The sequence below is a fragment of the Endobacterium panacihumi genome (assembly GCF_050847465.1).
GTDB lineage: Bacteria > Pseudomonadota > Alphaproteobacteria > Rhizobiales > Rhizobiaceae > Neorhizobium > Neorhizobium panacihumi.
Genome location: NZ_JBOZRA010000009.1, coordinates 1 through 115,343, shown reverse-complemented (window position 1 = coordinate 115,343; position 115,343 = coordinate 1). Strand labels below are relative to the sequence as shown.

98 protein-coding genes, 1 tRNA gene and 1 pseudogene (1 of these 100 running past the window's edge) are annotated in these 115,343 nt (G+C 59.0%); 45 read left to right on the top strand and 55 right to left on the bottom strand.

The window, feature by feature from the left end; translation table 11 throughout:
* The 4 genes from ACRQ1B_RS26650 to ACRQ1B_RS26635 all read right to left on the bottom strand — a co-directional run.
* On the bottom strand, positions 1 to 532 hold the 5' portion of the coding sequence (locus ACRQ1B_RS26650) for a phosphatase PAP2 family protein (RefSeq protein ID WP_432297151.1). Its footprint begins 101 nt before the window's first position; 532 of the gene's 633 nt are visible here — the first part of the coding sequence; its start codon is at positions 530 to 532; the stop codon falls past the left edge of the window.
* A gap of 266 nt (positions 533 to 798) precedes the next feature.
* On the bottom strand, positions 799 to 1,908 hold the full coding sequence (leuB, locus tag ACRQ1B_RS26645; RefSeq protein WP_432297150.1) for a 3-isopropylmalate dehydrogenase: 1,110 nt from the start codon (positions 1,906 to 1,908) through the stop codon (positions 799 to 801).
* Between the two features lie 158 nt (positions 1,909 to 2,066).
* A complete protein-coding gene (gene leuD / locus ACRQ1B_RS26640) occupies positions 2,067 to 2,672 on the bottom strand; it encodes a 3-isopropylmalate dehydratase small subunit (protein ID WP_153353485.1) in 606 nt (201 codons plus the stop codon).
* Between the two features lie 115 nt (positions 2,673 to 2,787).
* Positions 2,788 to 3,018 carry a hypothetical protein gene (locus ACRQ1B_RS26635; RefSeq protein ID WP_432297148.1) on the bottom strand — a complete coding sequence of 77 codons (231 nt, stop codon included), beginning with the start codon at positions 3,016 to 3,018 and terminating at the stop codon, positions 2,788 to 2,790.
* A gap of 132 nt (positions 3,019 to 3,150) precedes the next feature.
* On the opposite strand from ACRQ1B_RS26635, the gene ACRQ1B_RS26630 reads away from it, so the two are divergent.
* Positions 3,151 to 4,047 carry an HpcH/HpaI aldolase/citrate lyase family protein gene (locus tag ACRQ1B_RS26630; RefSeq protein ID WP_432297146.1) on the top strand — a complete coding sequence of 299 codons (897 nt, stop codon included), beginning with the start codon at positions 3,151 to 3,153 and terminating at the stop codon, positions 4,045 to 4,047.
* Positions 4,044 to 4,250, top strand: a complete 207-nt coding sequence (locus tag ACRQ1B_RS26625; RefSeq protein ID WP_112730619.1) for a DUF1737 domain-containing protein — start codon at positions 4,044 to 4,046, stop codon at positions 4,248 to 4,250. The genes ACRQ1B_RS26630 and ACRQ1B_RS26625 overlap by 4 nt, the downstream gene beginning before the upstream one ends.
* A 3-nt stretch (positions 4,251 to 4,253) precedes the next feature.
* Here the strand turns inward: ACRQ1B_RS26625 and ACRQ1B_RS26620 are convergent, their stop codons facing one another.
* Positions 4,254 to 4,697 (bottom strand): metallopeptidase family protein, encoded by a 444-nt coding sequence (locus tag ACRQ1B_RS26620; protein WP_432297145.1) that lies wholly within the window; start codon positions 4,695 to 4,697, stop codon positions 4,254 to 4,256.
* A gap of 170 nt (positions 4,698 to 4,867) precedes the next feature.
* Here ACRQ1B_RS26620 and ACRQ1B_RS26615 point away from each other — a divergent pair, with 170 nt between their 5' ends.
* From ACRQ1B_RS26615 to bfr, 5 genes are all read left to right on the top strand, one after another.
* Positions 4,868 to 5,815, top strand: a complete 948-nt coding sequence (locus ACRQ1B_RS26615; RefSeq protein ID WP_432297143.1) for an ImuA family protein — start codon at positions 4,868 to 4,870, stop codon at positions 5,813 to 5,815.
* Positions 5,766 to 7,274 (top strand): Y-family DNA polymerase, encoded by a 1,509-nt coding sequence (locus ACRQ1B_RS26610; RefSeq protein WP_432297273.1) that lies wholly within the window; start codon positions 5,766 to 5,768, stop codon positions 7,272 to 7,274. Before ACRQ1B_RS26615 ends, ACRQ1B_RS26610 begins: the two co-directional genes overlap by 50 nt.
* Positions 7,271 to 10,693, top strand: a complete 3,423-nt coding sequence (locus ACRQ1B_RS26605) for an error-prone DNA polymerase (RefSeq protein ID WP_432297141.1) — start codon at positions 7,271 to 7,273, stop codon at positions 10,691 to 10,693. The genes ACRQ1B_RS26610 and ACRQ1B_RS26605 overlap by 4 nt, the downstream gene beginning before the upstream one ends.
* A 151-nt stretch (positions 10,694 to 10,844) precedes the next feature.
* Positions 10,845 to 11,156 (top strand): (2Fe-2S)-binding protein, encoded by a 312-nt coding sequence (locus ACRQ1B_RS26600; RefSeq protein ID WP_432297139.1) that lies wholly within the window; start codon positions 10,845 to 10,847, stop codon positions 11,154 to 11,156.
* Positions 11,122 to 11,607, top strand: a complete 486-nt coding sequence (gene bfr / locus ACRQ1B_RS26595; protein ID WP_112730631.1) for a bacterioferritin — start codon at positions 11,122 to 11,124, stop codon at positions 11,605 to 11,607. The genes ACRQ1B_RS26600 and bfr overlap by 35 nt, the downstream gene beginning before the upstream one ends.
* A gap of 74 nt (positions 11,608 to 11,681) precedes the next feature.
* On the opposite strand, the gene ACRQ1B_RS26590 is transcribed toward bfr, so the two are convergent.
* From ACRQ1B_RS26590 to obgE, 10 genes are all read right to left on the bottom strand, one after another.
* On the bottom strand, positions 11,682 to 12,215 hold the full coding sequence (locus ACRQ1B_RS26590) for an RNA pyrophosphohydrolase (RefSeq protein ID WP_432297138.1): 534 nt from the start codon (positions 12,213 to 12,215) through the stop codon (positions 11,682 to 11,684).
* 11 nt (positions 12,216 to 12,226) lie between these two features.
* Positions 12,227 to 13,417 (bottom strand): divergent polysaccharide deacetylase family protein, encoded by a 1,191-nt coding sequence (locus ACRQ1B_RS26585; protein ID WP_432297137.1) that lies wholly within the window; start codon positions 13,415 to 13,417, stop codon positions 12,227 to 12,229.
* A 79-nt stretch (positions 13,418 to 13,496) separates the two neighbouring features.
* Positions 13,497 to 14,825: a S41 family peptidase gene (locus ACRQ1B_RS26580; RefSeq protein WP_432297136.1), complete on the bottom strand. Its 1,329-nt coding sequence runs from the start codon at positions 14,823 to 14,825 to the stop codon at positions 13,497 to 13,499.
* Positions 14,815 to 16,245: a murein hydrolase activator EnvC family protein gene (locus ACRQ1B_RS26575; protein ID WP_432297135.1), complete on the bottom strand. Its 1,431-nt coding sequence runs from the start codon at positions 16,243 to 16,245 to the stop codon at positions 14,815 to 14,817. The genes ACRQ1B_RS26580 and ACRQ1B_RS26575 overlap by 11 nt, the downstream gene beginning before the upstream one ends.
* A 101-nt stretch (positions 16,246 to 16,346) precedes the next feature.
* A complete protein-coding gene (gene rlmH / locus ACRQ1B_RS26570) occupies positions 16,347 to 16,829 on the bottom strand; it encodes a 23S rRNA (pseudouridine(1915)-N(3))-methyltransferase RlmH (protein WP_432297133.1) in 483 nt (160 codons plus the stop codon).
* Positions 16,830 to 16,931: 102 nt separating this feature from the next.
* Complete coding sequence (rsfS, locus tag ACRQ1B_RS26565) at positions 16,932 to 17,378, bottom strand: ribosome silencing factor (RefSeq protein WP_432297131.1); 447 nt, start codon at positions 17,376 to 17,378, stop codon at positions 16,932 to 16,934.
* 106 nt (positions 17,379 to 17,484) lie between these two features.
* Positions 17,485 to 18,078, bottom strand: a complete 594-nt coding sequence (locus ACRQ1B_RS26560) for a nicotinate-nucleotide adenylyltransferase (protein WP_432297272.1) — start codon at positions 18,076 to 18,078, stop codon at positions 17,485 to 17,487.
* Positions 18,079 to 18,120: 42 nt separating this feature from the next.
* Entirely contained in the window at positions 18,121 to 19,404 is a 1,284-nt protein-coding gene (locus ACRQ1B_RS26555) for a glutamate-5-semialdehyde dehydrogenase (RefSeq protein WP_432297130.1), read from the bottom strand.
* Positions 19,394 to 20,569, bottom strand: a complete 1,176-nt coding sequence (proB, locus tag ACRQ1B_RS26550; protein WP_432297129.1) for a glutamate 5-kinase — start codon at positions 20,567 to 20,569, stop codon at positions 19,394 to 19,396. The genes ACRQ1B_RS26555 and proB overlap by 11 nt, the downstream gene beginning before the upstream one ends.
* Positions 20,566 to 21,630: a GTPase ObgE gene (gene obgE / locus ACRQ1B_RS26545; protein ID WP_306837672.1), complete on the bottom strand. Its 1,065-nt coding sequence runs from the start codon at positions 21,628 to 21,630 to the stop codon at positions 20,566 to 20,568. The genes proB and obgE overlap by 4 nt, the downstream gene beginning before the upstream one ends.
* A gap of 75 nt (positions 21,631 to 21,705) precedes the next feature.
* On the opposite strand from obgE, the gene ACRQ1B_RS26540 reads away from it, so the two are divergent.
* Positions 21,706 to 22,566, top strand: a complete 861-nt coding sequence (locus ACRQ1B_RS26540) for an endonuclease/exonuclease/phosphatase family protein (RefSeq protein ID WP_432297127.1) — start codon at positions 21,706 to 21,708, stop codon at positions 22,564 to 22,566.
* Between the two features lie 47 nt (positions 22,567 to 22,613).
* Here ACRQ1B_RS26540 and ACRQ1B_RS26535 read toward each other — a convergent pair whose 3' ends face one another.
* From ACRQ1B_RS26535 to rplU, 4 genes are all read right to left on the bottom strand, one after another.
* Entirely contained in the window at positions 22,614 to 23,198 is a 585-nt protein-coding gene (locus ACRQ1B_RS26535; protein ID WP_432297126.1) for a GNAT family N-acetyltransferase, read from the bottom strand.
* Positions 23,195 to 23,827, bottom strand: coding sequence for a GNAT family N-acetyltransferase (locus ACRQ1B_RS26530; RefSeq protein ID WP_432297125.1), 633 nt, complete (start codon positions 23,825 to 23,827; stop codon positions 23,195 to 23,197). The genes ACRQ1B_RS26535 and ACRQ1B_RS26530 overlap by 4 nt, the downstream gene beginning before the upstream one ends.
* 127 nt (positions 23,828 to 23,954) lie before the next feature.
* A complete protein-coding gene (gene rpmA, locus ACRQ1B_RS26525) occupies positions 23,955 to 24,224 on the bottom strand; it encodes a 50S ribosomal protein L27 (RefSeq protein ID WP_132278681.1) in 270 nt (89 codons plus the stop codon).
* Between the two features lie 31 nt (positions 24,225 to 24,255).
* Complete coding sequence (gene rplU / locus ACRQ1B_RS26520; RefSeq protein WP_112730658.1) at positions 24,256 to 24,567, bottom strand: 50S ribosomal protein L21; 312 nt, start codon at positions 24,565 to 24,567, stop codon at positions 24,256 to 24,258.
* A gap of 309 nt (positions 24,568 to 24,876) precedes the next feature.
* Here rplU and ACRQ1B_RS26515 point away from each other — a divergent pair.
* Positions 24,877 to 24,966 (top strand) — tRNA-Ser (locus tag ACRQ1B_RS26515).
* A gap of 267 nt (positions 24,967 to 25,233) precedes the next feature.
* Here the strand turns inward: ACRQ1B_RS26515 and ACRQ1B_RS26510 are convergent.
* From ACRQ1B_RS26510 to napE, 6 genes are read right to left on the bottom strand one after another with little or no spacing between them, the layout of a single operon-like run.
* Positions 25,234 to 25,926 carry a cytochrome c3 family protein gene (locus ACRQ1B_RS26510; RefSeq protein WP_432297124.1) on the bottom strand — a complete coding sequence of 231 codons (693 nt, stop codon included), beginning with the start codon at positions 25,924 to 25,926 and terminating at the stop codon, positions 25,234 to 25,236.
* Complete coding sequence (locus tag ACRQ1B_RS26505; RefSeq protein WP_432297123.1) at positions 25,923 to 26,414, bottom strand: nitrate reductase cytochrome c-type subunit; 492 nt, start codon at positions 26,412 to 26,414, stop codon at positions 25,923 to 25,925. Before ACRQ1B_RS26505 ends, ACRQ1B_RS26510 begins: the two co-directional genes overlap by 4 nt.
* The gene (gene napA, locus ACRQ1B_RS26500; protein ID WP_432297122.1) at positions 26,384 to 28,888 is read right to left on the bottom strand and encodes a periplasmic nitrate reductase subunit alpha; all 2,505 of its coding nucleotides are present in this window, start codon (positions 28,886 to 28,888) and stop codon (positions 26,384 to 26,386) included. The genes ACRQ1B_RS26505 and napA overlap by 31 nt, the downstream gene beginning before the upstream one ends.
* Positions 28,863 to 29,144: a chaperone NapD gene (locus ACRQ1B_RS26495; protein WP_432297121.1), complete on the bottom strand. Its 282-nt coding sequence runs from the start codon at positions 29,142 to 29,144 to the stop codon at positions 28,863 to 28,865. The genes napA and ACRQ1B_RS26495 overlap by 26 nt, the downstream gene beginning before the upstream one ends.
* On the bottom strand, positions 29,137 to 29,637 hold the full coding sequence (locus ACRQ1B_RS26490) for a ferredoxin-type protein NapF (RefSeq protein ID WP_432297120.1): 501 nt from the start codon (positions 29,635 to 29,637) through the stop codon (positions 29,137 to 29,139). The genes ACRQ1B_RS26495 and ACRQ1B_RS26490 overlap by 8 nt, the downstream gene beginning before the upstream one ends.
* Before the next feature lie 5 nt (positions 29,638 to 29,642).
* Positions 29,643 to 29,858 carry a periplasmic nitrate reductase, NapE protein gene (gene napE / locus ACRQ1B_RS26485; RefSeq protein ID WP_432297119.1) on the bottom strand — a complete coding sequence of 72 codons (216 nt, stop codon included), beginning with the start codon at positions 29,856 to 29,858 and terminating at the stop codon, positions 29,643 to 29,645.
* A gap of 254 nt (positions 29,859 to 30,112) precedes the next feature.
* Between napE and mog the strand changes: the two genes are divergently transcribed.
* The 8 genes from mog (at position 30,113) to ACRQ1B_RS26445 (ending at position 38,915) form a co-directional block, all read left to right on the top strand.
* On the top strand, positions 30,113 to 30,634 hold the full coding sequence (mog, locus tag ACRQ1B_RS26480; protein ID WP_432297118.1) for a molybdopterin adenylyltransferase: 522 nt from the start codon (positions 30,113 to 30,115) through the stop codon (positions 30,632 to 30,634).
* A gap of 370 nt (positions 30,635 to 31,004) precedes the next feature.
* The gene (locus tag ACRQ1B_RS26475; protein WP_432297117.1) at positions 31,005 to 32,156 is read left to right on the top strand and encodes an extracellular solute-binding protein; all 1,152 of its coding nucleotides are present in this window, start codon (positions 31,005 to 31,007) and stop codon (positions 32,154 to 32,156) included.
* Positions 32,153 to 33,037: an ABC transporter permease gene (locus ACRQ1B_RS26470; RefSeq protein ID WP_432297116.1), complete on the top strand. Its 885-nt coding sequence runs from the start codon at positions 32,153 to 32,155 to the stop codon at positions 33,035 to 33,037. Before ACRQ1B_RS26475 ends, ACRQ1B_RS26470 begins: the two co-directional genes overlap by 4 nt.
* 1 nt (position 33,038) lies before the next feature.
* On the top strand, positions 33,039 to 33,863 hold the full coding sequence (locus ACRQ1B_RS26465) for an ABC transporter permease (protein WP_432297115.1): 825 nt from the start codon (positions 33,039 to 33,041) through the stop codon (positions 33,861 to 33,863).
* 9 nt (positions 33,864 to 33,872) lie between these two features.
* A complete protein-coding gene (locus ACRQ1B_RS26460) occupies positions 33,873 to 34,907 on the top strand; it encodes an ABC transporter ATP-binding protein (protein ID WP_432297114.1) in 1,035 nt (344 codons plus the stop codon).
* Between the two features lie 2 nt (positions 34,908 to 34,909).
* The gene (locus tag ACRQ1B_RS26455) at positions 34,910 to 35,746 is read left to right on the top strand and encodes a glycerophosphodiester phosphodiesterase (protein ID WP_432297113.1); all 837 of its coding nucleotides are present in this window, start codon (positions 34,910 to 34,912) and stop codon (positions 35,744 to 35,746) included.
* Positions 35,743 to 36,552 (top strand): inositol monophosphatase family protein, encoded by an 810-nt coding sequence (locus ACRQ1B_RS26450; protein ID WP_432297112.1) that lies wholly within the window; start codon positions 35,743 to 35,745, stop codon positions 36,550 to 36,552. The genes ACRQ1B_RS26455 and ACRQ1B_RS26450 overlap by 4 nt, the downstream gene beginning before the upstream one ends.
* Before the next feature lie 92 nt (positions 36,553 to 36,644).
* Positions 36,645 to 38,915: a heavy metal translocating P-type ATPase gene (locus ACRQ1B_RS26445; RefSeq protein ID WP_432297111.1), complete on the top strand. Its 2,271-nt coding sequence runs from the start codon at positions 36,645 to 36,647 to the stop codon at positions 38,913 to 38,915.
* Positions 38,916 to 38,984: 69 nt separating this feature from the next.
* Here the strand turns inward: ACRQ1B_RS26445 and ACRQ1B_RS26440 are convergent, their stop codons facing one another.
* From ACRQ1B_RS26440 to ACRQ1B_RS26425, 4 genes are all read right to left on the bottom strand, one after another.
* Positions 38,985 to 39,401: a MerR family transcriptional regulator gene (locus ACRQ1B_RS26440; RefSeq protein ID WP_432297110.1), complete on the bottom strand. Its 417-nt coding sequence runs from the start codon at positions 39,399 to 39,401 to the stop codon at positions 38,985 to 38,987.
* Positions 39,402 to 39,528: 127 nt separating this feature from the next.
* Positions 39,529 to 40,734 carry a 3-oxoadipyl-CoA thiolase gene (pcaF, locus tag ACRQ1B_RS26435; RefSeq protein WP_432297109.1) on the bottom strand — a complete coding sequence of 402 codons (1,206 nt, stop codon included), beginning with the start codon at positions 40,732 to 40,734 and terminating at the stop codon, positions 39,529 to 39,531.
* Between the two features lie 38 nt (positions 40,735 to 40,772).
* On the bottom strand, positions 40,773 to 41,471 hold the full coding sequence (locus ACRQ1B_RS26430; RefSeq protein ID WP_432297108.1) for a CoA transferase subunit B: 699 nt from the start codon (positions 41,469 to 41,471) through the stop codon (positions 40,773 to 40,775).
* The gene (locus ACRQ1B_RS26425; protein WP_432297107.1) at positions 41,468 to 42,190 is read right to left on the bottom strand and encodes a 3-oxoacid CoA-transferase subunit A; all 723 of its coding nucleotides are present in this window, start codon (positions 42,188 to 42,190) and stop codon (positions 41,468 to 41,470) included. The genes ACRQ1B_RS26430 and ACRQ1B_RS26425 overlap by 4 nt, the downstream gene beginning before the upstream one ends.
* A gap of 144 nt (positions 42,191 to 42,334) precedes the next feature.
* On the opposite strand from ACRQ1B_RS26425, the gene ACRQ1B_RS26420 reads away from it, so the two are divergent.
* The 4 genes from ACRQ1B_RS26420 to adhE all read left to right on the top strand — a co-directional run bounded on the left by ACRQ1B_RS26420 (position 42,335) and on the right by adhE (position 47,368).
* Positions 42,335 to 43,090 carry an IclR family transcriptional regulator domain-containing protein gene (locus ACRQ1B_RS26420; protein WP_432297271.1) on the top strand — a complete coding sequence of 252 codons (756 nt, stop codon included), beginning with the start codon at positions 42,335 to 42,337 and terminating at the stop codon, positions 43,088 to 43,090.
* A gap of 69 nt (positions 43,091 to 43,159) precedes the next feature.
* Positions 43,160 to 43,828, top strand: a complete 669-nt coding sequence (locus ACRQ1B_RS26415; protein ID WP_432297106.1) for an RluA family pseudouridine synthase — start codon at positions 43,160 to 43,162, stop codon at positions 43,826 to 43,828.
* Positions 43,829 to 43,836: 8 nt separating this feature from the next.
* A complete protein-coding gene (locus ACRQ1B_RS26410) occupies positions 43,837 to 44,466 on the top strand; it encodes a class I SAM-dependent methyltransferase (RefSeq protein ID WP_432297105.1) in 630 nt (209 codons plus the stop codon).
* Positions 44,467 to 44,713: 247 nt separating this feature from the next.
* Positions 44,714 to 47,368 (top strand): bifunctional acetaldehyde-CoA/alcohol dehydrogenase, encoded by a 2,655-nt coding sequence (gene adhE, locus ACRQ1B_RS26405; RefSeq protein ID WP_432297104.1) that lies wholly within the window; start codon positions 44,714 to 44,716, stop codon positions 47,366 to 47,368.
* A gap of 93 nt (positions 47,369 to 47,461) precedes the next feature.
* Here adhE and ACRQ1B_RS26400 read toward each other — a convergent pair whose 3' ends face one another.
* From ACRQ1B_RS26400 to ACRQ1B_RS26380, 5 genes are all read right to left on the bottom strand, one after another.
* The gene (locus tag ACRQ1B_RS26400) at positions 47,462 to 48,967 is read right to left on the bottom strand and encodes a DASS family sodium-coupled anion symporter (protein WP_432297103.1); all 1,506 of its coding nucleotides are present in this window, start codon (positions 48,965 to 48,967) and stop codon (positions 47,462 to 47,464) included.
* 134 nt (positions 48,968 to 49,101) lie between these two features.
* Positions 49,102 to 49,725, bottom strand: coding sequence for a nucleoside triphosphate hydrolase (locus ACRQ1B_RS26395; RefSeq protein ID WP_432297102.1), 624 nt, complete (start codon positions 49,723 to 49,725; stop codon positions 49,102 to 49,104).
* Positions 49,722 to 50,528 carry an ATP-binding cassette domain-containing protein gene (locus tag ACRQ1B_RS26390; RefSeq protein ID WP_432297101.1) on the bottom strand — a complete coding sequence of 269 codons (807 nt, stop codon included), beginning with the start codon at positions 50,526 to 50,528 and terminating at the stop codon, positions 49,722 to 49,724. The genes ACRQ1B_RS26395 and ACRQ1B_RS26390 overlap by 4 nt, the downstream gene beginning before the upstream one ends.
* Positions 50,504 to 51,583 (bottom strand): ABC transporter permease, encoded by a 1,080-nt coding sequence (locus tag ACRQ1B_RS26385; protein ID WP_432297100.1) that lies wholly within the window; start codon positions 51,581 to 51,583, stop codon positions 50,504 to 50,506. Before ACRQ1B_RS26385 ends, ACRQ1B_RS26390 begins: the two co-directional genes overlap by 25 nt.
* Positions 51,584 to 51,681: 98 nt before the next feature.
* Positions 51,682 to 52,707, bottom strand: a complete 1,026-nt coding sequence (locus ACRQ1B_RS26380) for a sugar ABC transporter substrate-binding protein (RefSeq protein ID WP_432297099.1) — start codon at positions 52,705 to 52,707, stop codon at positions 51,682 to 51,684.
* Between the two features lie 229 nt (positions 52,708 to 52,936).
* On the opposite strand from ACRQ1B_RS26380, the gene ACRQ1B_RS26375 reads away from it, so the two are divergent.
* Complete coding sequence (locus tag ACRQ1B_RS26375; protein WP_432297098.1) at positions 52,937 to 54,169, top strand: ROK family transcriptional regulator; 1,233 nt, start codon at positions 52,937 to 52,939, stop codon at positions 54,167 to 54,169.
* 5 nt (positions 54,170 to 54,174) lie between these two features.
* Here ACRQ1B_RS26375 and ACRQ1B_RS26370 read toward each other — a convergent pair whose 3' ends face one another.
* The gene (locus tag ACRQ1B_RS26370) at positions 54,175 to 54,654 is read right to left on the bottom strand and encodes a hypothetical protein (protein WP_432297097.1); all 480 of its coding nucleotides are present in this window, start codon (positions 54,652 to 54,654) and stop codon (positions 54,175 to 54,177) included.
* 178 nt (positions 54,655 to 54,832) lie between these two features.
* On the opposite strand from ACRQ1B_RS26370, the gene ACRQ1B_RS26365 reads away from it, so the two are divergent.
* The 9 genes from ACRQ1B_RS26365 to ACRQ1B_RS26325 all read left to right on the top strand — a co-directional run bounded on the left by ACRQ1B_RS26365 (position 54,833) and on the right by ACRQ1B_RS26325 (position 70,098).
* Complete coding sequence (locus ACRQ1B_RS26365) at positions 54,833 to 55,342, top strand: TIGR02281 family clan AA aspartic protease (RefSeq protein WP_432297096.1); 510 nt, start codon at positions 54,833 to 54,835, stop codon at positions 55,340 to 55,342.
* 197 nt (positions 55,343 to 55,539) lie between these two features.
* Positions 55,540 to 56,478 (top strand): cellulose biosynthesis protein BcsN, encoded by a 939-nt coding sequence (gene bcsN, locus ACRQ1B_RS26360; protein WP_432297095.1) that lies wholly within the window; start codon positions 55,540 to 55,542, stop codon positions 56,476 to 56,478.
* Between the two features lie 69 nt (positions 56,479 to 56,547).
* Positions 56,548 to 58,743 carry a UDP-forming cellulose synthase catalytic subunit gene (gene bcsA / locus ACRQ1B_RS26355; RefSeq protein WP_432297269.1) on the top strand — a complete coding sequence of 732 codons (2,196 nt, stop codon included), beginning with the start codon at positions 56,548 to 56,550 and terminating at the stop codon, positions 58,741 to 58,743.
* The gene (locus ACRQ1B_RS26350; RefSeq protein WP_432297094.1) at positions 58,743 to 61,235 is read left to right on the top strand and encodes a cellulose biosynthesis cyclic di-GMP-binding regulatory protein BcsB; all 2,493 of its coding nucleotides are present in this window, start codon (positions 58,743 to 58,745) and stop codon (positions 61,233 to 61,235) included. The genes bcsA and ACRQ1B_RS26350 overlap by 1 nt, the downstream gene beginning before the upstream one ends.
* Complete coding sequence (locus ACRQ1B_RS26345) at positions 61,232 to 62,293, top strand: family 8 glycosyl hydrolase (protein WP_432297093.1); 1,062 nt, start codon at positions 61,232 to 61,234, stop codon at positions 62,291 to 62,293. Before ACRQ1B_RS26350 ends, ACRQ1B_RS26345 begins: the two co-directional genes overlap by 4 nt.
* Complete coding sequence (locus ACRQ1B_RS26340) at positions 62,290 to 64,647, top strand: tetratricopeptide repeat protein (protein ID WP_432297092.1); 2,358 nt, start codon at positions 62,290 to 62,292, stop codon at positions 64,645 to 64,647. The genes ACRQ1B_RS26345 and ACRQ1B_RS26340 overlap by 4 nt, the downstream gene beginning before the upstream one ends.
* A gap of 146 nt (positions 64,648 to 64,793) precedes the next feature.
* The gene (gene htpG / locus ACRQ1B_RS26335; RefSeq protein WP_432297091.1) at positions 64,794 to 66,695 is read left to right on the top strand and encodes a molecular chaperone HtpG; all 1,902 of its coding nucleotides are present in this window, start codon (positions 64,794 to 64,796) and stop codon (positions 66,693 to 66,695) included.
* 178 nt (positions 66,696 to 66,873) lie between these two features.
* Complete coding sequence (locus ACRQ1B_RS26330) at positions 66,874 to 69,597, top strand: ABC transporter transmembrane domain-containing protein (protein WP_432297090.1); 2,724 nt, start codon at positions 66,874 to 66,876, stop codon at positions 69,595 to 69,597.
* A gap of 39 nt (positions 69,598 to 69,636) precedes the next feature.
* Positions 69,637 to 70,098, top strand: coding sequence for a cyclic nucleotide-binding domain-containing protein (locus tag ACRQ1B_RS26325; RefSeq protein WP_432297089.1), 462 nt, complete (start codon positions 69,637 to 69,639; stop codon positions 70,096 to 70,098).
* Between the two features lie 3 nt (positions 70,099 to 70,101).
* Here ACRQ1B_RS26325 and ACRQ1B_RS26320 read toward each other — a convergent pair whose 3' ends face one another.
* On the bottom strand, positions 70,102 to 70,584 hold the full coding sequence (locus tag ACRQ1B_RS26320) for a class I SAM-dependent methyltransferase (RefSeq protein WP_432297088.1): 483 nt from the start codon (positions 70,582 to 70,584) through the stop codon (positions 70,102 to 70,104).
* Between the two features lie 10 nt (positions 70,585 to 70,594).
* Positions 70,595 to 71,932: a nucleotide sugar dehydrogenase gene (locus ACRQ1B_RS26315; protein WP_432297087.1), complete on the bottom strand. Its 1,338-nt coding sequence runs from the start codon at positions 71,930 to 71,932 to the stop codon at positions 70,595 to 70,597.
* A gap of 158 nt (positions 71,933 to 72,090) precedes the next feature.
* On the opposite strand from ACRQ1B_RS26315, the gene ACRQ1B_RS26310 reads away from it, so the two are divergent.
* Positions 72,091 to 73,179 (top strand): glycosyltransferase family 4 protein, encoded by a 1,089-nt coding sequence (locus ACRQ1B_RS26310; protein ID WP_432297086.1) that lies wholly within the window; start codon positions 72,091 to 72,093, stop codon positions 73,177 to 73,179.
* Positions 73,176 to 73,925, top strand: a complete 750-nt coding sequence (locus ACRQ1B_RS26305) for a polysaccharide deacetylase family protein (protein ID WP_432297085.1) — start codon at positions 73,176 to 73,178, stop codon at positions 73,923 to 73,925. The genes ACRQ1B_RS26310 and ACRQ1B_RS26305 overlap by 4 nt, the downstream gene beginning before the upstream one ends.
* On the opposite strand, the gene ACRQ1B_RS26300 is transcribed toward ACRQ1B_RS26305, so the two are convergent.
* Positions 73,893 to 74,858: a glycosyltransferase family 32 protein gene (locus ACRQ1B_RS26300; RefSeq protein WP_432297084.1), complete on the bottom strand. Its 966-nt coding sequence runs from the start codon at positions 74,856 to 74,858 to the stop codon at positions 73,893 to 73,895. The genes ACRQ1B_RS26305 and ACRQ1B_RS26300 overlap by 33 nt on opposite strands.
* 208 nt (positions 74,859 to 75,066) lie before the next feature.
* On the opposite strand from ACRQ1B_RS26300, the gene ACRQ1B_RS26295 reads away from it, so the two are divergent.
* From ACRQ1B_RS26295 to ACRQ1B_RS26255, 9 genes are all read left to right on the top strand, one after another.
* Positions 75,067 to 76,983, top strand: a complete 1,917-nt coding sequence (locus ACRQ1B_RS26295; protein ID WP_432297083.1) for an ABC transporter ATP-binding protein — start codon at positions 75,067 to 75,069, stop codon at positions 76,981 to 76,983.
* Positions 76,980 to 78,857 carry an ABC transporter substrate-binding protein gene (locus ACRQ1B_RS26290; protein ID WP_432297082.1) on the top strand — a complete coding sequence of 626 codons (1,878 nt, stop codon included), beginning with the start codon at positions 76,980 to 76,982 and terminating at the stop codon, positions 78,855 to 78,857. Before ACRQ1B_RS26295 ends, ACRQ1B_RS26290 begins: the two co-directional genes overlap by 4 nt.
* Positions 78,857 to 79,855 carry an ABC transporter permease gene (locus ACRQ1B_RS26285; protein WP_432297081.1) on the top strand — a complete coding sequence of 333 codons (999 nt, stop codon included), beginning with the start codon at positions 78,857 to 78,859 and terminating at the stop codon, positions 79,853 to 79,855. The genes ACRQ1B_RS26290 and ACRQ1B_RS26285 overlap by 1 nt, the downstream gene beginning before the upstream one ends.
* 5 nt (positions 79,856 to 79,860) lie before the next feature.
* A complete protein-coding gene (locus ACRQ1B_RS26280) occupies positions 79,861 to 81,021 on the top strand; it encodes an ABC transporter permease (RefSeq protein WP_432297080.1) in 1,161 nt (386 codons plus the stop codon).
* Between the two features lie 39 nt (positions 81,022 to 81,060).
* Positions 81,061 to 82,269 (top strand): glycosyltransferase family protein, encoded by a 1,209-nt coding sequence (locus tag ACRQ1B_RS26275; RefSeq protein WP_432297079.1) that lies wholly within the window; start codon positions 81,061 to 81,063, stop codon positions 82,267 to 82,269.
* Between the two features lie 8 nt (positions 82,270 to 82,277).
* Entirely contained in the window at positions 82,278 to 83,522 is a 1,245-nt protein-coding gene (locus ACRQ1B_RS26270) for a glycosyltransferase (RefSeq protein WP_432297078.1), read from the top strand.
* 1 nt (position 83,523) lies between these two features.
* The gene (locus ACRQ1B_RS26265; protein WP_432297077.1) at positions 83,524 to 84,681 is read left to right on the top strand and encodes a glycosyltransferase family protein; all 1,158 of its coding nucleotides are present in this window, start codon (positions 83,524 to 83,526) and stop codon (positions 84,679 to 84,681) included.
* A gap of 181 nt (positions 84,682 to 84,862) precedes the next feature.
* The gene (locus tag ACRQ1B_RS26260; RefSeq protein WP_432297076.1) at positions 84,863 to 86,233 is read left to right on the top strand and encodes an APC family permease; all 1,371 of its coding nucleotides are present in this window, start codon (positions 84,863 to 84,865) and stop codon (positions 86,231 to 86,233) included.
* A 176-nt stretch (positions 86,234 to 86,409) separates the two neighbouring features.
* Complete coding sequence (locus ACRQ1B_RS26255; protein WP_432297075.1) at positions 86,410 to 87,639, top strand: HWE histidine kinase domain-containing protein; 1,230 nt, start codon at positions 86,410 to 86,412, stop codon at positions 87,637 to 87,639.
* Positions 87,640 to 87,740: 101 nt separating this feature from the next.
* On the opposite strand, the pseudogene ACRQ1B_RS26250 reads toward ACRQ1B_RS26255, so the two are convergent.
* The 3 genes and pseudogenes from ACRQ1B_RS26250 to ACRQ1B_RS26240 form a co-directional block, all read right to left on the bottom strand.
* Positions 87,741 to 88,744 (bottom strand): annotated as a pseudogene (locus tag ACRQ1B_RS26250) (P1 family peptidase).
* Positions 88,745 to 88,749: 5 nt separating this feature from the next.
* A complete protein-coding gene (amaB, locus tag ACRQ1B_RS26245) occupies positions 88,750 to 90,291 on the bottom strand; it encodes an L-piperidine-6-carboxylate dehydrogenase (RefSeq protein WP_432297074.1) in 1,542 nt (513 codons plus the stop codon).
* Between the two features lie 109 nt (positions 90,292 to 90,400).
* Complete coding sequence (locus tag ACRQ1B_RS26240; RefSeq protein ID WP_432297073.1) at positions 90,401 to 91,684, bottom strand: NAD(P)/FAD-dependent oxidoreductase; 1,284 nt, start codon at positions 91,682 to 91,684, stop codon at positions 90,401 to 90,403.
* A 210-nt stretch (positions 91,685 to 91,894) separates the two neighbouring features.
* On the opposite strand from ACRQ1B_RS26240, the gene ACRQ1B_RS26235 reads away from it, so the two are divergent.
* Positions 91,895 to 92,131 (top strand): Lrp/AsnC ligand binding domain-containing protein, encoded by a 237-nt coding sequence (locus tag ACRQ1B_RS26235; protein ID WP_112729962.1) that lies wholly within the window; start codon positions 91,895 to 91,897, stop codon positions 92,129 to 92,131.
* 117 nt (positions 92,132 to 92,248) lie between these two features.
* Here the strand turns inward: ACRQ1B_RS26235 and ACRQ1B_RS26230 are convergent, their stop codons facing one another.
* Positions 92,249 to 92,446, bottom strand: coding sequence for a hypothetical protein (locus ACRQ1B_RS26230; protein WP_432297072.1), 198 nt, complete (start codon positions 92,444 to 92,446; stop codon positions 92,249 to 92,251).
* Positions 92,447 to 92,830: 384 nt separating this feature from the next.
* The gene (locus ACRQ1B_RS26225) at positions 92,831 to 95,497 is read right to left on the bottom strand and encodes an aminotransferase class III-fold pyridoxal phosphate-dependent enzyme (RefSeq protein WP_432297071.1); all 2,667 of its coding nucleotides are present in this window, start codon (positions 95,495 to 95,497) and stop codon (positions 92,831 to 92,833) included.
* A gap of 288 nt (positions 95,498 to 95,785) precedes the next feature.
* Here ACRQ1B_RS26225 and ACRQ1B_RS26220 point away from each other — a divergent pair, with 288 nt between their 5' ends.
* On the top strand, positions 95,786 to 97,606 hold the full coding sequence (locus ACRQ1B_RS26220; protein WP_432297070.1) for an alpha/beta hydrolase family protein: 1,821 nt from the start codon (positions 95,786 to 95,788) through the stop codon (positions 97,604 to 97,606).
* A gap of 27 nt (positions 97,607 to 97,633) precedes the next feature.
* Here the strand turns inward: ACRQ1B_RS26220 and ACRQ1B_RS26215 are convergent, their stop codons facing one another.
* The 7 genes from ACRQ1B_RS26215 to epmA form a co-directional block, all read right to left on the bottom strand.
* Positions 97,634 to 100,081, bottom strand: coding sequence for a glycoside hydrolase family 2 protein (locus ACRQ1B_RS26215; RefSeq protein WP_432297069.1), 2,448 nt, complete (start codon positions 100,079 to 100,081; stop codon positions 97,634 to 97,636).
* A gap of 83 nt (positions 100,082 to 100,164) precedes the next feature.
* Entirely contained in the window at positions 100,165 to 101,139 is a 975-nt protein-coding gene (locus tag ACRQ1B_RS26210) for a DUF1839 family protein (RefSeq protein WP_432297068.1), read from the bottom strand.
* A 1-nt stretch (position 101,140) separates the two neighbouring features.
* Positions 101,141 to 102,052: an amino acid--[acyl-carrier-protein] ligase gene (locus ACRQ1B_RS26205; protein WP_432297067.1), complete on the bottom strand. Its 912-nt coding sequence runs from the start codon at positions 102,050 to 102,052 to the stop codon at positions 101,141 to 101,143.
* A gap of 40 nt (positions 102,053 to 102,092) precedes the next feature.
* A complete protein-coding gene (locus ACRQ1B_RS26200; RefSeq protein WP_432297066.1) occupies positions 102,093 to 103,274 on the bottom strand; it encodes an acyl-CoA dehydrogenase family protein in 1,182 nt (393 codons plus the stop codon).
* Positions 103,274 to 103,525 (bottom strand): acyl carrier protein, encoded by a 252-nt coding sequence (locus tag ACRQ1B_RS26195; RefSeq protein ID WP_432297065.1) that lies wholly within the window; start codon positions 103,523 to 103,525, stop codon positions 103,274 to 103,276. The genes ACRQ1B_RS26200 and ACRQ1B_RS26195 overlap by 1 nt, the downstream gene beginning before the upstream one ends.
* 912 nt (positions 103,526 to 104,437) lie before the next feature.
* The gene (locus ACRQ1B_RS26190) at positions 104,438 to 105,484 is read right to left on the bottom strand and encodes a lysine-2,3-aminomutase-like protein (protein ID WP_432297064.1); all 1,047 of its coding nucleotides are present in this window, start codon (positions 105,482 to 105,484) and stop codon (positions 104,438 to 104,440) included.
* Complete coding sequence (gene epmA, locus ACRQ1B_RS26185) at positions 105,481 to 106,545, bottom strand: EF-P lysine aminoacylase EpmA (protein WP_432297063.1); 1,065 nt, start codon at positions 106,543 to 106,545, stop codon at positions 105,481 to 105,483. Before epmA ends, ACRQ1B_RS26190 begins: the two co-directional genes overlap by 4 nt.
* A gap of 152 nt (positions 106,546 to 106,697) precedes the next feature.
* Between epmA and efp the strand changes: the two genes are divergently transcribed.
* The gene (efp, locus tag ACRQ1B_RS26180) at positions 106,698 to 107,267 is read left to right on the top strand and encodes an elongation factor P (protein ID WP_432297062.1); all 570 of its coding nucleotides are present in this window, start codon (positions 106,698 to 106,700) and stop codon (positions 107,265 to 107,267) included.
* Between the two features lie 98 nt (positions 107,268 to 107,365).
* Here efp and ACRQ1B_RS26175 read toward each other — a convergent pair whose 3' ends face one another.
* From ACRQ1B_RS26175 to ACRQ1B_RS26155, 5 genes are all read right to left on the bottom strand, one after another.
* Positions 107,366 to 108,820, bottom strand: a complete 1,455-nt coding sequence (locus ACRQ1B_RS26175; RefSeq protein ID WP_432297061.1) for an efflux transporter outer membrane subunit — start codon at positions 108,818 to 108,820, stop codon at positions 107,366 to 107,368.
* Between the two features lie 115 nt (positions 108,821 to 108,935).
* A complete protein-coding gene (locus ACRQ1B_RS26170; protein WP_432297060.1) occupies positions 108,936 to 112,040 on the bottom strand; it encodes an efflux RND transporter permease subunit in 3,105 nt (1,034 codons plus the stop codon).
* A 50-nt stretch (positions 112,041 to 112,090) separates the two neighbouring features.
* On the bottom strand, positions 112,091 to 113,275 hold the full coding sequence (locus ACRQ1B_RS26165) for an efflux RND transporter periplasmic adaptor subunit (protein WP_432297059.1): 1,185 nt from the start codon (positions 113,273 to 113,275) through the stop codon (positions 112,091 to 112,093).
* Positions 113,276 to 113,441: 166 nt separating this feature from the next.
* A complete protein-coding gene (locus tag ACRQ1B_RS26160) occupies positions 113,442 to 113,999 on the bottom strand; it encodes a TetR/AcrR family transcriptional regulator (RefSeq protein WP_432297058.1) in 558 nt (185 codons plus the stop codon).
* An 82-nt stretch (positions 114,000 to 114,081) separates the two neighbouring features.
* Positions 114,082 to 115,035 carry a phosphoribosylaminoimidazolesuccinocarboxamide synthase gene (locus tag ACRQ1B_RS26155; RefSeq protein WP_432297057.1) on the bottom strand — a complete coding sequence of 318 codons (954 nt, stop codon included), beginning with the start codon at positions 115,033 to 115,035 and terminating at the stop codon, positions 114,082 to 114,084.
* Positions 115,036 to 115,343: the final 308 nt, after the last annotated feature.

The window sequence follows — 115,343 nt, the reverse complement described above, 5'->3', positions numbered from 1 at the left end:
AGAATGCAATCGCCGTTACGAATGCCGTCCAAGCGCCGAAGGTCAGGCCGGCTACGACATCGCTTGGGTAATGTACTCCGATGATGACGCGAGCCATGCCGAGCCAAAGACCGGCAATCAGGAAGAAGACGCGGTAGCGTGGCAGGAGCATTGCCAATGCGGCCATGAAGGCACCGGCAACAGTGGAATGGCCTGAAGGAAAACTCTCGAAACTGAAATCACCGTGAAAAGGTGAGAACCCGAAGGTTCCCCAATCTTCGTATTGGGTTGGCCTTGCGCGACCGATGGCAATTTTCAGAATGTTGGCAATCAGGCTTGATATGGCCACAGACAGGAAAACATAGGCGGCTATATGTGTGACGTAGATCACCTGGAACCGCTTGCGATGTGGCATCGACCGACGCGAGTAGAGAAACGCGCCCAGAAACAAAAGGCCGGCAACGACAAGAATCCAGCCGGATCGAGCGAAGTCGGTAACTCTTTCACCAATCGGTAAAAGTACGTTCGGCGTATGGGTTGCATAGGCGCCCATGGGCGCATCCAGCGTGAAGAAGGCAATCAGGATAAGATTGACGGCGACAAGAGCATAAGGCCACCATGCCGGAGCAGCGGGACCGCCGCCATGACGTTGCCGGCGTTGGCGTAACTTGGAAAATGTCGACGTCATACTCACCTGTTCTTAGATGGCCACTATGGCTTGAAAGAACAGGGATATGGGAAGCCCGGCAAACGAAAGCCAGCCGGGCAAATGAGGAAGTAGCAGAAAACCCAACACATTTGTGTCAGGCAATGCCGCACTCAGACGGATGCAGACACAAATTCTGCAAGGATCGCGTCACCCATTTCGGTGGTGCCGACCTGATGGCAACCTTCGCTCATGATGTCACCGGTGCGGATACCCTTGTCGAGCACGGTTGCGATCGCCTTTTCCAGACGGTCGGCTTCAGCCACCATGTTGAACGAATAACGCAGGCACATCGCAAAAGAGGCGATCATGGCGATCGGGTTGGCGATGCCTTTGCCAGCGATATCCGGGGCTGAACCATGGACGGGCTCGTATAGCGCCTTGCGCTTGCCGGTATTGGCATCAGGAGCACCGAGCGATGCAGACGGCAGCATGCCGAGCGAGCCTGTCAGCATGGCAGCCACGTCGGACAGCATGTCGCCGAACAGGTTGTCGGTGACGATCACGTCGAACTGTTTTGGCGCACGGACAAGCTGCATGCCGCCAGCATCGGCCAGCATATGCTCGAGCTTGACGTCGGAATAGGAGCGCTTGTGGGTTTCGGTAACGACCTGATTCCACAAGACGCCGGATTTCATGACGTTGCGCTTTTCCATCGAGCATACGGCGTTCTGGCGTGTCCGTGCCAGTTCGAAAGCGACGCCGGCAATGCGCTCGATTTCATAGGTGTCGTAAATCTGGGTGTCGATACCGCGCTTCTGGCCGTTGCCGAGATCGATGATCTCTTTCGGCTCGCCGAAATAGACGCCACCGGTCAGTTCGCGAACAATGAGAATGTCGAGGCCTTCGACAAGTTCCGGCTTGAGCGATGAAGCGGAAGCAAGCGCCGGATAGCAGATGGCCGGACGCAGATTGGCGAACAGTTGCATGTCCTTGCGCAGGCGCAGCAGCCCGGCTTCCGGGCGTACCTCGTAAGGCACGTTATCCCATTTGGGGCCACCGACGGCGCCGAACAGCACGGCGTCTGCCGCCATCGCCTTGGCCATATCCTCTTCCGAAATGGCGACACCGTGGGCGTCATAGGCGCATCCGCCGACAAGGCCTTCGTCGAGAGCAAAGCCGGTGCCCATCGTGTCGTTCATATGTGCGATGATCTTGCGCACTTCGCCCATTGCCTCGGGGCCGATGCCGTCGCCAGGAAGAAGGAAGATGGTATTGGACATAGTGTTTCCTTGCTGTCGCAGGCTCACCCTCCTTGCCTCGCATATCGCGATGCCTGGAACTCCGCCCGAACCTGCCGAGGGCGGAGCCGGATTGATATTTGATCAGGCTGGAATGGAACGTGGAAGGAGCCTGAAGAAGTCCGTGATGTTGTGGCGGGTTACAGCCAGGGGCGCTCGGCCTGCATCTTGTTTTCGAAACTGCCGATGCTGGCGTCGTTCTTCAGGGTCGTGCCGATATCGTCCAGACCCTCGAGCATGATGTGCTTGCGCGCCGGATCGATGTCGAAAGTGATGGAGCCGCCATCCGGGCCCGAAATCGTCTGGGCTTCCAGATCGATCGACAGAATGGCGTTGGAGCCGCGCGAGGCATCATCCATCAGCTTATCGAGATTGTCCTGGGAGACGACGATCGGCAGGATGCCGTTCTTGAAGCAGTTGTTGTAGAAAATGTCGGCGAAGGACGTCGAGATCACGCAGCGAATGCCGAAGTCGAGCAGTGCCCATGGCGCATGTTCACGTGACGAACCGCAGCCAAAATTGTCACCGGCAACGATGATCTTGGCATTCTGATAGGCTGGCTTGTTGAGAACGAAATCGGCGTTCGGGCTGCCGTCCTCGTTATAGCGGGCTTCCGCGAAAAGTCCCTTGCCGAGACCGGTGCGCTTGATCGTCTTCAGATAATCCTTCGGAATGATCATGTCGGTGTCAATATTGACGACCGGAAGCGGAGCGGCAACGCCGGTGAGGGTGGTAAACTTTTCCATGGCAAACCTTCAGGTGGTCTTCTCAAACAGAAGATCATGCCAATAGAGCAAAATCGCCCGGATTTGAAGGTCGATTCACGTTTAACCGGTACGGTACCCGCCGGTACGATCGATCTTAAAGATCGATGATCGTTCCTCGGCCGTCGTTCCAGACGCGCATGTTTTCCTGTTTGGCATTCTTGGCGCGCACCGGGACGGGTTTAAGTCGGGCCGAAAGCAGGCGGATGCCGGTAAAGATGGCTAGCATACCGGCAAAGGCGACCGTTAGAGAAGCGGTGAGGACAGCCACAAATGCAATGACGGCGATGCCGGACAGAGCAAAAAAGAAGGCGCGGATGTTCTGCATGATTGTTAAATCCCTTTCGATACAGGCAATGTGGGCCTTTCCCGTTCCGCTTGCAAGAGGGATAGTGACCTGGACGCGATCAAGGCGCGATCACGATATTGCGCGTGCGTTCAAAGCTTGGCACAAAGCGGCATGCCTGATTTTTCAGAAACTGCTCGACTGCGCCGATCCGTTCTCAGTGTTCCTGCCATCAACCGGCGGGCCCTGGACAAGACCCATATGCTCGATTGTGATGCGGTGATCTTTGATCTGGAAGACTCGGTTGCTCCTGAAAAGAAAGCCGAAGCGCGGAACAATCTTCGCCGCTTTTTTGCTGAAACACCTTTGAACGGCAAGGAAACGATCATCCGCATCAACGCGCTTGCGTCCGATTTTGGTGCGGAAGATATCGAGCTTGTCCGTGATGTCATGCCGAATGCGGTTGCCCTGCCGAAGGTCGATGACATCTCTGTCATAACGGATATCGAAGCGCGGTTGGCGCAATCATCACCACACTTGCGCATCTGGGCGATGATGGAGACCGCACGCGGCATTGCCAATGCGGTCGAGATTGCGCGGGCGGCCCATGACAGCGGAACCAGACTCGATTGTTTCGTGATCGGCCTCAACGACCTGCGTAAGGATACCGGTGTGCCGGCTCGGCCCGGGCGGACCTATCTCATGCCATGGATGATGCAGGTGGTGCTGGCGGCCCGCGCCTATGGCTTGGATGTGATCGACAGCGTTTTTAACGACTTTCGGGAGTCTGCTGCTTATGAGGCAGAATGCGAACAGGGACGGGATATGGGGTTTGATGGCAAGATGCTGATCCATCCGGTCCAGATCGAAGCCGCCAACCATGCCTTTGGTCCTTCACCTGAAGCGGTGAAGGAAGCGCGGGCAATCATTGCCGCCTTTGCTCTGCCGGAAACCAAAGATCTCAATGTCATTACCATGGATGGCCGCATGGTCGAACGCCTGCATCTGGTGCAGGCGGAAAAACTGGTCGCAAAAGCAAACCGCATGGCAGAACGAAGGACACGCGCATGAAACTTTACCGTCTTCTCACCGGGCCGGATGACGCCGCATTTTGTCACAAGGTGACACTGGCGCTGAACAAGGGCTGGGAACTGGCAGGCTCGCCGGCCTACGCGTTCAACGCTAAAACGGGCGAAATGCAGTGCGCGCAGCCTGTGACCAAGACTGTCGAGGGCAAGGATTACCATCCCGACATGAAACTCGGCGAGCAGTAACATTCATCGTTCTGCAGCGGCGGCGGCATCTGCACTTTCTTCAATGCGCTCCATGTCGTCGTCGCTGAGGCCAAAATGATGGCCGATTTCATGGATCAGCACGTGGGTGATGATGTCGCCCAGCGTTTCCTCGTTTTCGGCCCAATAATCCAGGATCGGGCGACGATAGAGCCTGATCCGGTTCGGCAGTTCACCGGTCTCAACGGTAAAGCGCTCGGAAAGGCCGCGGCCCTCGAACAGGCCGAGCAGGTCGAAAGGGGTTTCCAGTGCCATGTCTTCGAAAACGTCGTCATCGGGAAAATCCTCGATCTCGATCGTCAGATTGGCTGTGAGGGCTCTGAATTCTGCGGGCAAGAGACCATAGGCTTCGATCGCGAGCGATTCAAAGGCACTGATGGTAGGCGCATGGCGATCACGCCAATCGTCTGTCTGGTCGATACGGGCCATGGGTACTCCTTATGGCCATGCATATATGCTTTTTGAGAAAATTTTTCGAGTGCGGATTCAATGGTCCGTACCATCCTGAATGGGAATCATTTCACATTGCTGTTGACTCCTCAAGCCAGCTCTGGAATCCATAAGAACATAAAGTGAACATATCCGAATGGAGCGACGTCATGGCTGGGAAAGCTGTGGCGCAGGAGACAGTTTTTGCCCTGCGTGAAACCATTGCCCGCATGGAAGGCAAAGATATCCGGGCATTCGATGGATCGGGTGACAGGGCTAAGCAGATAGCTGCCGTGCAGGACAAGCGCGAGCGGCTTTCCTTTGGCATTGATGTTCTCGACCAGGCGCTGGAGGGCGGTCTGCCATTGGATGGGCTGGCCGAAATCCGCACCAGCGCTATGAAGGATGCCGGTGCTGCCAGCGGTTTTGCCCTGGCGGTTTCGGCATTGCTGCAGAACCAGGGGGAAGGGCCGGGGCAATCGATGACGTGCGGATTGCCAATTCTCTGGATTGCCGACCGCCTCGCAGTTTTGGAGACCGGAATGCCCTATGCGTTAGGGCTTCTGGATTTCGGCATAAAACCGGAAACCTTTTTGCATGCCCGGCCACGCAGGCTGGAAGATGCGCTTTGGCTTGCAGAAGCGGCGGCGGCAAGCGGCGCTTTTGCAATAACGGTCCTGGAAGTCTGCGGCAATCTCAAGCATTTCGGCCTCACCGAAAGTCGACGGTTGAGTCTCCGTGCCAAGGCATCAGGTCGGCCTTTGTTCGTCCTTCGACAAGCTGGAGAGGAGGAGGCGAGCAGCGCCGATTTCCGCTTTCTGGTCGAAACTGCGCCGGCAGCAAACCGGTATCTCGCTGATGGAACCATGCTTGGCGGCAGCATCGGGCATTCCGTCTTTCGTCTCACCCTCGAACGGAGCCGCAACCCGGCTCCATTTTCCTTACTCCTGGAATGGAATTCCGATGACCGCCGCCTCTCAACCGCTCACGCGCCAGCCAAATCTGTCTTTGCAGTCCGGCACCCAACGTATTCTGGCCCTGACTTTCCCAAAACTGTCGATCGATCGGGTGCTGCGGCGAAAGTGGGGGCAAGACTTGCGTTCGACCGGGCGTCCTGAAGCCGGGCCTATCGTTTGTGTCGCGCATGTCGACAACACATTGAGGCTTGTTGCCTGTAATGATGAAGCGGCCCGGTTAGGTCTTCGGCTTGGGCAAGGCTTGGCGGAAGCGCGTGCCATCTGCCCCGGCGTGATCGTTGTCGATGAAGATCAGGCCGCCGACCATCGGCTGCTTGAGGGGATTGCTGATTGGTGCGATCGCTACACACCGCTGGTGGCGCTGGAAGGAAAAAACGGTCTTTTTCTCGACATCACCGGCTGCGCCCATCTCGTGGGCGGTGAGGCGGCTTTGTTGGAAGATATTCTCAAACGCCTGACCCAGATGGGGTTGGAGGTACGTGGTGCGGTCTCTTCCTCTCCCGGCCTATCATGGGCAATCTGCCATTATGGCGGTAATCACATTGTCAGCGATGAAAACGCTGAAGAAATGCTGGCACCGCTGCCGGTGGCAGCGTTAAGGCTCGATCAGAACACGGTTTCGGCTCTCCAAAAGCTGGGGCTGAAGCGGGTTGCTGACCTCATTCGCACACCGCGCGCACCGCTCGCCCGCCGGTTTGGCGCAGCAGTCCTGTTGCGGCTCGATCAGGCAAAGGGTGAGAACGATGAACCGATCTCACCGCGTCGCCCCATTGCCAGCTTGTCGGCAGAACGCCGTCTTGCCGATCCTATCCAGTCGGAAGAGGACATTGTTTTCGTAACACGGCAGATCGCCCAATGCCTTCTGTCCAGGCTTGAAGCGCGTGGTGCCGGCGGGCGGTTGTTTGAACTGGTGTTGTTTCGCATCGATGGGCAGGTCTCGCGGATTTCGGCCGGCGCATCGCGACCCTTGCGGGATGTGGACAGGATTACCGCGCTATTCACGGAGAGGTTCTCTTGCCTGCAGGATCATCTCGATGCCGGGTTTGGTTACGAGATTCTGCGGCTCAATGTGCTGCACCATGAACCTTTCGAAAGCTTGCAGTCCGATCTTGCGGCCACGGATCGCAAACATTTGTCGCTCTCGACTTTTGTGGATCAGGTTTCGGCCCGGCTTGGGCCGGATTGCCTGCAGACCTATCAATTGCGCGAAAGCCATATTCCGGAACGGGCCGAGATTTTCAGGCCGGCCATTGAGGCTTTGCCCCTCGGTAAACAGATGCCGGAAGCACCGATGATCGTTTCCCGCAGTGAAAGGCCAATCCGTCTCTTTCGCGTGCCGGAACCGCTGGAAAGCTTTGCCGCCGAAATTCCCGATGGCCCCCCGACGCGTTTTCGCTGGCGTCGTCTCACACATCAGGTCGCTCGGGCCGAGGGGCCGGAGCGGATTAGCCCCGAATGGTGGCTGGATGACGAAGAGGGGGCGACACGAGATTATTTTCGGCTGGAATCTACAGCCGGCTATCGTTTCTGGATTTTTCGAAAGGGCCTTTATGAGCGTGATCCCCTGCAACACTGGTTCATGCATGGCCTTTTCGCATGACTGCCGAACCGCGCTTTTTCGAAATTGGCGCCCGCACCAATTTTTCTTTCCTTGAAGGCGCTGCGCGCCCTGAAGAAATGATGTTCGTGGCGGGTGCGCTCAAACTGTCTGGTATCGGCATTGCCGACCGCAATTCCGTGGCGGGTGTGGTTCGTGCCCATAATTACCTGCGTGAGATGCACGAAATGCACGCCCGCCAGCAGAAGGAGGGCGTGAAGGACAAGGAAGTGGCAATGCCCTTTCCTTCACGTTTCCAGCCTGGGGCCCGGCTGGTTTTCTCGGATGGTACGCCGGATATTATCGCATATCCCTGCAACCGTAAGGGCTGGGGCAATCTTTGCCGGTTGCTCAGCCGTGGAAATTTGAGAACGACGAAAGGCAGCTGCATCCTGGAGGAGTGGGATATTCTCGAATGGGGAGCGGAGATGATGCTGGCCGTCGTTGCCGATCCGGCCTGCCTGTTCGAAAAAAAGGATATCGAAAAGCTGGAGGTGGTTCTTGGCCTTTTGAAAGAGCGATTTGGTAAAGCCGTCTATTTGGCTTTGCCGCCCGCTTATGATGGCAGGGATACAATGACACAGGCGACATTGGCAGGTGTCGCTGGTCGCATCGGCATTCCGCTCATCGCAACCAATCAGCCGCTGTATCATCTGCCGGATCGAAAACCCCTGTCGGATGTGGTGACGGCAATCCGTGAACATGTGACGGTGGCAGGTGCCGGTTTTCACCTTTCCCCGAACGCTGAGCGTCACCTGAAATACGGGCGAGAGATGGCGCGTGTTCTTCGGAACTATCCCGAGGCGATTGCCAATACGGAGCGATTTTTTAGAGCGCTGAAATTCTCGCTGGATGAGCTTCGGCACAATTATCCGGATGAAAGTGTTGCCGACGAAACTCTTAGCGAAACTTTGGAACGTTTAACCTGGGAGGGAGCGAAGGTACGTTATCCAGATCGTATTCCAGCCAAAGTGGCGCAAGCGATCGTCAACGAGTTGGATCTTATTCGAGGAAAGGAATACGAAGCCTATTTTCTCACGGTTCGCCATATTGTCTGGCATGCACGACATAAGCTGAAAATCCTTTGCCAAGGTCGCGGTTCAGCCGCGAATTCTGCCGTGTGTTATTGCCTTGGTATCACCGAGGTGGATCCCGAGAAAACGACGCTCCTGTTCGAGCGTTTCATTTCAACGGAGCGTCACGAACCGCCGGATATCGATGTCGATTTCGAGCACGAGCGACGTGAAGAGGTCATCCAGTACATCTATGAGCATTACGGTTATCGCCATGCAGGCCTGACGGCAGCGGTCACCAGCTACCGAACACGCATGGCCGGGCGCGAGGTCGCCAAGGCCTTTGGTCTTTCGGACGATGTGCAGGCGGCCTTATCCAGCACGGTCTGGGGCTGGTCACAGGAAGGTGTGACGGAGAGGGACGCCAAGGCGGCGGGCCTGGATCTCACGGACAAGACCACGCTCAAGGTGATGAAATATGCTAAGGAACTGATGGGGTTTCCACGGCACCTGACTCAGCATGTCGGCGGTTTTCTCATTACCCGCGACCGTCTGGATGAGGTCGTGCCGATCATGCCGACGGCAATGCCGGGTCGCTACATGATCGAATGGGACAAAGATGATCTCGATACGCTGAAACTTTTGAAGATCGATGTTCTGGCGCTCGGCATGCTGACTTGTCTGCGCAAGGCCTTTGACCTGATGCGCCAGCATTATGGTCGGGATGAAACGCTTGCCGGCGTGAATGCGGGAAACCGGCCAGAAGTTTACGATATGATCTGTCGCGCCGATACGATCGGGGTTTTCCAGATCGAAAGCCGGGCGCAGATGAGCATGTTGCCACGGCTGAAACCACGAAAGTTTTATGATCTTGTGGTCGAGGTGGCAATCGTCCGTCCGGGCCCGATCCAGGGCAATATGGTGCACCCCTATCTAAAGCGGCGAGAGGATGAGCGTTACGGGCGGCCGATTGAATATCCCAGCCCTGAACTAAAAGAGGTTTTGAAAAGAACCTTGGGAGTCCCGCTGTTTCAGGAGCAGGCAATGCAGATTGCCATTACTGCGGCCGGTTTCACAGCTGCCAAAGCCGATGCGTTGCGCCGATCGATGGCAACCTTCAAACGCTCGGGCCGTGTGAATTCTTTCAGGGAGGACATGATCGATGGCATGCTCAAAAATAACTATCCCCTCGAATTCGCCGAAAGTTGTTTCAAGCAGATCGAAGGTTTTGCCGAATATGGTTTTCCGGAAAGCCATGCAGCTTCCTTCGCCCTGCTTGTTTATGTTTCATCGTGGATCAAGACCTTTTATCCGGATGTTTTTTGTACTGCCCTGCTCAATTCCCAGCCGATGGGATTTTATGCACCGTCTCAGCTCGTTCGGGATGCGCGGGAACATGGCGTCGAGGTATTGCCGGTCGATGTCAATGATTCCGACTGGGACAACAGCCTAGTTGAGGCTCCATTTGATCGTAACCGGGTCGATCGTCGGCATTCCGACATGCGTGATGTTATTCTGACAAAACACGCTGTGCTCTTGGGCTTCCGGCAGGTGAAGGGCCTTTCGGAAAAGGTGGTGCGTGAAAAATTGATCGCCAATCGCACGGAATGCTACCAGTCCGTTCGTGATTTCTGGCTGAGATCGGGTCTGGAAAAAGCCGATGTCGAGCGTCTGGCGGATGCAGATGCTTTTCGCTCGATGAGGTTGTCCCGTCGGGAAGCCCTCTGGGCGGTGCGGGCGCTGGATGTCAAAAGCGCTGCGGAAAAACTGCCTCTGTTCGATCAGGTGGCCCATCTCGACCTGCAGCAGGAGCCGCAAACCCGCTTGCCCGAAATGCTGCCGGGTGAAGAAGTCATAGAGGATTATCGCTCTCTCTCCCTGTCGCTCAAGGCGCATCCGGTCTCCTTTTTGCGGGATCGGCTGCAGGCGATGAATGTTTGTCGCAGCGTTGATCTTCTTAATGTCCGTAGTGGGTGGAAAGTCACCATTGCCGGTCTTGTCCTGGTGCGACAGCGACCGGGTTCGGCCAAGGGCGTGATTTTCATGACGTTGGAAGACGAAACAGGCGTGGCGAATGCAATCGTTTGGCCAAAGACGTTCGAAAAATACCGGCCCATCGTCATGGGCGCGCGCCTGGTCAAAATTTTCGGCCGTTTGCAAAGCCAGAGCGGCGTCATCCACACTGTCGTCGAGCATATCGAGGACCTGACGCCGATGCTGGGTCTGCTGCAGACGGAAGTGCGCCGTTTTGCGGTTCTTGAACGCGCGGATGAAGTTTTGAATGGTCCGCGTCCCGATCCTCGCCAGTCACGCAAGGATCGGAGTTCATATGCCGGTGGCACCGTAGCGAATGTTCAGCCCGGGCTTGATACGGCACGCGTCATGCCAAAAGGCCGGAATTTTCATTGATCACGTAAATTTTTTTGGCCGCGTATGAACCGGTGGGCAGGCGCTTTGCAAAATCTGCATATTAGCGGATCGATTCATTTTCTTGACATTTCCCCCCTCGTTTGGGAAAGAAAGCGGATAAGCTAGGTCATGTTTCTGGATCGACCCGAAAATGCTCGTCTGCAGCTGCAATTACATCACCGACACCGAAATTCGCGACGCGATCGTGGCATTGCTCGATGAGGACTGTTGGCAGCTGATTGTTCCGGTCAAGGTCTATCACTCCATGGCCAAACGCGGTCGCTGTTGCGGCTGTTTTCCCAATGTCGTCGATTTGATCATCCGCACCACCGAAGAGTATCATGCCCGTCGCCACTCGACGGAAGCGGAAGTAGTTGATTATATGTCCCGCCTGAAACAACTCCACGAAGAGAACAGGAGAGCGGACATTGAAAGGCGACAAAAAGGTCATCGAGCGGCTTAACGAGGCTCTTTTCCTCGAACTCGGCGCCGTCAACCAATACTGGGTACATTATCGACTTCTTGAGGACTGGGGCTACACCAAGCTCGCAAAGAAGGAGCGTGCCGAGTCGATCGAGGAAATGAACCACGCGGACAAGCTGGTTGCCCGCATCATTTTCCTAGAAGGCCACCCCAATCTGCAGACGCTTGCGCCTTTGCGCATCGGCCAGAACGTCAAGGAAGTTCTGGAAGCTGATCTTGCCGGCGAATACGATGCCCGCAAAGCCTACAAGGAATCTCGTGATATCTGTCACGCCGCCGGGGACTATGTCTCCATGAAGCTTTTCGAAGAACTGTTGATGGACGAAGAGGGCCACATCGACTTTCTCGAAACGCAGCTTGAACTCCTCGGCAAGATCGGTGAAGCGAAATACGGCCAGCTCAACGCCGACTCCGCCGATACGGCAGAGTAACCGAGAAATTCATCACATAAAAACGTCGGCAGCCACAGCTGCCGGCGTTTCACATTGCTATAAGGTTAGCCTTCTCAGCTTGGTTTGCGGGCAAGATGGCCAAACTCGGCAACCACCTGCCGATAGACGTCGCGCTTGAAGGATACGATCAGGTCCGGCAGGTCCGTCATCGGTTTCCAATCCCACGCATCGAATTCCTGATGCTGGCCGGATGGTGGTTCCTCGATATTGATCTCGCTCTCGTCGCCATCAAAACGAAACGCAAACCACCGTTGAGTCTGGCCGCGATATTTGCCCTTGAGGCCAATGCCTATCAGGTGTGGCGGCAGGTCGTAGTTGATCCAGTCCTTCGCCTCGGCCAACAACGTTACCGAACGCATGCCGGTTTCCTCGAAAAGCTCGCGGCGGGCGGCGACAAGTGCGTCTTCTCCCCTGTCAATACCGCCTTGCGGCATTTGCCATAGCTGCGGTGATCCGTCGGATTCGGAATTGTTTTCGGACATGCGACGTCCAACCCAGACGAGCCCATTACGGTTGAGAACCATAATGCCAACGCATGGACGATAAGGCAGACTGTCTGCGGACACAGGCTTTTTAGTTTTGCTCATCTCTCTTCCATTCACGGATTCGCGGGATCGTTGACAACGGCGGATACCCCAACGATTTCAATTCCGCGATTGCCGACTTCTCCTACCCATTGTTGGATGGCCTCAATGCTCTCGTCGAAAGCCGATGCCGAGCCGATCGCAAAACCTTTGCGCTGGGCTATACGCTCGAGTTCATCCAGTTTTTTCAGAATCTCTAGCTTGTCCAGTTGTGTATCCAGCGTCAGGTCGGCGAAACCGTGCGGCAATTGCAGCGGTTTGGCGATTTTTTCTGTCAAAGACTGCGCCGAAGAACCATCATCCAGAAACAGCAGGCCTCGCCCGGCTATGTCACGCAGAACGGGTTCAAGCGCATCGGCATCAGATAGGAAGCGCCCCCCAAGATAGTTCATGACGCCGGTATAATTGGTGATCTGACCCATCGCGTCATGCAAGTTGGCGATGTTTTCCTTCACCGTTGCCTCAGTTACGAGCGTAGATGGTCCGGGATTGTTGCTCGGATAATCAAAGGGTTCCATTGGCAGTTGTAGCAGAATTTCGTGACCGTTACGGCGTGATTGCTGCATCCATCTCGGAAGGCTGTTTCCTGTCGCGGCGAAGGCAAGCGTGATCTCAGGCGGCAGGACGTTGATCGCATTCTGGGTGCCAGTCTGGCTCAGACCAAGCCCTCCCACAATGATTGCGATGCGCGTGCCACGCGCACCAGACCATGGCCGAGCGTATTGCTCCATAGGACGCAGCCCGTCCGGCCCGACAATCGGCAGGCGGCCCTCCGGTGTTCCCTCGATCAGTTCGTCATTGGGTGTTGCCGCCATGCGGGAATCTTGGCCGATCCGTTGAGCTTCCACCACCAGAGGCCCTTCGCCATCCCGCTGGCGCGGTGAGTAGGTGGTGACGACCTGACCGCTATCGGTCTGCGTTCGCTGAACATTTGCACCGCCCTGAGGGCCAGATCGGGGCAGGTTGGTACCGGCGGGCGATGGTGACGTCGCCACGCGGTCCTCTCCCGTCGCGGTTGCGGCGGGTTTACTGGCTGCGACCTCTGTTTTTTTCAGGGCCGAATCCGGCCGCATGGCATAAAAGGAAAATCCTAGAATACCTGCTCCAACCAGCAGACCTGCAACCATGCCAAGTGACTTGCGCCTGGAACGTCTTGAGCGTGCCTGACGATCCCGCCCGAGCGGTGCGTGAAGATCGGTCCCCAATTGATCGGCCGCCTTGATGCTTCATCCAGATACAGAAAACCGGCCCGATGAAGGGCCGGTTTGACTCAGTTTTTTTGCCTTATGGCTTCACGGCAGCCGCTGCCTTGTCGGGATGAGCCGGGAAGGCTGGGTCCGTTTTGGTGCCGCGCAAAAGGTCAAGCGCATAGTTCAACTGGATATCGTCCTTGGCTTCCGGCGGCACATAAGCCGCCGAGCCAGACCCTTCTTCCGTTTCGCTCTGACCGGTAATGTGGCCACGCAGGCTGGATTCACCCTCAGCCTTTATCTTGCCCTGCAGTTCCGGCGGCAAAGGCTGTTCCACTTTGATATCCGGCTCGATGCCCGTACCCTGGATCGACTTGCCGGATGGTGTGTAATAAAGCGCGGTCGTCAGGCGTAGCGCGCCGGCCTCTCCGAGCGGAATGATCGTCTGAACGGATCCCTTGCCAAAAGAGCGGGTGCCGATAACGGTGGCGCGTTTCAGATCCTGCAGCGCGCCGGCCACGATTTCCGAGGCAGATGCCGAACCGCCGTTCACGAGAACGATCACCGGCTTGCCGTCGGTCAGATCACCCGGGCCAGCGTTGAAGCGGCGGGTTTCCTCGGCATTGCGGCCACGCGTCGAAACAACTTCGCCACGCTCCAGGAATGCGTCGGACACGTTGATGGCCTGATCGAGCAAGCCACCTGGGTTGAGGCGCAGGTCGAGCACATAACCCTTCAGCTTGTCGGCGGGCACCTCCGCCTTGATCTTCTGAATCGCCTTTTCGAGACCCTCATACGTCTTTTCGGTGAAGGAAATCACGCGGACATAACCAACGTCGCCTTCGACACGTGACTTAACGGCCTGTACGGTAATGATATCGCGCACGACAGTGATTTCGAGCGGTTTGTCGGCACCCTGACGGACAATCGTCAGCTTGATCGGTGTGTTGATCGGGCCACGCATCTTCTCGACCGCGTCTTCGAGTTTCAGGCCGCGCACAGGCGTTCCGTCGATCTCGGAAATGAAGTCGCCGGCGAGAACGCCTGCTTTGGAAGCGGGCGTATCATCGATCGGCGTAATGACCTTTACCAACTCGTTTTCCATGGTGACTTCGATGCCGAGACCACCAAACTCACCCTTGGTCTGGGTGCGCATGTCGTCGGCATCTTTGGCATTCATGAAGCTCGAATGCGGATCAAGGGAGGTCAGCATGCCATTGATGGCATTTTCTACCAGCTTCTCTTCATCCGGAGGCGTAACATACTGGGCGCGGACACGCTCGAACACATCGCCGAAAATCGACAGTTCACGATATGTCGAGGAACCGGCTGCCTGAGCCGGTACGCCGGCTGAATAGATCACGCTCATCGCCGTCGCACCCATGAGTGCGCCGACGATGACAAGAGAAGCCCTACGAATCATTGCGTGCCCTTCCAGTGTCCTTTTTGACCCACCACGGTGCCGAATCGACCGGGCTGCCATCTTTCCTGAATTCAATGTAAAGCGTTGGGCGATCCGTTTCCAGCGCCAACGCCGTTGCGCTTGCCACTCTTTTTTCGCCCATCAGGGCTATGGGTTCACCAGCAAAAACGAATTTACCTTGTCGCACGTTTACGCTGCTCATGCCGGTCATAACCACGTGATAACCATCTCCTGTATTGAGAATGACCATCTGGCCGTAACTTCGGAAGGCGCCCGCGAAAACGACTGTTCCATCTGCTGGCGCCGTCACCACCGCCTTAGGCGCCGATGCGACTGTCATGCCCCTGGCTGGATGGCCGGTCCCGTCGGGATCGCCCCAAGAGCGCAGGATATCGCCAGCCACCGGCAATTCCAGCTTTTGCCTCAAATCTGAAAACGGATATGCGGGGGCAATGCGGTTTTTGTCGGGCACCCCGCTTTCGGCCAGTTCGCGGGCCTTTTCGCGCTCTTCGGCGCTCAGCTGTTGTTGGCGCTCTTCCTCTAGGCGTGCTCGCTCGGCAGCATCGCGAATGGAGGTAATGTCGTTCTCCAGCGCTTCGATAAGTCCACTCAAGCTTTCTGCCCTGGCTGCCAAGTCATCCGATCGTTGCTGTTCGGCGGCAAGATTTGCTGTGTTGCTCTGGCTTTGCTTATCGTTCTCGGCAAGCAGCAGCTCCATACGCTTGTCTTCTTCCAGGCTGGCTGCGATCGTTTCCGTCACCCGCGTCTTTTCGGTTGTGGCATCTCTTTGCAGAGTGGTGAGCGATTCCAGGTCGCCGACGAGAGCTGCCGCTTCCTTGCGCATGCCCGGAACGACGGCGCCGAGCAGGATGGCGCTGCGAACGGACCCCAAGGCATCTTCTGGCGTGACAAGAAGCGCCGGCGGCGGGCTTCGTCCCATGCGCTGTAATGCGGCCAGCACTTCTGCCAGCACCGCGCGCCGGTCATGAAGAGATTTTTTGATAGCGTCCTGTCGCACACTCAGTTGCGCGATCTTTTCCTCACTTGTCAGGATCTGCGATTCCAAATCCTTGCGTCGTTTGGCGGAATCGATCAGTGCCTGCCGCAGGCTGGCGGTGCTTTTTTCAAGCGCCGCAATATTTTCTTCGATCAATCGGGCTTTTTCCGATGAAATATCGATCGAACTTGCCAGCGCTTCCAGTTCGTCTCGTGTCTCGTCGCGCTTGCGCTGTAATTCCGCTGACGCATTGTCCGGTGGGGCGGGCATTTCAGATGAGGTAGCCGGCGGCAGAGTGTCTACCTCTTCCTGTGCCTGAGCGGCTGGCAGAGCTAAAGACCAAAACGGATCAGCGGCCATACCAAAGACCACCGCCGTTGCCGGCAGTGCCGCGGTCAGCACAATCCATGTCGATCTCTTCATTCCGTCCCGCGAATCTTAGCCGGATCGCATGATGTTTAGCAGATTCGCCCTTTTCCGCCACTGCCAAGATGGCGCGTTGAATTTAGGCCAAAAACGTGGCTTCAGACGCGGTGATAGGGGTGGCCGGACAAAATAGTGACGGCGCGATAAAGCTGCTCGGCCAGCAGGATGCGCACCAGCTGGTGCGGCCAGGTCATGGCGCCGAAATTGATGACGGCATCGGCCCTGTCACGCGAAGAGGCATCATGGCCATCGGCACCGCCGATCGCCAGCATGCAGTCACGCTTGCCCTGATCGCGAAACCGGCCGATCAGGGCCGCGAATGCTTCGCTGTCCATGGATTTGCCGCGCTCATCGAGAATGATCAACACGCTGCCTTCCGGCATCGCTTTTTCCAGCATGCCGGCTTCTTCGCGCTTGCGCGTTTCCGAGTTGGAGGCGCGGCTTTCCGCCACTTCCACGACACGCGCAAACTCCAGCCCGACAGCCGGGCCGGCTTTGGCCATCCTGTCCACGTACCGGGACGCAAGTTCCTTTTCAGGGCCGGCTTTCAACCGTCCCACGGCAAAGAGACTGATCCGCATCGTTTAAAAACCGCCATGTTCATCCGTTCCCGCACGACTTGTTGCGCAGTCGTGCCGGAAGGGTTTGGGCACCCAGCGGTTCAATCGAAAGCGATGAACCCGTCAGTGCAGTGTGTTTTCCTCGAAATCCGGTGCGGCCCACATCTTTTCGATGTTGTAGAACTCGCGGATTTCAGGGCGGAACACATGGATGATGATGTCACCGGTGTCAATCAGCACCCAGTCGCCGGTTTCCTGGCCTTCGACACGAGCACCGCCGTAGCCTTCGTCCTTGAGATCGGAAACGAGATGGTCGGTGATTGCCGAGACATGGCGGCTCGATCGCCCGGAGACAACCACCATGTGGTCTCCCAGCGCCGATTTTCCGGCAATGTCGATGGTGACGATATCTTCGGCTTTGGAGTCCTCAAGGCTGGCGAGGACCAGTTCGAGAGCACGATGAGCAGCTTCGGCGCCGCGGTCCGTGCTCGTCGGGAGGAGACGCTGGGTCTTTCCCTTGGCGTGTACTGTTGTCAGGGTTTTTCCTTTCGTCCAAGACAAAACAGGCACTCACGAATCCCCGATATAAGGGGACGCGCAAGAATAAGGTGGCATCGAACGATTAATCTTTCAAGAGCGATGCTTTTGGATTGCGACCATGAGGCGATCACGCCGTTCACGTTTTTTGTCGTGCCTTTGCACGCAGCTGGGTTGAGCTGAGGGATGAGCGGCGATCGTGCAGGAAGGTCCATGCCGGTGAGGCGCGCATCGACAGATTTGCCGCGTCTTCCTCATCAATCCGGGCATGATCATAGGCGCGCGCCATGGTCGACGATAAGAGTGACAGGGTGGCGCCGGGGCGGTCGACAATCGCGATCGGAAAGGTCGCGACGATCTGGCGCCAGTTCTGCCAAAGGTGGAACGTCTTGAGGCTATCTGCCCCCATGATCCAGACAAACCGTATGCCGGGATTGCGGGCTGCCACATGCGCCACCGTATCGGCGGTAAATCGGGTCTCCAATGCCTGCTCGAAGGCCGTGACCTTGATACGCGGATCATCGATCATCTTTTCGCTGGCTGCAATACGGTCTGAAAGAGAAGCAAGTTCCAAGCGGCTCTTCAGCGGATTGCCGGGTGTCACCATCCACCAGAGGTTATCGAGCGCAAGCCGGCGCATGGCGATTTCCGCGACCAGCAGATGCCCTTCATGCGGCGGGTTGAAGGAACCGCCGAACAGGCCGACGGTCATGCCGCGTTCCACATGAGGCATGCGCAGATAACGGCGATCGACTGTCTCCCCCTCCACCAGCGATCAGGGCCTTGTCTGGCCGGTGCCGTGCACGCGGTATTTGAAGGATGTCAGCTGTTCGACGCCGACCGGGCCACGGGCATGCATCTTGCCGGTCGAAATGCCGATCTCACCGCCCATGCCGAATTCGCCGCCATCGGCAAACTGGGTCGAGGCGTTATGCAGCAGGATGGCCGAATCGATTTCGTTGAAGAAGCGTGCCACCACGGCCGGATTTTCGGCAATCACCGCTTCCGTATGATGCGAGGAATAGGTGCCGATATGGTCGATGGCACCAGAAATGCCGTCCACCAGCCTGACCGAAATGACCGCATCGAGATATTCGGTGCTCCAGTCCTCTTCGGTGGCCGGAACGAGGCCGGGAATTTGGATGAGTACATCGGCGGAACCGCGGACTTCACAGCCGGCAGCCTGCAGATCATTCACCAGCGTTGCCAGCACTGTGTCGGCAGCGGCCTTGTCCACCAGCAATGTTTCGGCAGCGCCGCACACGCCGGTGCGCCGCATTTTTGCATTCACGACGATGTTTTTGGCCATGTCCAGATCGGCAGAGGCGTCCACATAGATATGGCAAAGGCCTTCGAGATGGGCAAACACCGGCACCCGTGCCTCGTTCTGCACCCGCGCGACCAAGCTTTTGCCGCCACGCGGCACGATCACGTCGATGGCACCATCAAGGCCGGAAAGCATGGCGCCGACGGCAGCGCGATCGGTGGTCGGCACAAGCTGGATCGCATGCTCTGGAAGTCCGGCTGACTTAAGTCCCTCCACTAGGCAGGCATGGATCGCCTGCGATGAAAGTGCGGAATCCGAACCGCCGCGCAGGATAACGGCATTGCCGGCCTTCAGGCACAGAGCGCCGGCGTCGGCTGTCACGTTCGGGCGGCTTTCGTAGATGACGCCGATGACGCCGAGTGGTGTGCGTACACGTTCGATCTGCAGGCCGTTCGGCCGGTCCCAAGCGGCAATCACTTCGCCGACCGGATCCTTGAACTCGGCGATTTCGCGCAGACCCTGTGCCATGCCGTCGATGCTCTTGTCGGTCAGCGTCAGGCGGTCGATGAAGGAGGGCAGCAGGCCCTTGCCCTCGATGTTTTTCAGGTCTGCCGCATTGGTGGCCAGCAATTCGTCCTTCGCGGCCAGAATCGCATCGGCCATGGCATGAAGGGCGGCGTTCTTGGCCTCGGTAGAGGCGGTGGCAAGTGCGCGCGCGGCGCCTTTGGCATTGCGGCCAATCGCGTCCATCATGGCAGCGATATCTGCCGATCCCGAAACCTTATCCAGCATGAACGTCCTCCCGCACTTTCGCATCCTCGGTGGCAAGGAAATGGCCGGTCACGACCAGATCGTCGCGATGCACCATGGCGGCGCGGCCTGCATAGCCAAGAATGCTTTCGATCTCGCCCGACTTGCGACCGGCAATCTGCCGCGCCTCGTCGGCATCATAACTCGCAAGGCCACGGGCAATCTCGCGGCCATCTGCCCCGATGATCGCCACCGTATCGCCGCGGCTGAACTGGCCGCTGATCTTGCGAACACCCGCCGGCAGCAGGCTCTTGCCGCCGTGCAGCGCGTTTTCCGCTCCGGCATCCACATGCAGCTCGCCGCTGGCCTGCAAATGGCCGGCGATCCATGTCTTGCGGGCATTGACCGGCGTCTTTGCCGGAGCGAACCACGACGAGCGCGCACCATCCTCGATGGCGCGCAGCGGATGTTCCGGCTTGCCCGATGCGATGATCATGGCACAGCCAGCCGTTGTCGCGATCTTGCCGGCATCGATCTTGGTGCGCATGCCGCCACGTGACAGTTCGGACGCGGCACCACCGGCCATGGCTTCGATTTCCGGCGTAATTTCGGCAATTTCACTCAGGAACTGCGCCTGCGGATCGACATGTGGCGGCGCCGTATAAAGCCCGTCGATATCGGAGAGCAGTATCAGAAGATCGGCGCCGGCCATGGTGGCGACGCGGGCGGCCAGCCGGTCATTGTCGCCATAGCGGATTTCAGACGTGGCGACCGTGTCGTTTTCGTTGATGATCGGCACGGCGCCCATTTTCATCAGCTGTTTCAGCGTCGCGCGGGCATTGAGATAACGGCGGCGTTCTTCCGTATCACCAAGGGTCAAAAGAATCTGGCCGGCAACGATATTGTCCCGCGACAGGCTTTCCGACCAAGCACGCGCCAGAGCGATCTGGCCGACGGCAGCTGCCGCCTGGCTCTCTTCAAGTTTCAACGCGCCGGCGGGAAGGCCGAGAACCGTGCGGCCCAGCGCGATCGCGCCGGAAGACACGACCATCACTTCAGTGCCGCCCGCCCTCAAGGCCGCAATATCGGCGCAAACCGCATCGAGCCAGCGCGATTTCAATCCCGTGCCGCGATCGACAAGAAGGGCCGAGCCGATCTTGATGACGATGCGTTTATGGCTGCTCAGCGATTTGCGGCCGGCACTCATTCGTCGTCGTCCTCGTCGCTGTCTTCCTTGACCGGGGTGGAACGATCCGGAAGCGCCGTCTCGCCGGTGCCGCTCGCCTCGACGATGACATCACGCAGTGCGCGTAGGACATCGGTCATGCCCTTGCCGGTGATGGCCGAAATCAGGAAGGGCTTCTGGCCGGATGCCTTTTCAAGCTCCTTGGCCTTCTTCTTCAGTTCCGTTTCGTCAAGAATGTCGATCTGCGACAGGGCAACGATGACCGGCTTATCGATCAGGCCGCCGCCATAGGCTTCCAGCTCGGTCTTCACGGTCTTGTAGGATTTTCCGACATTTTCTTCCATCGACGAAACGAGGTGAAGGAGAACGCGGGTGCGCTCGACGTGACCGAGGAAACGGTCGCCGATGCCCACACCTTCATGCGCGCCTTCGATCAGGCCTGGAATATCGGCCAGCACGAATTCGCGGCCGTCAATGGTGGCAACGCCAAGGTTGGGATGCAGTGTCGTGAATGGATAGTTGGCGATTTTTGGCCGCGCGCGCGTGACGGATGCGAGGAAGGTCGACTTACCGGCATTCGGCAGACCGACGAGACCGGCATCGGCAATGAGCTTCAGCCTGAGCCAGACCGTCTTTTCTTCGCCTTCAAGGCCGGGATTTGCCCAATTCGGCGCCTGATTGGTCGCGGTCTTGAAGTGCGAGTTGCCAAAACCGCCATTGCCACCCTTGGCGAGGCGAAAACGCTGGCCTTCCTTGGTCAGGTCGGTGATCAGGGTTTCGTTGTCTTCCTCAAAAATCTGCGTGCCGACCGGGACTTTCAGCGTCACCTCACCACCATTGGCGCCAGTGCGGTTGCGGCCCATGCCGTGAATGCCGGTCTGCGCCTTGAAATGCTGCTGGAAGCGGAAATCGATCAGCGTGTTGAGCCCGTTGACGGCCTCGACCCACACATCGCCGCCGCGGCCGCCATCGCCACCGTCCGGTCCGCCGAATTCGACGAATTTTTCCCGCCGGAACGAGACAGCGCCGGCGCCGCCGTCGCCAGAGCGAATGTATACTTTTGCCTCGTCAAGGAATTTCATCTTTTTGCCGTCACTTGTCTGATAGTCGGTTTGCGGTTTGGATATCGCCCATAAGGGTCAAGGTCAAAGATTATCATGAAGTTCGTCAGCTATAACATCCAGTACGGTTTTGGCCTCGACGGCCGTTTCGACCTCGAACGTATTGCCAAAAGCCTCGCTGGGGCCGATGTCATCGCCCTGCAGGAGGTCACGCGCAACTCGCCGGAAAACGATCACGTTGATATGGTCGCCGCCCTGCAGGACCTGTTCCCTGACTTTTTTGCCGCCTATGGCGCTGGCTGTGATGCGCTTCTGGACTACACGATCGAAAACGGTCGGGCCAAGGAGCGACGTTTCCAGTTCGGCAACATGATCCTGTCGCGGTGGCCGATCCTTGCCATCCGCAACCTGCTTCTGCCGCGCAGCCACAGTGTCGAACATATCAACCTGCAGCGCAGCGCGCTTGAAGTGGTCATCGATGCACCGGGCGACGCCATGCGCGCCTATTCCGTTCATCTCGATCATGTCTCGCCCGACGAGCGCCTGGCGCAGATCGCCTTCCTGAAAGACCGGGTCCTGAACTTTGTGGGCGAAGGCGGTGCGTTGACGGGCCTTGTGGCCAACGGCGTTCCGGTTTTGCCGCTGCCGCAGGATTTTGTGGTGATGGGCGATTTCAACATGGAGCCCGAAACGCCGGAATATATCGGCATGGTGGGACATGACGACCATTTTTACGGACGCGCCCTGCGTGCCAATCAGCCAGTTGACGTATTGGCGCGTTTCGGCCGTCTGACGCCCGATTGCTATAGCTGGATCGAACCGCCGGAAGGGCCGCAAAAGGCGCATCTCGATTACTGCTTTGTCAATCACCAGCTATTTCCCCGTGTTCGGGATGTGTTTGTCGATATGGATGCGAAGGGATCGGATCATTTTCCGGTCTGGCTCGAACTCGATTAAGGTGTTCGGAATTGAGATATCCGGGGCGGTTTCCCGCCCCGGGCACGTCACTTTCTGCTGGTCTCGACAAAATCCTGGGCCGTGATGACCGTATCGATGTGCATGACCATGGCATTGCGGGCCACCGAAAACATGTCGCGGCATCCGGTAATGGCAAAACCGAGTTTTTGCTGCACCCGCAGCGATCCAGGATTGTCGGAAAACATTCCGGAATGCATCACGGCCTCCGGCATGCATTCGAAAAAGGCCTTCAGCGCAGCGCCGGCAGCTTCGGTCATCAGGCCCCTGTTCCATGCTCTGCGGTTCAGCCAGTAACCAAGATGCCACTGCCCGTGCCTGAGTTCTATGCCGACGGCACCGATATGGCTTCCATCGGTATCGCAGATGGCAAAGTTCCAGTCGGGCAGCTTGCTGTTCGCCTGACTTTTCAGCCAGTCCACGGCATCCTGCCGATGGAAAGGTGCCGGCACGCGCGCCAGCATCCGCGACACGGAAAAATCGGCAAGCGATGCCGCAATCGCGCCGGCATCTTCCAGCGCATGAGGACGCAACAGAAGACGTGGCGTCCGGATAACCGGGCAGGGACCCATGTCGGCACGAACGGCCTGCTTTTCGTGAGGCGAGGCGATCATCGCATTTCCCCCCAGCTTCTCAAGGACATCCAGGTCTTGCGGTCGAGCCGGAACCATTCGACCGGCACCATGCCGCCCAGCGCCAGCGAGCCGACCATGCCGGAACCCTGGAACTGAAAACCGCATTTCTGGATGACACGACGCGATGCGATATTGGTAACCCGGCAGCGCGCATCGATCTGGTCGATGTCGCGGGTTCGGAAAGCCATGTCGATCAATGCATGAGCGGCTTCCGTGGCAATGCCCTGATTCCAGTAGGGTTCGCCCAGCCAGTAGCCGATTTCCAGCGTGGCGGGGTCTTCCTGCGGTTCGAGCGCGCAGCAGCCTAGGAATTTGCCGTTATCGGCGTGGGTAATGGCATAAACGCATTTGCCAATCACGCCATCTTTCGTACGTCGCACAAAGTCTGCGGCGTCTTTGGCCGTATAGGGGTGCGGCATGCGGGCGACCATGGTCGCAATATTCGCATTGTTGGCGAGATGGGCAAGTGCGTCGATGTCTTCTTCGTGGGGCGCGCGCAGAACGAGCCTTTGCGACAATAAGACGGGGCAACTGCTCCTTAAGCCATCGGGCCTTGGCCGCTCTTCGGGCAGCCGTGATTGGCTGCTCCTCAACAATTCGCCTTGCATGTTCAGTCTCCTTCGTTAGGACAAGAAAAAGGGGAGTTGGGTGGCGCCCCATCTCCCCTTTTCTTTGACTGAACCTTTTAACGTTCAACCGGGTCGATGAGACGCCGGTTGCTAACGCTTGCCGGCTTTATTCTGCGGCTTCGGCTTTCGGCATCACGGACACGTATACGCGGCCGTTAGCCTTCGTACGGTAGTTCACGTTGCCGGCGGTGAGCGCAAAAATGGTGTGGTCCTTGCCGAGGCCAACATTGGCGCCCGGATGCCACTGCGTACCGCGCTGGCGCACGATAATGTTGCCTGCGATGACGACTTCGCCACCGAACTTCTTCACGCCGAGGCGCTTGGAATTTGAATCGCGACCGTTACGCGACGAACCGCCAGCTTTTTTATGTGCCATGGGAGTTCTCCTTTAAACCTACGAAACCCGATTAAGCGACGATGTCGGTGATACGAACGACCGTGTGATGCTGGCGATGACCGCGAATACGCTTGGAATTCTGGCGGCGACGCTTCTTGAAGGAAAGAACCTTCTTGCCACGGTTATGTTCAACGACTTCAGCCTTGACGATGGCGCCGGCTACGAAAGGCGCACCGAACTTGGCATCGGCGCCAACGCCGACGACCAGGATTTCGTTGAATTCTACGACTGCACCAGCTTCGGCTTCCAGCTTTTCGATGGTGAGCACGTCGTTGGCGGCCACGCGGTACTGCTTACCGCCGGTCTTGATGACTGCGAACATTCTTTATCCTTTCATGTTCGTTCCGGCTCTTCCCCGAAAGGCGGCCGTCTTTTTGTCAGTCGGGATGGCAGACCTTAAAGTTGCCCAAGGGTCTGCCGGTGAAAATCTGTGGGGAAGCGCTTGAGGCGAAAACCGCACAAACAAAGAGGCGAGGAAATCTTTCCACGCCCGATTGCGTGCGGGAATACGTGAGAGTCAAAAAACTGTCAAGGTGACTATCTACAAAGAGTTTCTTTTGGCCCCTTGCCAGCCCGGATTTTCATCGCTATGAACCGCCTCGCGCTGACCAACGCGTCATCATGCTCAAGCGGAGAGGTGGCTGAGTGGTCGAAAGCACCGCACTCGAAATGCGGCATACGGGCAACCGTATCGTGGGTTCGAATCCCACCCTCTCCGCCATTGATTTCCCGTCTTCATCGACCACGTAGTGTTACAGCCGCTCGTATTCACATGTACTTTGGGATTTTGGCAGGGTTGATGTCTCATGCGGTTAAATGCGATGTTAGCTGATCAACGCTGGGCCATAGATAACATACTGAACAATGATCGGTAGCGCTATATGGGCACTGAGGCCCATTATCCGATCTCTGCCAAAACAGCCCGGCGTTTGAAGCCAAGCCGTTTTGATCACATCACTTGGCTTTGCTTGAGGAAAAAAGGCTTAAATCAGCCCTCTGTTCCCTCAAGAAACGCGGCCAATTGATCGGTGTCCTGCAAGCCATGGCTTGCGGACTTGCCCATCAGTTCGGCGGGAACCTTCCAGCCCGGATCGACACCTTCCATATTCGGCAGTTCGTGGGCGATGCCCTTATGGCAGTCTATACACGTCGCCTTGCCGGTCAGAAGATAGCGCGTGTGAATTTCCGCCGCCCGTTTTGTCTGCTTGGTAAAGTCCATGGCGATGGACGAATGGCAGTTGCGGCATTCCAAGCTGTCGTTTGCCTTCAAGCGTGCCCATTCGTGCTGGGCGAGTTCAAGGCGATGTTCGAGGAACTTTTCACGCGTGTTGATGGTGCCGAACAGCTTGCCCCAGACCTCCTTCGATGCCTGCATCTTGCGGGCGATCTTGTTGGTCCACTGGTGCGGCACATGACAATCGGGGCAGGATGCGCGCACGCCGGAACGGTTGGAAAAATGCACCGTTCGCGTCATTTCCTCATAAACATTGTCCTTCATCTCGTGGCAACCGGTGCAGAAGGCTTCGGTATTGGTCACTTCCAGCGCCGTATTGAACGCACCCCAGAAAATGATGCCGCCCACAAAGCCGCCGAGCGTTAGAAAACCAAGGCTTAAGGTGCCGGCGGGCGTGGCGATAACACGCCAGACCCACAGGAGGATCGCTTTGAATTTTCCGATCATTGGCCAGATCCTGCCGGTTTGAAACCGAGTTCGCTCATGTCCTTGAACATGTTGGGAACGAGCGGACGGGTATCGGCCTGCGGAACATGGCACGCGGTGCAGAAATAGCGGCGGGGCGAAACGTCGGCCAGCATCTGGCCCTCGCGGTTCATGTAATGGGTGACACTGATCATCGGTGCTCCGGAACCTTCGGTCAGTTCACGCCGATGGCAGGACATGCAGCGATTGGTATTGACGGATAGCTGGTACCCCTCAATCGAATGCGGAATAACCGGTGGCTGGTCCGGGTAGTTGCGCATCTTCTGGATGTCGTCGACAATCCATTTCGGCAGCGGATCAGCGCCGGTGTTTTCCATCGGGCTAGCACGACCCGACAGTTGTGGAACTGTCTGCGCGATCGCTACCGTGCCCGTGACCAGACACAGAGCGAGCGCGAAAAGCGTCCAAAGGCGCCGGCTCAGGCGACGGGAAGGATCTTGACTGCGCATTTTTTAAAATCCGTCTGTTTGGAAATGGGGTCGGTGGCGTCGAGCGTGACCTTGTTGATCAACTGGCTGGCGTCGAACCACGGCACAAAGATCACGCCGTGCGGCATGCGGTTTCGGCCACGGATATCCACTCGGCTGATGATCTCGCCGCGGCGAGACTGGATCTTCACCTGCCCGCCCTGGTTGATGCCGAGGCGGCGTGCGTCGTCGCCGTTCATGAAGCAGCGGGCTCCCGGAAATGCCTTGTAGAGCTCCGGCACGCGCATGGTCATGGAGCCGGAATGCCAGTGTTCGAGAACACGGCCAGTGACCAGCCAGAATCCGAATTCGTCATCCGGGGATTCTGCCGGTGGCTCGTAAGGCGCGGCGAGAATGACGGCTCGGCCATCCTTCTGGCCGTAAAATTTGACGCCTTCGCCTTGCTTGACATAGGGGTCGTAACCTTCACGGTAACGCCATTTGGTCTCCTGATTGTTGACGACCGGCCAGCGCAGGCCACGGACCTGATGGTAGAGATCGTAAGGGCCAAGGTCGTGACCATGGCCGCGGCCGAAGCTGGCATATTCCTCGAACAGGCCTTTCTGCAGATAGAAGCCAAACGCCTTGGCCTCATAGTTCTCGTAATCCGATGAGATTTCACCGGCCGGGAACTGGTCGACCTGACCGTTCTGGAACAGGACTTCGTAAAGTGTCTTGCTCTTGTAATCCGGGTTCTGGTCGAGGATCTCTTTCGGCCAGACTTCTTCGGTGGTGAAGCGCTTGGAGAATTCCACCAGCTGCCAGAGATCGGAACGAGCCTCACCGGGTGCGTTGACCAGCTGATGCCAGACATGGGTGCGGCGTTCGGCATTGCCGTAAGCGCCTTCCTTTTCCACCCACATGGCAGCCGGCAGGATGAGGTCGGCGGTCATAGCGGTAACGGTCGGGTAGGCATCCGAAACGACAATGAAATTGTCCGGGTTGCGATAACCGAGATAGGCCTCGTTGCTGTTGTTGGCAGCGGCCTGCATGTTGTTGTTCACCTGAACCCAGTAGAAGTTCAGCTTGCCATCATGCAGCATGCGGTCCTGCTGGACGGCATGATAGCCCGGCTTCTCCGGGATGATGCCATGCGGGATCTTCCACAATTCCTCTGCGTGTTTGCGGTGTTCCGGGTTGGTCACCGTCATATCGGCCGGCAGGCGGTGGGCGAATGTGCCGACCTCGCGGGCGGTGCCGCAGGCCGAAGGCTGGCCGGTCAGCGAGAAGGGGCTGTTGCCCGGTTCGGAGATTTTGCCGGTGAGCAGATGGATGTTGTAGACCATCTGGTTGGCCCAGACGCCGCGAACGTGCTGGTTGAAGCCCATGGTCCAGAGCGACATGACCTTGACCTTGGGGTCGGCATAAAGCTCGGCCAGCTGTTCCAGAAAGCCCTTGTCGACGCCGGCAAGCTCGGCAACTTTGTCGAGCGTATATTCCGAAACGTGTTTCTTGAACGCTTCGAAATCGATCGGCGTCATCTCCGCAGCCTTGGCCGCGCCGGTTGCCTTCACTTCCAGCGGATGTTCGGCGCGCAGGCCGTAACCGATATCGGTCGTCGCCTGCATGAACTTGGTGTTCTTGTCGATGAACGCCTGATTGACGCGGCCGGTCTGGATGATGTGATTGGCGATATAGTTGAGGATCGCCAGATCCGTGCCGGGTTTGAAGACAAGCGGAATGTCGGCAAGATCCATGCTGCGATGGGTGAAGGTCGACAGCACCGAGACCTTCACATGCTCGTGGCCAAGGCGACGGTCGGCAAGACGCGTCCACAGGATCGGGTGCATCTCCGCCATGTTCGAGCCCCACAGCACGAAGGCGTCGGCATGCTCGAAATCGTCGTAACAACCCATCGGCTCGTCCATGCCGAATGTGCGCATGAAGCCGTAGGCGGCCGATGCCATGCAGTGGCGGGCATTGGGGTCGAGATTGTTGGAACGGAAGCCGGCGCGCATTAGCTTGGTGGCGGCATATCCTTCAAAAATGGTCCACTGGCCGGAGCCGAACATGCCAATCGCTGTCGGTCCTTTTTCCTTCAAGGTCTTCTTGGCTTTTTCAGCCATGATGTCGAAGGCTTCTTCCCAGGTAACTGGCTCGAATTCGCCTTCCTTGTCGAACACGCCGTTGCGCTTGCGCAGAAGCGGCGTCGTCAGGCGGTCCTTGCCGTACATGATCTTCGACAGGAAATAGCCCTTGACGCAGTTGAGGCCGCGATTGACCTCCGCCTCCATGTCGCCATGGGTGGCGACGACGTGGTTTTCCTTGACGCCGACCATGACACCGCAACCGGTGCCACAGAAGCGACAGGGGGCCTTGGACCACTTGATTTCCAGCGCCGCTACACCGCCGGGGACGGATTGGGCCTCGGCCGGCATGGCGATGCCGGCCGTCGAGGCTGCGATCGCAGCCGCCTGCGCCTTCAGCACATCACGCCGCGTGAGTTTTGCCGTCATCCGACATCTCCTTCTCTGCAATTGTCTGTTCGAAAACCATGTGTGCGGCGATGACGTCGTTCATCGCCGAAATTCCGATCAATGTTTCGCCAAGAAAGCCGGAGCTCGGGCCTTCGATGACGATGACGATCTTGCCGCCGCCGGTAGCGTGCACTTCGACGCCTTCGATCTCGGCAAGTGCCGCGGATATGCGCTCGACCGCTTCCGGCCGCACGACAACGACCGCGCTCGATATGTGATGCTGCGGGTCACGCATGCGCCACCTCCGTTGTGTTTGCAGTCATGCTGATGGACCCGGTGGGGCACACTGAAACACAGGCGCCGCATCCGGTGCAGGGATCGGTATCGAGTACGGGCACGAATGGCCCGCCCAGCCTTGGCTTGAAACGGATCGCCGTCGTTGGGCAGGCGTCACGACAAGCCTGACAATCCACGAAATTGATGGCGAGACAGCTGTCCGCGATGACGGCGTGATGGGCAAAAGATAAGGCCGGCTCAGGCGGGAAAACCCGCTCGGGACATCGCGTGGAACATTTTGCGCAAAACGTGCATTCGCCGATACCGAAATCAACGGTCGGCACGCCATCGCGCATCCGGATGATCCCGCTCGGACAGGCGGTTGCACAATCACCGCAGCCCGAACAGTTGTCGATGGATGCGTCCGTCACGCCCGGCGGATGATAACCCCGCCTTGCACGCAAAGCGCTGCCGGTCAAAAACGCGCGCCGTGTGCTCGCAACTTGACCCATGGCGGTTACTCCGCTGAATTCGGCCGCGCCGGGGTTATGTCGTGCGGACCGGGTGGGCCGTAGACGATCTGGTAGGCCCAGACCATGAAACCGTAGCTGGCGACGGTGCCGACCGCGACGACAGGCCAGATACCGAAGGCGAGGACGACGAAAGTGAGCAATTCGCGGCGGCGTTTCTGCCGGAACGAAGTCTGCTCCGAAATGGTGTTTGTATCTGTCATGCCTGCATCCGCTCGATCTGGACGGTAGAATTTTGCTTAGACTTTATGCAAAGCTGACAGTGAGCTCCTTGATCCAGCGCAATGTAAATTGCTAAAATGCCGATTTTGTAGGCGATTGTGGTTTCGTGTTGGTGCTTCCTTGGGTTGTTTGTTGGTTTTTGCTCGTATTTTGAGCAATTGGAAGTCTGTTGTGCCAGAGTCGGTTCATGGGCAAACTGGGGAGCCGAGCGGGCCTGAAGTTACGGGAAATAGAGATGAAAATTTGTGTGGTGACGATCTCTGACCGCGCCAGCCGTGGTGAATATGAGGATATAAGCGGCCCGGCGATTGAAAGCTGGTTGCGGCGGGCGATTACCAGCGCCTACGAACTGACGCGTGTGGTGATACCCGATGGTGAGGCTTCGGTGCGCGACACACTGATCGAGCTCAGCGACCAGCACAGAGCGGACCTGGTGCTGACCACCGGTGGAACAGGACCATCGCCGCGCGACCAGACGCCGGAAGCAATGGCGCAGGTTCTTGAAAAGGAACTGCCGGGCTTTGGAGAATTGTTGCGGCGTGAAGGATTGAAGCAAACGCCAACCGCCATATTGTCCCGCCAGACCGCCGGCACGCGCGGAAAAACGTTTTACCTCAACCTGCCTGGTAAGCCGGCAGCAATCGACATGTCGCTGGACGCCGTCTTCCCGGCAATTCCCTATTGCCTGGATCTGATCGGTGCAGGGCGTGTGGAAACAGATCCCTCGGTGGTGAAGAGTTTCAGACCTGCGGAATGATCGCAACGGCGGTATTGGTGTTACCATGCCGTCGCTCGGCTACGAGGACCTCTTTGCACTGATGGCGCACATTTTTTGATACAACGCAGGTCATCGCGTTTTTGAAACGACTTTGGTGAAGCGGAATTTTCCATTGCCTACGGTGCCATAGCCACAGGAAAGCCTGTCATTGCAGGGTGGAAATGAAGTTTGCACGCGCTCTCATCCAATCCGTTGTCATGAAGACGTTATGAACCACAAATAGAACCGCTGTCGGTTCGGCAAATGCATGCACACGTGTGTATCGGCGCCGGCCGGCGTCGGCTTGTGATCTGTCTTTTGATCGAGGTGGCGCTCGAAAATTCACGCGCGACCTCATCGGAGACAAAAAATGAAACGCCGCACTTTTATGATGTCCGCCGCTGGCGCTGCCGTCGGTCTGGCACTTGCGCCCCGCATGTCTTTTGCCGCCAAGGGTACGATCGATTGGTATACCGGTTCCGACACCAACGTCCTGGATTTCTGGGCGAATACGGTAAAGCCGGCTTTTGAATCGGCCAATCCGGGGATCAAGCTTAATCTCGTTGATGCCGGGGACAATTCTGGCATCCTTGCTATCGGCGAGCGCGCCATTGCCGCTAAGCAGACCGGCACCGATCCGCAGGCTGATTTCTTCGAACATAGCGACCCGCTGCTACCTGCAGGCGCAATTGATGCCGGCGTCTATGTCAACATGAAGAACGCTAGCCTTTCCAACTATTCGCGCGTCAATCCGTTGGCCATCCAGAGTGAATACAGCCTCCCTTATCGCGGCAGCCAGGTTCTGCTTGCTTATGATACGACCAAGCTGAAGCCGGCGGACGCCCCTAAGACGTGGGACGAACTCGTCACCTGGATCAAGGCCAATCCCGGCCAGTTCGTTTACAATCGTCCTGATAAGGGTGGTTCTGGCGGCAATTTTGTTCGTCGCGCCATCCATCAGGCTAATGGCCTTGATCCGAAGGCCTTCACTGTCGATAACTACACGCAGGAGCGCGGTGACGAAGCGCTCGGCAAAGCTTGGCAACTGCTCGCCGACATTGCGCCGTCGCTATACGATAAGGGGGCTTACTCCTCCGGCAATACGCAGTCGCTGCAGCTTCTGTCGCAGGGTGTGGTTACGATGATCCCGGTCTGGTCCGATCAGGTTCTGCAGGCGATCGACCAGGGTGTTCTGCCGCCGGAAACCGGTCTCGTCCAGCTTCAGGATCTTGCACTTTGCGGCAATTTCTCGCGTGCCGTCGTTCTCGAAAACGGCGCCAACCGCGATGCCGCCCTCAAGCTCGCTGATTTCATACTGTCTGAAGAAATCCAGGGTGCGATCCTCACCGAACTCGGTGGTTTCCCGGGTGTCTCCTGGGATCACGTCTCGCCTGAACTGCGCGAGAAATTCGCCGACATCATCCCGCAGTCAATTCCGACCTTCCCGGGCGGCAAGTGGGAAGCGGCCATCAACGATGGCTGGTATCGCAATGTTGCTCCCAATGTCGACCGCAAGTCGTGAGCGAGATCACGGCAGGAGCGGCGCGTCCGCTCATCGATAACACCGAAAGCAGGGGGCCGCTTGGCCTCCTGCTGGTCGCAATTCCGGTTTTCCTGATGATCTGGCTCGTCATCTGGCCCGCTATCAACGCCATCAGCCGCACCATCTGGCGTCCGGATGGCGATGGCAATATCGGATTCAACCTGTCGAGCTACGCCTTCTTCTTCTCGGATCGCTACAGCCTCGACAATCTCACCGTCACGCTGTGGACCACGCTGGTCTGCGCCATTATTCTTCTCGTGATATGTCTGCCGATCGCGCTCTACCTGCGTTTTTCGCGCGGCCGGTTATCCGGTTATGTGCAGGCGCTGACCATCTTTCCGATGTTCGTGCCTTCCATCATTCTGGCATTCGCCTTCATCCGCGTACTGGGGCCGAATGGCATGGTGGATATTCTGCTCAACGCCGTCGATCTTCCCAAAATCCGCACGCCCTATCTGACGCCTTGGGGACCGGTGATCGGGCTCGTCTGGGACAATATTCCGCTGACCGTGCTCATCTTGGCCGCGGGTCTTGGCAGTGTCGCCAACCAGTCCATCGAGGCCGCGCGCGACGTCGGTGCCAATGCCTTGCAGGTGTTCTGGCACATCATCCTGCCGCGCATTTCCAACTCCATCCTCGTTGCGCTTTCCTTTTCGGTGCTCGGCATCTTTTCGTCCTTCACGCTTCCTTATCTGCTCGGTCCCGCCTCGCCGGAAATGCTTGGTCCGTTCATGCAGCGCACGCTGCGCGAAGTGCAGGATCCGATCGGTGCCATGACCCAGGCGGTGATCGCCTTCGGTTTCTGCATCGTGTTCGGCCTCTTTTATGTGCGTTCGGTCGCGCGCAATCAGGGAAAGTGACATGACCACGCTTGCTCCCGTTCGCGCCCGCATCGATTGGCTCGGCATCCTGTTTGCCGTGCTTCTTTCGCTTGCCATCGTCGGCCCACTCGTCGTTGTCGGGACCTGGGCCTTTACCGAGGTCTGGCGTTATCCCAACATCGTTCCGCAACAGTTTGGTTTTCGCTTCTGGGGGCAGACGCTTGGTCGTGCCGATGTCTGGAATGCGCTGATACTCAGCCTGCAGCTTTCGACGGTCGTGACATTGCTGTCGGCGGTGATATGTCTGCCTGCTGCCTACGCTTTTGCCCGCATGAGTTTTCCAGGCCGCAACATTCTGTTCTTTTCGTTTCTGGCCGGTCACGCTTTTCCAAAATTCGGCCTTCTGGTGGCAATCGCCGCCATCTTTCTACAGCTCGATCTTATCGGCACGTTCTGGGGTGTTGTGCTGATCCAGCTCGTCGGCACGCTGATGTTCATGATCTGGATACCCGTGGCGGCCTTCCAGGCGGTCGACCGGCGCATGGAAGAAGCGGCGCGTGATGTCGGCGCTAGCCCGTTGCGGGTGTTCTGGTCGATCACCCTGCCGCAGGCAGGCCCCACCATTGCCGCCGCTGTTCTCCTAAGTTTTGTCGGCACTTTCTATGAAACCGAAGGCGCCTGGCTGATCGGCGCGCCCGGCATCCGCACCATGCCGGTGCTGATGATCAGCTATATCAATAACCAGATGGTCATCCAGTATGGCGCGGTCCTGTCCGTCCTGCTCTGGGTGCCGTCCTTCATCGCTCTCATGTTCGCTCGGCGTGTCATCGGCGGCGGTGCCTTCGCCCGTGGTTTCGGTGGCTAGGAAACAATCATGTCCGTTCTTCATATCGCTGACGTCACCAAAACCTTTTCCGGTGGTACCAATGCCGTCGACAGGTTTTCGCTCAATGTTGCCGATGGCGAACTCGTCTGCCTTCTTGGTCCTTCGGGCTCGGGAAAATCCACTTTGCTGCGTATGATCGGCGGTTTCGAACAGCCGAGTTCCGGTCGCATCACCATTGATGGCGAAGAGGTGACACATCTGCCGCCGGAACGCCGGCCTACCGGCATGGTGTTCCAGAGCCATGCGCTTTGGACACATATGAACGTCTTCAGAAACCTTGCCTTCGGCCTGAAGCTGCGCCGCATGCCGGCGGACCGGATCAGGGAAAAGGTAGAAGCCGTGCTCGAACTGGTCGGTCTTGCCGGATATGGCGATCGCATGACCACGCAGCTTTCCGGCGGCCAGCAACAGCGTGTGGCACTGGCGCGTTCGCTGGTTCTGGAGCCGAAAATCCTGCTTCTCGATGAACCGTTCGCCAGCCTCGACCAGCATTTGCGCGAGCGACTGCGTGAAGAGGTGCGCGATATCCAGCAGCGTCTCAAGATCACCACCCTGTTCGTTACCCACGGTCAGGACGAGGCGTTGTCCATGGCGGATCGTATTGTCGTCATGGCCAATGGCAAGACCGAGCAGATCGATCGTCCTGATGTCGTTTACCGAGATCCGAAAACCCCGTTTGTCGCGGGCTTTATCGGCACCATGAACCTGATCGAGGGTGAGGTGTCGCAGGGAAATTTCATCCGCTCCGGCCTCGCCGTGCCGCTGCCGATCTCGGATGGCCCGGCTACGCTTGCCATCCGCCCCGAGTCGCTTGATCTGACCATCTCAGAAACTCCCAAGGCAAACGTGCATCGTGTGACCGATTACGGCTCGCATGGTCTCGTTGATCTTGACCTCGCCGATGGCACGCGGCTGAAATCGATGGTAGCCCATCCCGATCTGTTCCGGGCAGGGCAGGGTGTGGATCTTCTGCCGCGCGCCGTTGCTGCCTATCGCGACAACCAGCAGATTTACCGGAGTTGAGCGTGAGCGATCCCCTCCATATCGACAGAGACGGGCATCGTACCTGGATCAAATGGCATCGCGGCCGCCGCCGTCCATCCGATCCGGTCTTTACCGGTACTCGTATTGTCGAGGCCATGCGGCTCGGCGCCAGTGTCGAGGTCGATCTCGTTATCCATGCCGATCACGGCTGTGCAGTGCTGCATGATCTGACCCTGGAACGGGAAACCACCGGGTCTGGAAACGTGCGGGATACCGACGCTGCCGCTCTGCGGAAACTGCATCTGCGCGGCAATGACGGCCAGGCGGTGTCCGACAAGGTTCTGTTGCTGGACGATCTTTGCGATCTGCTGGCAAGCGAGGGTGTGCATCCGGACGCCCTCCTGCAGCTCGATTTAAAGGAAAACCTTGCAGCGCTCAGCCCGCAGATCGTCGCCAATTTCGGGCAAAGCGTTGCCCCTATCGCCGGATCGCTGATCCTGTCAGGCGGAGATTTCGACGCCATCGCCATGCTGGCCAAATCGGCTCCTGGCCTCGTGACCGGTTATGACCCCTGTTATGGCGAAAGCCTCGCCCGGCTGCAAGCGACGGGAGATTATCGCAGTTTCATCGAACAGGCGCTGGCCACGGCGCCGGACGCGAAGATGATTTATATCGCCTACGATATCATCCTTTCGGCCAAGGAAGTGGGCATCGATATCGTCGCCCCGGTCCATGCTGCCGGACGTCGTGTCGATGCCTGGACGATCAATCGCATCACGCCGCAAACCATCGGTCAGATCGAACGCCTTTTGCGGCTCAAGGTCGATCAGATCACCACAGATGACCCGGAAGGGTTAGCCAAGGCCTTCAGCGAATGACAGTGAATTACAGCAACATCCTCGATCACATGGTCGCCACCGCGCGTGAAGCCGGTGCACTGACGCTCAAGCATTTCAAGCGTTTTCGCGATATCGAGATCGGTATCAAGGGTCCGGGCGATTTTGTATCCGAAGCCGACAAGGAGTCCGAGACGCTCATTCGCGATCGCCTGCTCAGCCATTATCCATGGGGTTTGACCGGTGAAGAGTTTGCGCCTGTCGACGGTTCGGATGACGCGCATCGCTGGTTGGTGGACCCGATCGATGGCACCACCAACTTCATCTATGGTCAGCACTACACGATCACGATCTCGCTGCGCCGTGGCAATGAAACGATGTGTGGCCTGATCTATAATCCCGTTTCCGATGAAATGTTCACGGCGATCAAGGGCGAGGGCGCCTATCTCAACGGCGCGCGCCTGCAGGTGAGCACCTCAACGGATGTGGCGCTGATGTGCGTCGGCACTGGCCTGCCCACGCCGAACCTTTCCCTTCATCCGGGCGCATATCAGCGTCTGGATGAAATCCGCGCGCCCATCGGCGCGGTGCGCATCGTCGGCAGCGCGGCCAATTCCTGCGCCTATGTCGCCTGCGGTCGGCTGACGGGCTATTATGAGGAGACCGGCTTTATCGATACGGCGGCCGGCATTCTGATCGTGCAGGAAGCAGGAGGTATTGTAACCGACTGGTGGGGACGTGGCCCCGACGTTTTCGAGCGCACCGGGACGCTGATCGTCGCCAATCCGGCAACGCATGCCTATCTCATGCAGCACCTGAGCAAGGCGCCTCCCAAGGATGCGGCCTAAAGGTTTTGCCAGATGTGATTTTGCGATTTGGCTCTTGCACCTCTAGTTACTAGAGGTCGTAGGAATGATCCAAGTGCCAAGAGGATCATTTCATGAGCAATCCCCAACAGACCCGCTTCCGTGTCGAAGGTATGGACTGCGCATCCTGCGCGTCCAAGATCGACAAGGCTGTCCGCCGCATGCCCGGCGTCAGCGATGTTTCCGTGTCCGTGACCGCGGGAACGATGACCGTGACCCATGACGGCGGCGATCTCGAGGCGATCGGAAAGAAGCTGTCCGGCCTGGGGTATGGCGCAAGCCCCATCGTAGCCAGGGCGAAACCGGCATCAGCACAACCTGCATCGGGTGACGAGCATGTCCATGGGCCAGGATGCGCGCATTCTGATCATGATCACTCCGGGCATTCCGTCAACGGCGATCATGGCCATGAGAACAATCACGATCACACTGATTCCGATGAAGCAGGCAAAAGCCTTCACGGGCATGATCACGGCCCGAGCGAGGCCCCGTGGTGGAAAAGCCGCAAGGGACGGCTGACCATCATCGCCGGGCTGGCGCTGGTGGTGGCGTATGTCGCTGGCCATCTCATCCCGGCGATTGCCACCCCTGCGTTTATCCTCGCGATGTTTGTGGGCCTGTTTCCGATTGCCCGCCGCGCCATCATGGCGGCGCGCATGGGTACGCCGTTTTCAATCGAGATGTTGATGACGATCGCAGCCGTTGGTGCGTTGATCATCAATGCCACGGAAGAAGCGGCGGCCGTCGTGTTCCTCTTCCTTGTCGGCGAGTTGCTGGAAGGTGTTGCAGCCGGCCGTGCACGCGACAGTATCCGTTCGCTCGCGACGCTGGTCCCGAAGACGGCTCTGCTTGAAGAAGGCGGCAAGACCCGCGAAGTGCCCGCAGAAACATTGATGGTCGGCTCCGTCATTCTCATTCGCCCTGGTGATAGGGTGCCCGCCGATGGCGTCATCATTGCAGGAGAGAGCGCCATCGATGAAGCTCCGGTCACCGGTGAAAGTGTGCCGGTGGAGAAAAGCATCGATGATCCCGTCTTCGCAGGCACTGTGAATGGGAATGCTGCCCTGCGCATCCGCGTCACCGCTGCTGCCGAGGACAATACGATTGCCCGTGTCGTGCGGCTTGTCGAGGAGGCGCAGGAATCCAAGGCGCCGACAGAACGTTTCATCGATCGCTTCTCGCGCTATTACACGCCGGGTGTCGTCCTGGTTGCCGCTCTCGTCGCGATCATTCCGCCGCTGTTTACCGGTGGGGATTGGAGCGAATGGGTCTACAAGGGCCTCGCCATCCTGTTGATCGGTTGCCCCTGCGCGCTGGTCATCTCGACGCCAGCTGCAATCGCTGCGGCCCTCTCGGCCGGTGCACGCCGGGGCCTGCTGATGAAGGGTGGCGCCGTTCTCGAAGGCCTTGGCAAGCTGACCGCCATCGCCTTTGACAAAACCGGCACACTCACGGCCGGCGCACCTGTCGTGACCGACCTCGTTCCGTTCGGCCGCAGTGGTGTCGATGTGCTGCGCTACGCGGCGTCACTGGAAACGGGGTCGAGCCATCCGCTCGCCTTGGCGATCCTCGAAAAAGCAGTGGAAGATGGCCTCGATCTGCTGCCGGTGACCGATGCGAAAGCTTTGGGCGGCAAGGGCGTGACAGCCGTCATCGATGGCGTCGAGATGTTTTTCGGTTCACCGAAGGCCGCTGCCGAGCGTGTCAAATTGTCGGCCGCGCATGACCGATCGATCGCATCGCTCAACGACGATGGTAAGACCGTCTCCGTTCTGATCATCGGCGACGTGCTTGCCGGCGCCATCGCCATGCGCGATGAGCCGCGTGCAGATGCGGTATTGGGTCTCAAAGCCTTAACCGATGCCGGCATCCGGACCGTGATGCTGACCGGTGACAACAAGCGCACCGCCATGGCGGTCGGGGCGCAGCTTGGCATCGAGGTCCGTGCCGAACTGATGCCGGAGGACAAGCAGCGCATCGTCTGCGAGTTGCAAAAGGACGGTTTTGTGGTCGGCAAGATCGGCGACGGTATCAATGATGCGCCGGCGCTCGCCGCCGCCGATATCGGCATCGCCATGGGCGGTGGAACGGACGTGGCGTTGGAAACGGCGGATGCCGCAGTGCTCCATGGCCGTGTCGGCGATGTCGCCCTGATGATCGATCTGTCCAAGCGCACGATGAAGACCATCTTTCAGAACATCGCGATCGCGCTGGGACTGAAGGCCGTCTTCCTTGTCACCACCGTCATGGGCGTGACAGGGCTGTGGCCCGCCATTCTTGCCGATACGGGGGCGACTGTGCTGGTCACCATCAATGCGCTTCGTCTGCTGCGCCCGATCAGATGAGCGAGTTGTTCTGACAATGGGGCTTGCAGGTCGGGTTCGTGCCCGCCCTGCCGGTTGCCTGTCAATGTCTCAATCGTGGTCGGTCGAACACAGGTCGTGGTTGGCGAGAGCCTGGATTACATAACAATCGCGGACATGATTGCTGTGGCACTGGGTGGTGATGCGTTCCAGTTCCGCTTCCAGCTTTTTTAGCCGTTCGATCTTTTCGCGAACGGTCAGCAATTGTTCGGCTGCAATGCGGTCGGCTTCGGCGCAGGGCTTTTCCGGATGCTGGCTGAGATCTATCAACTCTCTGATCGCCTCGATCGTCAGGCCCAGTTCCCGCGCATGTTTGATGAACGAAAGACGCTCACGCTCTCCCTTCGAATAACGCCGCTGATTTCCCTCCGAACGTTCGCTGTGGGACAAAAGCCCCATCTGCTCATAGTAACGGATGGTCGGCACCTTGACGCCCGTTGTCCTGGACAAATCGCCGATGGTCAGCATGAAAGTCCTCCTTCCGGTGCAAGCCGCACGCACACTATGTCAGGGTCGGAAAACCGCGCCTGCTGGATGACTGAATATAGGTGCTCGGGCCGATTTTTCATATCCGCCGGCCGTCAAAGCGAGTTGATCAAACACGCTCCAATGCCACAGCAATACCCTGCCCGACGCCGATGCACATTGTGGCAAGCGCGTAACGACCGTGACCGAGCGACAGTTCGAGCGCCGCCGTGCCGGTTATGCGGGCGCCGGACATGCCGAGAGGATGACCGAGCGCGATCGCGCCACCGTTTATATTGACGCGGGCATCGTCGTCGGAAATTCCAAGCGCGCGCAACGTTGCCAAGCCTTGCGAGGCAAAAGCTTCGTTGAGCTCGATGACATCGAACTGCTGCTGTTTCATGTTCAGCAGCGCCATCAACCTCTGCGAGGCGGGGGCGGGACCGATGCCCATCACGCGCGGCGCAACGCCGGCGGTCGCGCCAGCCATGATGCGGGCGATAGGGGTAAGGCCATGTGTCCTGGCCGCCGCCTCCGAGGCGATGATCAATGCTGCCGCGCCGTCATTGACGCCGGAAGCGTTGCCGGCCGTGACCGTGCCGCCTTCCTTTTTGAAAGGCGTTCCCAGTTTTGCCAGCGCTTCCATGGTTGTGGCGCGAGGATGCTCATCTTTCGACACAGCAATGGGATCGCCCTTGCGTTGGGGAATGGCGACGGCGATGATTTCTTTCGCCAGCCGGCCGTTTTCCTGTGCCGCTGCCGCCTTGTTCTGGGAGCGCAATGCAAAGGCGTCCTGGTCCTCGCGGGATACGCGGTAGTCCTCCGCAACATTTTCGCCGGTTTCCGGCATGGAATCGACGCCATACTGTTTTTTCATCAGTGGGTTGATGAAGCGCCAGCCGATGGTCGTGTCATGGATTTCGGCATTGCGCGAAAATGCAGTCTCGGCTTTCGGCATCACGAACGGTGCGCGGCTCATGCTCTCCACGCCGCCGGCAATCATCAGGTCGGCCTCGCCGGCCTTGATCGCCCGGGCGGCAGTAATGATGGCATCCATACCGGACCCGCATAGACGGTTGATCGTCGTCCCCGTGACGGAAACCGGAAGACCGGCCAGCAAGAGCGACATGCGGGCAACGTTGCGATTGTCTTCGCCCGCCTGGTTGGCGCAGCCATAAATGACGTCGCCAACGGCTTCCCAGTCGACGGAAGCATTGCGTTTCATCAGCGAGCTAAGCGGGATGGCACCGAGGTCATCCGTCCGAACAGACGAGAGTGCGCCACCAAACCGGCCAATTGGGGTGCGGATGTAGTCACAGATAAATGCGTCGGTCATGAAACCCTCCCCGGCACGCAATGCCGTACATCACCAGTTCACAATGCCGGAACAATCAGGTCGGCAACCGTTCCTTCGGTGTGAAGTTTTGCGCCGGTTATCGCCTGCAATTCCTCAGTGCTGATGCCAGGCAGTTTTTCCCGCAAAACGAAGCGGCCATTGCTCACGTCAATAACGGCATGGCTGGTGTATATGCGCGTGATGCACGCGACGCCGGTCAAAGGAAAAGTGCATTTTTCCACCAGTTTGGGTTCGCCGTTCTTGGTAACGTGATCGGTGATGACGCATACCTGCTTGGCACCATGAACAAGGTCCATCGCACCGCCGACTGCCGGTACACCTTTCGAACCGACGCGCCAATTGGCCAGATCACCGTTCTCCGCCACCTGCAGCGCGCCCAGAATAGCCACGTCCAGATGTCCGCCGCGTACCATGGCAAAACTGTCGGCGTGGTGGAAAAAGGATGCGCCAGGCTTCAGCGTGACCGCCTTCTTACCCGCATTGATCAGGTCCCAGTCTTCCTCGCCGGGTTTTGGTGCTTCCCCAAAATCCAGAATGCCGTTTTCGGTATGGAAAATAGCCTGTCGGCCGGGGGGCTGATAACGTGCGACCATTTCGGGAAAACCGATGCCGAGGTTCACATAGGCACCGTCCCTGATATCCTGGGCGGCGCGCCAGGCCATTTGGGCGCTGGACAGTTTTACCTTCTCTGACGTGCTGGGAGTAACAGTGTTCATGCGTAAATTCCTCCCTCATATTGCAGGCCGGCGCGGATCATCGCCTCTTCCTGCTGCGGGTTCGGTACTTCAACCACCTGATCGACAAAGATCCCCGGCGTGATGACATGTTCGGGATCGATGCCTCCGATGTCTACGATCCGTGACACCTGAACGATCGTTTTCGCTGCAGCCATGCACATCAGCGGATTGAAGTTTCGCGCGGCCTTGTTGTAGGTGAGGTTGCCATGGGCATCGGCAATATGGGCCTTGATGATGGCGAAGTCGGCTTTTAGCCAGCGTTCCTGAACATAAGGGCGGCCATCGAATTCCGCCACCGGTTTGCCTTCCGCCAGCTCTGTTCCATAAGCGGTCGGCGTATAGAAGGCGGGAATGCCTGCACCTCCCGCGCGGATCCGCTCGGCAAGCGTGCCCTGCGGCACCAGTTCCAGTTCGATTGCGCCAGCCAGGTATTTTTCCGTGAAAGCCCGCGGATCGGATGATTTCGGGAATGAGCAGATCATCTTGGCGACCATGCCGGCGTCGATCATCGCGGCGATGCCGATCCTGCCATTTCCGGCATTGTTGTTGATGACCGTGAGATTTTTGGGCCGCCTGTCTACCAGTGCATGAATGAGTTCGATGGGTGCGCCGGAGCCTCCAAAGCCGCCGATCATCACCACAGCGCCATCTCGGATGGCGGACACCGCTTCCGCGGCGCTTGCCGACTTCTTGTCCATAAACCCTCCCTGCAGTCTGAACGCTGATGCCTTGGTCGACACCTCCCACCTTTCAATAGGACGCCTGCCAACTTGCAGCAATCATATTTGTGCGTTAATTGATGTTTGTTCGTATGTCGCACAAATTAAAGTTCGATGGTGCCCATGAAAGAGACAGATTTCGTCAGCGGTTTTGCCAGGGGGCTTCGCGTCATCGAAGCCTTCAGCGAGAGTGACAAGCGCCTATCCATTGCGGATGTTGCCAAAAAGACCGGTTTTGATCGCGCCACGGTGCGCCGTTCCCTATTGACCTTGGTGGAATTGCAATATGCCGATTACGATGGAAAATTTTTCACGCTGACCCCACGCATCCTGCGCCTCGGATACTCTTACCTGTCGGCCACACCTCTGCCGGCATTGCTGCAGCCATATCTCGACCTTCTTGCCGAAAAGACCGGGCAGAGTTCTTCCGCCTCCGTGCTTGACGACACCCAAGTGCTTTATATTGCCCGCGCGTCGCAGCGTAGGGTCATGTCGATCAACCTCAATCCCGGAAGTCGTTTGCCGGCTTACTGTTCGTCTATGGGCAGGGTTTTGCTTGCTGCCTTGGGCGATCACCATGCACGTGATCTTCTCGCAAGAACCCATCTGCATGCCAATACAAACCGAACGTTGACGGATGTCGAGGCGATCATCAATGAGCTCGGTCGAGTGAGGGAACTTGGCTACGCAATCATCGACCAGGAACTCGAACTGGGATTACGTTCCATCGCGGTGCCGCTGAAAAACCGGTGGGGCGAAACGATTGCGGCATTGAACGTCGGTGCTCCGGCCGCCCATATTTCACTGATGCAAATGACCGAGGATGTGTTGCCGCTGTTAAAAGAGGCCGCGGAAAACATCCGGATGTCTCTGGCTTGATAAAAGCTCGCAGCTGAAATCCGTCCTCGATGGCCTCCCGGATGGATGAAATTGTGCTAAACGGTTGCCATGAACGCGCTTTCAGATGTTGCTCCGATCTATCATCCGCCTTTGGATCCCTACGTTTCACTTCTTCATCGTGACGCGGATTTCCTTGTTTTCGAAAAGCCAAGCGGGCTTTTGTCGGTGCCCGGGCGCCACCCCGCGCTTTCTGACAGTTTGTTAACGCGCGTACAGAAGGAATATCCGCAGGCTTTGATCATTCATCGGTTGGATAAGGATACGTCCGGCATCGTGCTGATGTCACGCAATCGCAAGGCACACGCTTTTGTCGCCGCGCAGTTCGAAGCACGTACGACCGCAAAATCCTACGTGGCCGAAGTCTGGGGAAGGGTTGAGGATGAGGAAGGAATGATCGACTTGCCCTTGGCAATCGATCCCGACAACAAACCCCGTCATCGTGTCGATCCCGACCATGGCAAACCGGCGCAGACACGCTGGCAGGTGATCGGTCGCGGAGAATACTCCACGCGACTTCGTCTTTTTCCCCTGACGGGGCGCACACATCAGTTGCGGGTGCATATGAAGGCGCTGGGCCACGTCATCCTTGGTGACGAATTTTATGCCGATGGCAAGGCGCTGACGGCGGCGAACCGCCTGCTGTTGCATGCCGAGCAATTGACCTTTCGTCGTCCTGACGGCTCCGATGTGACATTCACATCTCTCGTTCCGTTCTGAGGCAGGCCATGGTGCAGGACATCGAAAAATCATCATTGGCCGTCGATTTCGTCGGCGGTGCGGTCGGGCATCGGTTCCGCTCCGGAGAAGGGCGTGGGCAGCCACTGGCCAAAGCCGCCGGATTTACCAGCGGCACCACGCCCGATATCGTGGATGCCACGGCGGGACTTGGCCGGGATGCCTTTTTTCTTGCTTCGCTTGGCGCCCGCGTGACGCTCATCGAGCGTTCGGCGGATATGTATGCGCTGCTGGCCGAAGGGTTGGAGCGGGCGCGGGCGGAAGGTGGGCGTTACGCCGAGACGGTCGCGCGGATGACATTGATTAATGGCGATTCCTGCGATCTTTTGCCAAAATTGTCTCCGCAGGTCGTTCTGGTCGATCCCATGCACCCGCCGCGCGACAAGACGGCACTGGTGAAGAAGGAAATGCGGTTGATCCGCGATATCGTCGGCACCGATCCCGACTCGGCCAAGCTGATGCAGATTGCTCTGGAAAGCGCGCAATATCGCGTTGTTCTAAAATGGCCCCTGCGTGGAGAGCCGATGGAAGGAATTCGCAAGCCGTCCCACCAGATCGTCGGCAAGAGCACCCGTTATGATGTGTTCGTCAATGCGAAGATCCCGACACCCACATCATAACATTTGATGGGGCGTGCCCCCTCGCTCGCAGTGCCGTTCGGTCACATGCGGCAAAACCTCCTGTTCCAGCGCCCGAGATTTAGATCAAGGCGGCCGGTTTTATTCCGGACAAGAATTCCCGCGTAAGATGCGGCTCCTCTCACAGACCAGGCAGATGCTTGCTGCCTTCACCGCCTGCGCCGGGGGCCGGCACTGCATTGACCATCATCTTTCAGATGCGCCTCAATCAAAGCGGGAATGAACCATCATGTCGATCAATTCTCTCGTGAAGCTCAATGAACTTGTTGCCCGGGTAACGGCCGCCCAGAAAATCTATGCCGACTTTTCTCAAGTGCAGGTGGACGAAATTTTCAGGAGCGCGGCTTTGGCCATCGCCAATTCGCGAATTCCTCTGGCCAAGATGGCGGTTGAGGAAACCGGTATGGGCGTGATGGAGGACAAGGTGGTGAAAAACCATTTTGCCTCCGAATATATCTATAACAAATACAAGGATGATCGCACCTGCGGGGTTTTGTCGGAAGAGCCGGAATACGGCATCCAGACGATTGCCGAGCCGATCGGCCTGATCTGCGCCATCGTGCCGACCACCAATCCGACATCGACCGCCATCTTCAAGGCGCTGATCGCGCTGAAGACCCGCAATGGCATCGTGTTTTCTCCGCATCCGCGCGCCAAGCGCTCCACATGCGAGGCGGCCCGGCTTGTTCTCGAAGCCGCTGTGAAGGCTGGCGCCCCGAAAGATATTATCGGCTGGATCGATGAACCGAGCGTCGAGCTTTCCAATGCGCTGATGGGGCATGCCGATATCAACCTGATCCTTGCCACTGGTGGGCCGGGCATGGTGAAAGCCGCCTATTCGTCCGGCAAGCCGGCCATCGGTGTCGGCGCCGGCAATACGCCGGCTGTGATCGATGAATTTGCCGATATCAAGCGGGCTGTGGCATCGATCCTGATGTCAAAAACGTTCGACAATGGCGTCATCTGCGCCTCTGAACAATCTGTCATCGTTGTCGAACAGGTCTATAATGCCGTGCGCGAGCGTTTCCGCAGTCATGGCGGTTATGTCCTGTCCAGTAATGAGGCTGGCGCAGTCAAGGATCTGATCCTGAAGAATGGATCGCTGAATGCCGGGATTGTTGGACAGTCTGCACGCAAGATTGCCGAGATGGCGGGTTTTCAGGTGCCGGCCGATACCAAGGTTCTGATCGCAGAAGTCGAGGCAACAGATGAGAGCGAGGCCTTTGCCCACGAAAAACTCTCGCCGACGCTTGCCATGTATAGGGCCAAAAACTTTGAGCACGCCTGCGAAAAGGCCGAGGCGTTGGTTGCGCTTGGCGGCATCGGACATACCAGCGTGCTTTATACGGATCAGGATCTCCAGCCCGAACGCGTCACTGCCTTTGGCGCGAAGATGAAGACCGCCCGTATCCTGATCAATTCGCCAGCTTCTCAAGGCGGTATTGGCGACCTTTACAATTTCCGGCTGGCGCCGTCACTGACGCTGGGGTGCGGTTCATGGGGTGGCAATTCGATTTCTGAAAATGTCGGCCCGCAGCATCTGATCAACAAGAAGACGGTGGCCATGCGCGCGGAAAACATGCTTTGGCACAAGCTGCCGCCATCGATCTATTTCCGTCGCGGCAGTTTGCCCTTTGCGCTGGATGACCTGAAGGACAAAAAACGCTGCCTGATCGTCACCGACCGTTTCCTGTTCGAAAACGGCAATGTCAACGACACGGTGCGGATGCTGAAAGGTCTCGGTCTTGAGGTGGAAGTGTTCTTTGAGGTCAGCGCCGATCCGACGCTTGCCGTCGTGCGCAAAAGCGTGGCCTTGGCCAATGCCTTCCAGCCGGACCTGATCCTTGCCTTCGGTGGTGGTTCGCCGATGGATGCGGCAAAAATCATGTGGGTGATGTACGAACATCCGGAAGTGGAGTTTGCCGATCTGGCCCTGCGCTTCATGGATATCCGCAAGCGCATCTATCGTTTCCCGAAGCTGGGCGGAAAGGCCATGTTCGTCGCCATTCCGACGACATCAGGCACCGGTTCGGAAGTCACGCCGTTTGCGGTGGTGACCGACGAGGTTACAGGCGTCAAATACCCGATCGCGGACTATGAACTGACGCCGCATATGGCGATCGTCGATGCCAATCTCGTCATGGACATGCCGAAATCGCTGACCGCCCATGGCGGTATCGATGCAGTCACGCATGCACTGGAATCCTATGTCTCGATCATGGCCAACGAATATAGCGATGGCCAGGGCCTGCAGGCACTGAAGCTGCTGAAAACCTACCTGCCTTCGGCATACAAGAATGGTGCGCAGGACCCGAAAGCGAGAGAGCAGGTCCATAATGCGTCCACGCTCGCCGGCATAGCCTTTGCCAACGCCTTTCTCGGTGTCTGCCATTCCATGGCGCACAAGATCGGTGCCGAGTTCCATCTGCCGCATGGCCTTGCCAATGCGCTCCTGATCTCAAACGTCGTGCGTTACAATGCGGTCGACAACCCGACCAAGCAGGCGGCCTTCAGTCAATATGACCGACCAAAGGCCCTGTGCCGTTATGCGGAGATCGCCCGTCATCTGGGGCTGGGCGGCAAGAACGATGCCGAGTCGGTGGAAAAGCTGCTGTTGTGGCTGGAACAGTTGAAGCGGGATCTCGAAATCCCGGTCTCCATCCAGGCGGCCGGCGTGGCGGAAGCGGATTTTCTGGCCCAGGTGGACAAACTGGCGGAGATGGCGTTCGATGATCAGTGCACCGGCGCCAATCCGCGTTATCCTCTGATCGGCGAGATTCGCCAGGTTCTGCTCGCCAGCTATTACGGTCGTCCTTATGTCGAGGGCGAAGACGAGAAGCCGGTAAAAGAACACACGGTCGTTGCGCTGAAGGCGAAGGCATAAATAATACAGGACATGGAAAAGGGCGGCTGCGGTTTTCGCAGTCGCCCTTTTATACGTGCTGTCGCCTTTGTCTGCGATGGCAGTGTTATCGTCTTACCAATAACCCAGAACCTTCCACCAGATGCCCCCGATGATGACAAAGATGGCAAGGTTGATGACGCACATCACAAAGCCCACGCCCCACCATTTGCCCATGGTGACGTACCCGCTGCCGAAGATGATCGGCGAGGTGCCGGTGGCATAATGGGTCAAGGTCATCATGATACCCGAGCCGGCGGCCATCATCAGGATGAAGATGCCGTGATATTCAGCTGGAATGAGCATGACGCCAACGGTCAGGAAGGCAAGCATCATCGCGCTGACATGCGCCGTCGTGCTGGCGAACATGTAGTGCGAGAAGGTGAAGACAAGCACGAGCACAGCGGCGGCAAGCTGCCAACTGAGGTCTGCAGCCGTGATTGCATCCTTCATGCCGTTCGAGAACCAGCCGATCACACCGAGCTTGTTCAACTGGTCGGCCATCATCACCAGCGCGCCGAACCAGATCAGCGTATCCCAGGCGCTTCTTTCACCCAGAACATCGTTCCAGTCGATCGTGCCGGTGATCAGCAGCGTGAACAGGCCGATCAGAGCGACAACGGTCGGATCGAGCGTGAAGGTAGGACCAAAAATCATGGCCGGCACGTTTGCCCAGAGCAGAAGCAGCAGGGCGAAGGTGGCAACCATCACCCATTCCTTTGCCGAGACCGGGCCCATGCCAGTGAGTTCCTTGCGGGCATAGGTGACGGCGTCGGGTGTCTTTTTTAGTTCCGGTGGCGAAAGGACATAAAGTACCAGCGGCATGACCAGCATGGCGATGACGCCCGGGATGAACATGGCAAGTGCCCATGTGACCCAGGTGAGGTGGATCGTGCCGCCCGTTGCCTTGGCGACATATTCCAGCACCAGCGGGTTTGGTGCCGTCGCCGTCACGAACATCGCCGACGAGATCGGGTTGGCGTGATAGTTCACCAGCGCCAGATAGGTACCGACGCGGCCCTGCGTTCCCTTGGCCGGATCCGAATCGAAGGCGTTAGCTATCGATTTCATGATCGGATGGATGATGCCGCCGCCGCGTGCGGTGTTGCTGGGCGTAAATGGCGCGAGAACCAGTTCACAGAAGACCAGACCGTAACCGATGCCGAGCGTGCGTTTTCCGAGCAGGGCGATGAAATAAAGCCCGATGCGGCGACCCAGTCCGGTCTTTTTCAGGCCGAGCGAGATCAGCACTGCAATGACGATCAGCCAGATCAGCGGGTTGGCGAAACTGCTGAGCGCATCGGCAACGGCACCCTTCGAATTGGGCGAAGTGACCTGCGCCAGCGAAACAATGACGATCGCCATGATGGCCATGACGCCGATCGACATCACCTTGAGGATGATGGCGAGGATCGTCGTCAGAAAGATCGCCAGCATCACCCAGCCGTTTTCATCCAGACCTGATGGAGCAGGAATGGCGAGAAGGGTGAGAAGAAAAATGGTGGTGACGATCGCGGGAATGATGCGGAACGGCACCGCCTGTTTGAAATAACTTAGAATTCCAGTCAATTTGGTGGGCATTGCAGTGTCCTCTGGACAGTGCGGGGCAGTCCCCGCCTCACGTCCTCCCACCGGACAGATCGCATTTTTCGCGAAGTGATTTCTTGATGTTAATCAAGAAGCCCGAGCAATCATGCATGCATTGCCGCGAAAGCTCAGGCGGTCAGGACACAATCGGCTGCGCGACTGCATTCGCGGACCAGAGCGCCGTTTTTCAGATCGTTGCCCTCGGTTTTTGCGCGGGCCGCCTCTGGTGTGAAGCCGAGATCAAGCCACCGCTGCATCAGTCGCGTCTCCAGCACTGCAACGGGAGGAGAGATCAGGATCGAATAGTCGAACTGGCCTTCCAGCGCGGACCAGTGTGCCTGGTCGAGAAGCAGATAATTGCCTTCCACGAGCACGAAACGTGTCGATGCGGCGACGATACGGGCAGCCGCGATGGCAATTTCGCGTGACCTGTCGAAAACCGGCACCAGCACTTCGCCGTCAGCGGCTTTGACGGCACGGACGATATCGAGAAATCCACGCACGTCGAATGTGTCCGGAGCGCCTTTGCGGGATAGCAGGCCTTTTTCACGCAGGATGGCATCATCCATATGAAACCCATCCATCGGCAGCACTTCGGCGCTTTCGCCATTTGCCTGCAAGGCAACGGCCAACGCATCCGCCAGCGTCGATTTGCCGGCACCCGGCGGGCCGGCGATCGCCACCAGAAAGCGTTTTCTGTCGCCCGCACGGTCGATGAGTGTGCGGGCGAGATCCTTGGTGGTCGGTGTCATGCGGCAATCGGCTCCGGTGCCTTGGCGCCGGTCATGAAGGCGACGGCGTCCGACATCGTATAGTCCTTTGGATTGATGACGGTCAGCCGTTTGCCGAGACGATGGATATGGATGCGATCGGCAATCTCGAACACATGCGGCATGTTGTGGGAAATCAGCACGATCGGAATGCCACGCGAGCGCACGTCGAGGATCAGTTCCAGCACGCGCCGGCTTTCCTTGACCCCAAGCGCTGCCGTTGGTTCGTCGAGAATGATGACCTTGGAGCCGAATGCCGCCGCGCGCGCCACCGCCACGCCCTGACGCTGGCCACCGGACAGGGTTTCCACCGCCTGGTTGATGTTCTGGATGGTCATCAGGCCCAGTTCGGACAGTTTGTCTCGCGCCATCTTTTCCATCGCGCCGTGGTCGAGCTTGCGCAGAACCTTGCCCATGAAGCCGGGTTTGCGAATTTCCCGGCCCAGAAACATGTTGTCGGCGATCGAAAGGGCCGGCGACAGAGCGAGGTTCTGGTAGACGGTTTCGATCCCGGCCTTGCGGGCCTCGATCGGCGAGTTGAAGTGAACCAGCTCGCCGTCCATGCGGATCTCGCCTTCATCGGGACGGATGGCACCGGAAATCGCCTTGATCAGCGAGGATTTGCCGGCGCCGTTGTCACCGATCACGGCGAGGATTTCGCCGGGGTAGAGATCGAAATCGGCATTGTCGATGGCGGTGACGCGACCGTAGCGTTTGACGAGGTTGCGACCGGTGAGGATGGGTTTTCTTGCATCAGTCATTAGCGGGACGCCTTTCTGATCCATTGGTCGGCCGCAACGGCGACGATGATAAGGACGCCGATCAGCAGATAGGTCCATTGCACATCGGTGCCGAGCAGGCGCAGCCCCAGCGAAAAGACGCCGACGATCAGCGCCCCGAACATCATGCCGAGAATGGAGCCACGGCCGCCGAAAAGAGAGATACCGCCGATCACGACTGCGGTGATCGATTCGATATTGGCGAACTGGCCGGCGGTCGGCGAGACGGAGCCGATACGGCCGATCAGTGCCCAGCCTGCGAGTGCGCAGATGACGCCGGACAGAACATAGACAGAGATCAGCATGCGCTGCACGTTGACGCCGGAAAGATCTGCCGCTTCGGGATCATCACCCACCGCATAAAGGTGTCGTCCCCAGGCCGTGTGGTTGAGCACGTACCAGAGCACCGCCACCAACAGGATCATCGCGATGACACCGTAGGTGAAGACGGCACCACCAAATTTAAAAGTCTCGCCGAAGAATTGCAGGATCGGCGCATTGGTCTCGATTTCCTGGGAACGGATCGTCTCGTTGGCCGAATAGAGAAAATTGCTGGCGAGCACGATCTGCCACATGCCGAGCGTGACGATGAACGGCGGCAGCTTTACCTTGGCGATCAGCACGCCATTGATGAAGCCGCACAGCGCGCCGGTGATGAAACCGCACAGAATGGCGAGTTCCGGCGGCAGACCGTAGCGAAAACTGAACTGGCCCATCACCACGGAGGACAGGACCATGATCGCGCCGACCGAGAGGTCGATACCGGCGGTCATGATGACCAGAGACTGTGCGGCACCGACGATACCGGTGATCGCCACCTGCTGCAAAATCAGCGTCAGGGAAAAGGCGGAGAAGAATTTTCCACCGAGCGTCAGTCCGAACACGAAAAGCGAAACCACCAGCACGATCAGCGATACGGCGGACGGGTTGGAATGCAGGAAATGACGAAACTTGTGAAGGGCAGACGGCTTGTCACTGTCGAAGGAAGCCACGTCCTTCGAACTGTCCTTCAGCACTTTTTCGTAGTCGTGATGCGGTGCGCTTGCCACTGGCTCGCTCATGAAATCCTCCCGCTTTTGTCGAATGCCCGGTTCAGACCGGGTTGCCGTGGCAGGCCGATGACAATTGCGCCACCGGCCCGCAAGGATTGGCTAGAGGCTTAGCCCCAGCACTTTCCAAGGCCTTCCTTGGTGTCGATCGACTTGATCGACGGGACAGGCTTGTCGGTGACCAGTGTCACGCCGGTGTCGAAGAAATTTTTGCCTTCGGTCGGCTTCGGCTTTTCGCCGCTATCGGCAAACTTCTTGATCGCCTCGATACCGAGCGCTGCCATCTGCAGCGGATATTGCTGCGAGGTGGCACCGATTGCGCCATCGGCAACGTTCTTGACGCCCGGGCAACCGCCATCGACCGACACGATCAGCACGTCCTTTTCGCGGCCAACCGATTTCAGCGCTTCATAGGCGCCAGCAGCCGCCGGTTCGTTGATCGTGTGGACGACGTTGATGGTCGGGTCCTTCTGCAGAAGGTTTTCCATGGCCGTGCGGCCGCCCTCTTCATTGCCGTTGGTGATGTCGTGGCCGACGATGCGCGGATCGTCCTCGTCACCGATCTTGTTCGGGTCCTTCGGGTCGATGCCGAAACCGATCATGAAGCCTTGGTCGCGCAGAATATCGACGGAAGGCTGCGACGGCGTGAGGTCGAGGAAGGCCACCTTGGCATCCTTGGCGGCATCGCCGAGCGTATCCTTGGCCCACTGGCCGATCAGCTTGCCTGCAAGCAGGTTGTCGGTGGCAAAGGTCATGTCGGCGGCGTCGATCGGCTCCAGAGGCGTATCGAGTGCGATGACCAGCATGCCGGCATCGCGTGCCTTCTTCAGGTTCGGTACGATGCCCTTGGTGTCCGAAGCGGTGATTAGGATGCCCTTGGCGCCATCGGCGATGCAGGTTTCGATCGCGGCCACCTGGCTTTCCGAGTCGCCGTCGATCTTGCCGGCATAGGATTTCAGCGTCACGCCGAGTTCCTTGGCCTTGGCGGTCGCACCTTCCTTCATCTTGACGAAGAAGGGATTTGTGTCGGTCTTGGTGATCAGGCAGGCAGACACGTCGGCGGCCTGCGCCGGTGCGGCAAACACGACGCCAAGCGCCAGCGCCCCGAAAGACAGGGACAATACGGATTTTTTCATGATCTCCTCCCAGAGACGTAGTCCGCAAGCCGCGGACGGGTTTGGTGTGAATGCAGGCTTGGATTGAGCGCAATCGAAACCAGGCGCCTCCTCCAGACATCCCTGCATCCTCGCGATTTGCATAATCGCAAAACAAAACGACCTGTCAATAATTAATTCCGATTGAATTATTTATTACATCTTGTCATGCTGTGTTTGGCGTGAGAGAGCGAAGGCAGGGAGGTGCTGGATGTCGATCACCGATGGCCCGCTTGCCGGGCCTGTTTCATCTGCCGGGTTTTCCGGTGGTTCCAACCAGACGCGGGTACGCGCCTATAACGAGCGACTTGTCCTGTCGCTGGTGCGTCTGCATGGCGCCTTGTCGAAGGCGGATATTACCCGGCTCAGCGGCCTTTCGGCGCAGACGGCTTCGGTCATCATGCGTGCACTGGAAAAGGACGGGCTGTTGCTTCGAGGCGAACCCTTGCGCGGCCGTGTCGGCCAGCCATCGGTGCCGATGCGCCTCAATCCGGATGCAGTCCTGTCTTTCGGGGTCAAGATCGGCCGCCGCAGCGCCGATCTGGTGCTGATGGATTTTGTCGGCAATGTCCGCAAACGGTATCATGAGACCTATGCCTATCCGCTGCCCCAGGAAATTCTGCGGATCATCACCAACGGCCTTGCCGATATCGAAGCGCAGATGAGCGCGGAAGAACAGGCGCGGATTGCTGGCATCGGCATTGCCGCACCGTTCGAATTGTGGAACTGGGCCGATGAGATCGGTGCGCCATCGGGCGCCATGGAAGTCTGGCACGGCGTCGACCTTCAGGCAGAAGTGGCTGCCTGCGTGGCGCATCCGGTCTATCTGCAGAACGATGCGACCAGCGCCTGCGGTGCCGAACTGGTTTTTGGCGTCGGCCCAACCTATCCGGATTTCATCTATCTGTTCATCGGCTCTTTCATCGGCGGCGGCATCGTCCTCAATTCCAGCATTTTTTCTGGCCGCACAGGAACCGCAGGCGCGGTCGGCCCGCTGCCGGTGCGCGGCAAGGATGGTGAAAACCGTCAGCTACTCGATATCGCCTCGATCTTCGTGCTTGAAAACATGCTGCGCGAACGTGGCATCGATCCGCAGCCGCTATGGTATTCCGCCGATGAATGGGTCGATTTTGGCGAACCGCTGGAGGTGTGGATACAGGCGACGGCAGCCGCCTTGGCGCAGGCTATCGTTGCCGCGGCCTCGATCATCGATTTCGGTGCGGCCGTCATCGACGGCGGTTTTCCGGCCTGGGTCAGAAAACGCATCGTTACGGCCACTCTTGAAGCCGTTGCGCGGCTCGACCTACGTGGCGTGGTCATTCCCGATATCATCGAGGGCAGGGTTGGTTCGCAGGCAAGGGCAATCGGCGGTGCCAGTTTGCCGATTTTTGCGCGCTACCTCACCGATCAGTCCGTTCTGCTGAAGGATGTCGGCGAGGCCTGAGCTTATTAATCCTGCTGTTTCTGCTCGCGAAGCCAGGTCGCAAGTGCGGTGATGACGGCCAGCCTCAGGCTGGCGTTTCTGGCAAGCGCGCGCGTAAAAGATCGGCCTTCGGTCGGGAAGCCGACCTCCTTCATGACATGCGCCGGCGACAGTTCCCGCCTGAACATGATGGTTTCGATATCGCGGATGGTTTGCGGCAGCAGATAACGGCCGTTGGCGATCATTGGCAATGTTGCCGCTGGGGCATGCGAAGCGTCGCGGTTGGCGCCTATCTTTTTCAGAAACTGCTCGCGGTCCTGAGCATTTGCCTTACCCCAGGCCTTGAGCAGTTTTTCGGCAGGTGTTGGTTTGTTGGCAAGGCCGGCTTTGACCAGCGCCTTTTTCAAGGATGGAATGCGGCCGGAAACGAGGTCTGCGTGCAGGTCCGGAAAGTCCCTCTTCAGCCTCTGTCCGGCCATGGACTGGCGCTTGCGCGTCTTCGACATCGATACTCCATGCGTGTTCACCGACCCTTCTTAAAAGGCCGGATCACCGGATACCACAGAAAACCTGAGCGCCCTCCGATATCGCGAAAAGGAGCCGTCGACGCTTTGTTAACTTTTTGAGGCTAGGCCGAATCAAAAGGCCCGCATGATGCGGGATCAAAAGGAAGGATTCCTTGCCATGCTCACACGATTGGTCGTGTCGGCAAGCCTTGCGGTATTTGTCGCCACCCAGGCGCCGGCCATGCTTGCGTCCGGCAAGGAGTTCAATGCTCCCGCTTTGCAGCCTGTTTCCATCTCCGTTTTGTCCCAAGATCCGAACCAGGCCACGTTGACCGTTGGCCGGGACGGTCATTTTGTCGGACGGTTCCTTGTCAACGGCCGACCGGTCACCGGGATCATCGATACCGGCGCGACCTTTGTGGCGTTCAACGAAGCTGTTGCCCGCGACATCGGCTTACGGCCAGATGATCTCACCTATAATTATACGGTCGCAACGGCCGCCGGTGACGTTAAGGCGGCACGCGTCACCCTTGCCAGCCTGATGCTCGATAGCGTGTCGTTGACGGATGTCGACGCACTTGTGGTGCGAAACAACGATGCCTTGCCCGCCACTCTCATCGGCATGAGCTTTCTCGGTCGGCTGTCTTCCTATGCGGTCGCAGGCGATACGATGCGTCTTGCCCGATAAGGACACATTTTCCGATCGATTATCAGTCTGCTGATTTTTTCTGGGAATAGCGTTAACGCTTGATTAACAAATCAGTTACTAAAACGCTAATATTGCCCACGCAGCACGTGCGAATCAGCTTTGATGCGCGCCGCGTGAAACCAGATTTTTCAATTGCGGCTGCCTTTATGAAATCGATTGCGACGACAGTTCTGTTAATGGCGGCTTTGGCAGGCTGCAGTTCCACCGCCGGCGTGGCCCGATTTCAGCCGGCCCGTGCGGTTTCCGCAACCGAAGCGCTTGTCTTTCCGCCACCGGGCGGACCAGCCATTGTTGCCGTAGTCGAGCGACGTTATCGCAACGGCATCGAGCAGGATATCGCTCTGCGCACCCAATCCTCAGTGCCCGGCCAGAACTCGATCAAGATAAAGTTCGTCGGGCCCGGCATGGAAGGCACGAATACCGACAAGACCCTCTCTTCAGCCCGCCTGACGGAAAGCGCCGTCATTCGTGAGATACGCAGCGAAATGCCGAGCATGGCCATGGCGCGCACGGCAAGTTATCTGCAGAACAATTACGGCGCTTTCAGCTATGCCGTTGGCAGAAGCCGCGGTGGTGATACCTGCATTTACGGCTGGCAGCAGATCCGCTCCGGCACGGATGCCCGTAATACGCTCCACAATCTCGGCATTGTCCAGATGCGGCTGCGGCTTTGCGATGCCACGCAGTCGGAACAGTCGCTTCTCGCGACCATGTATGGCTACACGATCAACGGTTCCTTCACCGGCTGGCAATGGAATCCCTACGGCCGGCCCGACCGTGCCGATCCGAACCTTGGTCGGCCGGGGCATCCGGTCTACCCTGCTGCCGCAGCCATCGACCATTATGCCGCCCCGCTCGGTTACGAACCGCAGCCGACCGTGCGTCGCGTTGCGGCGACTGCGCCGGCACGTCCACGTGCAACGCCGGTCCGGCAGCCCGCCCGCAATGTTGCCCCAGCGGTGATAACCCCGACTGGCCCGACGGTACCGTTGCCGCCGACAAGTTTGTCCGCGTCAGACAGTGCCACCACAAACGGACGGCCAGCGGCGCCAAACGAAAATTCCGTAAGGGTGCCGGCCCCGGATTGTGTCGGCGGCGCTAACCGCTGCCCATGAAGAGACCGATGACGAAGACGGATCGGATTGAAGTTGCGCCAGACCGGCGCGGGGAGTTCTGAAATGCCCATTCACAAGATCCGCAGCGTCATTGTCTGGATCATTGTCGTTTCTGCCGTCATTGCTCTCATCACGCTGCCGGTCAATCTGCAGACCCAGCTCATCGCCAGCATCTGCGCGCTCGCCGTTATGGCGATCATCAAGATCCTCAAGGGCGAGGGGACGTGGCGTCTGATCGCGCTTGCGTTCGGCACGGCCATCGTGCTGCGCTACGTCTATTGGCGCACCACAAGCACGCTGCCACCGATCAATCAGCTGGAAAACTTCATTCCCGGTTTCCTGTTGTACCTTGCCGAAATGTACAACGTGATGATGCTGGGCCTCAGCCTGTTCGTTGTTGCGACACCTTTACCGCCGCGGCCGTCGCGTGCTGCAAAGCTCGAACATTTTCCGCATGTCGATGTTTTCGTGCCCTCCTATAACGAGGATGCGACCCTTCTCGCTAACACACTGGCGGCCGCCAGCAGCATGGATTACCCGGCCGACAAGCTGCATATCTGGCTGCTCGATGATGGCGGCACACTGCAGAAGCGCAATTCACCGAAACTTCTGGAAGCGCAGGAGGCGATGGCGCGCCACAAGGAGCTGAAGCAGCTCTGCGAGGATCTCGGCGTCAACTACCTGACGCGCGACCGCAACGAACATGCCAAGGCCGGAAATCTCAACAATGGCATGCAGCATTCCAGCGGCGAACTGATCGCCGTCTTCGATGCCGACCACGCCCCGGCGCGTGATTTCCTCAAGGAAACGGTCGGTTATTTCGAGGAACAGGAAAAACTCTTTCTCGTGCAGACACCGCACTTCTTCATCAATCCGGATCCGCTCGAGCGCAATCTTCGCACATTCGACAAGATGCCCAGCGAAAACGAGATGTTCTACGGCATCATCCAGCGCGGCCTCGACAAGTGGAATGCCGCATTCTTCTGCGGTTCGGCAGCCGTTCTCAGCCGCCGCGCCCTGGAAACCACCAATGGCTTCAGTGGTATCAGCATCACCGAAGACTGCGAAACGGCGCTTGAGCTGCACAGTACCGGATGGCACAGCATCTATGTCGACAAGCCGCTGATCGCCGGCCTGCAGCCGGCAACCTTTGCCAGTTTCATCGGCCAGCGCTCGCGCTGGGCACAGGGCATGATGCAGATCCTGCGTTTCCGGTTTCCGCCGTTGAAGCGCGGTCTGACCATCGCGCAGCGTTTCTGCTACATGTCGTCGACGCTGTTCTGGATGTTTCCGTTCCCGCGCACGGTGTTCCTGTTCGCGCCGCTCTTTTATCTCTTCTTCGATCTGGAAATCTTCACGGCGTCCGGCGGCGAATTCCTGGCCTATACGCTGGCCTACATGTTCGTGAACCTGATGATGCAGAACTATCTCTACGGATCGTTCCGCTGGCCGTGGATTTCCGAACTCTACGAATATGTGCAGACCGTGCACCTTCTGCCGGCTGTCGTCTCGGTCATGCTCAATCCGAAAAAGCCGACGTTCAAGGTCACGGCCAAGGACGAGTCGATTGCCACCAGCAGATTGTCCGAAATCAGCCGGCCGTTCTTCGTCATCTTCGCCGTGCAGGTCATCGCCCTCTTGATCACCATCTACAAGATCTATGCCGAGCCCTATAAGGCCGACGTGACACTGGTGGTTGGCGGTTGGAACATCATCAACCTGCTGATGGCCGGCTGCGCGCTCGGTGTCGTCTCGGAACGCGGGGAACCGGCGGCATCGCGGCGCGTGCGCATCAACCGGCGCTGTGAGTTCCGGGTCGAGGAGGAATGGTATGCCGCCTCCATTGAAGACGTCTCGGTTCACGGCGCCCGCGTCAATGTCTTCAACCGTCGCGCGGCCGGCATGGTCAAGGGTGCGATCGGTGAAATCCGTTTCCAGCCGCATAGCGGCGGCGACATGGTCACGTTATCCGTCGTGCTGCGCAATGCGCAGGCGGCAGGTGACATCACCACGGTTGGTTGCCAGTACGTGCCGAAATCGGCGCAGGATCACCGGATGATTGCCGATCTGATCTTCGCCAATTCGTCGCAGTGGTCGCAATTTCAGGAATCGCGGCGTTACAATCCGGGCATCATTCGCGGCACGATCTGGTTTGTCGGCCTTGCCCTCTACCAGACCAGCCGCGGCCTCGTGTATTTCTTCCGCAGCGCGCGCCCCGCGCAGGATGAAGCCGCCACACGGGATGCGGTGGAGGCGAAAAACTGATGCGCAAGACCTGCCTCGCCGCCACGCTTTCCATCCTCACGGCCACCTGCGCGTTCGCGCAGTCGTCGGGTTTCGATATGTCGGGCGAACGCCCGGCCGGAGGCGCCGCGCCATCTCGATCGCCTGCGCCGGCTCAAACACCGCCGGCCCAGCCTCAGACCAGTCCCGCGCCCGTCCAGGCCACATCGACGATGCCTGCAATGCCGCAGCAAGCCCCCGCCGCCGTGCCACAAATGCCGGCGCAGGCAGTGCCGCAAAACACCCAGCCGTCCCCTGCCCAGCAGGTTCAGCCGGGCAGGCAGGTGCCGCCAAGCCGTCTGCCGCCCTCAAATCAGTCTGCTGGCCAGGGGTTCAAGCGGTACATTGTGCCTGCGTCGTCGATGACGCTGGAGGGTGAACACGACAAGCAATCCTGGTCGGTTTACGTGACGCCGGAACAGGCCGCCAGCCCTGCACGCTTTCATCTGGGTTATCAGAATGCCGTCGTGGTCGCGCCGGAAGCGTCGCAGCTTTCCATTCTCATCAACAATCGCGTCATCGGCCAGCAGCAGGTGACAGCCTCGGAAAAACCGTCACAGGTATCCTTTGCCGTGCCGCCCGGGCTTTTGCAGCAGGGCGTCAATGTCGTGACATTGCGCGCCGACCAGCGTCATCGCACCGATTGCTCGATCGCGTCCACCTACGAACTCTGGTCGAATATCGATCCGGCCGGCACTTACCTGAATTTCAACAGCCCGCTCGCCATCCGCCTGTCCAGCATCGATGCCATCCGCGCCATCGGCGTCGATGAAACCGGCGCCACGACCTTCAACATGGTCGTTCCTTCGTTGGATCAACCGGGCACGTTGAAGCCGATCCTGCGGCTGACACAAGGCCTGTCCATCCTGAGCGGCATGCCCAGCCAGAAATTCGATTTCCAGACCGATCGCATTGCCGCTTCCGCCTCCGGCAAGCTGACGGTGCTGGTCGGAACGGCGGCAGAACTGCAGCCGCTCTTTCCCGATTTGCCGCCATCTGCGGTCAGCGCCCCGGTCGCGACGTTCGTGGATGATCGCCGCACCGGGCAGCCGGTTTTTGTCGTCAGTGGTCCGAGCTGGCAGGCAATCGCGACAGCGGTGGATTCGGTTGTTTCGCCGGTCGATCGTCCGCTCGCTGTTCTGCGCAGCGTGCTTGCCACCCAACGCTGGTCGGCGCCGGATGCGCCGATGCTGTTTTCCAATGCCAATCTGAGTTTTTCGCAGCTCGGCATGGAAACCATCGAATTTTCGGGTCGCCGTGTTCGCTCCGGCTTCAAGATCGGCGTGCCGGCCGATTTCTATGCTCAGGGTTATGGCGAGGCGACCATTCTGCTCGATGCCGCCTATTCTCAGTCGGTGCTGCCGGGCAGCCAGATCAACGTTTATGTCAACGGCAACATCGCTTCGACCGTGCCGATCACCACAGATGGTGGCGGCATCCTGCGACATCTGCCGATCCGCGTGACCATGCGGCATTTCAAGGCGGGCGCCAACACGGTGGAAATGGAAACCGTGTTGCGCACCCAGGAGGACGAGGCCTGCGCACCCGGTGCTTCCGCCTCCACAACGCCGCGTTTTGCCATGTTCGATACGTCCGAATTCCATATGCCGGATTTCGCGCGCATCGGTCAGCGACCGGATCTGTCGGCCCTCGGCGGCACCGGCTACCCCTATAGCCGCGATGACGATGCCACGCCTCTGTTCATGGATCGTGTCGATCGCGATACGCTTTCTGCTGCGGCAACACTGCTGTCACGGATGGCACTGGCTGGCGGGCGTCCGATGGCGCTGGAACCGGTCGCCTCGGCCAATGCCGTTGGCGACCGCGATGCCATCTTCATCGGTTCGGTCACGCAGATGCCGGTCACCGTCCTGTCGCAGGCCAATGTTTCCACCAGCAGCCAGTCCTCCTGGCGTCCGACGGTCGGCGCAACGACGGAAGCCGTTAATACGGGTGAGGTTTTCGATCAATGGCGCGACCGCGTCAGCGGCGCCAACTGGAACGGACAGATTTCCGCTTTCCAGGAATGGATGCAGCGCAATTTCGATATTTCCCTGAAATCGTTCCGCCTTCTGCCGGGAAGCGTTGAACCCTTCGCGCCGTCCAATGCGGCGACATTCATGATGGCCCAAGGCGTCAGCCCGGAAGGCAACGGCACCTGGACGGTGATGACAGCGCCATCCTCCAGCGATCTTGCCGAGGGCGCACGCGTCATCTCCTCGCAGGAATTCTGGCCACAGATTACCGGGCGCATCACCACCTATTCGTCGCGCGCCGGCCGCGTCGATAATGTTGCCGTCGACGGGTTCTCCTTCATCGCGCCGATGGACAATTCTATCTGGAACTACCGACTGATCGCCGCCAACTGGCTGTCGACCAATGTTCTGTATTTCGCCGGTCTGTTCGCGATCATGACATTCCTGATCGGCATCACCACAGCTGCATTGCTTTCCAATGTCGGGAGACGAAAATGATGTTTTCGCGCCCGCTTTGGACCTGTGCAGCTGCTGTTCTGGCAACCGCGATGTTTTTCGGCGGAGGTTTTGGGAACATGGCACGGGCGGCGGGTGTGCCGGCGGCGGAATGGGAAGCGTACAAACAGAAATTCCTCGATGGCAGCGGGCGCATCCTCGACAACGGCAATGATAATATCAGTCATAGCGAAGGGCAGGGTTATGGCCTGATCCTTGCCTATCTCGCCAATGATCCGGCGGCTTTCGAACAGGTCTGGTCTTTTACCCGCACCGAACTGTTGCTGCGCGATGATGGTCTTGCCGTCTGGAAGTGGGATCCGAATGCAAAACCGCATGTGATCGACACCAACAACGCATCGGACGGTGACCTGTTGATCGCCTATGGTCTTGCGCTCGGTGGGGCCGCTTGGAACCGGACCGATTATACGGCTGCAGCGAAAGGCATTGCCCGCACATTGCTCAAGAGCGCCGTTATCGACCATGACGGCCGTACCGTTCTTCTGCCGGGGCTGGAGGGATTCGGCTCTGAAGACAGGGAAGACGGACCGATCATCAATCCGTCCTATTGGGTTTATGAAGCGCTGCCGATCATGAACATGCTGGCGCCGTCGAGCCGCTGGCAGAGACTCGCGGATGATGGCAAGGCGCTTCTGCGCGCCATGCAGTTTGGTCCGCGCCGCCTGCCCGCAGATTGGGTCAGTATCGCCCAAAAGCCGAAACCGGCGGAAGGTTTTGCGCCCGAATACGGCTATAACGCTGTCCGCATCCCGCTTTATCTCACCCGAGCCGGAGTGACCGACCGCTCCCTGCTGACCTGGCTGGCGGAAGCCACGACCGTTTCCGGTGCCACGGGCACGTTCGATGTCTCAACCGGAAAGGTCAAGGACACGCTGTCCGATCCCGGTTATCGTTTGGTTAACCATATGGTGGCCTGTGTGGTAGACGGTACAAAACTGCCGGACGATGTTCGCCGATTCGAACCCGTCCTTTATTATCCGTCCACGCTCCAGTTGCTGGGCCTGGCCTTTATTGCAGAGAAGCACCCGGAATGCCTATGAGAAAGGTTCTTGCAACAGCAGTGGCAGGCATCGCCGTGGCGGCAGCCATCTACGGCGTGAACGACCCGAATGCCGTGCGGGATCATGTCGCTTCTCTGTCGGACACCCGGGAACAGCCGGCCCCCAAACTGATGGCGATGGGTCGGGTGCGCGGTCCGGATGGCATGCCGATCGCGCAACCGGGCATCGATTTCCATTCCGGCCCCACGGGTTCCACCGGCGAACCGCCCCTGCAGCTTACCCAGGCAGATGCCGCTCCGGCGGCATCACCGCTGGCACAGGCGCCTGGCCAGTCGTCGCAGGCAGCACCGGCAGCATCCCCTAATGCCGCATCGTCTGAGGCGCAAAATGCCCGTGCGCAGGTCGATGAAAGTGCGCTGCGTTATTTCGCGGCCAGAAACGATCAGGCTCGCCTGCAAGCGGAAATCTCGCGTCTTCGTGCGCTCTATCCAGAGTGGACACCACCGACCGATCCGCTCGCCGTGCCGCAGAATGGCGATCCGCAATTGGAAAACATGTGGCGTCTTTATGCCGACGGCCGGTTTGCCGAATTGCGCAAGACGATTGCAGATCGCCGTACCGCTGAAGCCGCATGGCAGCCGCCGGCCGACCTGATTGAACGGCTTGAAGTTGCCGAAGCGCGTGCCCGCCTCGTCAACGCCTCCGATCTCAAACAGTATCAGACTGTGGTTGAAATCGGTGCTGCTACTCCGGCGCTGCTCACCTGCGCGGAAGTGGATGTGCTTTGGCGCATCGCCGAAGCTTTTGCCGAAACCGACCGTAATACCCGCGCCAGGGATGCCTATAATTACGTCCTGAAAAACTGCACCGATCCGCAGGAACGCCTGGCGACTGTGCAGAAGGCCTCGGCAGTTCTTGATTATGCCGGCATGCAGGACCTCCTGTCGTCCGAGCATCGCAACGAGGATGGGGCAGGCGAATTCGACAGCGTTCGTGACGATCTGTCCCGCCGTTTTGTCGCCGAGGCGAACGAAGATCCGAAAATGCGGATTGCCGAAGCCTATGTTACGCGGGTCGAAAAGCTCGCGGAGGATGGCTCTCTCGCGTCAGACGCGCTGCTTGCCGGATGGTACCGTCTGCGCCGCGAAGATACGGGTTCTGCGGAAAAATGGTTCCGGTTGGCTCGCGAGCGTGAGGATTCGGCATCGGCCTCACAAGGTTTGGCACTCTGCCTGATCGCAAAAAAATCACCACAGGAAGCCGAAGACGTCATGTATCGCTGGCGCGACGATTCCGACGACGCCAAAAATACCTATATGGCCGCCACGGCCAATCTTCTTGCCATCCTGCCGCCGCCGATCCTTGCTGAACCCGTTCTGCAGCGGATCGCAGCCGAAGTGATCAAGGCCAAGGACGAAGCGTCTGCCCAGCAGTTCGGCTGGTACGCGCGCAATTTCAATCAGCCGCAGACGGCGGCCCGCTGGTTCGAAACGGCGCTGTCCTGGAAGCCGGATGATGAACCGTCCGCTTACGGGCTCGTGCTATCGCGCAGCCAACTCAACGATCAGGCGGGCGTGGCTGCCGTGCAGCGTCAGTGGCAGGGGCGGTCGGTCCGTATTGCCAATCTCGGTGAAACGACGCAGCAAACGCTCAGCGCTCAACAGCTTGCCCAACAGCCGGCTCAGCAGTATCCGATGCAGCCATATACGGCGCCGTCTATGAGCAATACCGGGCCGGCTCAGCAGCCGGGTGCGGCACGATCTGTCCCGGTTCTGCCCGTCAATGCCCCGGCACCCATCCCGCAGACCTATGCCGCCGCACCGGCAAGAACATCCACCAATGTCGTCAGCGCATCGTCGCGCGGTGCAAGGCCGCAGCGAGGCTGCTCGACCACTGTCGATCCCGACGGCTTGCCGCCGGGCACGGCGCTCAGCCGGGGCTGGTGCCTGATGGAGCTTAACCGTCCGATGGAAGCGGCCGATGCCTTTGGTGTCGCCCTCAAGCGCGGCACCGGTCAGGTGCGCGAGGATGCGGCCTATGGCCAGTCGCTCGCCTATCTGCGTGTCGGGCTGACCGATAATGCGGCCGTCTCCGCAACGCAGGCGCCGCTTGCCCGCAAGCGCGCGTCCGAACTGCAGGTGTCTATCCTCTCGAACAGGGCCACTGCCGCCTTTGATGCCGGTCGTTATCGTGATGCTCTGCTGTTTCTCGATCAGCGCGCCCAGCTTGAGACCGAACGCGTCGATCTGATGGTGCTGCGCGGTTACGCCTATCTCAACATGAGCCGCTATGCCGATGCCATTCAGGTTTTCGAAGCAGCGGCACAGACCGGCAATCGAGATGCGTTGCGGGGGCTTGCCGACGTGCGTGCCGCGCGCGACAACGACTACTGAGCGATCTTTTCTCAAGGGCAAGCGCGGTTGATTGGGTGTCTTCCTGCTCTGGTTTTGTGTTTTCAAGCTTCCTATCTTGCTGAAAACCGATTTCGATGCGCCCCGCTGACGGCCGGATCGATGCTATGTGCAAGACGAGAGGAAACATGACCGAAAACGCTGCAGAAAAAACCGTCGAGAACCACGCGTTCGAGGCCGATGTCGCCCGCCTCCTGCACATGATGGTCCATTCGGTCTATTCCGACCGCAACGTCTTTCTGCGTGAACTGATTTCCAATGCTGCCGATGCCTGCGAAAAACTGCGCTATGAGGCGATCACCGATCCTTCGCTGTCCGCCGGCGATGGCGACGGCCGCATCACCCTGACACTGGATGAGGAAGGCAAGCGCCTGATCATCGAGGATAACGGCATCGGCATGAGCCGCGCGGAAATGATCGAGGCGCTCGGCACCATTGCCCGCTCCGGCACGCGCGCCTTCATGGAACGTATCGAGGCGCAGAAGGCTGAAAAGAGCGAGCAGGGCGCACAACTGATCGGCCAGTTCGGTGTCGGTTTCTATTCCTGCTTCATGGTTGCCGACAAGGTCGAGGTCGTATCCCGTCGCGCAGGTTCTGATGAGGCCTGGCGATGGTCGTCCGATGGAAAAGGCAGCTATGCAATCGATGCCGTGGATCTCGCGGATGCGCCGGCACGCGGCACGGCCATCACCCTCTATCTGATGGAGGATGCCGGCACTTACACGTCGCGCTGGACGGTCGAAAAGATCGTCAAGGATCAGTCCGGTCATGTGCCGGTGCCGATCCTTCTCGTTGAAAAGCCTGGCGCTGAGCCGGCCAGCGTCACTGACGGTACCGCTTTGTGGACCCGCTCCAAGAACGAGATTTCCGCGGAAGAATATACGGATTTCTACCGCAGCCTTTCCGGTCAGTACGATGACCCTGCTCTCAACGTGCATTTTCGCGCCGAAGGCCGCCACGAATATACGACGCTGGCCTTTGTGCCCGGTTCGCAGCCTTTCGACATGTTCGACCCCGATCGCAAGGGCCGGGTGAAGCTTTATGTGAAGCGCGTCTTCATCACCGACGATGCCGATCTGGTGCCGCGTTACCTGCGTTTCGTGCGCGGTCTTGTCGATACAGCTGACCTGCCGCTCAACATGTCGCGCGAAATGATCCAGGAAAGCCCGGTTCTTTCGGCCATCCGCAAGGGCGTCACCAGCCGCGTGCTGACGGCCATCGAAAAGCTGGCCGAAAACGACACGGATGCCTTTACAAAACTCTGGGAAAATTTCGGACCAGTCCTCAAGGAGGGCATTTACGAGGATTTCGAACGGCGGTCGCAGCTTTTGGCCCTTTCGCGGTTTCGTTCAACGACGAGCGGCGAAGGCCATCGTTCACTCGCAGATTACGTTCGTGACGCCAAGGAAGGCCAGAAGACCATTTATTACCTCACCGGCGGCAACCTCGAGCAACTGAAGAATTCGCCGCAGCTTGAAGGTTTTCGCGCCCGCGGGGTCGAGGTGCTTTTGCTCACCGATTCGATCGATAGTTTCTGGGTGATGAACGCACCGGAATACGAAGGCAAATCGTTCAAGTCGATCACGCAAGGCGCAGCCGATCTGTCGCAATTTGCCAAGCCCGAGGGTGAGGAGACGTCGAAAAAGCCGGAGACCTCGGCCACCATCGATGATCTCATCGCTTTTGCAAAAGTGCGACTGGCCGACACCGTCTCCGATGTCCGTATCTCTGATCGCCTCACCGAAAGTGCTGTCTGCCTCGTGGCATCCGAGGGCGGTTATGATCGCCAGCTGGAAAAGATTCTGCAGGGCGCCGGCCGTATCGAAGGCGCCAGCCGGCCGGTGCTGGAACTCAATGCCGATCACGGGCTGGTACAGGCGATCGCCGCCAAGGCGGATGATCTTGCCTTGCGCGAAGATGCCGTCCTGTTGCTGCTCGATCAGGCGCGTATTCTCGATGGCGACAAGCCGGAAGAACCACGCGCCTTTGCCGACAGGCTTCAGCGCATCTTCGAGCGTGCCTTGAAGTAGTCGTCAAGGCATCTGGCTGGTGCGGCCTTGCCACACGACAAGGCCGCCGAACGGTGATAAAACTTGATGGCTGCAATGCGCCTGGCGATTTGCAGCAACACATACGCATGGTTATATACAGCGCCTGAAAACATGTAGAGACATGGACGTGCACCTGCCGTCCCTTTGACGGCATCCCATGGAAAAAAGCCTTCTCCGTTACATCTGGAGACATACCCGGCGGCAGCAGCTGTTCATCCTGGCCATCGTGGCAGCGTCCATGGTGCCGTATTTTCTTGCCTTCGATTTGCCCAAGCAGATCATCAACGGCCCCATCCAGGGCGGCGGTTTCGAAAGCGAAGGCGCAACGCAAGCCTATATGGATTTTACCCTTGCCCTGCCATGGGTCGGGACGATCTTTCAGTTCGATGGGATTCCGCTTGACCGTCTGGAAACGCTGGGCGCGTTGTCCGGCGTGTTCCTGCTGCTCGTGATCATCAACGGTCTCTTCAAATATTACATCAACACCTACAAGGGCCGGCTCGGCGAGCGGCTTCTGCGTCGCATTCGTTATCAGCTGGTCGATCGCATCCTGCGTTTTCCCCCGAGCTACCTCAAAAAGGTCCATGCCGCCGAAGTGTCGAGCATGGTCAAGGACGAGGTGGAACCGTTCGGCGGCTTTACCGGCGATGCGTTCGTGCAGCCGGCAATGCTCGGCGGGCAGGCGATCGCTGCGCTGTTCTTCATCATGGTGCAGAATTTCTGGCTCGGCATGATCGCCGCCACCATGGTGGCAATCCAGGTCGGCATCATCCCGAAAATGCGTCATCGCCTGATCGAGCTCGGTCGCCAGCGGCAGGTCACCGCCCGCCATTTCGCCGGCAAAGTCAGCGATATTGTCGAGGGCATCAGTACGATCCATGCCTTCGACACCTCGAATTACGAGCGGGCTGACGTTTCCCACCGTCTCGGCCACATCTACAAGATCCGCTACGACCTCTATCAGTGGAAATTCCTCGTCAAGTTCGTGAACAATTTCCTGTCACAGCTGACGCCCTTTCTGTTTTATTCCATCGGCGGTTACCTGACCTTGCGCGGCAGCCTCGATGTCGGCCAGCTGATCGCCGTCATCAACGCTTACAAGGATCTTCCCGGTCCGCTGAAAGAGCTGATCGATTGGGACCAGGCACGTCAGGATGTGCAGGTCAAATACGAGCAGGTTCTGGAAGAATTCGAAGCGCCGATGTTCATCCCGCCGGCTGTTCATACGCTGGCGCCGAAATCCGAAGACAAGTCCCTGTCACCGCTCGCCGCCGTCAATGTGACGATCGAGGACCAGAGCGGAGCGCGTGTCGCTGAAGGTGTCTCCGTCAAGTTCGAGCGTGGGGAGACCGTCGCCATCATCGACAATGCCGGCGGCGGAGCAGAAGCCTTGGCAGAAGCCTTTGGGCGTGTGGTCTGGCCGGTGGTGGGCAAGATCACGCTGCAGGATACGGATCTGCTCGATCTGCCGGAATCCGTGTCTGGCCGGGCAATCTCCTATTCGGGCGCGGACAGCTATTTTTTCCATGGCAGTTTGAAGGACAATCTTCTCTACGGTTTGAAACACGCGCCGACATCCACCGTCACCTATAGCGGTCGCGAGGCAACGCAGCGGCGGTGGGAAATGCACGAAGCCCGCATGGCGGGCAATGCGGATTTCGACGTCCATGCCGAATGGCTGGATCGCGGCACGACATCGGTTCGCAATGGTCAGAAAGATGACCTCAAGAACTCGCTTCTGGCGGCTCTGGACGCTGTCCAGCTGACGTCTGATATCATGGATCTGGCGCTTCATTCGACCTTCGATCCCGAAGTCCATACGGAGCTTGCCGCACGCATCGTCGATATGCGCCATGCGCTTCGGTCCACGCTGGCGGCGAAAGGTCTGTCGCATCTCGTCGTCTATTTCGAGCCGGATCGCTACAATATCGAGGCGAGCGTTGGTGAAAACCTTTTGTTCGGCACCATGCGGCAGGGCGCGGGGGGCGAGAAATCGCTGCTCGACAGCGACTATTTCTATGATGTTCTGCGTTCGGCCGCTCTGCTTGAACCACTGTTCGACATGGGCACGGCGATTGCTGAAAACCTTGTCGATATCTTTGGCAGCCTGCCGGAAGACCATCCGTTCTTCCAGCAGATGATCACCTTGAGCGCCGATGAGATCGATGTCTACGAACAGCTGCTGCAACGCTTCAAGGAACGCCCTGCCGGGGTGCGCCCGAACCGAGACGAGCTGCATGCGATGCTGCGCCTGAGCTTCAATTACGTGGAGCTACGATACCGTTTCGGTCTGTTGACACCGGAACTGTCGGATAAAATCGTCAAGGCGCGCGATCTGTTGCACGACAAGCTTCCGTCACATCTTGCCGGCCTTATTGAACGCTACGATCCGCATCGCTATATCGCGCTCGCCAGCCTGCGTGAAAACATTCTTTTCGGCAAGCTCAGCCACCGTATCGCCGATGCCGGTGAGCAGATTCGTGCGGTCGCGTCCGGTGTCATGCATGAGAAGGATCTTTATGCGAGCTTCCTCGGCGTCGGTCTGGAATTCGATATCGGCGCGGGTGGAAGGCGGCTGACTCTGGCGCAGCGTCAGAAGCTGAATGTGGCCCGTTCGTTGATCCGGCGGTCCGATTTTTACATCTTCAACAGGGCGCTGCCGGGCCTTGATCGGCGTGTCCAAAGCGAGATCGTTAAAAACGTAGTAGATTTTCTAAAGGAACAGGATCATGATCCTGCGATTATATGGGTTCTATCGAACACGTCTCTTGCCCGCATGTTCGGGCGGGTCGTGGTGTTTGACAGAGGCTCGATCGCAGATGATGGAACATTCGAGACTCTCGAGCAGGAAAGTGGTATATTCAAGACGCTGGTAGCCTAGGAGAGGGTTATCAAGCACAGCTGAACGGTGGTGACGACGATGTTACTGAGGGAAGAAGTACAGCTTTTGCGCCGGATACCTTACTTTGCGAAGGTAGACCCGTGCCGTCTTAAGCTGTTGGCTTTTGCATCCAGCAGGGTCAGCTACGGAGCCAATCAGGAACTTTTTCATCAAGGCGATGCCGGCGATTGCGCTTACGTGCTTCTCGATGGCAGTGCCGATATCCTCATGGAAGCGCCGGATGGCGAGGTGAAGATCGGCGAAGTTACCGGCGACTGCATCGTTGGCGAGGTCTGCCTCCTCTGTGATGGCGTGCGCACGGCAACTGTTCGCACCACAACCCCGGTTGAAGCGCTGAAGATCTGCAAGGACGCCTTCTCTAAGGTTCTGATCGATCCCGGTGTCACCCGCGAAGTCACCCGTGCATTTGCCGAGCAGTTGCACCGCACGACCAGCGAGCTCGATCGTACCCGCGCTGGCCATCGTCAATTGGTCAACTGATCGTCAAGCCGTTCTGCGGTAGTAGAAATAACGGCCTTCTTCCACGCTCGGCAGGCGTGGCAGCGCTTCCAGATTGGGATGTGCCAAGGGAAGACCGCTCACGGCGATGCCTCCTTCCGCCAGCATGCCGACCACCATGCCCGGCAGCCATTGCAGTGTCACCGCGTCCTTGTCGGGATAGCCGGTGCCGATATCGGCGTGCACCAGTGCGGCGTTTTTTCCCACAAAAGCCTGTCCTGACTCGCGGATTTCACCCTCGATGAAGTCACCCGGTTCCGGTGCCAATGTCTTGTGGGCGGCAAATTGCCGATCGAAGGCAATAACGCGTCGATCGGCGAAATTTTCACGAAGATGGCTATAGGTGCGGCCATTGCCAAGACCCACTTCCAGCACCGCACCTGCCGGCAAATCCAGCATGTCCCGCACGTGATTGAGAATGTCGCGCTGGGCGGACATGCGATTGATGAAACTGTCGAGCCGGCTCATGGGATGGTCCTCAGGCTTTGACGATGTGATTGGCGCTGATGGCGCGGCGGGCGAAAACGTTGCGCGTATCGATGATGAGAGGAGACCAGTCAGCCAGCGACTGGTAGTCGACATCATCGTGATCGGTGGCGATCAATACAGCGTCATAGCTGCGGATTTCCGCTTCGCTCCAGCCGATCGACGTGCGGCCGCGCAGGTGCCCGTATTCCCGCGTTTGCGGAATTTCAGGCACGAAAGGATCGTAATAGTCGAAGTCACCACCGCGCTCCAGAATGATCTCCATCAGCTTCAACGAGGGGCTTTCACGGATGTCCGGCACGTTCTTCTTGTAGGCGAGACCGAGGATCAGGATCTTCGAACGGCTCAGCGCCTTGCCGGCCTTGATGTCCAGCGCCTCCGCAAGCCGCGTGATGACATGACGCGGCATGGCGGTGTTGATCTCGCCAGCCAGTTCGATGAAGCGGGTCGGCTGGTCATATTCGCGCGATTTCCAGGTCAGATAAAAGGGGTCGATCGGGATGCAGTGGCCGCCGAGTCCCGGTCCGGGGTAGAACGGCATGTAGCCGAACGGTTTTGTCTTGGCCGCATCGATCACTTCCCAAACGTCGATGCCCATGGCCTCGTAGACGACCTTCAGCTCGTTGACGAGGGCGATATTGACGGCGCGAAAGATGTTTTCGGTCAGTTTGACCGCCTCGGCTGTCGCATTCGAGGAAACGGGCACCACGGTTTTCACCACCGCGCCATAAAAGGCCTGCATCATCTGCGTGGACGCTTTGCCATCGCCGGCGACGATTTTCGGGATGGTCGAGGTTTCGAATTCGCGGTTGCCCGGGTCTTCACGTTCCGGCGAATAACCGATGAAAAAATCCTCGCCCGAACGCAGGCCGGATTTTTCGAGGATCGGTTTCATCACCTCGTCGGTCGTGCCGGGATAGGTGGTCGATTCCAAGACGATCAACTGGCCGGGGCGTAGGGTCTCGGCGATCTTTTCGCAGGTTTTTTCGACGAAGGAGAGGTCGGGATCACGGTGATGCGTCAGCGGTGTCGGCACGCAGATGGCAATCACATCGCAGTCGCGCAGCCGTGAGAAATCGATGGTCGCGAAAAAGCGTCCCGCCGCCGTTTCCTCCGCCAGAATATGATCCGGTACCGCCTCGATATAGCTTTTGCCTGCCTCGATCGACACCATCTTGGATGGATCGATGTCGAAGCCGGTGACGATATAGCCGGCGCGCGACATGGCCAGCGCCAGCGGCAGGCCGACATAACCGAGACCGATGACACCGGCGCGGGCGGATTTGGATTGAATGGCGGCAAGGAGGGTGGAAGAGGGCGTGTTGGTCACTTTGAAGAACCTGTATTTCGTTGCCCCTCAGTTGAGTGCGCCGGGCCGAACTGTCAAGTGATGGCCGTGAGGCCGTCTCCCCGCATGCTGTCTGCATCACGATCCATCACGGCAAATCTGCTTGCCTGCGGCCCGGCTGGGCGTCTAAGCCTTTTTCCATGAAAATTGCCTTCTATGCGCCGCTGAAGTCGCCCAACCACCCGGTTCCCTCCGGTGACCGGCTGATGGCGCGCCAGCTGATCGAAATCCTGCGGCGTTGCGGTCACGATGTCGAGATCACATCGGAATTCCGTTCTTTTTCAACCGCGCCGGATGCGCTTGCCGACTTGCAGCAGCAGGCCGCTCTGGAAATCGCGAGGCTCGAAGCGGAATGGCACGCTGGCGGTTCGCCGGATCTGTGGTTTTGTTACCATTCCTATTACAAATCGCCGGATCTGCTCGGCCCGGCGCTCTGCCAAACTCACGGGATTGCCTACGTGACGGCTGAAGCGTCCTATTCACAGCGTCGCAACGGACAGGGCTGGCAAGCGCACCAAGCGTTGCTGGCTGACGCGCTGAAGATGGCAGCGGTCAATATCAGCCTCACCCGGCGCGATCTCGACGGCATTTTGCAATCCGTGCCGGGGGCCGTTCTCGAAAAACTGCCCCCCTTCATCGACACGGCGTCATTCGCAGCCCTGCAGCCGGAACCGGAACCCCTCCGCCTCGTCACCGTCGCGATGATGCGGCCCGGTGACAAGATGAGCAGTTACGCCGCGCTTGCTGCCGGTCTGCAGCGGCTCGACGATCTGCCATGGACCTTGTCCATCGTCGGCGACGGACCAGCGCGGGCAGAGATAGAAAACTTGTTTGCCGGATTCGCTCCGGGCCGTATTTCGTGGCATGGGCAACTTGACGCGGACAAGGTCGCCGAAATCCTTAGCCGAAGCGCGCTCTATCTCTGGCCCGGCCATGGTGAGGCATACGGTCTGGCCTATCTGGAGGCGCAGGCCGCCGGGCTTCCGGTCGTGGCCGAAAAGATTGCCGGCGTGCCTGAAGTGGTCATCGGCGGTCGTACCGGTCATCTGACGCCGCCCGGCGACACACAGGCGTATTCCGACGCCATTCGTGCCCTGATGATTCACGTGGATCACCGCAAAACGATGGCCGCGGCAGCGAGACAGTTTGTCTTGAACGAACGCTCACTCGACCGCGCTGCGATCAGGCTCGAAACAATCCTCAAGATCCATTTGGAAAGATCTCCATGACCGAACGATTGCTGATCGAAGCGTTGGACCGTCTGGCATCGCGTGGCAAGCATGTCACCTTCTGGCTGCGTGACGACGATTGCATCGAGCCGACTGACGCGCTCGACGCCTTCCTGTCCGCCACCGGTCGCCACAATATCCCTGTCACACTGGCGGTGATCCCCGCCCACACGGATGCGCCTTTGGCAAAACGTCTGGAAACGGAAAAAGACGTTCTCGTCGCAGTCCATGGCTGGTCGCATGAGAATCATGGGCCGCAGGGTGTAAAAAAGCGGGAACTTGGGCTTGATCGACCGATCTCGGTCATCGAAGGCGAGTTACGGCAAGGCTTCGAACGTCTTGCCAGCCTGTACGGAAAACGCTTTTTTCCTATGCTGGTGCCGCCGTGGAACCGTATCGATCCGGCCGTCGTCGATCGTCTTCCGGAACTTGGTTGCCGCGCCCTCTCGACCTTTGGCCCTGAAAAGCCGGCACCGGTCAGGATGCTCAACACCCATGTCGATGTCATCGACTGGCACGGCATGCGTGGCGGCCGCGATGCCGATACGCTGTTTGCGGAAATCGCCGCTCTTTGCGTACCCGGTGGCGTGGTTGGTGTACTCACGCATCATCTCGTGCACGATGCGGCAGTGACAAACTTTCTCGGCCGGCTGTTTGGCCTCAGTCAAACACACTCCGGCTGCCGCTGGCGTTCCGCAGCGGATATTCTGTCGTCACCAGCTTTTCCAACCGATCAGAAAGCCTGACGGTCCGGACTTGTCGGCAGCCTTCAACACCGCATCCATCGGTGCCTGCTGTGGCAGATTGGCGGCGACGAACCCCGTATCCGGTACGGTAACCGCCACCATCCGCGCCAGAAGCGTAAAGATCACCGGTCCCGTCGCCCACCAGGCGGGCGCACCCGGCAGTTCCGCCATCACACCCGGCAGCGCATCAACGAGAATGCCAAACAGCGGATGGTCGGGTGGCGCGGCGATGAAGGAGTTGGTGAGAAGCAGGCTGTCGCCGCCGAGATTGCGCGGCGTCTGTTCGGCAAGCGCCGACAGGCCAACCAGCGGCATGAACGCATCGAAACCCGCATCGTCACGCGCAGGATACCAGTCGCAGTCTAGATAGATGCCGCCTTCGCGCGCCAGGATCAGATAACGGGCCACATCGACCGCGCCCGGAAAATCGCCGTCATCGAGAAATGCCCGGAAAACCGCATTGTCGTAGACGCCGATCGCCCGGATATCGTCCTCCCGCCACAGGCGATAATCGTAGCCAGTTGCCTCGGCATGCCGCCGCCACGCCTCGACGCTTACGGGAACGGGCTTGGAGCCGATCCAGATCTGGTGGATCCTGCGTGGCACAGGCTCGGCGTTCATGGCCGTCATCGTTCGAAATGCGGCGTCTTGAATGCAGAAATGCTGCGTCACCCGCTTTGGGTCGGGCACGAGATTGTATTGCAGGCCGATACGGGCAATAGCATCTCCCTCTGCCTTGGCGAGTTTCAGAAAGGCAGAGTGCAGTTTTCGTGGCATGCCGAGCAGCGTCATCGGCCCCAAAGCAGCCACAGATCCAGGCGTCAGCGCGGATCGCATGTCGTTCAGAGCATCACGCGCTGCCGTAAACCGCCGTTCGGCGATCAGGGTCTTTGCTGCCTGTAACGAGGCCTTTTCATCTTGGCCGATACTCATGCCGTCATGCTCCGGTCGCTGTATTTCACCTCAGTGCGGCTACGATGTTTCTCTCCCCACGGTCAAACGCTTTCCGCAGCCGGGAACCAAGTTCGGTTTTGCGATTTCTGTTACATGGACAGAGTAAGCCTGCGTGCTATAGGCTGCTGAAAAGTGTCCTACATTGGCCCATACCCTCGCTATTCTCGCGGGACATCAGGATAAAGCCTTGACTGAACGCCACGATTTGCTGCGCGCCGAAAATCTGAGCGTATCGTTCCCGTTCTACGGTGGACGCATCGAGGCGATCCGCAATTTCAGCCTGCGCATTTCTCCCGGCAAGGTCACGGCTTTGGTGGGCGAATCCGGTTCCGGAAAATCCGTCTTCGGACGCACGATCATGGATATCGAATCGGCATCGGCGCAGATCGGCGGCCGTGTTGTGTTCAACGATCCGGCGAGCAGCGAAGGCCCCATCGATCTCCTTGCTTTGCCGCATGACGGGCGAAAAATCCGGTCCATTCGCGGAAATCGCATCGGCATGATCTTTCAGGAACCGATGGTCTCCTTCTCACCGCTGCATACGATCGGCAACCAGATCGAGGAAGCGTTGAAAACCCACACGATCCTGTCGCCGAAGGAGCGGCACGAACGGGTCATCGAAATGCTCGGCCTTGTCGGTTTCTCCAAGCCGAACAAGGTTTTTGGCATGTATCCGTTCGAGCTTTCAGGCGGCATGCGTCAGCGTGCGATGATCGCCATGGCGCTGATCTGCCGCCCTGCACTCCTGGTTGCGGACGAACCGACGACGGCGCTTGATGTCACCATCCAGGCGCAGATCCTCAAACTCCTGAAAGACCTGCAATCGCGTTTCGACATGGCGATGCTGTTGATCACCCATGATCTTGGTGTGGTTGCCAATCTCGCGGACGAGGTCGTCGTCGTTTATCGCGGCGAGGTGATGGAAGCCGGTCCAGTCGATGATATTTTTCGCAATCCTCAGCATCCCTATCTCAGGGGGCTGATGGCGGCCGTTCCGCATTTTGACATGCAGCCTGGCGAACGGCTGAAGCCGTTGCGTGACATCGGTGTCGATGGCGGCCGTATGCTGGCGAAAAAGAAGGCGGCAGCCGATCCTGATCCGGCGCGCCCGCGTTCGGATGTTCTTTTGTCCGTGCGCAATATCAGCAAATCCTTCACCGCGCGCCGCTCAGGCTTTTTCGGCCTCGGCGCGCCGGAAAAGACGCTTGCCGTCAACGATGTCAGTTTCGATATCCTGCGTGGCGAAAGTCTCGGTCTGGTCGGCGAAAGTGGCTGCGGCAAGACCACGCTCAGCAAGATTTTGATGCGTGGGCTGAGCGCGGATACGGGCAGCGTCACCTTCAATGGTGCCGAAGGTCCTGTCGATGTTCTGCACGCCGAACGAGAGGATCTGAAGATCCTGCGGCGCAAGGTGCAGATGGTGTTTCAGGACCCCGTCTCGTCCCTGTCGCCGCGTATGACGGTGCGCAACATTATCGGCGAACCGCTGCAGATTCATGAAAAGGGCGATGCCGAAAAGCGCACGCGCATCGTCGAGGCGCTCACCAGTGCCATTGGGCTGGATCGCAGTGCGCTCAGCCGTTATCCGCACAGTTTTTCCGGTGGCCAGCGCCAGCGTATCGGCATCGCCCGCGCTCTTGCCTTGGGCCCGGAACTGCTGATCTGCGACGAGCCTGTCTCTGCGCTCGATGTATCGATCCAGGCACAGATCCTCAATCTGTTGAAGGATCTCAAGAAGGAACTCGGCCTCACCTATCTGTTCATCTCCCACAATCTCGCGGTGGTGAATTATATGGCGGATCGCGTTGCCGTCATGTATGCGGGCCGCATTGTCGAGATCGGCCCCGTTGAGACGATTATGCGCTGCCCGGTTCACCCCTATACGCGCAAGCTGCTGGCAGCCGTTCCTTACCCGGATCTCGATCGCCCGCTTGATTACGCCACTGTCGGCAGTGCGCTGAAACGCCCGAAATGGGATGCGCCTTTCGACGATGATGACCAGCCGGAAAACCTGGCGCATGCGGATCTCGGCGGCGGCCATTTCGTTCTGGCGCAACGCAGCGTCGATGCCCGAGAGTTGCGGGAAAGGGAGTTGCGGCCATGATCACCCGTCGCGTCCTCCTCTCCCTTCTCGCATCTTCTGCTGTCGTGCCCTTTGCGCGGGCCACCGAGACAGAGGCCGGTCTCGACGCATCGACCGTGCCGCCCGGTGCGCCGAAGGCAGCACGCGTCATCAATCTTGGCGCACTCGGCCGTGAGCCCGGTAAACGCGGCGGCACCGTGCGCATGCTGATCGGCGGTCAGCGCGATATCCGCCTGATGCCCATCAACGGTTATGCCCGACTGATCGGTTACGACGAGCACCTCAATCCGCTGCCGGATATTCTTGAAAGTTTCGAGATCGAGCATTCGCAGGTCTTCACGTTTCGCCTGCGCGAAGGACATCGCTGGTCGGATGGCAGCCCCTTCACGACGGAGGATTTTCGCTACGTCTGGGAGGACATGTTCCACAACAAGGAACTGCATCGCGGCGGTATTCCGGCAGAATTGAAGGTCGATGGCGCGGAACCGCGTTTCGAAATTCTCGATGAACGCACCGTGCGTTATTCCTGGGATACGCCCAACCCGGACTTTCTGGCCCAGCAGGCAGCCCCTTCGCCGACGCGGCTGATGATGCCCTCGGCCTATATGAAACAGTTCCATCCAAAATATCAGGATGCGGAAACGCTGGCGAAGCTGATCAAGAAGAACAGGGTCGATGACTGGTCTTCCCTTCACCAATTCATGGGCCGCACCGTGCGGCCGGAAAATCCCGACCTGCCGACGCTCGAACCCTGGTGCCCGCGCACCAAGCCGCCGGCCCAGCAGTTCATCTTCGAGCGCAATCCGCATTTCCACCGGGTCGACGAAAATGGCCTGCAACTGCCCTATATCGATAAGTTCGTACTGAATGTCAGTTCGCCCGGTCTGATCGCCGCGAAAGCCGGCTCTGGCGAAAGCGATCTGCAAATCGCCAATATCGATTTTGCCGATTACACATTCCTGAAAAGCTCGGAAAAACGTTTTCCCGTTCACGTCAATCTGTGGAAACGCACGCAGGGGTCACGCATCGCGCTGATGCCCAATCTCAACTGCAAGGACGAGGTCTGGCGCAAGCTGTTCTGGGATGTCCGGGTCCGGCGCGCCTTGTCGCTGGCCATCGATCGCAGCGAAATCAACAAGGCGGTGTTTTATGGCATCGCCAAGGAAAGTGCCAACACGGTCATGCCGGAGAGCCGGCTTTATCGCCCGGAATATGCGCAGGCCTATGCCGCGTATGATCCGGAAACGGCAAATCGCTTGCTCGATGAAGTGGGTCTTGATCGACGCAATGAAAAAGGCTTGCGCTTGCTGTCGGATGGCCGTGTTGCCCACATCACCATCGAATCCGCCGGTGAAGATTCGTTCGAAAGCGATGTGCTGGAACTGGTCGCCGATCACCTCTTCAAGGTTGGCATCGCCATCCACACGCGGGCAACGCAACGAGAACTGTTCCGACGCCGCATTCGTGGCGGCGAAACGATCATGTCCGTCTGGCAGGGGCTGGATAATGGCGTGCCGACCGCCGACATGTCGCCGCAAGAACTGGCTCCGACTTCTGACGATCAGGTATTCTGGCCGAACTGGGGCCTGAACTACATGTCGGGCGGCGGCGATGGTAATCCTCCCGACATGCCGGAAGCGAAACAGTTGCTCGACCTTCTGAAGGAATGGCGCCGCAGTGGCGAGACCAGCGAGCGCGAAGAGATCTGGCACAGGATGTTGTCGATCTTCACGCAACAGGTTTTCACCATCGGCATCGTCAATGCGGCGTTGCAGCCGGTGGTCAGTTCATCGAGGTTACGCAACATGCCGTCGCGTGGGCTGTTCTGTTTCGATCCCTATTCCTACCTCGGTGTCTATATGCCGGATACGTTCTGGTTCGGGGAGAGTGCCTGATGCTGCGTTACATTCTCTGGCGCATCCTGGTGATGATTCCGACGCTGCTTCTGATTTCGATGCTGGTCTTCACCATCATCGAATTGCCGCCGGGCGATTATTTCGAAAGTTATATCGAGGAATTGCGGGCCATCGGCGAAAAGGCCGATCTGCAGGAAATCGAGGAGCTGCGGGCGCGTTACGGTTACGACAAGCCGATACCGATCCGTTACCTCAACTGGGTCGGGGGCATGCTGGTCGGCGATTTCGGTTATTCCTTCGAATATCGTCTGCCGGTCAGCGAAGTTGTGGGTGATCGGTTGTGGCTCACGGTTCTCGTCTCCTTCGTCACCATCGCTCTTACCTGGATCATCGCCTTCCCGATCGGCGTTTATTCGGCCACCCGCCAATATAGCTGGGGTGATTATGGGCTGACGCTGTTCGGCCTGATCGGCATTGCCGTGCCGAATTTCATCTTTGCGCTGATCTTGATGTATTTCGCCAATATCTGGTTCGGCACCACGATCGGCCACCTGATGGACCAGAAATATCTCAACCAGCCGATGAGCTGGGACAAGTTCTGGTCGATCCTCGAACATCTCTGGATCCCGGTTATCATCATCGGTACGGCTGGCACGGCATCGATGGTGCGACGTCTGCGCGCCAACCTTTTGGATGAGCTTCAAAAACAATATGTCATGACGGCGCGCGCCAAAGGCCTGCATCCGATGAAGGTGCTGGTCAAATATCCGCTGCGCATGTCGCTCAATTTTTTCATCTCGGATATCGGCTCGATCCTGCCGTCGATCATTTCAGGCGCGGAAATCACCGCCGTTGTCCTGTCTCTGGAAACGACAGGTCCGATGCTGATCAAGGCCCTGCAGAGCCAGGACATGTATCTCGCCGGCTCTTTCCTGATGTTTTTGGCATTCCTGACCGTCATCGGCGTTCTGGTTTCGGATATCGCGCTGGCACTGTTTGATCCGCGCATTCGTCTGAAGGGAGGGGCCACCAAGTGAAGCCCATGCTCCCCGAAAGCGGTGCTCCGCTTGACCATTACGTCTCGACGGCGCCGTTCGATCCATACGCGACCGAGGCGTCGGCCGGCTCCAATGCCTATACCGAAGCCTCGCAACTGCGTCTGATGTGGTGGCGGTTCAAGCGCCATCGACTGGCGTTGATTTCCGGCATCCTGCTCGCTGTCGCCTATCTGTCGATCATCATCGTCGAGTTCCTGGCGCCCTATAATCTGCACACCCGCAATATCGACAGCATCTATTCGCCCCCGCAATCGGTGCATCTTTTTCATGATGGCGAGTTTGTCGGGCCGTTTGTCTACAAGCAGAGCATGCAGCTCGACATGACGACGCTGAAGCGCGTCTATACCGATACCAATATCGTCCAGCCGTTGCGTTTCTTCTGTAAGGGTGACGCCTATCGGTTCTGGAACCTCTTCGAAGCCGATCGGCATCTCGTCTGCCCTTCCGAAGGCGGCGATTTTTTCCTGCTCGGTACCGATCGTCTCGGGCGCGACGTGCTCTCACGCATTCTTTATGGCGCGCGCATATCACTCACCATCGGCCTTCTCGGTATTACCACCAGTTTCATTCTCGGCATTGTGATCGGGGGACTGGCCGGTTATCGCGGCGGTGTGTTCGACCTCATCGTCCAGCGTATCATTGAGGTGCTGCAGTCCATCCCCAGCATCCCCTTGTGGCTGGCGCTTGCCGCCATCATGCCGCTCACCTGGAGCCCCTTGGTGATCTATCTCGGCATCACCTTCATCCTCGGCCTACTGGATTGGACGGGGCTGGCGAGGGCGGTACGGTCAAAGCTTTTTTCCTTGCGTGAGGAGGACTATGTCCTTGCTGCGCAGCTGATGGGTGCCAGCAAAACTCGCATCATCGGCCGCCATCTGGTCCCGGGTTTCATGTCGCATCTCATCGCCAGCGCCACGCTCGCCATCCCCGGCATGATCCTCGGGGAAACCACGCTCAGTTTCCTCGGCCTTGGCCTGCGTGCGCCAATCACAAGCTGGGGTGTCTTGCTCACGGAAGCGCGAACAGTTAACGTGATCGCCCTCTACCCATGGCTCCTGTTTCCGGTCATCCCGGTCATCGTGGTGATCCTGGCCTTCAACTTTTTGGGAGACGGCTTGCGCGACGCCGCCGATCCCTACAAGTGACACGCATTGCATTCGTATAATCTGTAACGAAAGACCCACATGACGCGCCGTCTCGATAACGCTCGCATCCTCATGTACAGCCATGACACGTTCGGACTCGGCCATCTGCGCCGCTGTCGCGCCATCGCCCATTCGCTGGTCGAGGATTATCGTGGCCTCAACGTACTGATCATTTCCGGTGCCACGATCGCTGGCGCCTTCGACTATCGCGCCCGCGTCGATTTCGTGAAGATCCCCTCGGTGATCAAGCTGCGCAACGGCGAATACACGTCGATGGACCAGCATATCGATCTTCAGGAAACCTTGAAGATGCGCCAGTCGATCATCCGCCACACCGCTGAAACATTTGATCCCGACATCTTCATCATCGACAAGGAGCCGCTCGGCCTGCGCGGCGAGGTGGAAGATACACTGGCCTATCTGAAGACCCGCGGCACCAAGCTGGTGCTCGGCCTGCGCGAAGTCATGGACGCACCGCATCTTCTCGAAAAGGAATGGCAGCGCAATGATGTGATGCGCAAGATCGGCCAGTATTACGACGATATCTGGGTGTATGGTCCGCCGGAGTTTTATGATCCGCTGGTCGGCCTCGACGCACCGCAAAACGTCCGCTCCAAGATGCATTTCGTGGGTTTCCTGCAACGCGCGGTCGGCGAAGGCGTGCAGTCGGACCACCGTCAGAAGGGTGATTATATTCTTGTCACGACCGGTGGCGGCGGCGATGGCGCCGATCTCGTGCAGGAGGTCATTGCCGCTTATGAGGCTGATCCCACCTTCACCCAGAAGGCGCTCATCGTGCTCGGCCCCTATATGCCCGCCGAACAGCGCCATCGCCTGCAGCAGGCGGCCGAACGTGTCGGTCCGCTCGAAGTCATCGAGTTCGACAACCGCATGGAAGATCTGGTCGCCAATGCGAAAGCGGTCGTCGCCATGGGTGGCTACAACACCTATTGTGAAATCCTCTCCTTCGACAAACCGGCGCTGATCGTGCCGCGCACCCAGCCGCGCGAAGAACAGTTGATCCGCGCAAGACGTGCGACTGAACTCGGCCTCGTGACAATGCTTTTGCCGGAGGAATCAGCCGATCCCAAGCGGATGGCAGCGGCGCTGAGAAACCTTCTCACCCAGCCCGCCCCCTCTGCTGGTGCCCCCAGCTTGCGGCTGGAAGGCCTTGCCCATATCTCGTCCATGGTCGGCGACTGGATGAATCGCCGCGACGGTGACCATCTCACAGTCGTGCAGGGCTGACCTCTCCCATGCCGGAATTGAAGAAGATCGTCGTGCTGCTGAAGGGTTATCCGCGCCTTTCGGAAACTTTTATCGCGCAGGAACTTTTGGGGCTGGAACGGACCGGGCTGTCGCTTGAACTGTTTTCCATGCGCCGCCCCACCGACAAGAAGCGTCATCCCATCCATGACGAGATCCGGGCACCTGTAAAATATCTGCCCGAATACCTGCATGAGGAGCCGCTGCGGGTTTTGTGCTCGCTCATGAAGGCGGCGCGCCAGCCGGGTTTCGGTAAAGCGTTTCGCCAGTTCCTGTCCGACCTGAGACGCGATTTCTCCCGCAACCGTTTTCGCCGTTTCGGCCAAGCCGCCGTGCTGGTGGCCGAATGGCCGCAGGATGCGGATTGGCTGTACGTGCATTTCATCCACACGCCCGCCTCGGTCGGCGCCTATGCGGGCATGATCGCCAATATCCCGTGGTCGGTCTCGGCGCATGCCAAGGATATCTGGACGTCGCCCATCTGGGATTTGCAGGGCAAGCTTCAGCAAGCCAATTGGGCTGTCACCTGCACGCGCGCCGGGTTCGATCACCTGACGGATCTGGCCGGCCGTGAGGGTGTGGTGAACCTCAGCTATCACGGCCTCGATCTCGATCGTTTTCCGGTCTTTGCCGAAAAGCGGAATGTCCGCGATGGTTCATCGGCCGATGACCCTGCCATCATTCTCTCCGTGGGCCGCGCTGTGAAAAAGAAGGGCTACGACACCCTTCTCAACGCCTTGGCACTGCTGCCAAAAGACCTCCACTGGCGTTTTCGCCATATCGGCGGCGGTGAACAGTTGCCCGCCCTGAAGGCGCAGGCGGAACAGCTTGGCATCACTGATCGCATTGAATGGTTCGGCGCATTGGCGCAGGTGGAAGTGTTGGAACATGACCGCACCAGCGACGTCTTTGCGCTCGCCTCGCGCATCACGGATGACGGTGATCGCGATGGCCTGCCGAACGTGCTTGTCGAGGCCGCCAGCCAGCGCATGGCTTGCGTGGCAACGGCACAGGCCGGCATTTCGGAACTGTTCGTCGATGGCGAAAACGGCCTGCTCGTGCCGCCCGAAGACCCGGCAGCCCTTGCCGCGGCCCTTGAACGCATGATCCGCGATCCGGCGCTCCGTCAGCGTCTCGGCGATGCCGCCGAACACCGCGTGCGCCACGAATTCGATCATCGCGCCAGCATCCGCCAGCTTGAAACGCTGTTTGCAGCCCATCGCGGAAAGGCCTGACATGTCCACCCATAAAACCCGGCAGCTGCGCGTCTTCTTCTACGTCCAGCATCTGCTCGGCATCGGTCATTTGGCCCGCGCCAGCCGTATCGCGGCGGCATTGGTTGAAGATGGTTTCGCCGTCACGCTTGTCACCGGTGGGTTGCCCGTCAAAGGGTTTCCGGGGCCGGGCATCGATCATGTCGAACTGCCACCGGTTGCCACCGGCGTCGAATTCGCCGGTCTGGCGCAGGCGGATGGCACGCCGGTCGACAAGGCTTTTGAAGAAGCCCGCACAAAAATGCTTCTCGACGCCTTTCATCGAATAAACTCGGATATGGTGATCACCGAAGCCTTTCCGTTCGGCCGCCGTCAGGTGCGTTTCGAGCTTCTGCCGCTGCTCGATGCTATCGAGGCCGCCAATCCGCGTCCGATCGTCTGTGCCTCGGTGCGTGATATCCTGCAGGAAAACCGTAAACCCGGCCGCGATCAGGAAACCGTCGATCTGGTGCAAAACCATTTCGACCACGTGCTCGTTCACGGTGACCCGAGTTTCGCGCGTATCGAGGATACATTTCCGCTTGCAGACAAGATTGCCGACCGTGTCATCTATACGGGGATGGTTGCCCCACCGGCGCCGACACCCTCGCAGGAACATTACGATATCGTCGTGTCCGCCGGCGGCGGCGTGGTCGGTGCGGCCTTAATGGAAGCCGCCGTCGCAGCCTCTGCCGATTTCGATCCGGTGTTGAAGTGGTGCGTCATCACCGGTCCCAACCTGCCGCAAGCGGATTTCGATCGTCTAGCTGCGAATGCAGCAGACAACATTACCCTGTTCCGCTTCCGCCCGGATTTTCCGAACTTGCTGGCCGCCGCGACGCTTTCCATTTCGCAGGCCGGTTACAATACGGTGGGCGATCTTCTGCAGACCTCTTGCCGCCTGCTTCTCGTACCCTTCGCGACCGGCGGAGAAACAGAGCAGACGGAACGTGCGGAAAAGCTGAAAGCCATGGGGCTTGCTGCTGTCGTGGGAGAGGCATCGCTGTCGAAGGAAACCATGTCTGCGGCGATCGCCGAAGCCCTGAAACTGCCGCCGCCATCTTCGGTCGATATCCGCCTGGATGGCGCGAAGGAAACGGCGCGGATTTTACGCAAGCTTCTGGCAGGGCGGCAAGGCTGAGTTTTATCGGCCGGCTGCTCTCTGGAAAGGGGCAGCCATTCGGCATCGACGTCACCGTCAAAACGCTTCGCTCATCGCAAACCTTTCAAACTCTTACTCTTCTTCACTTGCGTTTTCGCAATTCTGGAACCTCCGCCCTTTCCCGGCGTTGAGCGTGCTTGACGCTGGAGGAGGACGCCCGATGACCACGCCCGTAACCAAGCCGGATGATTCGGCCGAGCCGAAAACCGAACTCAATCGCATGATCGGCCCCGGTCTTCTGCTTCTCTTCATCGTCGGCGATATTCTTGGCACCGGTATCTACGCACTCACCGGTCAGGTTGCGGCCGAAGTCGGAGGCGTTGTCTGGTTGCCTTTCCTCGTTGCCTTTGCGGTCGCAATGGTCACCGCCTGCAGTTATCTCGAACTCGTCACAAAATATCCGAAGGCGGCTGGCGCAGCGCTCTACACCCACAAGGCTTTCGGGGTGCATTTCCTGACCTTCATTGTTGCCTTCGCGGTCATGTCCTCCGGCATCACATCAGCCTCGACGGCATCCCGCGCCTTCGCCTCCAATTTCACGGCCGCCACCGGCTTTGATTTCGGCACCTACGGCGTCACCGGCGTGGCGCTGTTCTTCATCGCCGCCGTGGCTCTCATCAATTTCCGTGGTGTTGGTGAAAGTGTGAAGATGAACGTGCTTTTGACCGTGGTCGAACTCACCGGCCTGTTCATCATCATCGGCATTGGTTTCTGGGCCATCGGCAATGGCCAGGGCGATGTTTCTCGCGTCTGGACGTTTGAACCTGCGGGTGATCATGGCGTCATCTGGTCTGTCGTGGCCGCCACGACACTGGCCTTTTTCGCCATGGTCGGCTTCGAGGATTCGGTCAACATGGCCGAAGAATGCAAGCAGCCCAGCCGCATCTTTCCTAAAGTCCTTCTCGGTGGTCTCGTCATCACCGGCGTCATCTATATTCTGGTCGCCATCTCGGCCATCACGCTCGTCTCCGCTGCCGATCTCGGCGAAGGTGAAACGCCGCTCCTGAAGGTTGTTCAGGCCGGGGCGCCGAATTTTCCGATCAGCATTTTTGGTGTCATCACCATGTTCGCTGTCGCCAATTCGGCGCTGATCAACATGATGATGGCGAGCCGCCTGATCTATGGCATGAGCCGTGAAGGCGTGCTGCCGGCTGCACTCGGTAAGGTCCACAAGGCGCGCCGCACGCCCTATATCGCGATCTTTTTCACCACTGTGCTTGCCATTGGCCTGATCGTTTTTGCCGGCGGTGTGAAGGAACTTGGCGGCACCACTGCGCTCTTGCTGCTCGGGGTCTTCGCCCTTGTAAACGTCGCGGTCCTCGTGCTGCGCAAAGATAAGGTCGGCCACAAGCATTTTCGCACACCGACCTTCCTGCCAGTTATCGGCGCGGCAAGCTGCCTGTTTCTCGTCGGCCCGTGGACCGGTCGCGAACCGGTACAATACACCATTGCCGCCATCCTGCTCGCCATCGGTGTCGTCCTGTGGTTTGCCACCGTACGGTTCATGAAGTCGCAGGCCCAGACAGCCTGAGTAAGCGACGCGGCTCAGCGCCGATGGGATGAGCCGCCTGCCGTTCCGACGTTTTCACGGATCTCGACGCTTGCGCGCCGGAACCAAGTTCTGGCGAGAACGTTATAAGCCGCTGTCCATCATCTCGATTTCGGTTATGATCGACTGCGGTTCAACCGTCTCTCCATGGGTTTTCAATGGTCAACCTTCGCATCGTCACCACGGATAATCAGGCCAGCGGTTCGCCGAGCGAAATGTCGGACATTGAGTTGCTGCATACAATCAGTGTCGATCTGATTGGAGAACAGGATCGTCAGGCGCTTTACGGCAAGATTGTCGATGCGGCGATCTCGATCACCCAATCGCAATTCGGTACCATGCAGCTGCTGCGCAAATCGGAAGACGGTTCGGCAAGTGGTCTTCATCTGCTTGTGTCACGCGGGCTGACCGCCGAGGACAAAGCCGTCTGGCAATGGGTAACCCCGAAAGCTTTGAGCAGCTGCACTCAGGCACTGAAGTCCGGACAACGTGCCGTCATACCGGATTTCGAAAGCTGGGAAGACATTGCGGGCACTGCCGATCTGGCGGCATTTCGAAATGCAGGCATCCGCTCGGCGCAAACCACGCCGCTTCTTGCCCGCGACGGCACTCTTCTGGGCATGATTTCGACGCACTGGGCCAAGCCACACCAGCCATCCGAGCGCGACCTTCGCCTGCTGGATATTCTGGCGCGGCAGGCGGCCGATCTTTTGGAGCGTACCATTGCCGAAGAGGCATTGCGGGAACGCGAAAAAGCATTGGAAGCAAGCGTAGCGGCTCTGCGCGAAACGCAGGAGGTTCAGCAGCTCCTGACTGCGGAACTCGGGCATCGTGTCAAAAACCTGTTCGCAATGGTCACGGCCATCACTTCGCATACGCTGAAGGGCTCCAACGATCAGGCACGTGTGCAAACCTTGCAGCAGCGGCTGATGGCGCTCAGCTCCGCGCACGACATTCTGTTGCAATCCAGCTGGAAAGCCGCCCTTCTTGGTGATGTCGCGACCACTGCTGTCAATGGGGCGGGTGTTGCAGGTCGTATCCGCCTTGAGGGGCCAGACGTCGAGATCGGCTCGAAAGCCGCGTTGAATGTTGCGCTGCTGCTTCACGAATTGACCACCAACGCGCTGAAACACGGCTCCTTGTCGGTCGGTGGCGGCAGCGTTGATCTCAGCTGGCGCGTCGAAGGCAGCGGTCTTGGCCAGACCCTGCGCATGACCTGGCGGGAAACCCGGGGGCCGGCGGTGGTTCCGCCCGACCGCAAGGGGTTTGGCTCGAAATTGATCAGTGCTGGCCTGGGTGGGTCCGGCGGGGTGGTGCTTGCCTATAACAGCACCGGCTTGATGTGCGAAATCAGCGCCCTGGTCGAAGAGCTTCAGGGCTCCCATTGATTGCAGCATACTGACGGCATTTTCTTTGCTGCACGCGGCGCATTGGGACCGTGTTAACACGCCAAATCAAGCATGATGCAGGCATCTGTGTGTGCTGGAATTCATCGATCCTGCCCGACCAGGTCCCGCCATGCTGCTTGCGATCCTTGCACCGGCAGAGCCGTCGCTTCGTATACACCACGAGCAATCGCCCGTGCCGTCACCATCGTTGCCAGATGAAAAATCTCCATCAGCTCCGCCATGCCCTCCACCGGTTTTGAGCCAGTCGCAGCGGCAAACATCGTGTCGCCGTCAAAGGGCAGGTGGGCCGGCAGCACCGCGCGTGCCAGTCCATCATGGGCGAGAATCGAAAGCCGATGCGCCTGCGCCTTGGTCAGCACTGCATCGGTCACAACGACACCGATTGTCGTTGCCGTCACGCTCACGCCCTTGAGGCGCATGTTGGCATCACATGCCGCCGGCATGCCCAGTCCGCCAAACTCGTTATGCTGTTCGAAGGGAGCCGCCCAGAAATGCGGGCCGTCGCCGATCGTTGCCGATCCCAGTGCATTGGCGGCCACCAGTGCCGCCACTCTGTGCCCGGCTTTTGTTCTGGCGCTGGCTGAACCGATACCACCCTTCAAGGTGGCGGTCGTCGCACCCGTTCCCGCACCCACCGTGCCGAGCGCAAAATCCCCTGTTTTGGCGGCTTCGAAAGCAGCATAGCCCATGTCGCGATAGGGGGAATGCCGACCCAGTCCTTGTCCCCGCCATTCAGCAGATCCATCAGGATCGCCTGCGGTACGATCGGCACTTTTGTCGTGCCGACGCTCAATCCCCGGCCGATTTCGCGAAGACCCGCCTGCACGCCGCCAGCCGCATCCAGCCCAAATGCCGAGCCACCGGAAAGCACAAAGGCATCCACCGTCTCGACCGTCATGGACGGGTCGAGAAGGGCGGTGTCACGTCCGCCCGGTGCGCCGCCCAGCACGCTGCCGGAGGCGATCACCGGCTTGTCGAAAACGACTGCCGTCACACCGGAACCGAGCAGGAGATCGGTGGCATGGCCGACGGCCACGCCCGCGATATCGGTCAGCAGGTTTTTCAGCGGCGTGTCGGCAATCATCGGCATCAGTCGATGTCGAATTTCACGCCCTGCGCCAGTGGCAGGGTGCGGCCATAGTTCAGCGTGTTGGTGGCACGGCGCATATAGGCGCGCCAGGCATCCGAACCCGATTCGCGGCCGCCGCCGGTTTCCTTTTCGCCGCCGAATGCGCCACCGATCTCAGCGCCCGAAGGGCCGATATTGACATTGGCGATGCCGCAATCCGAGCCCTGGGAAGAAACAAAGCTTTCGGCCTCGCGCATGTCGTTGGTGAAGATGGAGGACGACAGTCCCTGCGGCACGTCGTTATGCAGGGCAATGGCCTGATCGAAATCGGAATAGCGGATCACGTAGAGAATCGGCGCAAAGGTTTCGTCCTTCACCGGGCCTGTCTGGCCCGGCATTTCCACGATGGCCGGGCGTGCGTAATAGGCGTCAGTTGCATCGTCGGAAAGAACCCGTTCGCCGCCGGACACCTTGCCGCCTGCCGCGCGTGCTGCCTCCAGTGCTGCCTGCATCTTGTCAAAAGCGGCTTTGTCGATCAGCGGGCCGACGAGATTGCCGGATGTCAGCGGGCTACCGATCGTGACCGACTGGTAGGCCTTGATCAGGCGCGGCACCAGCTGGTCGTAAACGCTGTCATGGACGAACAGCCGACGCAGCGTCGTGCAGCGCTGTCCGGCCGTGCCCATGGCGGAAAAGGCGACGCCGCGCAGGGTGAGGTCCAGATCGGCGGTGGGCGTCACGATCGCGGCATTGTTGCCGCCGAGTTCGAGAATCGAGCGGCCAAACCGCTGCGCCACGCGCGGGCCGACGATGCGGCCCATGGCGGTGGAGCCGGTGGCGGAAACCAGCGGCACGTTTTCGTTGTCGACGAGCACTTCGCCGATGTCGCGGCCGCCGATCAGAAGGGTCGAAAGGTTTTCCGGCGCCTCGTAGCCCGCATCGCGGTAACGTTTGACGGCCTTTTCGAAGATCGCCTGGGTGGCAAGCGCGGTCAGCGGCGTCTTTTCGGATGGCTTCCAGACGGTGGAATTGCCGCAGACCAGCGCCAGCGCCGAATTCCACGACCAGACCGCGACCGGAAAGTTGAAGGCCGAGATGATGCCGACGACGCCGAGCGGATGCCAGGTTTCCATCATGCGGTGGTCGGCGCGTTCGGTGGCGATGGTGAGGCCATAAAGCTGACGCGACAGGCCGACGGCGAAATCGCAGATGTCGATCATCTCCTGCACTTCGCCGAGACCTTCCGACGTCACCTTGCCGACTTCGATCGATACGAGTTCGCCGAGTGCATCTTTTGCGCTCCGCAGTTCCTCGCCGAGAAGGCGGATCAATTCGCCGCGCTTGGGGCCAGGCACCTTGCGCCAGCTCAAAAATGCATTTTGCGCCTTTTCGATCGCGGCCTTGGCGTCCGTGGCCGAATGTTCCGGCAGGCTGCCGATCTCCTTGCCGGTGACAGGGGAACGAACCGTCAGCGTACCGCCCTTGTAGCGTGAGGTCGCCACGCCGAGATCGGCAAGAATGCGGTCCACGTCGGCTGCGAGGTCGAGTGTGGCAAGGGTCATGTCGGTCTCCGGTTTTTCGAATGCGCTCTCCCCGAGAGCGTCGTGATTGGCTGCAATGTACAAGTGGCGACGGCCGAGGCAATCGCGATGACGGATATTTGTTGTCTGGTCAGAACCGTTCGCCGGCAAAATGGGCAATCTGCGCGCCCGCTTCGTAATAGGCTTCCTTCAGCCCCCGCAGCGAGGGTTGTCTGGGATCGCTGACCGGCAGCGGCAAATCTTGTTCAGGCAGGTGGCCGAGAATATGCTCGGCCAGCACCTTGCCGAATGTCGTGCCTGGCGCGATGCCGCGGCCGTTGTAACCGCAGAAGCCGATGACGTTGCGGTCGAACCTGTGCAGGCGCGGCAGCGCGTTGTGGGTCATGCCGATCTGGCCGTACCATTCCGCTTCGAATTCGATCTCGCCGAGCTGTGGAAACAGCCGCGCCAGCGATCGTTTCGCCCAGCTTTTGTGGATGCCGATCCCCGTACCCCGCAATGCGCCGACGCTGCCGAACACCAACCGCCCGCCGCGATCCATGCGGAAGGAAGACAGCACGTCCTTCGTATCCCAGCAGCCTTCGCGCCCAGCCAGAATGGAGCGCAGAAGATTGTCGGAAAGCGGCTTTGTCGCGAGATTGAAATAGGGCAGGTGAACCTGCTCCTCACGAATGATACTCCACGGCCCGGTGCTGTAGGCATCGGTGGCGACGATCACCCACTCAGCCGAAATTTCGCCGCGGGCCGTCTGCACCACATGCCGGCTGCCGTTCTTCTCTGCCGCAATCACGGCGCTGCCGGTAAACAGTCTTGCGCCTGCCTTCACCGCCGCATGTGCCAACCCTCTGGCATAGGCGAGCGGCTGCAGCGTGCCGGCGCGCATGTCGAGCAGAGCACCGGAATAGGCCTGGCTTCCCACCCGCCGTTCGGTTTCGGCGGCATCAAGTATGGAGACCGGCGCACCGCGGCTCTGCCACTGGCGCGCGCGCTCCTCCAACTCCTTTTGACCTTCGGTGCCGACGGCCAGATGCAGCGTGCCGTTTTCGACCAGCTCGCAATCAATGTCATGTTTCCTGATCGTCTCGCGCACCAGCGCCGGGCCATTGCCGAGAAGGGTCAGCGCGCGTTCGCCATAACCCGGGCCGAGCTCTTTGGTGAAATCCTCCGGCATCACCCACATGCCGGCATTGATCAGCCCGACATTGCGTCCCGCCCCGCCAAAACCGATTTCAGCCGCTTCCAGAAGACACACACTGGTGCCGGCCTCGGCCAGATGCAGCGCCGCCGAAAGGCCGGTATAACCGCCGCCGACAATCACCACATCCGCTGCCTGCGCGCCCTCGAGAGGCGTTGTCACCGGTGCGGCCGGAGCCGTCTTTTCCCAAAGGCCGTGCGAACGTGGATTGTCGAGCATGATGCGATATCCGGATGGCGACTGGAGAAATCCTACCGCGCGTTTTTCGCCATGGCCATGCACATGTTCTCAATGGGTCATTCGTTCCGGGAATGCCTTGCCTGATCGCATGAGGACAGGCCATGCTTGCGATCGGGCGCCTGATCGGCCAATAGTCGGTCAGCCAATCCTGGACCGCTCGCGCGCGGCCTCACTGACGGGAAGATTTTGATGAAACCGATTTTCGTGCAATTGCGCTGCACCCCCGGCAAGACCTACGAGGTCGCCGATGCCATCTACAAGACCGAACTGGTCTCGGAACTTTATTCCACCAGCGGCGACTGGGATCTGCTGGCCAAGGTCTATCTGCCCGAAGGCGAGGAAATCGGCCGTTTCGTCAATGAGAAGATCGCCTGCATTGCGGGCATCGAACGATCGCTGACGACGATGACGTTCACCGCGTTCTGAAACGCGCCCAACAAAAAAGCCGCCCAACATGGAGCGGCTTTTATGGTTTCATGCCGGCTATCCGGCGTTTTCGACAATATTGATCCGTCACGCTCGTCAAAATTGCGGCTTCTCCAATCATGCATGCGCCGGATTGGCAGCGCGCGAACGCGCCAGATGGTCGTGAATGGCAAGCTTCACTTCGTCGGCAGAACCAAAACGCTGCTCGTCCAGATCAATGACGTGAAACTTCACGGCGATGAACTTCAGCCGGTTGTCATCCGGCACCACGATACCGACGGGCTCGCCGCCATATTCAATAACTTGCTTTCGCATGGGTAGACTCCAGCAGATACCGCGCCATAAGGCGGCACTGCGAAATGACTTAAATTCAGAAAACCGAGGTTACGTAAGGACCGTAGACGGTGATCGTCACATTCGACAGCGCGGAGAGGAGATGCACTCCACGCGTTTAAGTCGACGCACGCCCGGTTTAAGAGTGGCGGTAATGCAGGCGGTAATCGGCATGTCACTCTCCCTTCTGGCGTTGCGTTAGGATTAAACTGGAATCAAAAATTCCAGTATCGAATCTTCTCTACGACGAAACTCATCTTCGATCAACGAAAATCAATTTATCTAGAATATTTTTCTTTATGATGACAGGATCACGGCAAGTTTGTGAAATCTCATTCGCAAAATTGCCGTGTCTGGCACTTTGATTCAAATAGTAAGCATCATCTCGTCGGACAAGGGATCAGCCTTGTCATTCTCATCACGATCGCTCACGCTGATGTTTTCGTTCGGTTTTTCTTCCCGTGATTTCTGTTCGGCCAGAATGGCGGATAGCGCCTGCACAAATTTTTCGGCCGTCACGGCGTCGAGGCAAAGCGGTGGTCGCAGTCTCAACTGTCGCGGATCGTCAACCGCGGGTGTCACAAATCCACGATCCAGCAGCGCCTTGGCCACCGATTCGGCATGCTGCCCGGAAAAGATCAGGTCGATTGCCAGGCCTTTCCCGCCAATTTCAACGGAATGATTGAATGCGACCGGTTCCAGTGCCGCCCGCAGTTGATCGCCGACAAGGCGGGCATTGTCTTGCAGGTTGTCTTCGCGCAGAGCAAGGAGTGCAGCCGATGCCACGGCATAATCGACCTTATCGATCTCCGTGGCAGATCGGTCGCCCAATGATGCAGCCAGCTCGCTTCGTGTTACCAGGGCCGCCAGCGGCTTGCCGGGCAGAATGCTGCCGGTCACGATGATATCGGGCAATATGCCGTCATCTTCGAACTGCCAGAAATGAAGCCCGTTGCGACCAAAGCCCGTCTGTCTTTCATCGGCAATCCGCAAGGCCGGGGTCTGCGTTTCCGTGACGCCGTCCTCGAGATCGAAAAAGCCGGGCTGCCGGTCGTCGTTGCGCAAAAGGTTTTGCGCCAGTTCCATCATGTCCTGCTCAGTCCCGATTGCGGCAATTCCATCCAGCCCTTGCGGCAGGGTCTTCAGCAGTTGCTCGCGAAACCGTTGTTCGGAGGCTGACGAAACCGCCGAACCGGCCAGAAGTGACCATTGGCGGTAGGCAGCCTCGGCCAGCGCCGGATGCCCGTGCCCGACAATGCCCGCCGCGCCGGAAAAATCCGCAAGGGCATGGCCGATGCCGTCATAAACATGCGCACGCCAGCCACGCACCGGCTCACCGCGTTTTGGTGCCGGGGCGTCAATGTCGATTCCCAACATCTGGGAAGGCGACGGGCAGAGCCTGCGCCAGGCACCGGCGCGGGAAGGGGTGGTAAACAGCGGCGGTACGATCTCGGCATTGCGGCATAACCGGATGCGCAACCCGCCGACCGATCCTTCCGTACCGGCCACGGAGCCGATCGCATCTTCGGCAAACAGCGCCATGCCTTCGGTAAGCGGGCAGACCAGGCCTTCGAGATAAAGCGTGGCATCGCGCCCGACCAGAACCAGCTGTTGCCCGACTTCCTTCAACATGCCGCCGAACGGCGCCACCACCACACTGCCGGCCGGCACGCAGATATCCACGTGCAAAGCATGATTGTCCGCTTCGCCGCCATTGCTGCCGATGCTGCGGGAGAACCGGAATTCGCCATAACGGGTCGCGCCCATATGCGTTTCCCATGAAATCCGTGCCAGAAGGCGCCAGTCGATTTCCGGGTCGGTCCAGTTGCCGTCGACCAGCAACGGGCTGTCGATGCCCAGATCAACGAGTCGAATCTGGTCGACATCGATTTCCGGCAGCAAACGGCAGATGTCGTCCGGCAGCACTGACGATTGGTCGGTATCGAAATCGGTCGCATCCAGAATAGCGGCTTCCATCAGCGCCGGGTGGACACCGGTGGCGACTGCAAAAACCTTTCGGCCGATATGGTCGGCAGGCGCAGGTACCGGTGTAGAAAGGGCGGCGGCATCCTCCCCCTCGTCACCTTCGCCAATGTCCGGTGCCGCCTCGGCAATCGCATCATGTTCGGCCTGTGCGGCCAGAACGCTGGCGCGTGCGACGATCAGTGGCCACAGCGCCCGCAATTCCGGTTCCGTCAGCGGGTATGTGTCGTTGAAGGCGCGCACCGCTGGCAGAATATCGAAGGGATCGTCACCTCCGTGGGCAATCAGATCAGCGCAGGTCACGGCAAGGCTTGCCACCAGCCAGCCGCGCACAACGCCGCCGACATCGGTAATGCCCTCCGCTCTCCAGCCGCCATCTTCCGCCCGCCGTCCGGTCATGGCGGCCAGCGTCAGATCGTGATGCACAGGTTGAATACGCAGCATGGGACCCAAGGGCTGCACTTGCCGAAGCGCTGTCACCAACACTTTGGCAATCGGATCGCGCACCGCATGGTCACTGACGCCGCTTAAAAGCCGCAAAACAACCGGGCCGGCATGGCGCAGGTCGGAATCGACTGAGCGTTCCAGTCCCGGTTCGTCGAAATCGGCAAGACTTTTCGCCATCTCTCCGGCCAGCCGGCCGATGCCACCGATGTCCTGCACACTCAGCCGATTCGTCGTCGGCAAAATGATCCCGCCCTGGACGGTGGTGAGACGAATGGTGCCGCCATCCTCCGGCAGCGTCACGACATCGAGACCGTCCGACGTCGAAACCGGTTCCGGTGCATCCGGTGCATCAGCCTTTCGCGCGAGGTGTCGAAGGATCTTGGCTTCCAATGCCAGATCTGCTGCCCCATCGCCGTTTTCGATATCCAGCCGGTAGCGCATATGGCCATTGTCGATCACATAGGCATGTCGATGATCATCGATCGCCTCGGCATGGCCTGTAAGGCCGTAATGGTCGCGAAGAATCTGTTCGATCGCCGCTAAGGGCGTGGTTTCGTCCGGGCGCTGAGGTGGGGAAATCGTCTCGGCAAACGGGTCGGACATTCAACTCTCCGAAGGGTACTCTGTAACGGAATTAGCGCAGTCGTTTCATACGTCCATAGGCTGCAATTCATCCTTGTTGCTGCAGCGCTTTCACACGCAAGGCCGGGCCGATGGTTGGCAAATCGCAAAACCTAAAGCTGTCGGATAAAGCTTAAGCATTTATGCATGTAAGGGCGATAGAATTCGAGCCGATATGAGAGCACGGTCATGCGTGTTTCGGCGCGCGGCAAAAAGGGCTGACGATACCGAAACTGCGCCGAAACCGGCCGGCAGGCGGATTGAATTTTGATGGCACTTCCTCTCGTCTTTCCGCGCTCCGCCGCCATGCCGCTCACCTTTTCCGGCACGGTCGGTCTTTTCACCCCAGCTGCCATAGGCGCAGATCCGGTTGATCTCGCCGTGCTGTTCGCAAGTCCCTGGGGGCTTGAGGAAATGTGCACGCGAAAATTCTGGCGTCTGCTGTCGGAGAAGCTTTCCGATCTTGGCATAGCCAGCCTGCGTTTCGATTATCCGGATACGGGTGATGCGCTGGATGGTGCCTGCGATCTGCAGGGCCTATCCGCTTGGACCCAGAACCTCGTTCAGGCGGCCGCCGAACTTCGCCGGATATCCGGCTGTCGGCGCATCGCCGTCATCTCGCAGGGTCTTGGCGCCGTCGTCGCAGCCGAAGCAGCACCGTTTCTCAACGATGCCGAAGCGATGGCCTTCCTCGCCCCCGTCACCTCCGGCCGCCTGTATCTGCGCGAACTGGCGTTGTGGTCGAGGGTCGTGGATGAAAATCTCGGCCTCGACCAGCAACAGCGGTCCAGCCAGGGCGTGTCGATTGCCTCCCTCGTCTTGCCGCCTGCCGTTGCCGAAGATGTCCGCAAGGTCGATCTTCTCGGCCTGAAAGGTGTGCCGGCCCGTCATTGCCTCGTTGTGGAGCGACCGGACCGCCCTGCGGATGCAGCCTTTGCCGGGCACCTGAAAACATGTGGTGCGGATGTGACGCGTCACCCCTTTCAAGGCTATGACCGGCTCGTATCCAATCCGCTGGCGGCGCGACTGGCGCCGTCCGTCGTCGATAATATCCTCGGCTGGATCACCGCTCTGCCTGCTGCGCAAAACCCGCGCTCCGGCGGCCTTGCGCTGCCGGCTTCGGTCTCACCGCTCGCTGGTGACGGTTTTTGCGAAACGCCCGTGCGCTTTGGCCAGTATCAGCGCCTGTCCGGCGTCCTGTGTGAACCGCAGGGTGAGCGGCGGGGGGCGACGGTCGTGTTTGTCAGTTCCGCCTATGACCGTCATTGCGGCTGGGGTCGCAGCACGCTTCTTCTCGCCCGCGATCTGGCCCGTTCCGGTATCGCCTCCCTGCGTTTCGATATCGCCAATGCCGGCGACAGCCCGCCACGGCCGGGCGAACCGGAACAGGTTCTGTATGGCCCCGGCCAGAATCTCGACCTGCAGGAAGCCGTCAATTTTCTGACATCCCGCGATGATGGACCGGTTATCGCCGCCGGTCGCTGCAGCGGCGCCTATCTTGCCATGCAATGCGCCGAACTGGACAGCCGCATAACCGGCGTCGTCGCCGTCAATATCGCCACCTTCCGCTGGAAAGCCGGGCTCTCGGTCGAAGAAGCCGTCAGCAATGCCGGCCGCAGCCTGGGAGAATATGGCGCCCGCGCGTTGCGGCTCGAAACCGTGAAACGTCTGCTGCGCGGCGACGTCAATGTCGCCAGCGCGCTTTCCCATATCGGCAAAAGCCTGTGGGCGCGCATCCGCAATCGCGCGCTCGGCGCCGTGCGTTTCTGGCTGCCGCACGGTCGCTCCGTACAGGCGCTGTTTCGCCATCTGCATGCGGAAAACACGCCGGTGGCGCTGCTCTACAGCGAAAACGATTACGGGCTTGAAGAGTTCGATTATTATTTCGGCCAGGGCGGTGGTCGTCTCGCCGGTTTCGACAATGTCTCGGTGACGATGATCCCCGCCGCCGACCACAATCTCACACCGCCCTACGCGCGTGAAACCTACCTGTCTGCGGTTCGCCACATGGCCCTGCAGCTCGGCCCGGCGCAGCAGGCCAATGAGCGTGCAACGGCCGTCGAGCGATCGGATAAACTGGGACATTCCTGAGGCGCGCCGGCGTCGTCAACACCATGGTCAGAAGCGTGTGAGGTGCCCGCTGCCGAGTGCGCTGATCGACCCGCTCGGCCGGTTTTGCGCATCGGCGCTTGTCAAAGGCACCAGTTTCACCTGTTTCACAGTGCCGGGGGCCAGATGAAACCCGTTGTCCGCCACTCGAAAACCGTCGACGCCGATTGAAACCGACTGCGCAAGAATGTCGGTGGAAAGTTGTAAAACCCAGCCACCGTCTTCCCCCTTAACAAGGCTCGCCTCGATCGCCACCGCATGCAGGGCAGGTGTGCGACCCAGCGGAAAATGAAAGGCTTCGGCAATGATCCCGCCACTTGCCGCATCCTTCAGCCGGGCCACGGTTACGTCATGCGATGGCGGCCCGAAACGATAGGCATAGGTCGTATCGAAAAACGCGCCGAACAGGTCGGTCGCCGCCAGTGTCAGGCCCTGCCGGGCATCGAGTGTCAGCGTTCTTGAACCGCTCACCACCACCTGGCGCCCGTCGCGCAGACACGCAAGCTCGACCACCATATCCCGTGAAACAGCGCTATCGTTGACGACATGCACATCAAGTCCATTGGTGCCTTCATCGGACAACACCACCTGCACCGGGCGAAACGCCCGTTTCAGCGCATGCCAGGTGGATTTCGGCCGCCCAGTCGCATCGATCACGCCCCAGCCGGCTCCGGGCAGAAGATCCATCAACGTCCAGACCAGCGCGCCATGGCAGCTTGAGCCCGGCCGCCGCCATTCCGCAAATGTCGCTTCCATCACCTCGGCCGGCGCGGCGCGGGAAAAGGCAAGGTAACGTTCGGGGTCTTCATACCGCAGCCTTGCCGGTTCCAAGCCGTAGAGTGCCTGCAGATAATGGTCGCGTACATCCTCGAAATCCCAGGATGTGCCGGCATCGCGCGGCACCCGCGCCTTCCAGCGCGGATTATGCGAGGGCGGCACCGGCAGATGTCGTTCCAGCGTCTCGGCATCCGGCACATTGGAAAAGGCAAGGCATTCCGCCGCAAAGCGCACATTCGCACGGCGCGCATCGTCAAGCGGCCGGCAATAGGCCCCGACACCGTAATAATGCGCCACCCCGGCATTGGGGAAAAACGGCAGCGCTCCGCCGCTCGGCGAATTGTCCACGTAAGCCACGTCCGCCCGTCCATCGCGGCAAAATCCGGCCAGAATTTCGGTGGCCAGCGCGCCTTTAAAGATGCGTTCCGGCAGACCCATCATCGCACCCTGCTGGAACATCTCGCTGCCGCCGCAAAGGATGGCCAGTGAAGGAGAACCGGAAATCGCCGCCAGTAATTGCTCGACTTCGGTTTTCACGTGAATCAACAAAGCTTCATCGTTAGCCGGGTAATCGAAATTCGCGAACATCAGGTCCTGCCAGACCATGATGCCCAGCTCGTCGCAGAGCTTGAAGAACGCAGGCGTTTCGTAAGTGGCGATACCGGGAATGCGGATCATGTTCATGCCGGCTTCCGCGGCCAGTTCCAGCCATGGTGCATAATCCGCCCGCCCGCCGGGCAGCGAGACGATATCGGCGTTCGTCCACGCTGCGCCACGGCAGAACACGGCCTCGCCATTCACCCTTATGGCAAAATCGTTGCCATCGGCACCGCGATCCACCTCGATCCGCCGAAACCCGGTACGCCCGATGACCTCCTGTCCGGTGGCATCTTCGACAATCACATCGTGCAGAACCGGTTCGCCATGTGTCCTCGGCCACCAGCGTGTTACGTCCGGCAAAACCAGTTGGGCATTCATCCGGCCATCGGACAAGACAAAGGCGGCCTGCCGTCCATCACAGACCAGCCGCAGATTGTCGGTCCCGCTCTCTGCCGCATAGGAAACCGTTAAGACGCCCGTGCCATCCTCGCCCAGTGTCGAACGGATGGCAAAGTCCCGTGGCCTGGCATCCACGCGCAGGATCGAGATTGCCCGCCAGGGCCCCACCGCCACCACATCCGGGCACCAGCCGGGCATGAAACCCAGCGCCGTGGTGCGCAACAGCCTCAAACCTTGCGAGCGCATCATGCGTGGTCGCCAGCGGGCGCGTGGGCCGCTTCTCGTCAGATGCGGGCCGATCGCGCGAAAACACATGGCCAGCCGGTCGCTGCCGGTCAGCGTCACCCTCACGTCATGGGCCTCGAACATGCTTTCCGATGCGAGGATCAGCATATCGTTGAGATAGACTTCGGTGACCGTCGCCAGCCCGGCAAACCGCAGCACGGCCGCGCCGGCTTCGCCCGGCAGATCAAGCCGATACCAGGCATCGAGGTTTTCCAGCGGTGTCGGATAAGCGGCGTCGAATTTATCTGCGCCGCGTAGCGCCGATGCCACGGTGCCGGGTACCGGCGCTGCAATGGTTTCGACAGTTCCGGGAATATCGCCGGGTGCGGCATAGGCGCCGGGCTCACTCAAGGTCAGCGCCCATCCATCCGTCAGAAAACGCTCACTGCCGCCCATCAGCCCATCCCAATCCGAAGAAAAACCGCGCTAGCGTTTCAGGAACCGCAAAGAGGTGCCGAAACGCTGCTGCAGAACAGGCTTTAAGCGGCCTCGCGGGTGCCCGCAAGGTTTGCCGCAAGTCCGCTCATCAGTGCCTCCCAGGCGTCCGCCGCCGGGTCGAGCACCGTTGCCAGCGGCTCGAATTTTTTTCGGGCCACAGCCCGCGCCAGCAGGAATTGCGAGGATTTGGCCGTCTCCGCGATCTTTTCGGCATGGCCTGCCAGTTCGCGCCTTTCCAGCCAGATCAGATGGGCGGCCAAAAGTTCGAAATTGGCACCCATCTGCCGCAGCGTGTTGAAGGCATATTTATGGAAAAACGCGAACTCGCGTTCCGCCAGCTCTGCCGCCTGCGCAGGAAACAGCTTTGCGAACGCCCGCACCGGATTGCCGGCCGGCCGCCGCGCAAAATGCCGGCGCAAAAGTCGCTCGGCTTCATCGCGAATGTGTTGCGCATCCGCCTGTTGGGCCGGGAATTTCGCAAATTCCGTATAGGGCAGGAAGGGCGGATCCTTTTCCGTCAGATGGTGCTGAAAGATGCCGTCGAAATCCTCGCCGGAGAGCGAAAAGAAACCGCCATTGTGGAAATAATCCATTGTTCGACCGGCCACATCCAGCCAGTTGATGGCGACCGTGGTCTTGCCGTGTTCGGTGCCGTAGGTCAGGCCGCGTGTGTCGGGCAGATAAAAACTGTCCATTTCGAGAAGGCACAGACGACCGCGAGATATCTGCTCCAGCACATGGCCTTCCGGCCGGTCAAAGATCGCCAGTTCGGTCACGCGGATGCCGTAAAGGGTTTCGAGGTCTTCCAGCGGCACCTTGAAAAAGGTCATCTGGTCGCCTTCGAAATCCTGGCTCAGCGTAAAGCCCAACATGGCTTCCGGCGGCAGGCCGGTAGCGGAGAGCACCTCGATCCACAGGTCGACATAACAATTGGTTTCCGGCCAGATGCGGTCAGCCGCATGCAGTGCATGCGGCTGATAGTTCTGCGGATCAAGCTCGGAAAATACCGCCGTCATTTCAACCCCAGAGCGTTGCACGCACGTGTTCCGGCCAGTCCTTCACGTCCAGCCCATGCGTGTGGAACAGCGCCAGCGCAATGCGCTCCAGGCCGAAACCGACACAGGCCGTATGCGCCACGCTGCCGTCTTCCAGATTCAGGCCCCATTTGGTGCCAAATGAGTCCTGATGGTAGTTGAAGCTCATGCAGGCGGTCGGGTTTGCTGCCGAGGTGATCGGGATCAGCAGCTCGAATTTCAGATTCTGGTCACGCTGGTTGTTGACCATCATTTTTCCGGCACGACCGAAGAACGGGTCGTTGGCGACATCGATGGTCACGTCAAGACCGACAGCCTTCATCATCTCGACGCCCCGGTCCATCCAGCTCTGGCGGAAATCCGTCACATGTTGTTCCGTGCCCATGCAGATATATTCGCGCATGCGGAAAAGCTGCTGGCGGGCCGGATCCTTGGAAGGTTCGTGGCGGAAGCAATAGCTTTGCAGGTCAAACAGCGCACCGCCGGCCGGCAGTTTGCCGCGACGGGCAACGGTCGGATAAAGCGGGTAGCAGGCGGCGGGCGTCAGCACGATGTCGGTGGCCTTCTGGTCCTTGGTCCAGTCTTCCTCGCCCACTTCCATGCATTTCAACAGGCTCATGTGGTCGAGTTCGCTGCCGCAGAAGGAATGCACGGTGCCTGCCAGCTGCGGAAAGCTCTTCATATAGCCGCTGGTCTCGAAAAAGGCGCGGTTCATGCCCGGCGGAAAGCGCATGGCTTCCGCGCCGTCAGCGCCGCCCACCTTGTCGATCAGCCGTTCGAAGGCGGCAATCACGTCCTCGAACTGGCCGCTGCGGCCATAAAGCCCGTCGACGCCGGTATCGATCAGCAGACCGGCATCGAACAGCCGGTCGAGAAAGGAGGTCTGCATATCCATCACGTCACCCCTGAAAAACGTTGAAAAGGATTATGGGATGTCAGCCCAGCAGGCTGAAATCCGGTTTCTGCACCAGAAGCATGGTCGATGAGTTGGCAAGTATGCGGTCATTGGAAATCATCAGCTGCGCCGAATGAGCGTCACGCAGATGGCGGCCAAGGCTGTAGGGCGTGCCGTTCTTGTAGCCCATGATGCCGCAGATCAGCATCGCCTTGTTGATGATATCGAGGATCGTCTGCGAAGATGCGATCTTGATATTGTTCATGGCGATGGCGAACCCCATCGAAGACAGCTTTTCGCCATCCGCCTTGGCGTCTTCATAGGTGCGGATGCCGGAAAGCAGGCTGGATTTCACCATCTGCAACAGGTTCGAGGCCTCCGCCAGATGCAACGCGCCGGGCGGCACCTGACCGGCCGTCTTGCGGGCGGCGGCACGCACGAAGCTCTGAGCGCGCGAAACCGCATCGGCGGCAATGCCGAACCAGACCGCGCTCCAGAGAAGATGGCAGGTGGCCAGCATGGATTGCGCGGCGATTTCGGCAAAAGGTTGCGGAAATACCTGTTCGGCCGGCGCTTCGCCCCTGAACAGAAAACCATCCGAGCAGGTGCCGCGCATCCCCAGCGTATCCCAGTCGTGGGTATGCTCCAGCGTGTACTGGTCCTTGCGGAACACGGTCATCACCTGGTCGCTCGGGGCAGCATCGGCATTGGCGCGCGACGTGATCAGAATGGCATCGGATTCGATGCCATAGGAAATCACGGTTGCCTCTTTCGTCAGCCGGCAGGTTGCGCCGTCGATCTCTATGGCACAGATCGAATTGCGCAGGTTGCCGCCGATCCCGCCTTCAGTGGTCGCGGAACCGAGCAGAAGCTGACGTCCGGCCACTTCCTGCATGAAACCGGTGTGCCAGGCACTTGATTGGTAGTGCTCCACCAGGCTCGAGAGCTTGATGTGGTGCATGGCAAAGATCATCGCGCTCGAGGCGCAGGCCTGCCCGAGGATCGAGCAGACCTCGGCGATCTCCACAAGCGAGGCGCTTTCGCCGCCATGGGCTGAGGGCACCTGAATGCCGAGCAGACGCTCGGCCTTCATCGCGTCGATGGCTTCACAGGGAAACCGGCCTTCCGCATCGACACGGTCGGCAAATTCTGCTGCGACTGCCGCCACGCGTTGCGCGCGGGTGGCAAGCGTATTGTCGGTGGCAAGTGCAGCGAGAGACATCAGGCTGCCTCGCGACTCTTGATGATCTGCGCCACCGTTTCCTCGATCGCCTTGATGCTGGCGAAGGATTTGCGGTTCAGCAGACTGTCGGGGAATTCGATATCAAAGCTTTCCTCGATCGCCAGCATCACCTGCACGGAGGCGAATGAAGAAAGGCCGGCGGCATAAAGATCCGCCTCATCGGTGAGGTCCGTCACCGGTACGGGCAGGCCGCCAACACGGGCCAGCAGTTCGCGAATCGTCTCGTTCATCTCGACATCTCCCACGCATTCAATTGTTCATCGATTGATGCTCGGGTTTTAAAGAAGAGAGCCTAAGGAACGGCAAAGTTATTTGGTGAAATCTTGGATGCGGGATTCTGTATAATTTGAGAGATCGGCGGTCGAGCCGCGTGTGGATCCTCGGGTCAAGCCCGAGGATGACTCCAGAGGGTGGCGGAGCGAGGTGCGCCAATCAATATAAAGGCCAGTCGGGGACCATTGAGCGGCGGGCCTCCGCGGGCACTTCCATGCAGGAAAACGGCGCTTTGTGGCACCGGTGCGCCTCCTTCTCCTTGGTCATCCTCGGGCTTGACCCGAGGATCCACACCCAAGCCCTCCAACGTCAACGGCCCCCTCGCCACCAAAACTGACAAAGCCCGTGGACGTTTTGAGGGGTCGATTCAATGATATCAACACGTTGACTTCGAGTTCATCCCCGCATTTCGCGGATGTGCGATACTTCACCTGCCTTCGCTGCCGGAGTGTTTCGCGAGACGTTCGCGGGCAGGTGGGGGCCGGCGCTTGTGTCTGATCCGTAACGTGCGGAAAGGGCGCAAGGGGTGAAACTCATGGGTGAGGTGCGAATACCTTGCCCTATCAAGCCTTCCCCCGGCAGCCATGCCGGGTTCGGTTTAGCCGTGCAAGTGGCAGGTCCGCCCGAAAGGCGGACGTGAACAAAGCCACGCAGTGAGGTGAGAGGATCATCCGTAGAGGCCGGAAGCCTCGAACAAACGCCGAAGGCCACGCGAACGCGGAGCCACAGACTAAAACCAAAGTGAGGTTCCGCGTTCGCGTGGGCTCTCCGAATGAATACCCCCGGCCAAGCCGGGCCAGTGCAGGAAGGATCAAGCCGCGGGCGGGTGACGTCGCGCGAATGCGAACCTGTGTTTTCAGGCGAACCGATTATTTTGGAGGATAAACATGCGTTTCACCACGAAAATCGCTCACCGAATAACAGCCGCCATCAGGTCTCGCCGCATTCTCCCCGATCACCGCCTTGCCATGGCCGCCGGGAATATCCAGCACATAGGTCGGCTGGCAGAGACCCGAAATATTGCCGCGCAAGGCCGAGACGATTTTCTGTCCGTCCTCGATATCGAGACGAAAATGGCCGGTGCCGGGGGCAAGGTCGGGATGGTGCAGGTAATAGGGTTTGATCCGCGTCTCGACAAAGGCCTTCATCAGGTCGCCAAGCACCGCCGGATCATCGTTCACACCCTTCAGAAGCACGGTCTGGCTCACCATCGGAAAACCGGCATCCACCAGCCGGGCGCAGGCGGCACGCGCGTCCGCCGTCATTTCGCGGGCATGGTTGGCGTGCAGCGCCACGTAAACGACCTTGCCGCTTGCTTTCAGCGCATTGATCAAAGCGGCATCGATACGATCCGGTTCAACGACGGGCACGCGCGTATGAAAGCGCAGGATTTTCACGTGGTCGATTGCCGCCAGCCCGCGCATGATCACCGCCAGCCGCCGCGGAGAGAGCACGAGCGGATCGCCACCGGTGAGAATCACTTCCCAGATTTTTTTGTTGGCTTTGATATAATCGAGCGCCGCCTCCAGTTCGTCGGGCGCCAACGTGCCGTCGCCCTGCGGCCCCACCATTTCGCGACGAAAGCAGAAACGGCAATAGACCGGGCACACATGCACGGCCTTCAACAGCACCCGGTCGGGATAACGGTGTACGATGCCCTTCACCGGACTGTGCGCTGCATCGCCGATCGGGTCTTCGCGTTCCTCCGGCGTCGTGCCCAGTTCCTCTGCACTGGGCACGTACTGGCGGGCAATCGGGTCGTTTTCGTCAGAGCGGTCGATCAGCGACACCACGGCCGGCGTCAACGCGATCGCATAATCTTTCGCAACTGCGCGAATATCCTCCAGCTTGCCGGTTTCGATCAGGCCTGCGGAAATCAGGTCCTCGGGTGTCTTTAATGAACGTGCGACGGTCACCCAAACGTCTCCGCAACCGGAGCCCACATCACTTGGTCCACGCGCGTCGCGCCGGTCGCCAGCATGGCCAGCCGGTCGAAGCCGAGTGCTGCACCACTCGCATCTGGCATCACCGAAAGTGCTGCCAGAAAATCCTCGTCGATCGGGTAGGTTTCGCCATAAATGCGGGCCTTTTCCGCCATCTCGATCTCGAAACGGCGGCGCTGTTCGCCGGCATCGGTCAGTTCGCCGAATGCGTTGGCCAGTTCCACACCGCAGGCATAAAGCTCGAACCGTTCGGCGACACGCGGATCACGCGGCGAGGGGCGGGCAAGCGCCGCTTCCGAAACCGGGTATTCGCAGAGGATCGTGGCGCGGCCATTGCCCAGATGCGGTTCGATCTTTTCCACCAGAACCTTGCTGAACAGATCAGCCCAGCTGTCGTCTTCGGAGACGCGCAAACCGACGCGTTGCAGTTCCGCCGCCAGTGTGTCGCGGTCGTTCTCGCCGCTCGCCGAAATGGAGGAGAGCAGATCGATGCCTGCGAAACGCTGAAACGCTTCAGCCAGCGTCACCCGTTCCGGCTTGGCAAAGGGATCGCATTCCATGCCGCGAAACACAAAACCTTTGGTGCCGGTCGTCTCGGCCGCCAGTGTCAGCATGTCGGCGCAATCCGCCATCAGCTGCTCATACGCCTCGCCGACGCGGTACCATTCCAGCATGGTGAATTCCGGGTGGTGAAGCGGCCCGCGCTCGCGGTTGCGATAGACATGCGCGAAGGTGAAGATGCGCTCCTCGCCGGCGGAAAGCAGCTTTTTGGCGGCAAATTCAGGCGATGTGTGCAGGTAGAGCGGACTGGCCTGGCCGTCGATCGTCAGCGCCTCGGTTGCAAAGGCATGCAGATGCGCCTCATTGCCGGGAGAGACCTGCAAGGTCGCGGTATCGACCTCGACAAAATCCTGCATGCCGAAAAACTGGCGCAACGCCGTCTGCACCCGATTGCGTCCGATCAGGAAGGGGCGGCGGTCGGCATGAATGCTTTTTGTCCACCAGGGAGACGTGGAGGCTGCACTGCGGGTCATGGTTGTTTCTCTTCGCCACGCCGTGCTCCACGAAGGGCTGGCTATTTGGCGGATTTTGCGTTAGTTGCGCGGCCAAGGAAACCTGAAAAGCATCACTACGGCCATTTCGCCAGTCCTCTACGACGTGGCTGGCCGCGTTACAAGGAAGTCTTATGGTCAAGGTCATCGCCTCATCGGTCCGCAAGGGCAATGTTATCGACGTCGACGGCAAGCTTTACGTCGTTCTCACGGCTGAAAATTTTCATCCGGGCAAGGGCACGCCGGTCACCCAGGTCAACATGCGCCGCATCGTTGACGGCGTGAAGGTGTCGGAGCGCTGGCGCACGACCGAGCAGGTCGAGCGCGCGTTCGTCGAAGACGTCAACTTCCAGTTCCTCTATGAGGACGGCGAGGGTTTTCACTTCATGAACCCGGAATCCTACGATCAGGTCGTCGTCGATGTCGAGACCATGGGCGACCAGAAGGCCTATCTGCAGGAAGGCATGACCTGCATCCTGTCCATGCATGAAGGCGTAGCACTTGCGCTGCAGCTGCCGCGTCACGTGATTCTGGAAATCACCGAGACCGAGCCGGTCGTGAAGGGCCAGACGGCCTCGTCGTCCTACAAGCCGGCCATGCTGTCCAACGGCATCCGCACTGCGGTTCCGCCGCATATCGATGCCGGCACCCGCGTCGTCATCGCCACCGAAGACAATTCCTACGTCGAGCGCGCCAAGAACTGATCGACGCTTTCCGTACCGATATCAAGAAAAGGCCCCGCAATCGAGTTGCGGGGCCTTTTCGTTTGGAGTGAAAGCGAGGCGCGGAAACCGCGCCGCCTTCAGTTCTTGAGAGACTTGGCTGCGTAAACGGTCGGGCCCTTGGCGCCGGCCGGCGCCTTGCCATAGGCATAACCGCCACCCATGGCGACGCTCAGCGTCACGTAATCCTGCGCCATCTGGCGGATAGCCTGCGCGAGGTTCGACTGCGCCTCCGAAACGGTGCGCTGTGCATCGAGAACGTCGAGCAGCGAGGATGCGCCGTCGCGGTAGCTTGCCGTGGCCAGCGTCAGGGCTTCCTGGCTGGAAGCAACCGTCGCGCGGTTGGCGGCAACCGTGCGGCTGTCACGTGTGACGGCTGCAAGAGCGTTCTCGACTTCTTCGACAGCCGCCAGAACGGTCTGCTTCCAGGCGAGATAGGCTTCGCGTGCCTGCGATTCCGTGGCCGAAAGGTTTGCACGCAACTGACCACCGTCGAAGATGGGCAGGTTCAGCGTCGGGCCGAACCCCCAGGACAGGAGGTGGCTGTCTCCACCGCCGTTGCGACGGGTATAGGACGGCGAGATCGAACCGCTGAGGCTGATGCTCGGATAGAGATTGGCTTCGGCGACGCCGATATTGGCGACAGCGGCCGCAAGCTGACGTTCCGCCGCACGAATGTCCGGACGGTTGCGGACGAGATCGGCAGGTACGCCGGCGCGTGCGTTGAAGCGGGCAACCGGCTGGCGCGCACCCTTCTGCAATTCGCCGAGCAGCGACGATGCCGGCATGCCAAGCAGGGTTGCAACGCGATGTGCGGCCTGACGGTACTGCGTTTCCAGACCCGGAATAGTGGCCAGCGTGGTGTTTACCAGGCTTTCCGACTGGACGACGTCGAGGCGCGAAGCAGCGCCCGCGTCCAGCTGCAGCCTTGTCAGGGACAGGGTTTCATTGCGAGACTTCAGGTTGGCACGGGCGATCGCAATGCTTTCCTGGTAATAACGAACGTCGATATAGGCCGCCGCGACCTGGGAAAGCAGGCTCAGGCGTGCGGTGTCGACAGCAGCATCGGCCGCGCCGAGCTGGGCGATCGCGGCTTCTTTCGAGCGACGATAAAGGCCGAAGAAGTCGAGCAGCCAAGACCCTTGAAGGCCGGCGCTGACAGCCGTCGACGGTACGGACTGGGGAATCGTGCCGCGATAGCCTTTCGCGCCCGACCGGTTGACCTCGCTGTTGAGTGTAAGCGAGGGTAAGCCGCCGGCACCGGCGGAGATCACGTCCGCTTCCGCCTGAGTGATGCGTTCCATCGCCTGCAGGATGTCAAGGTTCTGGTCGAGACCCTGATTGACATAGCCGTTCAGGCGGCTGTCGTTGAACGCTGTCCACCACTGATCGGTGGAGACATCGCCATTGCTCTTGGCCTTGCCTTCGGCAAATTTTGCGGGAAGCGTTATTTCGGGTGCGGTGTGGTCAGGGCCGACGACACAACCGGACAGCAGAAGCATGACGAGGGGAGCTGCCGCGCGTATGGAAACCATGTGTTTTTCCTAATCTAACGAACCTTGGGGCTTCCTGCCGATCCGTCCTGCCCAGCTTGTCATCCATGCAAGCGTGCGAGACGTAGCAACTTTTCGCCGATTCAAAATCACTGCGTTAATTGACGGTTTTTTTACCTCTTGATAACCGCCGGACGATCACAAAAAGCGATGGGACGAAGAAAATTCCGAGGAGTGTTGCAGAAAGCATACCACCCAGCACTCCAATGCCGATCGCATTCTGCGCCGCAGACCCTGCACCGGTGGCGATTGCCAGCGGTACGACGCCCAGAATGAAGGCGAGAGAGGTCATGATGATCGGCCGAAGTCGCAATTTCGCGGCTTCGAGCGTGGCCTCGAAAAGCCCCATCCCCGTCTCCTGCCTGTCTTTGGCAAATTCGACGATCAGAATCGCGTTCTTTGCCGCAAGCCCGATCGTCGTCAGAAGGCCGACCTTGAAATAGACGTCATTCGATTGGCCGAGCAGATCCGCTGCCCCCACGGCACCGAGCACACCGACGGGAACGGCAAGGATGACCGAGAACGGGATCGACCAGCTTTCGTAAAGTGCGGCAAGGCAAAGAAAAACGATCAGGATCGACAGCGCATAGAGCATGGGTGCCTGCGAGCCGGAAAGACGTTCCTGATAGGAAATGCCCTGCCAGGCGACGGTGTAGCCGCCGGGAAGCGCCTCCACCAGCCGTTCCATTTCGTCCATCGCTTCACCGGTGCTGACGCCCGGCTTGGAGGCGCCGTCGAGTGAGATCGCGCTGGTACCGTTGTAACGGGCCAGTTGCGGCGTGCCACTCACCCAGTCCAGCTTGCTGAAGCTGGAAAAGGGCACCATCTCGCCATTGGTGTTGCGGGCATACCAGTATTTGAGGTCGGTCGGCTGCATGCGGTAAGGCGTATCGCCTTGAACATAGACCGGCTTCAACTCGTTGTTGAGCGTGAAATCGTTGACGTCGCGCCCGGCGAAGATGGTCGCCAGCATGGAGTTGACGGCCGACAGATCAACGCCCATGGCCCCAAGCTTTTCCTGATCGAGCAGGATTTTCAGCTGGGTTTCCGAGCGCTGGCTGTTGGAGCGCAGAGAGCTGATATAGGCGTTGGTCCCGGTTTCCTGAATCAGTTGCTGCGACACGCGGGTAAGCGCCTCATTGCCGTTATTGCCGCTGTCGACCAGATACATGGAAAAACCGGCCGAGTTGCCGAGGCCCTGAATGGCCGGCGGCAGAAGCGCAAAAACCTGGGCATCGCGCAGTGTCAGGAAATGCGCCTGTGCGCGGTGCATCACCTCGGCGGCCGACTGGCCGGTGCCGGTGCGCAAGTCGAAATCCTTGAGTTTGGTGAATACGATCGCGTTGTTCTGGCCGGTGCCGTTGAAAGAGAAGCCGAGCGCCCCGAAGACGGCGTCGACATTGTCCTTTTCCTGCCCGAGATAGAATTGTTCGACCTGTTTAACCACTGCTTCCGTACGTTCGGTGGTGGCGCCGACCGGCGTCTGGATGATGGTCATCAGCACGCCCTGGTCTTCCTGCGGCAGGAAGGAGCTTGGCAGACGGGCAAACAGGAAGGCGCAGCCGCCAACCACGATCGCGAACATCACCACCATGCGCAGCGGCCGTTTCAATAGGTAACCGACACTGCCGACATAACCATTGGTGGCGCGGTCAAAGTTGCGATTGAACCAGGCGCCGATCCCGCGTTGTTTCTTGTGATGGTCGATCGGCTTCAGCATCGTCGCGCATAGCGCCGGCGTCAGCACGATCGCCACGAGAGCGGATAGCAGCATGGCCGAAACGATGGTGATGGAGAACTGGCGGTAGATGACGCCGGTCGAGCCGCCGAAAAATGCCATCGGAATGAAGACGGCCGTCAGCACCAGGGCAATACCGATGATGGCACCGGTAATCTCGCCCATCGACTTCTCCGTCGCTTCCAGCGGCGACAGGCCCTCTTCGTCCATGATGCGCTCGACATTTTCGACCACGACGATCGCATCGTCGACGAGAAGGCCGATGGCCAGAACCATGGCGAACATAGTGAGCGTATTGATCGAATATCCGGTCAGCGCCAGAATGCCGAATGTGCCGAGCAGGACCACCGGTACTGCGATCATCGGGATCAGCGTGGCGCGGAAATTCTGCAGGAAGACGAGAAGAACGACGAAGACGAGAACGATCGCCTCGATCAGCGTGTGGACGACCTTCTCGATCGACAGCTGCACGAAGGGCGTCGTGTCATAGGGATACTGGATCTCGACACCATCGGGCAGACCCGCCGCAGCCCGGTTTAGCTCTCCCTTAACGAGGGCGGCGGTATCGATGGCGTTAGCGCCGGTCGCCAGATTGACGGCGAAACCGGCCGACGGCAGGCCATCATAACGCGAGCTGCCGCCATAACTTTCCTGGCCGATCTCGACGCGTGCGACATCGCTCAGACGCACATTTGCACCGGTCTGCTCGACCTTGAGGATGATTCGCTCGAAATCGTCGACCGTGGTCAGCTGGCTCTGCGCCGTCATCGTCACGGTCAGCTGCTGCCCTTGGGCGACCGGCTGCGCGCCGAGTGCGCCGACCGACACCTGCGTGTTCTGCGCCTCGATGGCGGAGGTCACGTCGGCTGCGGTCAGTTGGTACTTGTTGAGCTTGAAGGGATCGAGCCAGACACGCATTGCGTAGCCGGAACCAAAGACGTTGATGCTGCCGACGCCTTCGAGGCGCTGAACCTGATCTTCGATCGAGGTGGCAAAAAGGTCGCCGAGGTCGACCGAACTACGCTTGCCGTCACGCGATACCAGCGCGCCGACCATGAGAATACTCGAGGTCGAGCGCGAAACGGAAATGCCCTGCTGCTGCACCACATCCGGCAATTGTGATTGCACCAGTTGCAGCTTGTTCTGTACCTGAACCTGCGCAATATCCGGCATGATCGAGTTGCCGAAGGTGAGGGTTACGGTCGATCGCCCGGTGGAGGACGACGACGTCATGTAGGTGAGATCGTCGAGCCCGGTCATGCCGTCCTCGATAATGCTGGTGACTGATTTTTCGACGGTTTCGGCGCTCGCGCCGTTATAAGTGGAGCTGATGCGCACCGTCGTCGGCGCAATGTCCGGATATTGCGAAATCGACAACGTGGTGATCGCGAGCGCGCCGCCCAGCATGATCACGATTGCGATTGCCCAGGCGAAAACCGGTCGCCGGATGAAAAACTTGGCCATTCAGAAAACCTCGGGAGCCGATATCGTCGGATGCGGTCGGTGCTATCGTGTTATTGCGTCGGCTGTTTTGCCGCTTCGGCTTCGACAACCAGGCCATCCTCACCCACGGTTGCTTCGACAGGCTTGACCACAGCGCCATCGGCGATCCATTGAAAACCATCGATGACCAGCTTGTCGCCGTCACTGATGCCGGTATCGACAAGCCAGTTGTTTCCAGAGACCTGGGCGTTTTGGAAAAGCCGGGTTTCGACCTTGTTTTCAGCCGTCACGAATTTTGCCGAAAGCTCGCCGCGAGCGTTGCGGGTCGCTGCGCGCTGCGGAAGAAGATAGCCGGTTTCCATGCCGAGCGTCACCGTCGCGCGCACATACATGCCAGGCAGGATGAGGTTTTCTGGATTATCGAACTGCGCCCGGATCTGGTAGGTACCGGTCGTCTCGCTGACGGCGAGTTCCGACATGTCCAGCCGGCCGGTCTTGTTGTAATCCGTTCCATCCTCCAGCTTCAAGCGCATGTCGGCCTGGTTGGGATTGCCCTTCAGGCGACCGGCTGCGATGGCGGCGCGCAATTCCAGAAGGTTGGTACTGGATTCAGTCAGGTCGATATAGATCGGGTCGAGCTGGCGCAGCGTTGTCAGTGCCGTCGTCTGGTTGGCAGTAACAATATTGCCGACATCAACCTTGGAAATATCGGTGACGCTGTCGAAAGGCGCCTTGATCTCGGTATAATCGAGATTGATCTGGGCGGATTGCAGCGCTGCCTTGGCCTGTTCGACGTCTGCCTGTGCCTGCAAAAGCGTCACTTTCGCATTGTCGAATTCGATTTGCGTAGCGCCGCTGTTGACCAGCTTTTCATATCGCACGACGTTGGCCTGCGCGGTCGGCACGCTCGCTTCGGCCTTGGCGAGGCTTGCCTTTGCTTCTGCCAGAGAGGCGGCATAGCTGCTGTCGTCGATCTTGTAGAGAAGGGCGCCTGCCTTGACCTCGTTACCTTCGTTGAACACGACCTGTTTGATCATGCCGGCCACCTGTGGGCGGACCTCAGCGGTCTGGAAAGCGACAGCGCGGCCCGGCAGAACGCGGGTGATCGGCTGTTCCTGTTTTTTCATGATCACGACACTGACGGGCGACGGCGGCTTTTCGGCCGTGCTTCCTGCCTGACCGGTTGAACTCCCCGAATCGCTGCAGCCGGCGATGACCAGCGGAAGAGTGAGAAGCAAGAGACTGCGACGGTTCATAGGGTGCTATCCGGGCGACATGATTTTCGAAGCCCACCTTTGTGGCGGGAAAACGATGATGGCACGGCAAAAAGAGCTGCGGAAGCGCGTTTCGTTCGCCCAAATGTTAAATTATTTTAACAAATTGGCTGCCTGTCGTTTGCAAAGTGACGTAATGTAGAAATCGTCACTTTGCAAACGGATTTTGCAGCGCAGCGTTCACGAGTTCGGCAAGCCCGTCGCAACGGTCGTGCAATTCGTCCAGATCGGCATTGGCCAGAAGTGCGGGATGAAGGATGCTTGCAAAGGCAGCCGAGGCGCTTTGGCTTGCGACATCAGCGTTCTTGCAATGATAGGTGCCCGCCGCCATGCCTTGAGCAATCAGATCGGCAAAAAGAGCTTCGATCTTTTGGCGATAGAGCAGGGCGCTCGGCAGGTTCGCCTTTGAAACCATCAGGATCATCTCGAACAGGTGCGGGTTTTCGCGAATGTCCTGAAGATGCGCTTCCATGATGTTGCAGGCAACACGCGCCATGCGGGTCGGCGCAGGGGCCTGTTCGTCGAGTGTCGCCAGTCGGTCGACAAGATGGCGGATATGGCGCTCGCAGATCGCGTCGACCAGGGCCGGCTTGGAGTGAAAATGCTTGAAGATGTTGGCTGGCGACATCGACAGCGCCTGGGCAATGTCGGCAATCGAGCACCCGGCAATGCCACGCGCTCGAAACAAGGTTTCGGCCGCCTGCAAGATGTCTTCCCGGGTTTCCTCTGCCTTCCGCCTTGGCCTGCGCACGGCATATCCTTTTTCAGTCTTCGTTTTCTCCGAAAGGTTACGAACCGTTCGGAAAATAACCTTTGAGGTTTTCCCGCACACGGCCGAGCACCGGTCCGTTGGTGGTGTCGGATACGAAGGCCTGTCCGGTGATCATCTCAAACGCCATGCGATAGACGGCTGCCGTTTCCTCTATCAGTTCCGGCGGGATCGGCGGCAGTTCGTCCTTGTAGGGATCGCAACGTTCGACAACCCAGGCACGGACAAAATCCTTGTCGAAACTCTTCGGCCTCGTACCGGTGCGAAATGCGTCTTCATAGCTGTCGGCAATCCAGTAACGGCTGCTATCCGGCGTATGGATCTCGTCGGCCAGAATGATCGTGCCGTTCTCGTCGGTGCCGAATTCATATTTGGTATCGACCAGGATCAGGCCACGTTCGGCTGACAGTTTTTGACCACGTGCAAAAAGGGCCAGCGCGTAATCTGAAAGCGTCTGCCACTGCTGCGCAGTCAGCAATCCACGTTCGACAATCTCTTCCGGGGTGAGCGGTTCGTCATGTCCACCGTCAAAGGCCTTGCTGGTAGGGGTGATGACCGGCGTCGGCAGAGCCTGATTGTCACGCAGCCCGTCCGGCAGGTCGAGACCGTACATCTGCCGCTCGCCCTTTTTATAAAGTGTCAGGAGAGACGTGCCGGTCGTGCCGGCCAGATAACCACGCACGACGATCTCGACCGGCAGGATATCGAGACGCTTGCCGACCACGACATTGGGGTCCGGATAGGCGATCACGTGATTGGGGCAGATATCAGCCGTCGCCTCAAACCAGTAGCGCGCCGTCTGCGTCAAAACATGGCCCTTGTCGGGAATGGATGTGATGATCCGGTCAAACGCGCTCAGGCGATCGGTCGCGATGATGATGCGGCTGCCGTCGGCCAGATCGTAATTTTCGCGGACCTTGCCGTGATAATGGTTCGGCAGTTCGGGAATGAAGGCTTCGCTGAGAACACGCACGGGCAGGAACTTTCCGCAAGGAGGAATGATGTTTCCGCTATCGCATGTTTTTGGCGGCGGACACAAGGATGGCGCACGGACCGATGAGGCAGTCGGCGCCGACCGTAGACGCCTATATGTATATAATGTATCGAACGCGGCAGGAAGGAACAAAGAAAACGATTATATCTTTTAAATTCAATAACTTATTCGATTTTTGCATTTTTATGAAATTGGCCCATTGACGTTTTCGGGGGGCTCGGACTATAACCCGGTCACTGACGAGGGCGGCGGCGCTGCTGGCGACGAAGCCTCTCGTTCTAAAGAAA

Excerpts from the sequence above, each read along its gene's own strand:
- ACRQ1B_RS26605 (WP_432297141.1), top strand. The coding sequence starts at position 7,271 with ATGACTGCCGAACCGCGCTTTTTCGAAATTGGCGCCCGCACCAATTTT.
- ACRQ1B_RS26385 (WP_432297100.1), bottom strand. The coding sequence starts at position 51,583 with ATGAGCGAGCCAGTGGCAAGCGCACCGCATCACGACTACGAAAAAGTG.
- ACRQ1B_RS26195 (WP_432297065.1), bottom strand. The coding sequence starts at position 103,525 with ATGAACGAGACGATTCGCGAACTGCTGGCCCGTGTTGGCGGCCTGCCC.
- ACRQ1B_RS26290 (WP_432297082.1), top strand. The coding sequence starts at position 76,980 with ATGATCACCCGTCGCGTCCTCCTCTCCCTTCTCGCATCTTCTGCTGTC.
- ACRQ1B_RS26415 (WP_432297106.1), top strand. The coding sequence starts at position 43,160 with ATGAACGCGCTTTCAGATGTTGCTCCGATCTATCATCCGCCTTTGGAT.
- napA (WP_432297122.1), bottom strand. The coding sequence starts at position 28,888 with ATGACGGCAAAACTCACGCGGCGTGATGTGCTGAAGGCGCAGGCGGCT.
- obgE (WP_306837672.1), bottom strand. The coding sequence starts at position 21,630 with ATGAAATTCCTTGACGAGGCAAAAGTATACATTCGCTCTGGCGACGGC.
- ACRQ1B_RS26265 (WP_432297077.1), top strand. The coding sequence starts at position 83,524 with ATGTCCACCCATAAAACCCGGCAGCTGCGCGTCTTCTTCTACGTCCAG.
- epmA (WP_432297063.1), bottom strand. The coding sequence starts at position 106,545 with ATGACCCGCAGTGCAGCCTCCACGTCTCCCTGGTGGACAAAAAGCATT.
- ACRQ1B_RS26490 (WP_432297120.1), bottom strand. The coding sequence starts at position 29,637 with ATGGGTCAAGTTGCGAGCACACGGCGCGCGTTTTTGACCGGCAGCGCT.
- ACRQ1B_RS26430 (WP_432297108.1), bottom strand. The coding sequence starts at position 41,471 with ATGAACACTGTTACTCCCAGCACGTCAGAGAAGGTAAAACTGTCCAGC.
- ACRQ1B_RS26450 (WP_432297112.1), top strand. The coding sequence starts at position 35,743 with ATGACAGTGAATTACAGCAACATCCTCGATCACATGGTCGCCACCGCG.
- ACRQ1B_RS26460 (WP_432297114.1), top strand. The coding sequence starts at position 33,873 with ATGTCCGTTCTTCATATCGCTGACGTCACCAAAACCTTTTCCGGTGGT.
- rlmH (WP_432297133.1), bottom strand. The coding sequence starts at position 16,829 with ATGCGGATCAGTCTCTTTGCCGTGGGACGGTTGAAAGCCGGCCCTGAA.
- rplU (WP_112730658.1), bottom strand. The coding sequence starts at position 24,567 with ATGTTCGCAGTCATCAAGACCGGCGGTAAGCAGTACCGCGTGGCCGCC.
- ACRQ1B_RS26620 (WP_432297145.1), bottom strand. The coding sequence starts at position 4,697 with ATGGCCCGTATCGACCAGACAGACGATTGGCGTGATCGCCATGCGCCT.
- ACRQ1B_RS26280 (WP_432297080.1), top strand. The coding sequence starts at position 79,861 with ATGCTCCCCGAAAGCGGTGCTCCGCTTGACCATTACGTCTCGACGGCG.
- ACRQ1B_RS26625 (WP_112730619.1), top strand. The coding sequence starts at position 4,044 with ATGAAACTTTACCGTCTTCTCACCGGGCCGGATGACGCCGCATTTTGT.
- ACRQ1B_RS26630 (WP_432297146.1), top strand. The coding sequence starts at position 3,151 with ATGCCTGATTTTTCAGAAACTGCTCGACTGCGCCGATCCGTTCTCAGT.
- ACRQ1B_RS26235 (WP_112729962.1), top strand. The coding sequence starts at position 91,895 with ATGAAACCGATTTTCGTGCAATTGCGCTGCACCCCCGGCAAGACCTAC.
- ACRQ1B_RS26175 (WP_432297061.1), bottom strand. The coding sequence starts at position 108,820 with ATGGTTTCCATACGCGCGGCAGCTCCCCTCGTCATGCTTCTGCTGTCC.
- ACRQ1B_RS26560 (WP_432297272.1), bottom strand. The coding sequence starts at position 18,078 with ATGCCTCATGTGGAACGCGGCATGACCGTCGGCCTGTTCGGCGGTTCC.
- ACRQ1B_RS26325 (WP_432297089.1), top strand. The coding sequence starts at position 69,637 with ATGTTACTGAGGGAAGAAGTACAGCTTTTGCGCCGGATACCTTACTTT.
- ACRQ1B_RS26540 (WP_432297127.1), top strand. The coding sequence starts at position 21,706 with ATGAAGTTCGTCAGCTATAACATCCAGTACGGTTTTGGCCTCGACGGC.
- efp (WP_432297062.1), top strand. The coding sequence starts at position 106,698 with ATGGTCAAGGTCATCGCCTCATCGGTCCGCAAGGGCAATGTTATCGAC.
- ACRQ1B_RS26445 (WP_432297111.1), top strand. The coding sequence starts at position 36,645 with ATGAGCAATCCCCAACAGACCCGCTTCCGTGTCGAAGGTATGGACTGC.
- ACRQ1B_RS26210 (WP_432297068.1), bottom strand. The coding sequence starts at position 101,139 with ATGACGGCGGTATTTTCCGAGCTTGATCCGCAGAACTATCAGCCGCAT.
- ACRQ1B_RS26600 (WP_432297139.1), top strand. The coding sequence starts at position 10,845 with ATGCTCGTCTGCAGCTGCAATTACATCACCGACACCGAAATTCGCGAC.
- ACRQ1B_RS26350 (WP_432297094.1), top strand. The coding sequence starts at position 58,743 with ATGCGCAAGACCTGCCTCGCCGCCACGCTTTCCATCCTCACGGCCACC.
- ACRQ1B_RS26230 (WP_432297072.1), bottom strand. The coding sequence starts at position 92,446 with ATGCGAAAGCAAGTTATTGAATATGGCGGCGAGCCCGTCGGTATCGTG.
- ACRQ1B_RS26220 (WP_432297070.1), top strand. The coding sequence starts at position 95,786 with ATGGCACTTCCTCTCGTCTTTCCGCGCTCCGCCGCCATGCCGCTCACC.
- ACRQ1B_RS26375 (WP_432297098.1), top strand. The coding sequence starts at position 52,937 with ATGTCGATCACCGATGGCCCGCTTGCCGGGCCTGTTTCATCTGCCGGG.
- ACRQ1B_RS26575 (WP_432297135.1), bottom strand. The coding sequence starts at position 16,245 with ATGAAGAGATCGACATGGATTGTGCTGACCGCGGCACTGCCGGCAACG.
- ACRQ1B_RS26410 (WP_432297105.1), top strand. The coding sequence starts at position 43,837 with ATGGTGCAGGACATCGAAAAATCATCATTGGCCGTCGATTTCGTCGGC.
- ACRQ1B_RS26390 (WP_432297101.1), bottom strand. The coding sequence starts at position 50,528 with ATGGATCAGAAAGGCGTCCCGCTAATGACTGATGCAAGAAAACCCATC.
- ACRQ1B_RS26305 (WP_432297085.1), top strand. The coding sequence starts at position 73,176 with ATGACCGAACGATTGCTGATCGAAGCGTTGGACCGTCTGGCATCGCGT.
- adhE (WP_432297104.1), top strand. The coding sequence starts at position 44,714 with ATGTCGATCAATTCTCTCGTGAAGCTCAATGAACTTGTTGCCCGGGTA.
- ACRQ1B_RS26340 (WP_432297092.1), top strand. The coding sequence starts at position 62,290 with ATGAGAAAGGTTCTTGCAACAGCAGTGGCAGGCATCGCCGTGGCGGCA.
- ACRQ1B_RS26440 (WP_432297110.1), bottom strand. The coding sequence starts at position 39,401 with ATGCTGACCATCGGCGATTTGTCCAGGACAACGGGCGTCAAGGTGCCG.
- ACRQ1B_RS26465 (WP_432297115.1), top strand. The coding sequence starts at position 33,039 with ATGACCACGCTTGCTCCCGTTCGCGCCCGCATCGATTGGCTCGGCATC.
- ACRQ1B_RS26270 (WP_432297078.1), top strand. The coding sequence starts at position 82,278 with ATGCCGGAATTGAAGAAGATCGTCGTGCTGCTGAAGGGTTATCCGCGC.
- ACRQ1B_RS26200 (WP_432297066.1), bottom strand. The coding sequence starts at position 103,274 with ATGTCTCTCGCTGCACTTGCCACCGACAATACGCTTGCCACCCGCGCG.
- ACRQ1B_RS26320 (WP_432297088.1), bottom strand. The coding sequence starts at position 70,584 with ATGAGCCGGCTCGACAGTTTCATCAATCGCATGTCCGCCCAGCGCGAC.
- ACRQ1B_RS26170 (WP_432297060.1), bottom strand. The coding sequence starts at position 112,040 with ATGGCCAAGTTTTTCATCCGGCGACCGGTTTTCGCCTGGGCAATCGCA.
- leuB (WP_432297150.1), bottom strand. The coding sequence starts at position 1,908 with ATGTCCAATACCATCTTCCTTCTTCCTGGCGACGGCATCGGCCCCGAG.
- ACRQ1B_RS26590 (WP_432297138.1), bottom strand. The coding sequence starts at position 12,215 with ATGAGCAAAACTAAAAAGCCTGTGTCCGCAGACAGTCTGCCTTATCGT.
- ACRQ1B_RS26310 (WP_432297086.1), top strand. The coding sequence starts at position 72,091 with ATGAAAATTGCCTTCTATGCGCCGCTGAAGTCGCCCAACCACCCGGTT.
- proB (WP_432297129.1), bottom strand. The coding sequence starts at position 20,569 with ATGAGTGCCGGCCGCAAATCGCTGAGCAGCCATAAACGCATCGTCATC.
- ACRQ1B_RS26205 (WP_432297067.1), bottom strand. The coding sequence starts at position 102,052 with ATGGATATGCAGACCTCCTTTCTCGACCGGCTGTTCGATGCCGGTCTG.
- mog (WP_432297118.1), top strand. The coding sequence starts at position 30,113 with ATGAAAATTTGTGTGGTGACGATCTCTGACCGCGCCAGCCGTGGTGAA.
- ACRQ1B_RS26300 (WP_432297084.1), bottom strand. The coding sequence starts at position 74,858 with ATGAGTATCGGCCAAGATGAAAAGGCCTCGTTACAGGCAGCAAAGACC.
- ACRQ1B_RS26370 (WP_432297097.1), bottom strand. The coding sequence starts at position 54,654 with ATGTCGAAGACGCGCAAGCGCCAGTCCATGGCCGGACAGAGGCTGAAG.
- ACRQ1B_RS26555 (WP_432297130.1), bottom strand. The coding sequence starts at position 19,404 with ATGCTGGATAAGGTTTCGGGATCGGCAGATATCGCTGCCATGATGGAC.
- ACRQ1B_RS26530 (WP_432297125.1), bottom strand. The coding sequence starts at position 23,827 with ATGCAAGGCGAATTGTTGAGGAGCAGCCAATCACGGCTGCCCGAAGAG.
- ACRQ1B_RS26345 (WP_432297093.1), top strand. The coding sequence starts at position 61,232 with ATGATGTTTTCGCGCCCGCTTTGGACCTGTGCAGCTGCTGTTCTGGCA.
- ACRQ1B_RS26535 (WP_432297126.1), bottom strand. The coding sequence starts at position 23,198 with ATGATCGCCTCGCCTCACGAAAAGCAGGCCGTTCGTGCCGACATGGGT.
- ACRQ1B_RS26275 (WP_432297079.1), top strand. The coding sequence starts at position 81,061 with ATGACGCGCCGTCTCGATAACGCTCGCATCCTCATGTACAGCCATGAC.
- ACRQ1B_RS26580 (WP_432297136.1), bottom strand. The coding sequence starts at position 14,825 with ATGATTCGTAGGGCTTCTCTTGTCATCGTCGGCGCACTCATGGGTGCG.
- ACRQ1B_RS26225 (WP_432297071.1), bottom strand. The coding sequence starts at position 95,497 with ATGTCCGACCCGTTTGCCGAGACGATTTCCCCACCTCAGCGCCCGGAC.
- ACRQ1B_RS26615 (WP_432297143.1), top strand. The coding sequence starts at position 4,868 with ATGGCTGGGAAAGCTGTGGCGCAGGAGACAGTTTTTGCCCTGCGTGAA.
- ACRQ1B_RS26505 (WP_432297123.1), bottom strand. The coding sequence starts at position 26,414 with ATGCGCAGTCAAGATCCTTCCCGTCGCCTGAGCCGGCGCCTTTGGACG.
- ACRQ1B_RS26215 (WP_432297069.1), bottom strand. The coding sequence starts at position 100,081 with ATGGGCGGCAGTGAGCGTTTTCTGACGGATGGATGGGCGCTGACCTTG.
- ACRQ1B_RS26365 (WP_432297096.1), top strand. The coding sequence starts at position 54,833 with ATGCTCACACGATTGGTCGTGTCGGCAAGCCTTGCGGTATTTGTCGCC.
- ACRQ1B_RS26495 (WP_432297121.1), bottom strand. The coding sequence starts at position 29,144 with ATGCGTGACCCGCAGCATCACATATCGAGCGCGGTCGTTGTCGTGCGG.
- leuD (WP_153353485.1), bottom strand. The coding sequence starts at position 2,672 with ATGGAAAAGTTTACCACCCTCACCGGCGTTGCCGCTCCGCTTCCGGTC.
- htpG (WP_432297091.1), top strand. The coding sequence starts at position 64,794 with ATGACCGAAAACGCTGCAGAAAAAACCGTCGAGAACCACGCGTTCGAG.
- ACRQ1B_RS26420 (WP_432297271.1), top strand. The coding sequence starts at position 42,335 with ATGAAAGAGACAGATTTCGTCAGCGGTTTTGCCAGGGGGCTTCGCGTC.
- ACRQ1B_RS26425 (WP_432297107.1), bottom strand. The coding sequence starts at position 42,190 with ATGGACAAGAAGTCGGCAAGCGCCGCGGAAGCGGTGTCCGCCATCCGA.
- ACRQ1B_RS26260 (WP_432297076.1), top strand. The coding sequence starts at position 84,863 with ATGACCACGCCCGTAACCAAGCCGGATGATTCGGCCGAGCCGAAAACC.
- ACRQ1B_RS26380 (WP_432297099.1), bottom strand. The coding sequence starts at position 52,707 with ATGAAAAAATCCGTATTGTCCCTGTCTTTCGGGGCGCTGGCGCTTGGC.
- ACRQ1B_RS26165 (WP_432297059.1), bottom strand. The coding sequence starts at position 113,275 with ATGAACCGTCGCAGTCTCTTGCTTCTCACTCTTCCGCTGGTCATCGCC.
- ACRQ1B_RS26475 (WP_432297117.1), top strand. The coding sequence starts at position 31,005 with ATGAAACGCCGCACTTTTATGATGTCCGCCGCTGGCGCTGCCGTCGGT.
- ACRQ1B_RS26635 (WP_432297148.1), bottom strand. The coding sequence starts at position 3,018 with ATGCAGAACATCCGCGCCTTCTTTTTTGCTCTGTCCGGCATCGCCGTC.
- ACRQ1B_RS26285 (WP_432297081.1), top strand. The coding sequence starts at position 78,857 with ATGCTGCGTTACATTCTCTGGCGCATCCTGGTGATGATTCCGACGCTG.
- amaB (WP_432297074.1), bottom strand. The coding sequence starts at position 90,291 with ATGACCCTTGCCACACTCGACCTCGCAGCCGACGTGGACCGCATTCTT.
- ACRQ1B_RS26330 (WP_432297090.1), top strand. The coding sequence starts at position 66,874 with ATGGAAAAAAGCCTTCTCCGTTACATCTGGAGACATACCCGGCGGCAG.
- ACRQ1B_RS26240 (WP_432297073.1), bottom strand. The coding sequence starts at position 91,684 with ATGCTCGACAATCCACGTTCGCACGGCCTTTGGGAAAAGACGGCTCCG.
- ACRQ1B_RS26400 (WP_432297103.1), bottom strand. The coding sequence starts at position 48,967 with ATGCCCACCAAATTGACTGGAATTCTAAGTTATTTCAAACAGGCGGTG.
- ACRQ1B_RS26510 (WP_432297124.1), bottom strand. The coding sequence starts at position 25,926 with ATGATCGGAAAATTCAAAGCGATCCTCCTGTGGGTCTGGCGTGTTATC.
- pcaF (WP_432297109.1), bottom strand. The coding sequence starts at position 40,734 with ATGACCGACGCATTTATCTGTGACTACATCCGCACCCCAATTGGCCGG.
- ACRQ1B_RS26395 (WP_432297102.1), bottom strand. The coding sequence starts at position 49,725 with ATGACACCGACCACCAAGGATCTCGCCCGCACACTCATCGACCGTGCG.
- ACRQ1B_RS26255 (WP_432297075.1), top strand. The coding sequence starts at position 86,410 with ATGGTCAACCTTCGCATCGTCACCACGGATAATCAGGCCAGCGGTTCG.
- rpmA (WP_132278681.1), bottom strand. The coding sequence starts at position 24,224 with ATGGCACATAAAAAAGCTGGCGGTTCGTCGCGTAACGGTCGCGATTCA.
- napE (WP_432297119.1), bottom strand. The coding sequence starts at position 29,858 with ATGACAGATACAAACACCATTTCGGAGCAGACTTCGTTCCGGCAGAAA.
- bcsN (WP_432297095.1), top strand. The coding sequence starts at position 55,540 with ATGGCGGCTTTGGCAGGCTGCAGTTCCACCGCCGGCGTGGCCCGATTT.